This window comes from Pyxidicoccus sp. MSG2, assembly GCF_026626705.1.
Taxonomy (GTDB): Bacteria; Myxococcota; Myxococcia; order Myxococcales; family Myxococcaceae; genus Myxococcus.
On the sequence record NZ_JAPNKC010000001.1, the window covers coordinates 3672763 to 3788105 of the forward strand.

Here is a 115343-nt window from a genome sequence, read left to right on the forward strand (position 1 = left end):
CGTGGTGCGGGCGCCGCAGCGCGTGCCGCCCGTGTCGAAGCCGAAGAGGATGGCCACGCCGGAGCGCGTGCCCTCCGCGTAGCGCCAGGCCAGCTCATCGCAGTTGTCGCCGTTGAGGTCTTCCAGCGTCGCGGGCGAGGACGTCTGGAGGCCCATCGACGGCCACGAGTAGACGGGGTCACACCCCATGGTCAGCTTCGCCAGCGTCGCGTCCTCCGGCGCGCGGCCCAGGAACACCTCCATGCCCCTGTCGCGCAACACGCCGAGGTCCTCCTTGCCGTCGCCGTTGAAGTCGAAGCCGCCCACCAGTCCGCGGCCGATGACGGTGCGCTTGCACTTCGCGTCCGTGTCCGGCGTGCAGCCCGGAATCAGCGAAGGCGCCCACAGCCGGTAGGCCGGCTTGAAGGTGCCGTCCGCCTGGCCCAGCGACACCAGCACGCCGCCCACGGACAGGGTGCCGCTGGTGACACACGCGGCGTTGACGCTGGCGTAGGTGTTGGTCAGCTCCGTGTTGCCGGCCGCCGTGCCCGTGCCCGTGACGAAGAAGCTCGGCGCGCCCACCACCAGGTCCTGCCGCCCGTCGCCGTTGAAGTCGGTGAAGGCCACGTCCGTGCCCACGGCGCGGCCCGCCTTGTGCGGCGAGGGCGCGCCCTCTTCCGCCACGCGGGCCGTGGCCGGCTGCGCCGCGTCGTGCACGTAGGCGCGGCCGATGGACAGCGCATCACCGTCCGTGTTGGAGCCGGCGCCCGACCAGCCCGGCGCGCCCACCACCGTCAGGGCCTGGTTCTGCGGCCCCCGCGCCACGGCCACTCCCTCGCCGTAGCGCTCCACGCTCGGCTTCGTCGGCACCATGACGCCGGTGCGCGGCCACTCGGCGAGCGACGCGCCCGCGGGCCGGTACAGCTCCACGCGGCCGGTGAAGGCGCCCTGGTCCGACGAGGCGCGGCCCGAGAAGGCCACCAGCACCGGGCCGTCCGGCAGCGTCCACGCCGCGAGCCCCGAGCCCAGCGTGTCCGACTTCGCCGTGCCGTTGAGCGTGGTCAGCGGCTTGTTGATGACGCTGCCCTTGGCGAGCGTGGTCAGCGGATACACCAGCACCTTGCCAATCCAGCGCTGCGCGTTGTTGGCCGCCGTCCCGGACGCCTTCGGCGCGCCCAGCAGCAGCTCCGGCCCCGCCGAGCCGTCCACGTCCAGCACCGCCCAGCTGCGGCCCGCGTTGATGCCGCCCGCGTCGCCGTAGATGCGGGCGAAGGCCTCCTCGCGCTTCACCTGCGGGGGCGTGGCCGGCGGCTCGCCCGAGGGCCTGCGGTCGCTCAAGTCGAACAGCAGCGCGCCGCCCGAGTCACCGCCGGACTTCACACCGCCGCTGGTGCTCAGGTCCGGCGAGTCCAGCAGGTCCGCCACCGCCATCAGCAGCGGTGGCCGCGAGCCCTCTCCCGGAATGGCGCTCAGCCGCCACGTGCCCTCGTTGCTGTCCGCCGTATTGGCGGGCAGCAGGTACACGTCCGGCGAGGCCCGGAAGCGCGTGCCCTCCGGCCGCGCGAAGAAGACGGAGATGGCCACCTGCGAGCCCGACACGGAGCCGTCCGTGGCCGAGTAGCGCGACACCTTGCCGAGCGCCGCCAGGTCCACGCGGCCGTCCCCGTTGAGGTCCGCCGCCACCACCGCGCGCCCCAGGTCCGAGTTGCTGCGCGCCACCAGCGCGCCCTCGCGCGTCAGGTCCGCGCCGCCCAGACGAATCGCCGGCAGGTCCGGCACCGGGCTCTTGCTGTCGGAGAGGTACAGGTCCACCGTGCCGCGCCGGTTGATGGCCTGCGTGGGCGCCAGGTCTCCCAGCGGCGCGCCCGCCACCAGGTCCAGGTCTCCATCCCCGTCCATGTCCGCGACGGACATGCCCGCGCCGAACGCGGCGTCCTTGAGCAGGCCGGTGAGCCCGTCACGCAGCGGGGCCGGCGTGCCGCCCTTGAAGGTATAGAAGTACACCGCGCCCGCGTTGCTCACGGCGACGTCCGCGCCCGGCGAGGACACCACGAGCTCCGCGAGCCCGTCCCCGTCCAGGTCGCCAGCGGCGAGCGCATCACCGAAGGCCGCGGTGTCCGAGCTGCCGGTGAGCACCCACGTGGGCGCCGACGGCAGCCCTCCCGTGGCGCCCTTGAAGATGAAGACGGCGCCGCCCGCGGGCCGGGACAGGTCGCTCTCGCGCTGGCCCACCGCGAGGTCCTGCGTCCCGTCCCCGTCGAAGTCCGCCGTCACCATGCTGGCCACGTCCGAGAGGCGGCCATGCGCCACACCCGGGCGCGTCAGCTCGTCCAGCACTCGCACGGACACCTGCGCCGTCTGCTTCGTGAAGGGGTCCGTCGCCGTCAGCACCGTCGTGCCGGTGGCGCCCGCCTCCACGGAGAGCCGCCCGTTCGCGAGCGTGCCCGGGCCGGACGTCTTCGCCCAGCTCACCCGGTCCGTGCCACCGCGCGTGGCCAGCGGCACGGAGGCACCCGCGGGCACCGCGAGGAACGCCGGGTCCCCGACCAGCTTCACTCCCGCGCGGACCTGGTACTGGAGCAGCGCCTCGTCACCCGTCTGCGAGTCGCGCACGGTGAGCAGGTCATTCCCGTCGCGCGTGCCGGCCGTGTAGACGCCCTCGGGCGAGAGGGTGGCACCGGAGTCGCTGCGAGTCAGGGTGTACGTGGGCGCTCCCAGCGCGCCGGCCACGGCAACCTGGAACGAGATGCCCGGCGGCAATTCAGCGCGCGCGGGGGCCGCGTCGAAGGCGGCCACCACCGACACCCGGGCGCGCGCGTCTCCGGGACACTTCGCATCCTCCACCACCAGCGTGTCGGTGGCCGGCGTGCGCCCCGCGACGAAGCGGTTGCCGACGAGCGCTCCGGACGAGCCGCCCGGCTCCAGCAGGTAGCGGTAGTGGCCACTGCCGCCGGAGGCCACCAGCGCCACCGGGCCGGACACGCGCACGCGCGCGGGCTCCGCGGTGAGGGTGAGCGCCGGCAGGCCCGTGCACAGGTCCACCGTGGGCGGCAACGGAATCACGCGCGCGGGCTCCAGCTCTTCCGAGCACGCGGAGGCGAGGAGCGCGAGGAGGGGGGCCGCGCGGGTCAGTCGAATCATGTTCAGGTGCCTCGAAGAGGGGGTGCGGCCGGAGCTTCAGGGCAGCGCGCCGGACGCGGCCCAGCGCTGGATGCGGGTGATGAGCTGCGGGTCCAGGGGCCCGTCGGCGGGCATGCGCTTGTCGCGCACGGCGGCGGTGATGAGGGCCGCGTTCGCCTTCCACAACTGGTAGGTGTTGAGCGGCCGGCCCGGGCTGGTGGTGTGGCACTTCGCGCAGCGCGACTCGTGGATGGGGCGGATGTCCGCCTGCCAGCCGAGCGCCGCCGTGGCGAGGGGCTGATACTCGAAGGGCACGGTGCGCTTCGCCTCCGTGCCGTCCGCGAAGCGCGCGACGACGGCCAGCGCGTGACGCCCGGCCTCCAGGCCCGCCAGCGAGTACGCCTTGGGCGTGCCGTCCGACTCCGAGCCGCCCAGGCTGTACTGCGGACCCGACGTCGGCACGTCATTGCCGTCGACCTGGAAGACGAGGCTCTCCGGAGGCGCGCCCGGAGGGAGCACCGCGTGCGCCACCAGCCCGTCCTCCACCACCTGCATGCCCTGGTACAGCCCGGACACGCGAGGCACCGGCGCGCGGCTCACCGCCACCGACTGGCCGCCCAGCTGCACCCACGCGGTGCCGGCCTCGTCCGCGGCGAGGAAGCGGAACTCACGCGTGTCCAGGTCCGTGGCCACGCCCCAGGTGTTCGCATCCGCGTCGAAGACGAGCAGCGCGTCGCTGGACTTCACCCAGAGGAAGCGGCCCGAGGCGAGCAACTGCACCGGCCGCTCGCCCAGGTCCACGCGGCGCCAGCCCGAGTTCGCCCGGCGCAGCAGGCCCTGGTTGGTGAGCAGCCACAGCTCACCGGAGGTGCCCACCGCCGGGCCCAGGCCCGCGAGCGACTCCACCACCTCGCCCTCGTCGAGCGGCGCACTGGCCTCGCGCACCTGGTACGTGGTGGCGCCAGTGGCCACCGCCACGTTCAGCGTGCCGTCGCGGAGGAACCAGACGCCGGGCGAGCCGTCCGCCGCCGGTGCCGCCGCCAGCGCGGTGATGCCGGTGATGGGGCTGCCGCCCACCTTCAGCGCGGCCAGCGTGCCTTCCTGCAGGCGGTATAGGCCGCTGGTGTGCGCGAGCCAGCCCGCGCCGTCCGCGGACTGCGCGGTGGCGGTGACACCCGCGCCCAGCGCGTCGCGCCACGGCGGGGCGATGAGCCAGCCGGACTCCGCGACGAAGAGGCCGTTCTGCGCCTCCACCACCGCGCTGTGCGGCCCCATCCGGAAGACGCCTTTCACGGTGCCCGCGGCCACCGTGTTGCCCGGGTGCGGCTCCAGTGCGCCAAGCGAGCCGTCCAGCCGCAGCCGCACGAGCGAGCCCGAGGCGGTGGCGAAGACGCCTCCGCCGGCCTGGTCGGCGAAGCCCGGCGTAGAGGCCAGCTCCGCGTTCGCCGGGACTTCCGTCGGACGGAAGGCCGTGGGCTTCGGCCGGTCCAGCGGGAGGGAGTCCTCCCCGCACGCGCTCAGCAGCGCGGCGGAGAGGAGGAGGGAGACGACGGAGGAAGAAGCCCTCGGATGTGGACTCATGCGGATGACGGCTCAGGCGAGGATGGGACGCAGCGGGTCCACGCGGGTGATGCTGTAGTCGAGGCCCGCCGAGGCGAGCACCGTGGCGATGATGTGCTCGGGGAAGATGTTGGAGCCGTTCGGGTCCGCGGCGCCGGTGCGCAGGTCGAACGTGCCCGGCGACATGCCGATGTCGCCGCTCTTGCCAAAGACCTGGTTGTGCTTGATGCCCGCGCCCATGAGGAGGGCGGAGCTGCACAGGTGGTGGTCTCTTCCGCCGGAGGCATTGATGAGCGGCGTGCGGGCGAACTCGGAGAACACCATGATGGTGGTGTGGTCCATGAAGTTACCACCCGACGGGTGCGGGCTGGCGCGCAGGTCGTCCACCAGGCTGGCGAGCGCGTCGAAGCCGCGGCGCTGGTTGCTGGCGTGGGTGAGCTGGGTGCCGAAGTGCGTGTCCAGGCCGCCCGTGAGGTTGATGGTGACGCACTGGGCGATGCCCTTCTTCAGCGCGGTGGCCACCGTCGCGGCGCGGCCCGCCTCGTTGTCGATGGAGCCCGTGGTGGCCAGGCCGTAGCGCGTGCGCACCGCCTCCATCTCCGGGTTGGTGGTGTCCTGGAACTGGAAGGCCTTCTCCAGCCCCTGTGACAGCACCTGCTGCATCTGGTCCCGGCTGTTGGAGTAGGTGGTGCCCACGCCGCGCGTGCCGTACGCCGCCTGCTCGCAGTTGATGGGCTGGCCGCGGAAGTCCACGAGCTGCTTCTCGATTTCGCTGTCCAACTGCTGGCTGGCCGCGCTGGGCCGCAGCGTGAGGAGCAGGTCATCCCGGCGGCTGACGCGCAGCGCGTTGGCGTAGCCCCCGTAGCGGTCGTTGTACGACTCGACGTTGTAGGAGATGGACGCGATGGGCACCCGCGGCTTCATCTGACCGACGATTTCCGTCGCCGTGGAGGAGCCGCGCGCGGCGCTGCCGATGGGGAGCTTGCCGGTGAGGAAGTACCGGTAGCCCACCTCGTGGCCCAGCGTGTTCATGTTGATGCCGCGCACCACCGTCATCAGGTCGTAGTGCGACGCCAGCCGCTCGCCCACCGCGGGCCCGAAGTCGATGTTGGGCCGGCCCGCGCCGGAGCGCTCGGCCGGGAGGATGGGGCGCGTGGAGAAGCGCGAGTCGTTGATGAGGTTGTAGCCGGGGAGGATTTTCGTCTCCGACGCGCGGTCGGCGGTGAACTCGTCCGGGTCTCTCGGGTCGAAGGCGAGGAGCTGGTCCCAGCCGCCGCTGAAGTACACGAAGACGAAGCACCGGTCCGCTGGGGCCAGCTCCGCGGCCTGGGCGAAGGCGCGGAAGGGAATCCCGCCCAGCAGCGTGGAGCCCATGAAACCGGCGGCGGCCTTGAGGAAGGTGCGGCGCTCGGGGAGGACGTTCTCGTCGCGGTTGTTCTTCTTCATCGCAGGCTCTCCCAAGCTCAATACGTGATGAAGCGCGGGTCGGTCAGCATGGCGATACACACCAACGCCAGGACCTGGTCCCGCTTCTTCGTGGTGCCCGCCAGCGTCTCCACCCGCGTCGCCGCCTGGGTGAAGAGGCCCACCCACTTCGTCAGCTCGTCGCCCGCCAGCGGCGAGCCCCAGAAGCGCGTGGAGTTGTAGACGAGGTACTCGCGCACCTGCGCGTCGGTGAGCTTGCGCAAATCATCCCACTTGCCGGGCAGCGTGCGGCTGAGCGTGCGCAGCGCGGGGTCCGCCTGCGCGATTTCCGCCTTGGACTGCTCCAGGCAGACGTAGCGCGCGCCGTCCTCCAGGAACTTGGCGAAGACGAGGTTGGGCTCGGTGTTCTCGCTGGAGACGAGCGCGTAGTCCGCGCGGCCCAACGACGGGGCACGCACGTCGATGCCGTCACGGCCGTCCGCCGTCAGCCAGCGGCGGCCCACCGCGGTGAGGATGGCGGCGTCCAGCTGGGACACGGTGAGCCGGCGCGGGGCGCGGCCCACGCTGCCGCCCTGGGCCTCGGGGTCCGGCAGCGGCTCGTAGTTGTCGTTGGTGTGGGGATTGGGGACGGGCTCGAGCTGGCCATCCAGGGGCGGAGGCGTGGCCTTCTCCTCCGACTTCTGGCAGCCGGAGGCCAGCGCGAGCAGCGCGGCGGTCAGGACAAGGCGGCGCATTTAATCAATCCTCCGGTAGGCGTCCGTCGTCACCACCCGCTCGATGAGCGACTTGAGCTTGTGGCCGCTCTTCGCGAAGTCCTGCGACAGCGGCGTCAGGTACATGCGCTGCTCCTCGGTCGTCATGGGCCGGCCGAGGAACTCGTTCCAGATGCGCTTCACCGTGCAGCGCTCCAAATCACCCGTCTGCAGCATGCGCTGGACGAGCAACTGGGGGCCGGCCTCGATGTTCTGCTCCTCGTCGGCCGTGCGGTAGAGGTACGTCTTGAGCATGCCCAGGCTGTTGGCGCCGTCGCCGTCATACGCCTGCATGACGTACTGGCCGCACTCGCCGCCGCAGTTGGTGTCGCCGTTGAGGGCGCAGTCGCGGCACTTGGGGTCGAAGCGGGGGAACTGGTCCCCAGGGAGGAACTGGGCGGCGCGCTCGGCGTAGCGGCCCCAGTGCGCGCCGGTGGGTTCAATCGTCGCGTGGCAGTAGTTGCAGCCGCAGCGCACCGCGAGGTTGTTCTGCCGGTTGCAGGAGTCCTCGGGGGGAGGCAGCGAGGCGTCCGCCGGCGGGGAGAACGTCTTGCAGAGGAAGGCCTCGTAGAACTCGTTCACCCGCGCGCGCTGGGTGGGGAAGCGGTAGAGGAAGGCGGGGGTGGTGAGGACGCCCGCGTGCTGCGCGTCGCGCGTGTACTCCACCCAGGCGCCGTTCTCCTCGTAGGGGATGGCGGGGATGGTCTGCGCGTCCGCGGGGGACGTCACGCTGAAGACGCCCACGCCCTGCTTCTGCCGGTAGTACTCGGCCAGGGTGCCGTTCACGAAGGAGCGGCGGGTGGTGAGGATGTTGAAGTAGGGCTCGTCGCGCTTCACCACCGACTCGGCGATGCGCAGCGGCTCCTCGTTGAAGGCGGCCACGCGCATGTCGTGCACGGAGCGGACACCCTGGGCCGTAATCGCGTTCACCTCGCAGCGGCGCAGGCGGTCCCCGCAGCCGCAACTGCGGTCACTGGCGAAGCGCGCCGCCTCGCACGAGGCCATGGTCCACGGGTTCTGCGCGCGGTCCTGCGCTTCAATCGCACACACCTTGACGGACGCGGGCGTGGTGGCCGTGGCCCAGTACGGCGGCTTCGCGGTCATCACATAGCCCTCGCGCTGGACGCAGCCGCGGCGCGGGGCGTAGTTGCCCTTCACGTTGTCCTTCAGCTCCAGGTCCAGCGTGCAGCGCTTGAGGTCCGTCAGCGTGGGCTTGGAGGGGATGTTCGGGTGCTCGAAGGCGGTGACGCGGCCGCTGGCGTCCGTCACCTCCACCGTCAGCGCGGCGGTGGTGCTCTTGCCCGGGTCCGGCAGGCAGAGGAACGAGTCCATGGCGGCCCCGCGCCTGTCACAGAAGTACGTGTACTTCTTCCAGGTGGCGTTGGCGGCCAGGTCGGCGCACGTGCTCACCGCGTTGCTCGTCGCGGTGGCCAGCGCCGTGCACTTGTAGAAGTTGGTGTCGTAGTCGAAGGACACGGGCATGGGCACGCCCATGTCGTCCCGGCACTTGAGCACCTTCTCGCGCAGGGGCGCCGCGTGCGCGTCCGGCTGCGTCGCGGTGAGGCAGGCGTCCTGTTCAATGGCGGAGTCACACCCGGCGCCGTTGACGCCGCGCAGCCCGGTGGAGCTGTTGTTGCCGAAGAAGAGGATGCTGTCGGCGGCGCCCGAGCCGTTCAGGCGCGAGTTGCCGTTGTCGAAGACGCTCGCGGAGAGGTTCGAGCGGAGCAGCGCCCGGTGGTAGTTGCGGATGCGGGCGTAGAACTCGTCCTTGCCCATCATCGCGCGGATGTCCTCCACGTCGACGGAGCCCTTGGCCTGGGCGGCCTTGTACTCCTCATAGCTGGGGGGGCGGCCGAGCAGGTCCAACGACAGCTGACGGAGGTGCCGCTCCAGGGGCACCTTCGCGACGGGCGCACAGACGGCTTCTTCAGCGGAAGCCGGCAGGGCCAGAAGGAAGGCGGCGCCAGCCAGGGCGGCGAGGCAACGCACACGGTCCAAGAGGGACCTCCGAGAGGGGGGGTCGGGGGTGACCACTTCCGAGTATGCTGGGTTTCCCTGTTGAAGATCAAACGACGGTGCAACAAATCCTCATGCGACATGTATGAGCAGGTCGTTCCTGCAAGGCGGTGGCGGTTGCAACGGGGTGGGCGTCGCGAGAGATAGGGGACTCATGTCGAACGCCGCCCCCGCTGCCCTTCCCTCTCGCGTGAGTGACAGGACCTTCTTCGCCTTCACGGCGGTGGTGTCCGTGGCCGCGCTGTCGTTCCTCGCCTGGCTGCTGCTGGTGCGGCGCGGGGGCGCGGGGGGCGTGGATCTGCGCTTCCTGCCGGCGGTCAACGCGGGGCTCAACGCGACGGCGGCGGCGCTGCTCATCGCCGGGTGGGTGGCGGTGAAGCGCGGAGCCAGGAAGGTGCACCAGTACCTGATGGTGTCCGCCTTCGTGGCGTCGTCCCTGTTCCTGGTGTGCTACCTGGCCTACCACTACGCGCACGGCAGCACGCGCTACGTGGGGGACTGGCGCGGGCTGTACCTGGCCATCCTGGCGAGCCACGTGCTGCTGTCCATGCCGGTGGTGCCCATGGCGCTGGTGTCCTTCTACTTCGCGTGGCGCAAGGAGTTCACCCGGCACCGCAAGGTGACGCGGTGGCTGGCGCCCATCTGGGTGTACGTGTCGGTGACGGGCGTCGTCGTCTTCTTCATGCTCCGCGGCAGCGTGCCCGCGGTGCCGTAGGGCGCGCGCTCACCGGGAGTTCGCGGACGAGGAGCCCTCGCCGGCTTCGGCGTCCGCCCCCTGCGCTCGCGCCGGCTCCGCGCTGTCGGGCATGCCACGCGGCAGGCGCACGATGAAGGTGGTGCCACGGCCCTCCTGGCTCTCCACCTGGATGGTGCCCCCGTGCAGTTCCACCATGCGGCGCGCGCTGGCCAGTCCCACCCCGCTGCCGGAGACGTCCCGGGACACGTTGCGCCCGCGCCGGAAGCGCTCGAAGACATGGGGCAGGTCCTCGGCGGGAATGCCGATGCCCTCGTCGGACACCTCCAGCCGCACCCCGTTCGACGGGTTGCCCCGCTCCTCTGCCAGCATCACCGTGACGGTGGTGCCGGGGGCGCTGTACTTCACCGCGTTGCCCAGCAGGTTCTCCAGCACGCGCTCCAGGGCGCGGGCGTCCCAGTGGCCGGTGAGGTCCCCGCCCTCCTCGTTCAGGATGAAGCGGTGCCGGGCGGACGCCTCCAGCGCGTGCACCTTGGAACCCACCAGCGCGCGCAAATCCAGGCGTTCGCGGCGCAGCGGCTGCTCCTGGCCGCGCGTCGCCTCCAGGAAGTGGTCGATGAGCTCGCCCATGCGGTACGCGGCGCGGACGATGTGGTCCAACCGCGACTCCTGCGTGGGCTTGAGGGTGCCCTCGGGGAACTGGCGGCGCAGCACCTGGGCATTGAGGGCGATGATTTGAATGGGCCCCTTGAGGTCGTGCGTGGCCAGGGCGAACAGCTCGTCGCGCACGGCCAGCGCCTCCTGGGCGGCCCGCTCCGCGCGCTCGGCGCGCACGCGGCGGTCCTCCAATTCGCGCGTCATGCGCACCGTGTCCACCGCGCCCCGGAGGCTGCGGCGCAGGCGCTCCGCGCTGTAGGCGTCCTTGATGAGGTAGTCCTGCGCGCCCGCCTTCATCGCATCCACCGCGACGCGCTCGCTGCCGCTGCCGGTGAGCACCACCACCGCGGGGGCCGCCCCCGGGTAGCGCGCGTGCAGCTCTCGCAGCAGGCCCAGGCCCGTCATGCCCGGCAGGTGGTAGTCCACCAGCATGACGTCCGGCGGCGCGGCGGCGATGCGCGCCAGGGCCTCCTCCGCGGACATGACGGACTCCAGCAGCCAGGTCGCATCCGGGTCGCGCTCCAGGGCGCGGCGCACGGCAAGCCGGTCTGAGGGACTGTCGTCCACCAGCAGCACGCGAAGGCTCATGTCGGTGAGTCCTCCGGGCCCGGCAGCCGCGCCGCGGCGAGCCAGAAGGACTGGAGCGCGCGCGCGGCGGCCTCCAACTGCTCGCCGGGCTCCGGCTTGAAGAGGTAGCTGTTGGCGCCGTCCGCGTAGGCGCCCTCCACGTCCTGCCGCTCCGTCGAGCTGGAGAAGATGATGACGGGGATGCAGCGCAGCACCGGGTCCGCCTTGAGGCGGGACAGCACCTCGCGGCCGCCCATGCCCGGCATGTGCAAATCCAACAGGACCAGCGCCGGCCGCGTGGCCCCGGCGTAGCCGCCGCGCTGGTAGAGGTAGTCCAGCGCGCTCTCGCCATCCCTCAGGCGCACCAGGGGCAGCGGGAGGGGAAGCCGCCGGGCGATGCGCTCGAGCGCCACCGCGTCCGCGTCGCTGTCCTCCACGAGGAGGAGGGGCCGCCGCTCCGTCATTCCGCCCCCCGGCCGAGCGTGAAGTAGAAGGTGGAGCCCTGCCCCGGCGCGGAGTCCACCCACAGCTCGCCGCCGTGCAGCCGCACCAGCCGGCGCGCAATCGCGAGCCCCGCGCCGGAGCCTCCGCCATACGCCTGCGCGGGGTGCAGCCGTCGGAACATCTCGAAGATGGTCTCGTGGAACTGCGGAGCGATGCCGATGCCCGGGTCTTTCACATAGAAAACGTAGGGCGCACCCGGACGGTCCGCCGGGCCGGGCCTGGATTCCCCCGGTCCGAAGTAGCCCAGCTCCACCCAGTGCGGCTCGGCTGCCTGGTACTTGGCCGCGTTGGAGATGAGATTGGCCCACACCTGATGAATGCGGACGGCGTCGCAGGAGACGCGAGGCAGGCGGCGCGGCAGGCGCACCTCGGCACGCCCCTCCCGCAGGCGCGCGGAGAGGGTGATGAGCACCTCGTCCACCAGCTCCTGCATGTCCGTCTCGCCCCAGGCCAATTCCAGGCGGCCGAGACGGCTGAACTCGAAGAGGTCTTCCAGCATCGCCTGGGCGCGGCGGGCGAGCCACCCCACCGCATGGAGGTGCTCGCGGCCCTCCGCGTCCAGTGTGGCCTCGTGGTCCTCCAGGAAGAAGGCCGTGTACTGCTGGATGCCGCGCAGCGGCTCCTTGAGGTCGTGCCCCACGGTGCCGCTGAAGGACTCCAGCTCCTCATTGGAGCGGGCCAGGGCGCGCGACAGGCGGGACAGCTCCGCCGCGTGACGCAGCACCACGCCCGCGAGCGCGCCGCGGAAGGACTCCGCCGCCTCCACGTCCGCGGCCGTCCACGGGGTGCTCGCGCCGCGCACCTCTTCGCGCCACGCGTCGAAGGAGGCGCGAGGGTGCAGCCGCGCATGGCCGGCCTCGGGCTCCGCGGGCTTGCGCGGATTGCCCGCCCAGGTGACGGTGCGCGCCACTTCCGGGCGGAACCAGAGGGCGAAGCGCGGGGCCTCGGGGTCCAACCGCACCGCGAGCAGGCCCGCGGCCACGTCCGCGCTCGCGGCCAGCGGTGTGTACCGCGTGCCCAGGCGCTCGGTGTGGAAGGTAGCGCCCATGCCAAAGTCCTTCGCGAGCCACGCGGCCAGGGCCCGCACCTCGGCCTCGCCGGGCGTCTTCCCGAAGAGGAGGGGTGCTTCTCCCGCATCCCTGTCCGCGTGCGCCCCCGACTCGAGGACGTCGCCGAGCAGCAGCGCCGCGCCGGAGGCGCCGGTCAGCTCCAGCAGCAGCGCGCCGTTCGCCTCCAGCGCGACGGGGAGCGAGGGGCCCTCGCCCAGTCGGGTGACGAGCTGGCCCTGGAGGCCCGCGCGGCGGGCGCGCGAGACAGCCTCCGCGCCGCGCTCCTCGGCGCCGAGCTGGAGGGCCAGCAGCCGCGCGAGCACCTCGCACGCCTGGCGCCGGGCGGCGGACACGTGGCGCGGCGAGAGGTGGTGGCAGGCGATGAGGCCCCACAGCGCGCCGTCCTTCAGCAACGACACGGAGAAGGACGCGCCCACGCCCATGTTGCGCAGGTACTCCAGGTGCACCTCGGACACGCTGCGCAGGGCGGCGCCGGACAGGTCGAGCGGGCGCTGCGTGTCCGGCAGCGTGGGTGGCACCAGCGCCACCGGACGCGCCGCCGCATCCGCGATGAGGCGCAGCGGGTTGCGCGTGTAGAGGGCGCGGGCCTGGACGGGGATGTCGGTCGCGGGGAAGTGCATCCCCATGAAGCTGTCCACACCCTCGCCGCGGCTCTCGGCCACCACCTCGCCGTGCCAGTCTGCGTGGAAGCGGTACACCATGACGCGGTCGAAGCCGATGAGCGCGCGCACCGCGTCCGCGGTGGACTGGAGGAGCGAGGACGTGCCCCGCGCGAGCCCCAGGGGCGACACCAGCCGGTGCACGGCGTCGAGCGCGTCCTCGTCCGCCCTCGCGTCAGCCGTGAGGGGCTCCAATTCCAGCACCGTGAGGCCGTCACTGTCGTGCAGCAGCGCGGAGCAGGGGCGGTCTCCCGCCTTCACGCGCACGGGCCCGGAGGCGGTGCCGGCGCGCACGCGCCGCAGCGAGTCCGCGTCCAGCACGCGCGTGACGGACTGGCCTCGCAGCGCGGCGGGTGACAGGCCGAACAGCGCTTCCACGTTGGCGCTCACCACCGCCACGGTGAGGTCGGACTCTCGGAAGGCCAGCAGCACGCCGTGCGGCTGCACTCCGCCGAGCAGGTGGATGGGCTCCCTGTCGCACTGGGTGAGGTCCAGCTCAGGTGCGGGAAGAGGCATGGGCCGTCTCCCGCAGCAGCCACGCCCCGAAGGCGTCGAAGGTGTCCTGAGCGCCCTTCACCACCCGCGCGTCGAAGTCACTGGAGGCCGCATGCGCCGCGGCCTCCGTGACGGACTGGCCGAAGGCGCGCCACATGGGGCCTACCTCGTCACCGTAGGCCTGGAGAAGGCGAAGTCGCCCACGGTGACGTCCGTGAAGTGGCGCTTCAGGTGACGGAGGATGAGCTGACCTCCCAGGGTGGAGCCCTCCAGCACGTAGAAGCAGCCCAGCGCCTCCGGCACACCGGACAGTGACGGCAGCAGGGCGCAGCGGGGGAGCCGGGCCAGTGAGCCGTCATCATGGCCGAGCGTGCGCAGGTCCTCCTCCAGCAGCGGCACCTTCCAGCGCTCATGCGCGCGCAGGGCGGGCACGGCATCCTCCAGCCGGGCGGCGAGCTGTGCCTCCAGCGGAACGTAGAAGCCGTACAGCGCTTCCAGGTGGCGGCGGTAATCGCCGGGTGTGAGGCCCGGGTCCATCAGTCGGACCGCGGCCTCGGTGCGCTCGTGGTGCGGGCGCGTCTCCGTCTTCAATCGCTGCAGCAATGACAAAGTGCCCGGAAGATGGCCCCAACCCCGGACGGTGGGAACCGGGTTCTTCCGCCGACTGTCCACCTTGTTACCCCTGTATGCACCTCACGACAGTCGGCGGACGGACGCCGCGTGACGGGGAGCTTGGGCTCACCGTGTGGCTACGGAAGTTGGCGCTCCAAGCGAGCCCGGGAGGGATGCGGTGGGCCGTGGAATGACGACTGAGTACAGCGTGGACTGGATTGGCGGCGAGCGCGTGTTTCGACTGTGGGGTTGGCACACGCCGCTCATCGTTGACGGGGAGATCAAGGACGCACTGGAGCGGACCGGCATCGTAGGGGGCGGTTCGACGAGGTCTGAATCAGTCGTCCCGGGGGGGCCGTCAGGAATGCGGGCAGCCATCCGCCCCTCGGGCCCATGCGAATCCTGACACTCGACACGGTGCCGACCCAGACCTGGCCCTATCAGTCCGCGGCACCGCGCGGCGGGGCGGAGATACGCCACTTCCCACTGCTGCGTGGCACGGTGGACGCCCTGCCCGAAGGCGTGGAGGCCCTGCTGGTGCTGTCGGACCTGCAAGGCGTGGCGCCGCACGCGCTGCATGACGGCGCCGTGGCGCTGCTGGGCGAGGTGCTGGCCGACACGCTGGCGTCACTGGGCGATGCGGGAGAGTTGCCGCTCCCGGCGCACACAGGCGTAGTGCTCGCGGGTGACCTGTACTCGGACGACAGCGCCACTGTCCGCGGAGCCTCCGGTGACGTGCGCGAGGTGTGGAACGCCTTCGCCGCGCACTACCGCTGGGTGGCCGGCGTGGCGGGCAACCACGACTCCTTCGGAAGTCCTCGGGACGAGGCGCGCTTCAAGCAGCAGCCCGGCGTGTACCTGCTGGATGGAGAAGCGGTGGAACTGGACGGCCTGCGCATGGGCGGCGTGGGCGGCATCATCGGCCGGCCCGACAAACCGGGACGGCGCGAGGAGGAGGAGCACCTGCGCTCGATACGTGCGGTGCTGCGAGAGGACCCGGCCCTCCTCGTGCTGCACGCGGGGCCGGACGTTCCCGGCACGCGCGTGCGCGGCAGCGCGCCCATCCGCGAGGTGCTGGAGCAACGCGAGGGTCTGCTCGTGGTGTGCGGCCACGCGCACTGGGAGGAGCCGCTCGCCACGCTGCACGGAGGCACGCAGGTGCTCAACGTGGACAGCCGCGCGGTGCTGCTCCAGCGAGCGAGCTGAGCGCCCCGCACTCCCGAGTAGCGAGCCCCCGGCCACTGCGGACCGGGAGCTCCACGAAGCAACGCTTCAGCGGCAGAAGCCGTCCGACCTGCACGTCAGGCCCGAAGCACAGTCAATGCTTGGGGCGAGGCAGCTCGGCTGGCACGCGCCCACGCCCGTCCCGTCGCCGTAGCAGCGGTAGTCGGTGCGGCAGTCCCCCTGCCCCGTGCTCACTTCCTCCGTACACGTGGCCAGACACGCCTTCGCGCCCGAGGCATTCACCGTGTAGCACTTGGAGCCCGCCGGGCACGCCGTGGTGGAGCACGCCTGCGTGCAGTACCCGCCCGGGTAGTTCGTCAGACACGTACCACCGGGACAGGAAGCGTCGCTCGTGCACGCGCCGCCCACGTCCAGCGTCGGGTCGTCGTCCACGGGCGCCAGCGGCACCAGGTCGTAGCTCACGCCGCTGAGCGTCTCGTCGTCCTCCAGCTCCAGCGGCTCGAAGGAGTCCAGGTTGCGCCAGAAGCCGGTGCGCTCTCCTTCCTCGAAAATCTCACCGTCCTGGTCGTCATCGATGGTGGCCAGCGAGTAGTACGTGCGCGGCTCCAGCTTGATGGAGTACGCGTAGTTGTCCACGGCGCGCGCGAAGGTGATGGCCTCCTCCGCCGCCTGCCACTCACCCGACCTGTCCTGCCACACGAAGGCGACGATGGCGTCCAGGTCCTGCGTGGACCCGACGCTGATCTTCACCGCCACCGAGGCCGTGCCTGCCGGGCCCGACAGGGTGGAGCCCGCGAGGTTCAGCGTCACCGTGTAGTCCCCGTCCGCCAGCCCCGTCGTGTTCACCGCCACGTTCAACGTGGACGAGCCGAACGCCGGCACCGGCACCGTCGCGCCGCCGGGGAACGACACCGCTCCGGCCTGCGTCCCCGTGGCGGTGGCCGTCACCGTCAGGTCACCGCCCTGGTTGCCACCCACGTTGCTCACCGTGAGCGCCTGCAGGCCGCTGCCCCGGAAGAAGAGCGAGTTGGTGGTGACGCTGAGCTGCGGCGGTGTCGTGGCCGGATTCAGGTCGGCGATACGGGCCAGTGCGGAGCGCGCGTTGATGAGGCCCGCGCCACACCCACCCGGGCACTGCGACGAGGGGATGGCGGTGGCCGTGGCCTTCAGCGTGCTCTCCGCCAGGGTGGTCGTGAGGCCCGGCCTCTTCGCCGCCATCAGCGCCACCACGCCCGCCACGTGCGGCGCGGCCATGCTGGTGCCCTGGAGGAAGATGTACGCGGGCTGATTGCTCTCATCCCGCGCGGTGGACAGCACGCCGTCCGGGTAGCTGTCGCCGTTGAGGTCCTCGGTCATCTCACCGCCCGAGGCCATGACGTCCACCTTCGCCCCGAAGTTGGAGAAGCTGCTGCGCCGCCCTGAGAAGCCGGTGGAGCCCACGCAGATGATGTTGTCCTGGTTGCACGGCGTGCTGTTGGTGGCGTCCACGTTCTCATTGCCCGCGGCGATGACGAAGATGGCACCGCGCAAGATGCCGCCGTTGATGGCCTCCTGGTAGATCTGCTGCGGTGGCGCGCTGCCGCCCAGGCTCAGGTTGACCACCTTCGCGGGGTTGGCGTTGGCCGGCACGCCCGTCACATCGCCGCCCGTGGCCCACGTCATCGCCGCGGCGATGTCGAAGCTGGTGCCACCCTGTTTGCCCAGCGCGCGCACCGGGAGGATGCGCGCATTCCACGCCACGCCCGCCACGCCGCTGGTGTTGTCCGTCTGCGCGGCCACGGTGCCCGCCACGTGCGAGCCGTGCCACGAGGAGCCACCGCTCGGCTCGTCGCCGCCCTCGTCCAGCGGGTTGGCGTCACGGCCGTTGGCATCGCCCGCGTTGGCCGAGTCCTGAATCATGTCGTAGCCGGGGAGCCTGCGGTTATCCAGGTCCGGGTGCGGGACGATGCCGGTGTCGATGACCGCCACCACCACGCCCGTCGCGTCGGACTCGATGTCCCACGCGGAGGGCAGGTTGATGGTGGGGTAGTGCCACTGGATGCTGTAGCCCTTGTCGTTCGGAACCTTCAGCTTGTACATGCGGAGGTTCCGGTCCGCGTAGCGAACACCCGGCAGCTTCGCGAGCTGCGTCACCAGCCCGCGCGTCTCGTCAGCCGTCACCGCGTGGCCGTCGACCGCCTCGAAGCCCACCAGGTGCAGGTACTCACTGGCGTAGCCCTTGTGCACCGCGCGGTAGCCGGAGAGCTTCGCGGTCTCCAGCACGTGCTCGGGTGACAGGCCCGCCTCTTCGAAGCGCAGGATGACGTCCCCGGGAATGGTGGGGTCCGTCTGCGGAATGCGCGCCAGCGGCGGCGCACCCGTCGGCGGCGGAACGATGGGCAGGTCCGGGTCCGTCACCACCGGACCGTCCTTGCGCAGGTGCATGCCGCGCAGCTTCTCCTTCAGCTTCGTCAGCTCGGCCTTGCTCAGCGGCGAGTGCACGACGCGGGAGACGCCACCCTCGGAGGACTCGTCATTGCTGCGGAACGGCGTCAGCTCGCCCTTGATGGTGGCAGTCGCGTTCGGATTGCCCGCGTCGGGACGGTCATCATCGTCGTCCTCGCCCGGGCAGGCGGTGGCGGTGAGCAACAGGAGACCCAGCAACAGCAGGCGGCGCATTCGGACAGACCCCCTCGGAACAACGGTCAGTGGGGGCAGCCTAGCATCGCCCGTGCGAGCGAAAACCGATTCTCAGCTCGCCATCACCTCGCCGCTTCCGCCCTCCGTGTCCTCCCCAACGTTGCCCTCGGCCTCGTCCTCCAGCTCGTCAACGCCGCGGGGCACGCCGTCCACATACGTGACGACGTTTCCCGGCATCGCGGGCACGCGGGGACCCGGTGTCACCACGCCGGTGAGGTTGAGCGGGTCCACGCCGGACAACTGCACCCGCACGCCCGACGGAGCCTGACGGCGCACCGCGCGCGCCACGTCCACCGCCTCCGGCAGCGCGAACTGCTCGCCCACGAAGCCCGCCACGAAGCGGCCACCGCGCACCTCGCCGCGCGCCTCCATGCGCCGGTAGACGAAGAGCAACTCGCGCCACGTGGGCGCCAGCGCCTCGCGCATGACCAGGTCCCTCCAGACGATGCCGTAGCGCTGGAGGAACAGCCGCGCGAGCTGGTCCATCACCTCGTCCTGGGGCTTCGGCTCGGCCGGGGCCAGCAGGCTCCAGCGTCCCGGGCCGCCGCGCTGCAACAGCTTCTGTCGCTTGCGGTGCGCCGGGCTCTGGAGGATGCGCAGGTTCTGCACCGCGTCCGCCGTCACCAGCCCGCGCGCCACCAGCTCCCACAGCGCGTCTTCAATTTCCGCGGGCAGCCGCCGCGCGCGCGACACCAGGTCCTGGAAGAAGCACGCGCCCCGGCGCTCCAGCACCGACACCACGTCCTTCGCGGGCACGCTCAAGTCGGGCGGCGTCCACACGTCGCCGTCGGCCAGCACCGCATGCGGGCGCGCCGCGGTGAGCATCCACTCCAGGTCCTCGCGCAGGGTGAAGGTCAGCGGCGCGTTGCGCGTGGGCGAGGCCCGCGAGCGCGGCGGCGGCGCGGGCTCCGGGTCCACCGGAGCGCCCCGGCGCGGGCCCGGCGGCGGCTTCGCGTCCTTCATCGTCAGCCGGCCCCAGGCCACCTCGCCCGCGTAGCAGGCCCGCTCCAGCATGTCCGGCGTGTAGCCGCGCATGCGCGCGGGCAGCAGGAAGCGCTCCCACGCGGAGGCCGGCGCCTCGTAGCCTTGCAGCAGGCGCACCGCCTTGAGCAGACCGGTGGAGCCGCGCAGCGCGTCCACGTCCTCCATGTGATGCCACCGGAAGAGGAAGCGCATGAAGTCCTGCGCGCTCAGCGGCTCGATTTCCTTGCGCAGCCGGCCCACCGTCATCCGGTGGATGCGCTGGAGCAGGCGCCTGTCGCACCACTCCAGCGGCGGCGTCTCGCCCGGAGCGAGCGGGGACTCCAGCGCGCGGAAGCGGCCGCGCAGCACGGAGCCCTGGGACTCCAGGCCGTGCAGGGCCACATTCACCTCGTCCTCGGAGAGCACGGTGAGCCGGGCCAGTTCCGCGACGGTGGTGGGCCCCAGCATCTCCATGCGCCCGCGCACCACCTGGAAGATGGCGGCGTCGCGCTCCACGGGCCGGTCGTACTCCAGCACCGGCAGCGGCGGCTGCGTCACCGCGTCCGGGAAGAGCGCGCGCACCGCGTTGCCCCGCTCCGCCGACACCAGGAAGCGCCCCGCCGGCAGCTCCAGCCACGCCACCCGCCCCTGCTTGAACAGGGGCACCTCCAGCCCGCGCGGCACCTCGTGCGCGTGGACGAGAATCAGCTGCAACAGCGCGTCGTGCAGCTCGTCCTCGTCGCGCATGGGCGGCGCGGCGTCCTCCACCACCGTGGCGATGGCCGCCGCGTCCAGCGCGCCGAAGGCCGCCGCGTCCTCGGCGGGCATGGCGCGGCGCAGGGCCACGTTGCGCACGCGGCGCTCCTCGGCCGGCGCGTCGTCGAGGAAGGTGTACGGCTGGCTGTGAATCATCGCGTGCGCGAAGACGCTCGGCTCCGGCACGTCGCGCGCTTCCAGCTTGATGCGGCCGTCGCGCATGCGACGCAGCACCTCGCGCAGGCCGTCGATGTCCATCGCCTCGCGCAGGCAGTCGTCCATCGTCTGCTTCACCAGCGGGTGGTCCGGCAGTTCAATATCGCCGCCCCCGTGGTTGTCCTGGCAGCCCACCTGCGCGGGGAAGACGGCGGCGAGCAGGTCCTCGCTGCGCGCGCGCTGGAGGTTGGGCGCCACGCGCTTGCCGCCCATCATCCGGTGCAGCGCCAGCGCCCGCGTGGCCACCCAGCGGAAGCGCGTACCGAAGATGGGCGCCTGCAACACCGCCTGCACCAGCACCTCCTCCACGTGGTCCGGATGGAGGAAGTCGAAGATGTCCGCCAGCGGGAAGGAGTGCTGCTCACCCAGCGACAGGAGGATGCCGTCCTCGGTGGCCGCCGCCTGCAACTCGAAGTCGAACGAGCGGCAGAAGCGCTTGCGCAGCGCCAGACCCCACGCGCGGTTGATGCGGCTGCCAAAGGGCGCGTGGATGATGAGCTGCATGCCACCCGCCTCGTCGAAGAAGCGCTCGGCCACAATCGTGGTGTGGCTGGGCACCGCGTCGAGCATCTTCTTGCCCAGTCGCAGGTAGCCCATGAGCGCGTCCACCGCGGGCGGCGGCATGCGCAACTGTTTCTCCAGGAAGGACTGCGCGTCCTCGCGCTCGAGCAACTCCTGGCGCAGCCGGCCCACCTGGGAGGACAGCTCGTCGGTGCGGCCCGGCGCCTCGCCGCGCCAGAAGGGCACGTTGGGCGGCGCGCCCCTCGCGTCCTCCACCACCACCGTGCTGCCCATGACCCGTTGAATCCGCCACGCGGTGCTGCCCAGCAGGAAGATGTCCCCGGGCGAGGACTCCACCGCGAAGTCCTCATCCAGCGTGCCCACCACCTTGCCCTCGGGCTCGGCGGTGACGCTGAAGGTGAAGGTGTCCGGGATGGCGCCGCCGTTGGTGAGCGCCGTAATCCGCACGCCCCTGCGGCCCTTGAGGCGCTGGTTGACGCGGTCCCTGTGCAGGTGGATGCCGGCCCGGCCCCGCGCGGCGGCGATGCCCTCCGACAGCACCTCCAGCACGCCCTGGTACTCCTCCCACGTGAGGTCGCGGTAGGGGTACGCGCGCTGGAAGAGACTGAAGAGGGCGCGCTCGTCCCACTCCTCGCAGGCGCACGCGGCGACAATCTGCTGCGCCAGCACGTCCAACGGCTTCTGCGGAATGCGCACCGCGTCCAGGTCGCCCTCGTGCACGGCGTTGAGGAGCGCGGCGCACTCCATCAACTCGTCGCGCGTCATCGCGAAGACGATGCCCTTGGAGATGGCGGCCTTGTGGTGGCCCGCGCGGCCCACACGCTGGAGGAGCACGGAGATGGCGCGCGTGCTGCCCAACTGCACCACCAGGTCCACGTTGCCCACGTCGATACCCAACTCCAGCGACGCGGTGGCCACCATGGCGCGCAATTGCCCGGCCTTCAGCTTCTCCTCCGCCGCCAGCCGGATTTCGCGCGACATGCTGCCGTGGTGGGCCGCGACGGTGCCTTCACCGAGCCGCTCGCCCAGGTCATGCGCCACGCGCTCCGCCATCTTCCGCGTGTTGACGAAGATGAGCGTGGTGCGGTGCTGCCCCGTCAGCTCCACCAGCCGGTCATAGATCTGGCCCCACATCTCGTGCGTGGCGAGCGAGGACAGCTCCGCGTCCGGAATCTCCAGCGTCAAATCCCACGGGCGCAGGTGGCCCACCTCCACGCGCCGGCACTCGCGGTGGGAGGCGCCGGTGAGGAAGCCGGAGATGGCGTCCAGCGGCTTCTGCGTGGCGGACAGGCCGATGAGCTGCGGCCGCACCTCCGTGAGCGCCTTGAGCCGCTCCATGGACAGGGTGAAGTGACTGCCCCGCTTGTCGCGCGCCAGGGCGTGGATTTCGTCCACGATGACGGTGCGCACCTTGCGCAGCGTGGCGCGGGCGCGCTCGGCGGTGAGGTAGAGGTAGAGCGACTCCGGCGTGGTGATGAGGATGTGCGGCGGGCGGCGCACCATCTGCGCGCGCTCGGAGGCCGGTGTGTCCCCGCTTCTCACCTGCACGCGGAGGTCCTGGGGCGTGTAGCCCTCTCCGCGCGCGCGGGTAAGCAACTCCTCCAGCGGCTGGAGGAGGTTCTTCTGCACGTCGTTGCCCAGCGCCTTGAGCGGCGACACGTAGAGCACCTGCGTGGCGTCCGGCAGCGTGCCCTCCAGCGCGAGGCGGAAGAGGGAGTCCAGCGCGGCGAGGAAGGCAGTGAGCGTCTTGCCGCTGCCCGTGGGCGCGGCGATGAGCACGTCCTGGCCGGCCTGGATGAGCGGCCAGCCCTCCACCTGGGGGCGGGTGGGCTCGCCCAGCCGCTCGGCGAACCAGCGACGCACCACGGGATGGAACGACGCCAGCGCGGGATGCGCCGCGCACTGCTCGGCGAAGTCGAGGCTGATCTGCGGGGCCATGCGCACCTCTCTAGGAGCAGACTGAACACAGGTGCAGCCCGGCGTCAACGCGCCGCCAGTGTCCCCGGGCGCTACGTACGGCCCGCATCCCCGTGCCTCGGCCCCCGATATGCATCGGGCAAACCCTGAACACGCGTCGTCTCGCGAACGGGTGCACGGGCGGCGGTGTCACCTACTCTCCATGAGCGGCGACGCGGCGCGGCGGTACGAGGGAGTCGTTGCACCTCGCGTGCTAGCCCTTCTCCACCCGCCATGCGCCCCTCTCCCAGCCTCTACGCGCTCGAAGCGCTCAACCCGGATGGCTTCCTCGCCCTCCGCCCCCACGGAGGCGGCGCCGCGGCCCCCGACGACTTCCTCTGTGACTATGCCAACCCCGCCGCGGAGGCGCTGCTGGGCACCGGACTGGTGGGCCCGCCGCTGCTCGCGAGCCGGCCCGCGCTGGGCGGCATGCTCGCACCATGGACGGCCACCCTCGTCACCGGCGCGCGCACCGAGCACGCCTTCAGTCACGGAGAGGGCGAGGCGGCGCGCCAGGTGCGGGCCCGCACGGTGCGCCTGGAGGACGGCCGCCTGGCCGTGTGGCTGGCGGACATCACCGAGGAGGCGCGCTTCGTCGTGGACGCGGAGGCCTTCGAGGAGCGGATGAGCGCCTACGTGGAGTGCATGCCGGACGCGTTCCTCGCGCTGGACGGCGGCTTCCGGGTGCGCCACGCCAACCGCGCCGCGGAGAAGCTCTTCGGCCAGAGCCGGGACGAGCTGCTGGGCCGTGTGCCGTGGGACGCGTACGCGGAGGAGCCCGAGTCCACGCTGCGCCGCCAGTTGCAGCGCGCGATGAGCACCGGACGCACGGTGGAGTTCGAGGAGTGTCTCCCCACGCCGCAGCTCCACGTCCGCGTCACGGCGGTGCCCGCGTCGGGCGGGCTGCTGGTGTACGTGGCGGACATCACCCTGCGCCGGCGCACCGAGGACTCGCTGCGCCGCACCAGCGCCCTCTTCACCGCCGTGCTCCAGGGCTGCACGGACGCCATCTTCACGAAGGACCTGGCGGGCCGGTACACACGCATCAACCCGGCCGGCGCGCGGCTGATGGGCAAGACGGTGGACGAGGTGCTCGGCCACACCGACGCGGAGCTGTGGCCGGACGAGGCACGCACCACCGCCTCGCATGACCGCGAGGTGCTCGCCTTCCGCCATACCTTCACCTACGAGGAAGCGCAGCGCGGCGCCAGGTCGCGCGTGTGGCTGTCCACCAAGGGCGTGCTCAAGGACGACACGGGCACGGTGTTCGGCCTGTTCGGCATCAGCCGCGACATCACCGACCGCAAGGCCATGGAGGAGGCGCTGCGGCGCAACGAGGCGCGGATGCTCCAGGCGCTGTCCGCCGCGTCGCTGACGCTCTTCGACCTGCGGCTGCCGGAGGGCCTGCTGCACTGGGAGCGCAACGCCGCCTCGCTCTTCGGACAGGCGGAGCTTCCCGTGGAGGAGGCGCTGGGCTCCTTCCTGTCCCGCATCCACCCGGAAGACAGGCTGGGCGTGGCCGAGCGGCTGGCCCGCTGCGCCGAGGCCCCCGGCGAGGTGGTGCTGGACTACCGCGTGCTGATGACAGACGGACAGGTGCGGCGCCAGGCGCTGCGGGCCCGCTCGCGCGCGGAGGACGGGCGCATCGGCCGAGTGCTCGGCGTGCTGGCGGACATCACCCACCGGCAGCCCGGCGCCAACGGCGTCATCCAGGCTGCTTGAGCTTCACGCGCGCGCCCGGGTGGCGCGCCACGGCCCCGGCGGGTGCTCGTGGCAACGGAGTGAGGCTCCCGGCGGAGCGGGGCCTTCAGCCGCGCGAGCCAACCACGGCGACCGGGGCTCGCGCCGCGCCGCGCGCCCAGGTGAGACGGAAGGTGGCGGCGGTGCCGTCGAAGGCGATGGGCTCCACCCGCACCTGCCCCGCGCCCGCGCACCGCAGCGTCTCCGCGAGGAAGCCGGCGGCGAAGTACGGGTTGTCCGCCGTCACGTCCTTCATCCACAGCGTGGCCGAGTCCTGCGTGGACTCCTCCACGCGCACCTCGTTGAAGTTGTTCCCGGCGCGGACGTTGTAGGGCACCCGCTCCAGCGTGCGGCGCGGGCCCAGGTGGGTGACGAGCGCCATGCTGGCCCGGCCCACGGACGTCTGCCGGAAGCCCTGGAGGTAGCGCGCGCCCAGCTCGAAGAGCGCCTCGTGCGGAGGCAGCGCGGGGTAGGCGTCCTGCGCGGCCACCCGGAGAAAGCCCCGCCACTGCTCCACCGTGTAGTGCGGACGCAGCGACTCCGACAGGTCCAGGCCCACCGCCTTCAGGCGCTGGCGGCCTTCACGGGTGAGGTGCGGGCCCAGGGCGCGCACGAAGAGGGCTTCCACGGACTGGGCGAAGATGAGCTTCTCGGACGGCATGACCGAAAGGTGGCAACAACCCCGTCCGGCGGCGAGGCTCAACGCATCGCATCCGTCCGCTTGTCATCATCGAGGCAGACGTACCGTGAAGGTCGTCCCACCCGGAGCGCTGGAGTCGACGTCCACGGCTCCCCCATGGCCCCGGATGATTTGCGAGGCGATGTAGAGCCCCAACCCCAGTCCCCCGGCGGAGCCTCCCTCCGGTCGGGACTTCCGGCCCCGACGCCAGGCGCTGAAGACGTGCGGCAGCTCCTCGGCGGGAATGGGCGGCCCCTGGTTGTGCACGCGCAGCACCGCGCCCTTCGGACCGCTCTCCGCGTGCACCGACACCAGGCTGTCCTCGGGGCTGTACTTCAGCGCGTTGGCCAACAGGTTGCCCACGGCCTGCTCCAGCCGGTCCGAGTCCCAGTCGCCCCGGCCGTCGCCCAGCACCTCGAGCTGCACCAGGCGTCCGGGATGGCTGGCGCGCAGCTCGTCCACACTGCGGCGCACCACGTCGAACACGTCACACGGCGCGCGCGTCACGGGGATGCCGCCGCCCAGCCGCGCGCGGGCGAAGTCCAGCAGCTGGCGGATCATCCGGTCCATCCGCTCCGCGCTGGTGAGGATGCGACCGGTGAGGTTGGCCTGGCGCTCGTCCAGCCCGCCGCGCCGCTGCAGCTGCTGCGCGGACATGGACAGGGCGTTGAGCGGGTTGCGCAGGTCATGCCCGAGCATGCCGATGAACTGCTCGCGGAACTCCTCCGCGCTGCGCTCCTCGGTGACGTCGCGCAGGGAGGTCGTCACCGCCAGCACCCGGCCGTCCGGGCCCACCGCGGGCGAGATGACGAAGTCGAAGGAGCGCGGGCCCCGGTCCGACATCAGGGAGATGGAGCCCCGCTGCACCTGGCCCGTGCCCAGCGACGCCTCCACGAGACGGAGGTAGGGCTCCAGCGCGGGGTCCTTCGCGCGCAGCTCCGCCAGCGTCAAACCCGGGCCGTGCGCGACATGGCTGCCGCGCGCCGCATAGAGCGCCTGGTTGGCGAAGAGCACGCGCCCGGCGCCGTCGTAGAGGACGATGGGGTCCGCCGCGCTGGAGATGGCCAGCTCCAGCAGCCGGCGCTGGTGCTCGACTTCCTGCGACAGCGCGCGGACCTCGCGCTCCGCCTGGCGCAGCCGCAGCAGGGCGTGGACCTGGGCGACCAGCTCCTCCGGGTCCACTGGCGCCACCAGGTAGCCATCCGCGCCGTGCTCCAGGCCCAGCGCCCGGTCGCCCGGCCCCACGGCCTGCGCGGACAGGTGCAGCACCAGCACATTGTGGGTGCGTGGCGCCGTCTTCAGCAGCCTGCACACCTCCAGCCCGCTGATGTCCGGCAGCCGCACGTCGAGGATGACCAGGTCCGTGTGCTCGTCCGCCAGCGCCAGCGCCTCGCGGCCGGCGGCGGCCTCCACCACGCGGAAGCCGGCCAGCCCCAGCACACGGGAAGTCACGTACCGGCTGGCGACGTCGTCGTTGACGTTGAGGATGACGGCGGGCTTGGAAGTCATTCGGTGGCCGGAACTCTTTCGTATCCGCGCCCCCCACCGCACGCCAAGCGTTACCGCCCTGGGAATGTCCGCTTCCCGGGTAGCCGGGCTGGCGGCGGTCATCAAACCGGCAAATAGTTCGGAGACGCTCCCGCCAGGGTCGGTTTCGGGGTAGTGAAGGCCGCATGCGTCCTCCCTGTCGCCCCCTCCCCGCGGATGGCCGCTTCCTCCAGGCCGTCGGCCCCACGCCGCTCGTCCCCGTCCGCCTGGAAGAGGAAGGCCCCACCATCTGGTGCAAGCTGGAGTTCCTCAACCCCAGCGGCTCCACGAAGGACCGAATCGCCCGGTACATGCTGGAGAAGGCGTGGCGTCTGGGTGAGCTGAGCCCGGGCGGCGAGGTCATCGAGGCGTCCAGCGGCTCGACGAGCATCGCCCTGGCGCTGGCCTCCGCGCAGATGGGGCTGCGCTTCACGGCGGTGATGCCGGAGGGCGTCACCGACGAGCGTCTGCTCACCATCCGCGCCTACGGCGGCGACGTGGTGCTGGTGCCGCGCGAGACGGGCGTGCGCGGCGCGATTGCGCGGGCGGAGGAACTGGCGCGCGAGCGCAAGGCGTTTGCCCCGCGCCAGTTCGAGAACCCGGACAACGCCGAGGCGCACCGCGTGTGGACGGGGCAGGAAATCCTGTCGCAGGTACCGGGCGGGCTGGTGCACGGCGTGGTGAGCGGCGTCGGCACGGGCGGCACGGTGGTGGGGCTGTACCAGGCCTTCGCGGAAGCGGGCTGCCCGGTGACGGCCTTCGTGGCGCGGCCCATCGCCGGGCTGGGCTGCGACATCGAATGCTGCAGCTTCAGCCCCCGCGTACCCGGCGTGGTGGACGGCATCTCCAAGCTGTACCGCGACGCGGACATGCCGGGGCGCGTGGAGCTGGACGTGTCGGACGAGCTGGCCATGTGCACCGCGCGCGCGCTCATCCGCCGCGGCTTCCCGGTGGGACCGTCCTCCGGCCTCAACTACGCGGCCTCCGTCGAGGCCGCGAAGCGGCTGGGCCCCGGCGCCCAGGTGGTGACGGTGTTCCCGGACCGGATGGAGCGCTACTTCTCCACCGAGCTCATCCAGCCCAGGCCCGCCGCCCGCGGCGTGGCCTGAAGGGCACCACCCCATGGAAGCCGCGCCCATGGAGAGCCGTGAAAGCTCCGGCCTTCCTTGATGACGCAACTTCCCAAGGCAACTCTCGATAATGGGGCAAGCTTTCCCACTATTTGAGAGTGCCCCCCATGAGCGTCCGCCTCCCCCCCGTCTCCACCGCCACGACGTCCCGTACCGCGTCGGCGGCGCTGACCCGCACCGCCGCCGCCACCGTGACGGCCCCTCCCGCCGGCCTGCGCAAGGGGGATGAGGGCCCCAAGGTGAAGCAGCTCCAGGACGCGCTGGTGAAGCTGGGCTACATGACCAAGGCCCAGGTCTCCACCGGCCCCGGCACCTTCGGCCCGAAGACCGAGGCGGCGGTGAAGAAGTTCCAGGCCGACAAGAAGCTGCCCACCACCGGCTTCTACGGGGACCTGACGCACGCGGCGCTGAAGAAGGCGCTGGCCGGGAGCAAGCCGCCCGTGGAGGGGCCGACGAAGCCGCCTCCGTCCACGCCGGGCACGTTCAAGAAGCCGCCCGTCGTCAGCGCGCCCTCGCCCAACTACAACGAGCGCGGCGGCAAGGACATCGACACCATCGTCCTGCACCACACCGCCTCCAACAACGGCGCGGGCGACCTGGCGTGGATGCGCAACCCGAAGAGCGAGGTGTCCGCGCACTACATGGTCGACCGTGACGGGAAGATCTACCAGCTCGTCAACGACCAGAAGCGCGCGTGGCACGCGGGCAAGGGCGAGCTGCACGGCGTGCCCAGCGACATCAACGGCCGCTCCATCGGCATCGAAATCGTCAACGCCGGCGACGGCAAGACGCCCTTCACCGAAGCCCAGTACAAGGCCCTCACCCAGCTCACCGGCTACCTGAAGCAGGAGTACAAGGTGCCGATGAAGAACATCGTCGGCCACGCCGACGTCGCGGTGCCCAAGGGCCGCAAGAACGACCCGGCGCCCAACTTCGACTGGAACCGGCTGCGCAAGGGCATCTCCTGAGCCAGGGTGCTCCCCCAGGGGCCGGCCGCGGTCCGGTAGGCGGCCGGCACCAGATGCGATAGGGAGCGCCCATGCTCTCCCTGCCCCTGGTGATGCTGGCGCTCGGCCTGTCCATGGATGCCACGGCCGTGGCGATGACGAGCGGCTTCTCGGCGCCCCGGGTGCGGGTGCGCGACGCGCTGCTGCTCGCCCTCTTCTTCGGCGGCTTCCAGGCGCTGATGCCCCTCATCGGCTGGGCCGCGGGCGCGCGCTTCGCGGACGCCATCGCCGCGTGGGACCACTGGCTCGCCTTCGTGCTGCTGGGCGGCATTGGCGCGAAGATGCTGCACGAGGCCTTCACCCATGAGGAGGGTGCCGAGGCCCCGCGCGCGAACCCGTTCAGCCTCCGGGTGCTGCTGGTGCTCGCGATCGCCACCAGCATCGACGCCCTGGTGGCGGGCCTCACCCTGCCGACGCTCGACGTGCGCCCGCTGCTGGCGGCCGCCTTCATCGGCGTCACCACCTTCGTGCTCTCCTTCGCGGGCGTGGAGGCCGGCCGGCGCTTTGGAGACCGCTTCGGACGCAAGCTGGACGCCATTGGCGGGCTGGTGCTCATCCTCCTGGGCGCCCGGACACTGTTCGAGCACCTGACAGCGGGCTGAGCCTCCGGCCGGATGGCCCGCGGGGAGTCCCCGTTCCAACGTCGCCTCGCACTGGGAGGCGGCACATGGGGATGCTTCAGTTCGCGAACGCCCGCATCTTCGACGGCAAGGGTGGAGGGCTCTCCGAGCCCTCGAACGTCCGGGTGAGGGACGGACGTATCGAGAAGATCTCGACCGCGCCCATTCCGGTGGAGCGCGGCTCCCAGACGACGGTCATCGACTGTGGGGGCCGCGTGCTGATGCCGGGGCTCATCGACGCGCACTGGCACTCGATGTTCGCGACCATGCCCGCGGCCGTCGCCGTCACCGCGGACGTCGGCTACCTGAACCTGGTGGCGGGGAAGAGCGCCGAGCGGACCCTGCTGCGCGGCTTCACGAGCGTGAGGGACCTGGGTGGCCCGGTGTTCGGCCTCAAGCGGGCCATCGACGAGGGCATCATCCCGGGGCCGCGCATCTACCCGTCGGGCGCGTTCATCTCCCAGACGGGGGGACACGGTGACTTCCGCCTGCTCAACGAGCTGCCCCGCGACGCCTCCGGCACCCTGAGCTACACGGAGCGCGTGGGGGCCGCCGCCATCGCCGACAGCCCGGATGAGGTCCGCCTGCGCGCCCGCGAGCAACTGATGCTGGGCGCCAGCCAGCTCAAGCTGATGGCGGGGGGAGGCGCCTCCTCGGAGCACGACCCGCTCGACGCCACGCAGTACACCGAGCCGGAGCTGCGCGCCGCCGTCGAGGCCGCGGAGAACTGGGGCACCTATGTCGCCGTGCACGCCTACACGTCGAAGGCCATCCAGCAGGCCATCGCGGCGGGAGTGAAGTGCATCGACCACGGGCAACTGGCGGACGAGCCCGCGGCGAAGCTGATGAAGGAGCGGGACGTCTGGTGGAGCCTGCAGCCCTTCCTCGATGACGAGGACGCCATCCCGATGCCGGACGAGGCCCGGCGGGCGAAGCAGTTGCAAATCATCGAAGGAACGGACAGGGCATACCAGCTGGCGAAGAAGCACGGCGTCCGGTTGGCCTTCGGCACCGACGTGCTCTTCACCCCCAGGCTCACCGAGCGGCATGGCGCGCAGCTGGCGAAGCTGACCCGCTGGTTCACGCCCGCGCAGGCGCTGAAGATGGCGACGGGGGACAACGCCGCGCTGCTGGCGCTGTCCGGGCCGCGAAACCCCTACCCCGGCAAGCTGGGCGTCATCGAGGAGGGCGCGCTCGCCGACCTCCTGGTGCTCGATGGCGACCCGCTGAAGGGCCTCACGCTGTTCGACGACCCGGACACCCACCTGTTGGTCATCGTGAAGGACGGCAAGGTCTACAAGAACCGCCTCGCCCCCGGCGGCACGGGGAGATGACGCCTGCTCCCCCGCGTGCGGCGGGGGCCATCCGGGCGCCCCCACCCTGCCCTTCACACCGCCCGTGAGGCCCGCTCGCGCGTTCCGTCCAGAAGCGTGCTAGGAACGGCCCCGTGCTGCGCATCTGGCTCTGCCTCAGCCTGCTGTTGTTCGCCCCGAGCGTGGGAGGGCTGCTGCCCACCCTGTCGGGTACGGCGGGTGAGGTGTGTGCGCAGCGCTGCGCGGATGACGACGAGCGCGGGCAGTGCGCTCCCGACTGCGCCGACTGCACCTGCTGTGGCCATGTGCGCTCCGTGGCCGCGGCCGACTTCGCGCCCTTCCTCCTGCCGCACGTGGAGCGGCCGCCCCGCTTCGCGCACGACGAGGACGCGCCGTCCTCCGCCGACCTGGGCGACATCCTGCACGTCCCCATAGTCGTCCTCGCGTAGCCCGAGTCCGTCGTCTTGCGTTCTCACGCGTCCATCAGGGCGGGTGTGCCCATGAGGCATGCCCGCGCCGGATGCTCGCCGACTCTCCGCGAGGTCTTCCCCGTGTTGTCCCATCGTCTCGCGACGGCCGCCCTCGGGCTCGCCGCCGCATTGCTCCTGCCTCGCACCGGCGTGGCGCAGTCTTCCGAGTCCCCTCCCGTCGAGCTCACCCTGGAGGAGGTCCTGTCCCTGGCCCGCCAGCGCGCTCCCGCGTTGCTGGAAGCCACGGGCCGTGTCGCCGAAGCCCAGGGCCCCGTGGCCGGCGCCGCGCCCCTGTTGCGTGACAACCCCACCGTCGAAGTGGAAGCCGGGCCGCGTACCCTCGGCGATGGCACGCGGGGGTTGGAGGTGGGCGTGGGGCTCGTCCAGCCCTTCGAGCTGGGCGGCAAGCAGGGCGCCCGCCGGGAGTCCGCGCGCGCCGGGCTGTCCCGGGAGCAGGCGAACCAGCGCGACGCGGAACGCCGCGTGCTGGGCGAGGTGGCCTCCACCTTCCTCCGCGTCCTGCATGCGCGCGAGCGGCTGAAGCTGGCGCGCGAGGCAGAGGAGGCCGCCGCGAGCATGGCGCACTCCACGCAGCGCCGCTTCGAGGCGGGAGACGTGCCGGTGGTGGACGTCAACGTGGTGCGCGTGGCGCTCGCGCGGGCCCGCGCGGCCGCGGTCGGCGCGGAGGGAGACGAAGCGTCCCTCCTCCACCTGCTGCGCGCGCTGCTGGGAATGGGGCTCGCGAAGCCCCTGGGCGTGCGGGGCGAGTTGCGGGCCCTGGCCACCGCCGCCGCGCCGGTGCCGCTCACCAGCGAGCGCCCGGACCTCGTCGCGATGGAGGCCGAAGTGGCCCAGGCCGAGGCGGAGCTTCGCCTGGGCCGGAGCGGCGCCTGGCCCGACGTGCAGGTGGGCGTGCGCTACCAGCGCGAGGTGGATGAGACCGCCGTCCTCGGCACGCTCGGCGTACCGCTGCCCCTCTTCTCACGAGGACAGGAGGCGCGCGTGACGGGCGAGGCCCGCGTGCGCCGCCTGCGCACCGTACTGGACGCGGCCCGCTCCGCGCGGGAGGCCCAGGTGGAGGCCGCGCGCGTGCGGCACCGCAAGCAGCAGGAGGCGGTGGACCTGCTGGAGCGCGAGGCCCTGCCGCTGCTGGCCGACAACGCCTCGCTCGCCGCACGGTCCTACGAGGCGGGGGAGATGGGGCTCGCGGAGTTCCTCCTCGTCCGCCGCGACACGCTCGAAGCCCGCATTGCCTACGTCGACAGCCTCCTCGAGGCCGCGCTCGCGCGCGTGCAGCTCGCCGTCGAGACAGGAGCCCTGCCATGAAGCCCGCCTTCCAGTTGCTGGCCGCCCTGCTCCTGCTGACCGCTTGCAAGTCGGAGTCCCCGAAGCACGAGGATGAGCACGCGCACGAGGGAGTCGAGGGTGCCGAGCCTCACGGCGAGGGCCATGACGAATCCAGCGTCCACATCGCCGCCGAGATGATGCGCGACCTGCGCGTCACCACCGCCCGCGTGAGCGAGCGACCCGGCGGGGAAAGCGTCACCGCCCTGGGCGAGCTGACGTTCAGCGAGGATGCGTACGCGGAAGTGTCCTCCCCCATCGCCGCGCGCGTGGGCACCGTCTTCGCCACCACCGGCCAGCAGGTGAAGCAGGGCGACAAGCTCGCGGAGCTGCGCAGCCCCGAGCTGGGCAAGGCCCGCGCCGCGCTCCAGGCGGCCCAGGCCCGCGCCACCGCCGCGCGGCAGACCGCGGAGCGCAAGCGCGCCCTCGCCGCCGAGCGCATCGTCGCGCAGAAGGACGTGCAGGCCGCGGAAGCGGAGGCGGCTTCCGCCGACGCGGAGGTCGCCTCGGCCCGGGCGGAGCTGACGTCGCTGGGCGCGAGCGAGGACGAACTGCGCGGCGGGCAGGGCGCGCCGGGCTTCGTGCTGCGCGCGCCGCTGTCCGGCACCGTCATCGAGCGGGACGCGCGGATGGGGCAGATGGCGGACCCCTCGCGCCCCCTCTTCCGCGTGGGCGACCTGTCCTCGCTGTGGCTCATCGTCCACGCCTTCGAGCGCGACGCCGTGCGCATCCAGCGCGGCGCCCAGGCGCGCGTCACCTTCGCGGCCTTCCCGGGGCAGGAACTCATGGCGAAGGTGGGCCATGTGGGGCAGCGGGTGGACGCGGCCTCGCGCACCATCCCCGTGCGGCTGGAGTTGGACAACCGTGAGGGGCTGCTGCGTCCGGGCATGTCCGCGTCCGCGTCCCTCCCCCTGGGCGTCGAAGGCGCCACCATCACCTCCGTCCCGGCGGCGGCGCTCCAGCGGCTGGAGGGTGGCTGGGTCGCCTTCATCCCCACGGACACGAAGGGCGTGTTCGAGCGGCGCGAGGTGGGGCGCGGCCGCACGCTCGGCGGCGACGTAGAGGTGCTGTCCGGGCTGAAGGCCGGAGAGCTGGTGGTGGTGGAGGGCGCGTTCCTCCTCAAGGCCGAGGTGGAGAAGTCGAGCGGTGGAGGGGACCCCCATGCGCACTGACGGCCCGGCTTCCGCCTCGGTGGTGGACCGCGTGCTGCGCGCGTCCTTCTCGCGGCCGGGGCTCACGGTGGTGCTCGCGCTGGCGCTCTCCGCCTTCGGGGCCGTGGCGCTCCACGGCCTGCGCCGCGACGTGTTCCCCGACCTGTCCGCGCCCATCTTCAACGTCATCGTGCAGAACGCGGCCATGGGCGCCGAGGAGCTGGAGACGGCCGTGGCCATCCCCATGGAGGTGGCGCTCGCGGGCCTGCCGGACGTGCGCCGCATCCGCTCCACCTCGCAGCTCGGCGTGACGCAGGTGACGGTGGAGTTCGAGCCCGACGCCGACTACTTCCGCAGCCGCCAGTACGTCGCCGAGCGCGTGGCCCAGGCCCAGGCCGAGCTGCCCGCCGGCACGGACGCGCCGCTCGTCTCCAGCCTCACGGGCCGACTCAACGAGGTCTTCGAGTTCACCCTGGAGGCCGAGCCCGGCGCGGCCGACCTGATGACGCTGCGCGACCTGGCCGAGTTCGAGGTGAAGAACCGGCTGCTCGCCGTCCCCGGCGTAGCGGGCGTGGAGCGGCTGGGCGGCTACCTGCGGCAGTTCCAGGTGCAGCTGGACCCGGACCAGATGGTGGCGCGCGGCATCAGCCTGGACGCGGTGGAGCACGCGCTGGAGGGTGCCAACCTCAACGCCTCCGGCGGCTTCGTGGTGCAGGGGCCCATGGAGTGGACGGTGCGCGCGGTGGGCCGCGCGCAGACGGTGGAGGACCTGAGCGGCACCGTGGTGGCCCTGCGCGACGGGACACCCGTGCTGCTCGGCGACGTGGCGGACATCCGCGAGGCCCCCGCCGTGCGGCGCGGCATCGCCCACCGGCTCAAGGGCGAGGTGGTGAGCTGCCGGGTCATCAAGCAGTTCGGCGCGGACACGGAGCGGGTGGCGGCGGGCGTGCGCGACGCCATCACCGAGCTGAGCCGCGCCCTGCCTCCGGGCGTGCAACTGCGCATCGTGTATGACCAGTCGGTGCTGGTGGACTCCGCGCTGGGAGGTGTCAGCCGGGCCATCCTGCTCGGCGCGTTCCTGGTGGTGCTCGTCCTCTTCGGGCTCCTGGGGGACTGGCGCGCGGCGCTCATCGTCACGCTCACCCTGCCCCTCTCCCTGGGAATCGCGGGCGTGCTGCTGAAGGCGGCGGGCATCGGCATCAACACCATGACGCTGGGCGGACTGGCCATCGCCGTGGGCCTGCTGGTGGACGCGGCCATCATCGTCACGGAGAACATCGTCCACGACTTGCGCGAGGGCGCGGGGCGCCGTTCCCAGCGCGAGGAGTCGCTCGCGGCCGCGCTGGAGGTGGGCCGGCCCATCGCCTTCGCCACGCTCATCGTCGTGTCCGTCTTCATTCCCCTGTTCGCGATGACGGGGATTGAAGGGCGCATGTACCAGCCGCTCGCGGCGGCCGTGGTGGCGTGCCTCGCGGCGTCACTCGGGCTGGCCCTCACGCTGGTGCCGGTGGCCTCGGGATTGTTCCTCCGCGCGCCCCGGCCGGACACGCCGGAGGACGTGTGGCTGGTGCGCAAGGTGAAGGCCTTCTACGCACCGCTGCTGGAGCGCTGCATGCGCCGGGCGGGACTGGTGCGGCTGGTGGCGCTCGCCATCACCGTGCCGGCGCTGGGACTGGCCTTCGCCGTGGGCAGCGACTTCATGCCCCGGCTCGACGAGGGCGCGCTGCTGTTGCAGACGGTGCTCCCCGCGGAGGCTTCGCTGGAGGAGGTGGACCGGCTCAACCACCTGGTCGAGGACGTGCTGCTGGAGTTCCCCGAGGTGGACGACGTGGTGCGCCGCACCGGTCGCGCCGAGCGCACGGAGGACCCGATGCCACACACGCTCTCCGACGTGCTCGTGGTGCTCAAGCCGGACCGGGGGCGCTCGCTGGAGAAGCTGGAGGCGGACATGCGCGAGGCGGTGGAGAAGGTGCCCGGTGTCACCACCCTCTTCACCACGCCGCTGGGCATGCGCATCGACGAGGGCCTGGGCGGCAGCCCCGCCGACCTCTCCGTGCGCATCTTCGGGCCGGACCTGGAGGTGCTCTCCGGACTGGCCGAGCGGACCCGCGCCATCATGGCGAAGGTGGACGGCGTGGAGGACCTGCGCGCGGAGCAGCTCAGCGGACTGCCACAGCTCCGCATCACCGTGAATCGCGCCGCAGTGGCCCGCGTGGGCCTCACGCCCGGAGACGTCATCCGCGCGGTGCGCGTGGGGCTGGTGGGACAGGAGTCCTCTCAAATCTGGAAGGGACAGCGGCGCTATGACCTGGTGCTGCGACTGGCGGACCACCGGCGCGGGGACGCCACCGCCATCCGGAGCCTCCTCGTGGATGGGCATGACGGCACGCGCATTCCGCTGAGCCAGCTCGCGCGGATTGAGGAGACGTTCGGCGCGGGCAGCATCCGCCGCGAGGCGGGCAGCCGGCGCATCGCCGTGGAGGCAGGGGTCTCCGGGCGGGACCTGGGCAGCACCGCGGCCGAGGTGCGCGAGCGACTGGCGGAGGAGCTGAAGCTGCCCACGGGCTACTTCGTCGACGTGGGCGGCAAGGTGGAGAGCCAGGAGCGCGCGGCGCAATCGTTGATGGTGGCCATCGCGGTGGCGCTGATGGCGGTGGCCATCCTGCTCTACCTTGCGCTGGGCTCGCTGTCGGAGGCGCTCGTCATCCTCGCCACGCTGCCGGACGCCTTCGTGGGCGGAATCATTGCGTTGCTCATCGCCGGGGAGACGTGGAACGTGTCCAGCCTGGTGGGGCTCATCGGCCTGTTCGGCATCGCCGTGCAGAACGGACTGGTGCTGGTGGCGCAGACGAAGCTGCTGGTGGAGCGGGGCCGGCCCTTCGCCGACGCCCTGCGCGAGGCGAGCATCAGTCGCGTGCGGCCCAAGCTGATGACGGCGAGCACCGCCATCCTCGGACTGCTGCCCCTGCTGGTGCTGCCGCTGCACGGCACGGAGGTGGAGCGGCCCCTCGCGGTGGTGATGGTGGGCGGGCTCGTCACATCCACCCTCTTCACCCTGCTGGTGCTGCCCACCTTCTACGCCTTCGTCCACGGGCTGCGCGAGCGCGTGGGCCAACGGCTGGCGGCGCGAAGGACGGCGCAGTGAGCACGGAGCTCCAGCGCATGTGAGGCGGGCCGGGCCCGGGGCGCACGGGCGTGGAAGGAAGCTTCATTCCACGCCCGTGCCGGAGTGACGCGGGCTACTTCGCGTAGGTGACGACGTCCTCGCGCACCTTGCTGACGATGCCCTGCCAGTTGCCGTTGGCGCCGTGGCTGAAGGCCTCGGCGTCATCGCGGAACGACACGGTGTGGTAGCTCCACTTGGCGTGGTTCTCCTCACAGGGGCCGGAGCCCAGCGTCAAGTCATTGCAGAACCAGTCGGACGGGTTGCAGTACGCGCCGCCCGCGCTGCCCGCGACGCCGCCCGTCGTGTGGTACGAGACGGCCTCGTCGTCCTGGCCCGGGAGCAGCCCCGAGTACAGCGTGCCCTTGGCACCGGCGAACATGTAGAACCAGATGTTGCGCGTGGTGTTGTGGTTGTACATGGCGCGCGCCGTCGTGGTGACCAGGTCGCCTACGATGGCGTCGCTGGTGGCCCACTCACCCTTGTCCGCCAATTCGCTGCCGCCGCCGGCGCCGGACGCCACGTTCACCCACTTGATGTTCCAGCCCACCTGCGTGGTGCCGTCCGTGTTGCCGCACACGCCGCTGGAGTTGGGGACCGCGTTCTTCTTGTAGCGCGCCGAGCCGCCGTACAGAGACAGCGCGTAGCCAATCTGCAAGTCACCCGCGCTGTGCACGGCGATGTAGCACCAGTTCGTTCCAGTGCAGAAGCAGTCCAGCGCGTCGCGCACGCGGTAGTTCTGACCGCCAATCTTCTGCCGCCCATCCCAGTTGACGGCCTTCTTGTTCACACCGGCCGCGGTGGAGCTGGGGCCCCAGTTGGAGAAGTCGGCGTAGTTGCCGGGCTGCGTTCCGCCGGAGTTCTTCCCGTGGATCCACAGCGTGTAGTTGGTGGCCTGGGCTTGCGAAGCGGACAGCAGGATGACGGCGACCGAGGCAACGAGCGCCGTGCGGACAGCGAGCAACATGAAGACTCCGGGGAGGATTGCGAGGGAATACCCCGAGCGGGGGACGGGGTGCGGCAAACGCTACCAGTCGTCCGTGAAGCAGTCGTGAGACCGGCCCACTTTTCCCTCGCACCACCATGGGTCCAACTCGCCCTCCCCCTCGTGCGACGGGCCATGCACGTCGCGACGAGAGCACCGTTCGACATGCACGCCGGGGAAGCGCGTCTCGTGAGCGGGTGAACACCCGGCCGCAACGCATGCAGTCACAGTGTGATGACCCCGGTTACACATGGCACTCGTCCGTCGTCGGCCGTTCCGCTTCGGCAGCTCGTTGATTCACGCGGTTGCAGCGGCGGGCTTCGTGGCGCGCGGCTTGCTCAATGGAGCTTCGGTCCTGGACCACCGTCACCTCTCGAGGCCTGCCATGCGCCGAATCATCTGTGTTCTCACGAGCCTGCTCACGCTCGCCGCCTGTGCTTCCGAGCCGCGCAGGCCACCGTCTGCCCTGGACCCGTCGAGCCCCGATGCGCCCGAAGCTCCGCCTGCCTCGCTCCCGAGCGCGCTCGCGGCGCCTGTCGCTTCCGAGCCCGCGGCTCCGTCACGGGGCCAGGCGGGCACCGCCACCCTCTACACGTGCGTGATGCACCCGGAGGTGCGCTCCGACAAGCCCGGCACCTGCTCCAAGTGCGGCATGAAGCTGGTGCCGGAGCAGCCCGGGGCTGGCGGCGCCACGGACGCGGGGCAGCCCCCCTCCGGACATGACCACGGAGCCCATCCGTGAGAGCAGGTGGACTCATCTGGCTGACGCTGCTCGCGAGCGGCTGTGCATCCATCCAGAAGGAGCGAGGCCATGCCGAGGTCGCCGCGCTCGTCGAGGAGCGGCTGGGCCGCAAGACGCGCTGGAACCAGGGCACTCCCGAGGACGCCGAGGTGCAGCGCCACCTCGACGCGCTCTTGAAGGAAGACCTCACCCCGGACCGCGCGGTGGAGGTGGCGCTGCTCAACAACCCCTCGCTCCAGTCCACCTACGAGGACCTCGGGGTGTCGCAGGCCGACATGGTGCAGGCCGGACTGCTCAGCAATCCCACCCTCAGCGGGAGCATCGGCTTCCCCATCTCCGGATTCGGCGTCCCCGAGCACGAGTTCTCGCTGGTGCAGGAGTTCGTGGACCTGTTCACGCTGCCGCTGCGCAAGCGCGTGGCCCAGGAGCAATTCATCGCCGACACCCTGCGCGTGGCGCATGAAGCGCTGAGCACCGCGGCCGAGGTGCGCAAGGCCTTCAGCGAGCTGCAGGCACGCCAGCAGCTCGTGGAGCTGCGCCGCAAGGTGCTGGAGGCGGCGGAGTCCACATCAGACCTGGCCGCCCGTCAGCGCGAAGCGGGCAACATCACCGAGCTGGAGCGGGCCATCGAGCAGGCCGGCGCGGAGGAGGCCCGCCTCGTCCTGGCGCAGGAGGAGCTGTCGCTGGTGGAGGACCGGGAGCACCTCAACCGCCTGCTCGGACTCTGGGGGCCCCGCACGCAGTGGAAGGTCGCCGAAATGCTCCCGGCGCCGCCTTCCGAGGAAGCGCCCCTGGAGCGGCTGGAGTCGCTCGCCATCCGGCAGCGGCTGGACATCGACGCAGCGCGGAAGCAGGCGTCGCTGCTGTGGAATGCGCTGGAGCTGGCACGGAGCACGCGCTACTTCGGGAGCGTGGAGGTGGGCGTCCACACGCACCGCGACGCGAACGGGCCCCGGCTCTTCGGGCCCACCCTGTCGCTGGAGCTGCCCATCTTCGACCAGCGGCAGGCCCTCATCGCCCGGCTGGAGGCCCAGCATCGGCAGGGTGAGCAGCGCCTCGTGGAGCTGTCCGTCAACGCCCGCTCCGAGGTCCGCGCCGCGCGCGCACGGCTGCTGTCGCTGCGCATGGTGGCCGAGCGCTACCGGCAGGTCGTGCTGCCCCTGCGCGAAAAGGTCGTCGAGCAGTCACAGCTCCAATACAACGGCATGCAACTGGGCCTCTATCAACTGCTCACCGCGAAGCGAGAGCAGGTGGAGGCATACCGTTCCTATATCGAAGCCGTCCGTGACTACTGGATGGCACGCGCGGAGCTGGAGCGGCTCGTCGGTGGACGGCTGCCCGGTGGCGCGAGCTCGCAGCCCCCGGCCCCAGGACAGGCGGCACAACCCTCACAGCCCGAGCACGGACAGCCGCGTGACGGCGGCACGGAGACTCCCCATGAGCACGGACAACACTGACCACGGACAGGCTCCCGGTGCCGCACCGGCTGACGGCCGGGAGCGCACCGACGACACGGGGGCCCTGAGTCGACGGAGCATGCTGGCCACCGCGGGCGCGACGCTCGCGGGCGGCGCACTGCTGCTCCGGGGTGCTCCGGCCCGAGCTCAACCGGCCGCTCCGGGGCCACGCGAGGGCTCCGCCGCGGACACGGGCCGGCGGTACGCGACCCCGGGGATGCCGGGCCGGGACTACCAGCCCGTGGTGGTGCCCAATGGCGCGACGCTGCCGTGGAAGGTGGTGGACGGAGTGAAGGTCTTCCACCTGGTGGCCGAGGAGGTGGAGCACGAGTTCGCCCCCGGCCTGAAGGCGCACTGCTGGGGCTACAACGGCCAGGTGCACGGGCCCACCATCGAGGCAGTCGAGGGCGACCGCGTCCGCTTCTACGTCACCAACCGACTGCCCGCGCCCACCACGGTGCACTGGCACGGCATCCTGCTGCCCAACGGCATGGACGGCGTGGGCGGCCTCAACCAGAAGGCCATCGCCCCGGGCGAGACGTTCCGCTACGAGTTCACCCTGCGCCAGTCGGGCATGGGCATGTACCACTCACACCATGACGAGATGACGCAGATGGCGCTCGGCATGGTGGGGCTGTTCGTCATCCACCCGCGCCGGCCGGTGGGTCCTCGTGTCGACCGCGACTTCGCCATCATGCTGCACGAGTGGCGCATCGACGCCGGCACCCGTCGGCCGGACCCGAACGAGATGACGGACTTCAACGTGCTCACCCTGAACGCGAAGGCGTTCCCCGGCACGGCCCCGCTCGTCGTGCGCAGGGGCGAGCGGGTGCGCATCCGCTTCGGCAACCTCTCCGCGATGGACCACCACCCCATCCACCTGCACGGCTACCACTTCCACATCACCGAGACGGATGCCGGCCGCGTCCCCGAGTCCGCGCGGTGGCCGGAGACGACGGTGCTGGTGCCGGTGGGCAGCACGCGCACCATCGAGTTCGTCGCTGACGCGCCCGGCGACTGGGCCCTGCACTGCCACATGACCCACCACGTGATGAACCAGATGGGGCACGGATTCCCGAACATGGTCGGCGTGAAGCCGGGCGGGCTGGACGCGAAGGTCCGCACGCTGCTGCCCGGCTACATGACCATGGGCCAGACGGGCATGGGCGACATGGGGGACATGGGCATGCCCGTCCCCGACAACTCCATCCCCATGGTCGGCGGCAAGGGCCCGCACGATTACATCACCATGGGAGGCATGTTCACCGTGCTCAAGGTGCGCGAGCGGCTGGAAGGCCACGAGGACCCGGGCTGGTATGAGAATCCGCCCGGCACGCAGGCGGTGGCCGCGAGCACGGACGAACTTCGGCGGGACGGCATCGACGTGAGTGCCCCGCCTCCAGTTGAACCTGGCACTCACGGTAGCTCGCGACGGGGGTGACGGGACGGGGCCCCATGTCGGCCAGAGTCCTCCGCTCCCCCGCGCGGTGAGCGGAGGCTCAGGTCCGCATCTTCAGCCGCGTCTCGTGGACGGTGTCACCGACGGCACCGGGCTTCTCCTTCTCCGCGGCGCGCAGCAGGCGGAGGATGCCGGGCCCGAGCACGTCAATCTCCGTGGACGCGTACGACTCCGTGCCGAAGCGGCGGATGGTGTCCGTCTGGAGCTTCAGGATGCGCGCGTCCTGGCCGAAGATGTGGAGCGCCACCGGCATGGCCAGCGGCAGCACGGCGCGCGTCAGCCAGCGCGGCAGCGGCAGGCGGAACGTCACCACCGCGTACACCAGCGTGTCCCAGTCCGACACGGGCGTCATCGCCGAGGTGACGATGATGTGGCTGCCCGCGCCGAGGCGGTACTCCACCTGGGCGATGGACGGCATGAGGAAGCGGTCGAAGTGCTGCACCTCACCGCCGCCGGGGGCCAGCAGCCTACCCACCACGCCGCTGGGGCGCGGCTCGCCGATGTACTCGGCCTCCACCTTGTCGGCGCTGCGCCGCACCACCACGTCGATTTCGTTGCGCTTCTCCTCGGTGCGGAACAGGCCGCCGTGGAGGTACGCGGTGTGCGGCACGTCGAGCGTGTTCTCCAGCGTGGAGTGCAGCGAGCCGGGCGCGCGGAGGGTGCGGCGCACGGTGGTGTAGTCGCCCGAGTCCAGCAGCGGGAAGCGGTAGGGCTCCGTCGTGGGCACGACGCCGGGCGTGGAGTACACCCAGACGAAGCCGTCCTGCTCGCGGGTGGCGTGGGACGTGGCGCAGCGGGCCCGGGCGCCGGGCTCGCCGAGGAAGCCGGGAATGGCGCGACACTGGCCTTCCGTGTCGAAGCGCCAGCCGTGGTAGCCACACTGGAGCTGGCCTTCCTTCACGCGGCCCAGGGACAGCGGCACGTTGCGGTGCGGGCAGCGGTCCATCAGGGCCGCGGCCTTGCCGCCTTCCCCCCGGAAGAGGACCAGCGGGGTGCCCTGGAGCGTGCGGGCCAGCGGCTTGTTCCCCAGCTCGCGCGAGGCGCAGAGGATGAACCAGGCGTTCGGCAGGTGGACGACGGAGACGTGACCTGTGGGCGCGCCGGGGGTGCGCGCCTCCTCGCGAGGGCTCATGAGGGCAGTGTAACCCGTGCCCACGCCAGGCGGGACCCGAGATGCACGGGTGCCCGCCTGGCCGGGCTACAGCTTCAGCTTCCGGAGCCGGAGCGCGTTGGCGATGACCGACACGGACGAGAGGCTCATCGCCGCGCTGGCGAAGATGGGGCTGAGCAACAGGCCGAAGAAGGGGTACAGCACCCCCGCCGCCAGCGGCACCCCCAGCAGGTTGTAGATGAAGGCGAAGAAGAGGTTCTGCCGGATGTTGCCCAGCGTCCCCTGGCTCAGCCTCCGCGCCCGGGCGATGGCCCGCAGGTCCCCCTTCACCAGCGTCACGCCCGCGCTCTCCATCGCGATGTCGGTGCCCGTACCCATGGCGATGCCCACATCCGCCTGCGCCAGGGCCGGCGCGTCGTTGACGCCGTCACCCGCCATGGCCACCACGCGCCCCTCCCGCTGGAGCTTGCGCACGGCCTCCCCCTTCGCGTCCGGCAGCACCCCGGCGATGACCTCCGTGATTCCGAGCCGCCGCGCCACCGCCTCCGCCGTGGTGCAGCTGTCGCCGGTGAGCATCACCACGCGCAGCCCCTCCTGACGGAGCAACTCCAGCGCCTCCGGCGTGGATGCCTTCACCGGGTCCGCTACGCCGAGCAGCCCCGCGAGCCTCCCGTCCACGGAGACCATCACCACCGTCTGTCCGTCTTCGCGCAGTGCCTCGGCACGTGGGCCCATCTCGCCCGCGTCCACGCCGCGCGCCACCATCAGCGCCGCGTTGCCCAGTGCCACCGCCTCCCCGTCCACGCGGCCGGTGACGCCCTGCCCGGTGTGCGAGCGGAAGTCCTCCACCGGCGACAGCGACACGCCGCGCTCCTTCGCGCCCCCGACGATGGCGGCTGCCAGCGGGTGCTCGCTGCCGCGCTCCAGGCTCGCGGCGAGCTTCAGGAGACGGGCCTCGTCGAAGCCGGGGGCCGGCACCACCGCCGCGAGGCGCGGCTTGCCCTCGGTGAGCGTGCCCGTCTTGTCCACCACCAGCGTGTCCACCGCCTCCAGCCGCTCCAGCGCCGCCGCGTCGCGGATGAGCACGCCCGCCTGCGCGCCCCGGCCCGTGCCCACCATGACGGACATGGGCGTGGCCAGGCCCAGCGCGCACGGGCAGGCGATGATGAGCACCGCCACCGCGTTGACCAGCGCATGCGCCAACCGGGGCTCCGGGCCCCACACGCCCCACACCACCGCCGTCACCACCGCCACCGCGATGACCACCGGCACGAACACCGCCGCCACCCGGTCCGCGAGCCGCTGAATCGGCGCGCGGGTGCGCTGCGCCTCGCCCACCCGCTGGACGATGCGCGACAGGAGCGTGTCCCTGCCCACGCGCTCCGCACGCATCACCAGCGAGCCCGTGCCGTTCACCGTGCCGCCCGTCACCTTGTCGGCCGGCCCCTTCTCCACGGGGAGGGACTCGCCCGTCACCATGGACTCGTCCACCGCGCTGGCACCCTCCAGCACCTCGCCGTCCACCGGCACCTTCTCCCCGGGACGCACGCGCAGTCTGTCGCCCACGTGGACGTGCGTGAGCGGCACGTCCTCCTCGTGTCCGTCCTCGCGGAGGCGCCGGGCGATGGCGGGCGCCAGGCTCAGCAGGGCCCGCAGCGCCCCCGAGGTGGCGTGACGCGCGCGCAACTCCAGCACCTGCCCCAGCGCCACCAGGGTGACGATGACGGCGGCGGCCTCGAAGTACAGCGGCGCCGAGCCTCCATGTCCCGTGCGCAGTCCGTGCGGCAGCGCGCCCGGGAAGAGCGTGGCGAAGACGCTGAAGAGATACGCCGCGCCCGTACCCAACGCGATGAGGGTGAACATGTTGAGGTGCCGGTTGCGAACCGAAGCCCAGCCGCGAGCGAAGAAAGGCCACCCACCCCAGAGCACCACCGGCGTGGCCAACACGAGCTGCGCCCACGCCAGCACCGACGCGGGCACCGCGTGCTGCACCGGCTGGCCCGGAATCATGTCCGACATGGCGAGCGCGAGCAGCGGCACGGTGAGGCCCAGGCCCACACGGAAGCGCAACCGCATGGATTGCAGCTCCGGGTCCGGCGCCTCCTCGGGCAGCACGGTGCGAGGCTCCAGCGCCATGCCGCAGATGGGGCAGCTTCCCGGCCCGTCCCGCACCACCTCCGGGTGCATGGGGCACACGTACTCGACGCGGGCTTCGAGCGCGGGCGGGGACTCGGGCTCCAGCGCCATGCCGCACTTCGGGCATGCGCCCGGGTGGTCCTGGCGGACCTCCGGGTCCATGGGGCACACGTACAGCGTGCCCGGCGCGGCGGACGGCTCGGGCTCGGTGGACACAGGCGCGAGGTAGCGCGCCGGGTCCGCGCGGAAGCGCTCGCGGCACTTCGGGTTGCAGAAGAAGTAGCGGTGGCCCTCGTGCTCCAGGCTGCCCCCCTTGGGGGCGAGCGGGTCCACCTTCATCCCGCAGACGGGGTCGATGGCGTGCGCCTCCCCGCTCGTGGGGGGAGGCGGCGTGTGGGCGTGAGGGTGCGAATGGGAGGGGTGCATGGTGCGTCCGTGCTCCTTTCGCCCAGGCCAACGAAGCACCCGGCCGGCTCTTACAGGGGACCTCTTCCAGGAGGGTGGTGACCCCGGAGGGGAAGTGCCCGCCCTACGCCGGAGGGGGCCCGTTGTAGCCCGCGTCACCGTAGGGCTTGAGCCGGTCGAGCCAGAGCGCCTCCAGCACCTTGAGCTCTTCCTTGGGGTCTCCGCCCGGCTCCTCGGCGGGAGGAAGGACGTCGAGCACCTCGAAGGTGAAGCTGTCGGCGCCGTGGCGCTTCCAGTCCTCCAGCAGGCCGGGGATGCGGTCCATCCCGGTGCTCAGCTCGAACTGGATGCGATTGAGCGCGCCCTGGACGTTGAGGCTCGACCCCACCAGGACCTTGCCGTTCGCCTTGTTGCGGACGGCGAACACGCCCATGGGGGGCGGCTTCTCCTTGTAGGCGCGTCGGACTTCGGCGCGCTGCATGCGGCTTCCAGGCTGCGGGGAAATATCATCAGCGGACATGCGGGCCTTCTTGTGGGTGGGAGAGGGAGAGCGATTCAGGGTGGTGGGGCCGGCGAGACGGGCGAGCCGCTGCTCGAGCCGGGCGTGGGCGGCCGCGTCGCGCGGTGCCACCCAGTCGGGGCCCGCCAGCGCCCAATCGGGGTCGGCCAGGTCCACCCCGAGCGTCGTCAGCAGGCTCGCCTCGCAGACGAAGAACTGCTGGCGGAATGGGAAGAGGTAGCCGCCCTGCGCTCGCAGCGAGTCGAGCGCGGCCTCGTAGGTGGTGAACCACCGGTTGAGGAACAGGCCGCCGACGCGAGAGAGCAGCGCCTCGAAGTCGACAGTCGGCGGAGGCGCCTCCTCCCGCGCGGCCTTCAGCTCCACCCAGGAGGCATACCCCTGCTCATGGGCGATGACGGCCAGCGCGTGCTTGCGCTGCACGTGGTCTCTTCGAGCGAGCAGCTCGGCCAATGACAGACGGGCGAAGGTGGGGAGTGCGCGCAGGCGCTCCGCGGCCCGGCTGGCGCGCGACGCGTCAGGCGAGCACAGCTCCTTCAGCAGGAGCGATGCGCGGACCTTGCACTCGTGCAGCGGGAGAGGCGGGGCGGTTCCCATGACAAGCCCTTCGTATCCGGCCCTCACCCGAGAATGGGCCGTGGAAGGAACTCATCAGGAACTGTCGCACTGCCGGGAGAAGCGAGGGTGACGTCGTCTTTTTCGGGCACAGGCGCCCCTCGGCACCTGGGTGAGAGTTAACAGGGGGCCCCGGTTGTCGGCAAGGCGTGTGTCATCCACTCACACGCGGGACTGCTTGCACGAGCAGTCCAGGCAGCCGTGCGAGGCGCAGGTGCCACAGCTCCGCTCGAGCTGCTTCTTCAGGGCCTGCCGCGCCCGGTGCAGACGCACGCCCGCGTTGTTGGCGGTGATGCCCACCTCCTTCGCCACGTCGGGCACGCCGCGCTCCTCCAGGTCCACCTTGCGCACCAGCTCCGCGTACTCGGGCTTGAGGGTGGGCAGCAGCTCGCCCACGCAGGCGCAGACAGCGCTCTTGAGCTCCGGGTCCTCGGTGGCCTCCGTCGCCTCGCGGGCCTCGCGCTCCAGTGCGCGTCCCTCCGCGGCCTGACGGCGGTAGTGGTCCACCAGCGCATTGCGCAGCAGCCGGTAGAACCACGTCACCGCGCCCTCGCCGTCGCGCAGCGCGCCGCCCTTCTCCAGCGTCTTCACGAAGGCCGACTGGAGGAGTTCCTCCGCCACCGCCCGGCTGCCCACACGCCGCTCCAGGAAGCCGAGGAACTGGCGGTGGTTGCCCACCAGCGCCGGAATCACGTCCTCGCCCGCCACCTCGATTGTGTCCCGCGGCTCGCCGCTCATCGCACCACCAGCGTGCCCTTCATCATCTGCATGCCGCAGGTGAAGGCGAACGTCCCCGACTTGTCCGGCACGAAGTCCACCACCGTCTCCTTCAGGCCCGGAAGCGGCGTGCGCACGCCGAAGTCGGGGATGAGCAATTCGTCCCCACACCCGCCGGTGTCCTTGCGCACGAAGCGCAGCCGCGCCGGCACGCCCTGCTTCAGCGTCACCTCACTGGGCTGGTAGCCGCCCTGCACGGTGATGGTGACCTCCTGCACTGCGCCGTCCGCCGGAGCCTTCGCGACGGGCACCTTCGCCGCGTCCACGGGCGTGAGCAGGAAGCCGATGAAGTACTCGGAGTCCTCCGGCATGGGCAGGCGCACCGTCACCTCGCGCTCACCATCGGCGGGAGGAAGCGTGCCCGAGAGGAACTCTCCCGCCGCTCCGGGGACCAGCGACGCGGTGGCCCCCGCGGCCTCCACCATGCCCTTCTTCCCGGCCAGCGGCACCGGCTGCCGGAACGCATCCGTCACCCAGACGCGCACCTCGCCGGACTTCAGCGACAGGACCTCCAGGTGCGTGTCCCCGCTCATCGCCACGATGCCGCCGTGCAGGGGCGTGTGGTCGTGCGCCTGCATCGGCGCGGCGGAAGTCCCGCCGTGCCCGTGCTCCTCCAGGTGCGCGGAGAAGCGCGCCACCTCCGGCTTCCCGTCCCGTACCACCGTCACCACCAGGGTCAGGTGGTCGTCCGAGTGCTCCGGCCCCTGCCCTTCCAGATGGTCTCCCGCTGGCGCCAGCTTCACGTCCGGATGGCCGCCCTTCGCCACCTTCACCGTGCCGCTGGCACCCGCCACCGGACGCACAGCAAGCGCGTCATCCAGCAGGTAGACGCGATAGCCGCCCGCGCGGGTGGCCACCAGCTCCAGGTGGCCCTGCGACGTGGACTCCACGACTCCACCATGCGGCGCGGCGTGGGCATGCGGCTGCGCGGTGGCGTGCGACTTCGCCGCCGGAGCCTGCGCTTCAACAGGCGCGTCCTTCTTGCTGCACGCGGCCACCAGTCCCACCGCCATCACCGCCGCGATGATTTGCTTCCTCATCTCGAACATCCTCCAAAGGTTCCTCACGGTGCCCGCCTTCACAGCGAGCTCGCGAGCCGCTCCCCTGGCGGCACTGCCGCCGGGAGCTGGGGGTCTTCTTCTTCGGCGCGCGCCGCCGCCTTGCGCGCCAGGTAGCGCTCCAGGGCCGGGCGCCCGAAGCGGAAGAACACGGCCGGCGTGACGAGCAGGTCCAACAGGGTGGAGCTGATGAGCCCCCCGAGGATGACCGTCGCCACCGGGTGCAATATCTCCTTGCCCGGCGCACCCGACGCGAGCGCCAGTGGCACCAGCGCCAGCCCCGCCGTCAGCGCCGTCATCAGCACCGGCACCAGCCGCTCCAGCGAGCCGCGCAGCACCAGGTCCCGGCCGAAGTGGTCGCCCTCCACCTCGACGAGGTGCAGGTAGTGCGAGATGAGCATGATGGTGTTGCGACTGGCGATGCCACACAGGGTGATGAAGCCGACCAGCGTGGCCACGGACAGCGGCTGCCCGGTGAGCACCACCGCCGTCACGCTGCCCACCAGCGCCAACGGGATGTTGAGCATCACCTGGAGCACCAGCCGCACCGAGCGGAAGTGCGCGTACAGCACCAGGAACATGCCCGCCAGCGACAGGAGCGACAGCAGGGCGATGAGGCGCGTCGCGGACTGCTGGCTCTCGAACTGGCCCTCGTACGTGACGAAGGCCCCGGGAGGCAGCGTCACCTGCGCGGCCACCCGCTCGCGGACCTGCTCCACTGCGCTGCCCAAATCTCTCCCCGACACGTTCGCCATCACCACGATGCGCCGCTGCAGGTGGTCATGGTGGATGACGTTGGGCCCCTGGGACTCCACCACCTCCGCGATGGCCGCCACCGGCACCCGCGCCCCCGAGGGCGTGTCCACCAGCGCCCGACGGAACGCCTCCGCGTCCACGCGAGAGCGCTCGTCGTACCGCACCAGCACGTCGAAGGTGCGCTGTCCCTCCAGCACCTGCCCCACCACCACGCCGTTGAAGACCTTCTCCAGTTGCTCCGCCATGGCGCCGGGCTGCACGCCCAGGCGCGCCGCCTCCTCGCGCTTCAGCCGCACCTGGAGCTGCGGAATCAACGTCTGCTGCTCCACCTGGAGGTCGACGATTCCGGGCACACCCGCCATGACGGCGCGGACCTCCTCCGCCTTGCCGCGCAGCACGTCCAGGTCCTGCCCGAAGAGCTTCACCGCCACCTGCGCGCGAATGCCCGACAACAGGTGGTCCAGCCGGTGCGAAATGGGCTGCCCCACTGAGACGGACATGCCCGGAAGCTGCGCGAGCCGCTCGCGGAGGTCCCCGAGCACCACCTCCCGCACGCGCCCGTCCCCCGCCTTGAAGTCCACGTCCAGCTCCGAGTAGTGGACGCCCTCCGCGTGCTCGTCCTGCTCGGCGCGGCCGGTGCGCCGGCCCACCGTCTTCACCTCGGGGACGGCGGCGATGAGGCGCTCGGCCAGCAGCCCGAAGCGGTTGGACTCCTCCAGCGACGTGCCCGGCGGCGCAATCAGCGTCACCGTGGCGGTGCCCTCGTTGAAGGGTGGGAGGAAGGAGCGGCCCAGGAAGGGCACCACCGCCGCCGCCGCGAGCACCAGCACCGCCGCGCCCGTCATCACCGGACGGGGGTGCGCCAGCGCCACCTTCAGCACCCGCCGGGCCCGTGCCTTCAGCCAGCTCACCAGCACGCCGTCGCCGTGCTCCAGCAGGCGCCCCTTCGGCAACAGGTACGCGCACAGCGCGGGCGTCACCGTGAGCGACACCAGCAGGGACGCGAGGATGGACACGATGTACGCCACGCCGAGCGGCGCGAAGAGCCGGCCCTCGATACCTCCGAGTGCGAACAGCGGGATGAACACCAGCACCACGATGAGCGTGGCGAAGACGATGGAGCCGCGCACTTCCGAAGACGCCTTGAAGATGACGCGCAGCGAGGGCTCGGGCTCGGCCTTCGCGCGGTTCTCCTTGAGGCGGCGGTAGACGTTCTCCACATCCACGATGGCGTCATCCACCAGCTCGCCGATGGCCACCGCGAGGCCCCCTAGCGTCAGCGTGTTGATGGACAGGCCGAAGGCCTTCATCACCAGCGCGGTGATGACGAGGGACAGCGGAATCGCGGTGAGGGTAATCGCCGTGGTGCGCAGGTTGACCAGGAAGAGGAACAGCACCAGCACCACGAGCAGCGCGCCGTCGCGCAGTGCCTCCGCCACGTTGCCGATGGCGGAGTGGATGAAGTCCGCCTGTCGGAAGAGTGTCTCCACCCTCACGTCCGCGGGAAGCGTGGCCCGCAGCTCCTTCAGCGCGGCGTCCACCTTCCCGGTCAGCTCCAGCGTGCTGGCGCCGGGCTGCTTCTGCACCGCGAGGATGACCGCGGAACGACCGTTCATTCCGCCGTCGCCGCGCTTCACCGCCGGGCCCACCGCGACCTCGGCCACCTGGGACAGGCGCACCGGCACTCCGTCCCGCACCGCCACCACCGTGCCCGCCAGGTCCTCCACGGAGGCACTGCGCGCGAGGTTTCGGACGAGGTACTCGCGACCGCCCTTGTCCACGAAGCCACCCGTGGTGTTGCCCTGGGCCAGCCCCGCCGCACGCTCCACCTCGTCGAAGGTGAGCCCGAAGGCGAGCAGCTTCTCCGGGTCCACCCGCACCTGGAACTGCTTCACCCCGCCGCCCAGCACCGTCACCTGGGCGATGCCCGGAATCGTCAGCAGCCGCTGGCGGAGCGTCCAGTCCGCGAGCGAGCGCAGCTCCAGCGGCGATGTGCGCCCACTCTCGCTCTGCACGCCGAGCAGGAGGATTTCGCCCATGATGGAGGACACGGGGGTCAGGTGCGGCGTCACGTCGCGAGGCAGCCGCTCGCGTGCCACCTGGAGCCGCTCCGACACGAGCTGCCGGTCCAGGTAGATGTCCGTGCCCCAGTCGAACTCCACGTAGACGATGGACAGGCCCACGCCCGACGACGAGCGCACGCGCTGCACGCCCGGCGCTCCGTTCATCGCCGTCTCGAGCGGCGTGGTGACGAGCGTCTCCACCTCCTCCGGCGACAGGCCGCCCGCCTCCGTCATCACCGTCACGGTGGGACGGTTGAGGTCCGGGAACACGTCCACCGGCAGGCGTGTGACGGCCCAGCCGCCGTAGAGCAGCAGCGCCACCGCCGCCAGCACGACGAACAGGCGATGCCGCAGCGCGAGGAGGATGACGCGGTCAATCACCTGCCGCCTCCCCTCGCCATGCGCAGCGCCGCCACGCCGCCCACCACCACCCGCTCGCCCGCCTTCAGGCCCTGGCGCACCTCGCGCCACTCGCCGTCGCGCCCACCGAGCACCACCGGACGCAGCTCGAAGGCCTCGGGCGAGGTGTGGATGAAGACGAAGGCACGGCCCTCCTCCTCCACCACCGCGGACAGGGGCACCGCCAGCGCGTCCCTCCGTCCGCCCTCGCCGATGGCCACGTCCACGAACATGCCCGGGCGCAGGCGGCCTTCGCGGTTGTCCACTTCGAAGAGGACGCGGACGCTGCGCGTGGACTCGTCCACAAGTTGTCCCACGTTGTAGAGCCGTGCGGCGAAGTGCTGGCCCTCGTACGCGGGCGTGTCCACCAGCGCTCCCGAGGCACCCTCCACCCGCGCCACGTCGCCCTCGTAGACGCGTGCTTCCACCCAGACGACGGAGGCGTCGAGCACCGCGAACAGCGGGCGTGCCGGGTCCACCTGCTCGCCCACGGTGGCGCGCGCCTCCACCAGCACGCCGTCGATGGGCGCCACCAGCGGGAAGCGCGCCGTGCCCTGCCCCTGGCGCGCGCCGGACAGCACGTCTCGCGAGTCCTTCGCCCGGCCGAACTCCTGCTCCGCCGTGCTCACGGTGAGTCGTGCCTGCTGGACTTCCTTCTCCGCCACCACGCCTTGCAGGGACTCCAGGCGCGCGAGGTCTCTGCGGGCCTGCTCCAGCGCGGCCTGCGCGCGGGACACCTCCGCCTCGGCCTGGATGTAGCCCGTCGACAGGCCCGTGGCTTCCGAGGTGGAGAGACTCTGCTGCACCAGCGCCAGCACCTCGCCGCGCTTCACGCGCTGGCCCACCAGCGGCACCGAAGCGCCCGAGGCCAACACGCGGCCCGACACCGGCGCGGAGACCTGCGCGTAGCGGTCCGTGCGCGGCACCACCTTGCCGGGTGCCACCAGCCGAGACTCCAGGGGACGCACCGCCGCGCGCTGCGTGCGCACCTCGAGGAGGAATTGGGTCTCCTTGGGCACGGTGAAGCCCACGCCGCCGGGGACGATGGACGGTTGTTGCTGGGCGGACTGCGCCTGGACGTGGCCCTCGTGCGCGCCGGCCCGGGGGCTCGCGAGGAGACCCAGACACATGACGGACAGGACCACGGACAGCGTCATCGCGTCACTCACAGCAACCCCCTTTTGCGACGCGACACCCACCATGCGCCCACCGCCACCAGCAGCGCCACACCGCCCGCGACGCTCCAGCCGAGCCAGCCATCGCCGACCTCGTGAGCATCCTCGTGCTCCGCCTCCACGTGCACCGTGCCCAGCGCCAGCACGTCCACCCTGTCGCCCCGGGTCACCGTGGCGACGGCGGCCAGCTCCACCTCGGGTGCCAACTCCGCCTCCGCCACGTAGATGCCCGGTGACTCCATCTTCGGCACCAGGGACTGCACGGACGCTCCGGTCAGCGTCAGCTCCACCTGCGCCCCGCTCACGGGCGCGTTCGTCGCGCTGTCGGCCACCAGCACGCGCACCGGCGTCTTCGGACCGTCCGCATGCTCCGGGTGCTTGAGCACCACTTCGAAGAGGTCTCCCGTCGCCGCCAGCACGTGCAGGGCTTCGCCTGTCGTGGCCACCGGGGGCGGCGCACCGTGCGACTCGCCCTCGTGCGCGCCCGCGACCATCGGCAGGGCGAGACACACCGCCAGCATCCAGGTCCTTGTTCTCATCGCGGCACCCCTCCCGTGGGCAGCCGACCTTCCGCGCGCAGCAGGGCGGTGCGTGCCCGGGCCAATTCCGCCGCCGCTTCCACCGTCTCGGCCTTCGCGGCGAAGGCCCTGTCCCTCGCCAGCAACAGTGCGTCCAGGCTCAGCTCTCCCGCCTCGTAGGCACGGCGCATCAGCTCCAGGTTGCGCTCCACGGCGGGCCGGGCCGCTTCCAGTGCGGTGTATGCGGCTCTCGCGGCTTCGAACGTGCTTCGCGCCACGGTCGACTCAGCGTCCACCTGTCGCTCGCGGGCCACCCGCTCCGCTTCACGCGCCGAGCGCCTCGCGCTCGCCTCCGCCAGCTCGCGCTGGTTCCGCTCCCACAGCGGCAGCGGCAGGGACAGGCGCGCGACCAGCAGGTGCTCGGTGTGCAGGTCCGTGAGGGCGCCGTGCGACTCGACGCGCCGCTCGCGCTCGTAGCCCAGGCCCAGCGTCGGGTCCGGAAATCGCTCTCGCCGCAGCAGCTCCACCTCCGCCTTCGCCGCGGCTTCCTCGGCGCGTGCCGCCTGAAGTTCGGGCCGCTCGTTCAGCAGAGGCGATGGCAGTGATGCCCGCGTGGCGCGCAGCTGCGGCCGGTCCTGTATCCCCATCGGCGCCGCTGGCGACGTCACGTTCGCAACCCCAGCATCTCCACGTGCCTTCTCATCCGTCACCGGTCCCGCTTCGGCCCCGGCCTCCGCCAGCACCGACACGCTCAGCGGAGCCCCGGCCGGGCGCCCCAGCCTCCGATTCAGCGCCGCGCGCGCGCCCGCCGACTCCGCTCGAGCCATCGCCGCCCGGGCCTCCGCGCGAGCCCGCTCCAGCGCCGCGCCATTGCGGTCCAATTCCGGTACGTCTCCGGCCGCGAAGCGGCGCGCAGTCGCCTCCTCCAGCGTCCGGGCCAGCTCCAGCGCCTCCTCCGCGAGCCTTGCCCGCGCCTCGCGCCGCTCCAGTTCCGCCGCCGCGCTCACCGCTTCCGCCGCGGCCTCCAGCACCACCGCGCGCCTTCGCGCCCGGACAGCGTCCACCGCGGCTTCCGCCCGGGCCACGCGCAGTCCCCGCTGTCCCGCCACTTCCACCGTCTGACTCAGCATCAGCTCCACGCGCTGCTCGCCCTGGTCGTCCGTGAGCGCGTCGCTCGCGAAGCCCACGTCCAGCTGGGGATTGTCCTGGAGCCACCGTCCGTCCGCTGATCGCGCTCCCTCGGCGGCCGACTCCTCCGCCCGGGCCGCCGCCACCTCCGGCGCGCGCTCCACGGCCTCCGCGACCACGCGCTCCAGCGACCAGACTTCCGTGGGAGCGGCGGCCAGCATGAGGGACAGCGCTGCGGAGACAGCGAACATGTCCTCGTCACAACGCAAGCCGCATACCTGCCCGGCGCCCAGTGATTTCGCACACCTGCACACCGCGAACGGCTTCCAGGTGTGACCGCCGCCGTCACACTGTGACGTGCCCGGTCCGTTCCTTCCTGGCCGCGGCCTCAAGCTCCGCGCTCGCCTCCCTCCGCACCCACATGGGGGAGCACCTGCGATGGCTCGGTCACTTCACCGTGGGGTTCGACGTGGCAGGACGAGCGGTCCGGAACACCGGCGCGTAGCACTCCCCGTCCTTGTACAGGTAGCCGTTCTCGTCACAGCGCTTCTGGTCCAGGGCCAGCTTCAGCCAGCAGCGCCCCTGGAAGGGAACCTGCCCCTGGCTTGGACAGCGGCCTTTGGAATCCGTCTGCTGCTGTCCCGGAAAGGGCTTGGGGGGAACGTCCAGGGCGATGGCCGCCCACGCGGAAGGTGGCGCGGCGGAGGACGAAGGCGCCGTCAGGGCGGAGTCCCCGACGGCCACCGTGCCGGCGTCCCTTGCCTCCAGTCGTATGGCGACTGTCGCCTCCGTGGGGACGGCTCCGTGCCGCGTGCTCAGCAACCACGTGATTCCCACTGCCACCACGGCTACCGCGGCGGAGGCTGCGATGCGCCAGTGCCTCCTGCTCCCGATTCGCTCCCGCGACGAAAAGCGCCACGAGGATGCGCTCACCTTGGCGGGCCGGGCTTCTTCCGGGTCGAAGAGAGGCACGTCCGCCGTCGGCCCGGCTTCACGCGCGGCGTCCTCCATCGCTTCGGCCAGCTCACCTGCGCTGCCGCGCGCCTCCGGGTGCACGGAGAGCATCCGGGAAACAAGGGCATCCAACTCCCCGCAGCAGCGCCCATTGAGGGCTCGCGCAGCGAGGTGGCTCATGCCTTCCGGCCGCCACAGGCGAGCTCCCTCACCCGCCAGTCCCAGCGCGCGAGAGTACTCCCCGGTCACCAACCGCCAGGCGGTGACGCCCAGCGCGAAGACGTCATCTGCCGGCCCGGGCGCATAGGGCACGCCCGGGTCGGGACCGGGACGCAGTACGGAGCGCCACGCCTCCGGCGCACGGTAGGCCGGCGTCCCTGGAGGAAATGGCGGCCAGGTGATGGTCGCGGCGCCAATGTAGTGGCCGGAGCCGAAGTCGGTCAGGAAGGCCTGGCCATCTCCATCCCTCACGACAACGTTGTCGCCCTTCACATCGCGGTGGACGCCGCCCGCGGCATGCGTGGCCTCCAGCGCCCGCGCGAGACTGGCGAGGCACGAGAGCACCTGCCGGGAGGTGGGCCGTTGCTCCATCGCCCAGACATAGAGAGGTACGCCGTCCACCCACTCCATGGCGAGGTACGGGTAGACAGTGCCAGCCGGGTCCTGCCATTCCCCGTGGCCGAAGAAGCGAGGGACGTTGGGATGATGGATGCGTGAGAGCAGCTCCGCTTCTCGTGTGAAGCGTTCATCCCGAGGACGCAGGGCCAGCTTGAGCGCCACGAACCTGGGGTGCCCGTCCGCCCTGGTGGCGCGATAGACAGCGCCATAGACGCCGCGTCCTCGCCGTTCCAGCACGCGCCACGGCCCCACGCGTGTGCCCGGGCGAAGCCGTGCCAGGTCCAGGTTGCCAGGCGCCATGAGGGTCTCCTGAGGAGGCATGCGGTCCATCCACCCGCGGCGAGAGCCTACCCTCGTTTCCGGTAGCTCATCCGCGCGCGTCCCTGGGCGCACCGCGGTGGCGGTGCTCGTGGACGCACGAACCCTGGAAACGCTTTTTGCGCCCGTCCGTACGTGAATTTGAAGAGACGGCGCAGCCCCCATCAACCCGCTCCGTGAGTTCCTTCCGTCAGGGCGGCGCCGACGCGCCGCACCTCGCTCCTGAGGTGCGGCCTTCAGCCAATCCATCCATCCATTCATGGGAGAGAAACATGCTGAGGAGCTTCTGGAGGAGCCGCGTCCTGGTGGCGGCGCTGGCCGCTTCGATGTCCACGCTGTCCGCGGGCTGCGGCGAAGGCGATGACAAGGACCCGAACGACCGGCCGGACACCAAGACCGCGAGGCTGCGCGTCATCCACGGGTCGCCCGACGCCCCGGCGGTGGACATCTATGCCGAGGGCCAGGCGACGCCGCTGTTCACCAACGTGAAGTACGGCGACACGACGAGCTACGCCTCCGTGCCCGCGGGCACGTACAACGTGCAGGTGCGCGCGGCCGGCGCGGCGGCGAGCTCGGCGCCCGCGTACTCCACCGGCCCGCTGACGCTGGGTGCCAACGCCACCGTGAGCGCGCTGGCCTCGGGCCTGCTCGGCTCCACCAACACCCAGCAGGCCTTCCGCGTGCTGCCGCTGGCGGAGGGCTTCGGCGCTCCGGCGGACGGACGGGCGCGCGTGCGCATCGTCCACGCGGGCGCGGACGCGCCCACCGTGGCGCTGGACGTGGGCAATGACGGCTCCTCCGAGGTGACGGGCCTGCAGCGCTTCCAGGACACCGGCGCCGCCGGGGTGGACCTGCCCGCGGGCCAGTCCTTCCAGGTGGGCGTGCTCGCGGGAGGCACCAAGGTGACGGCCTTCACCCTCCCCGCCCTGCCGTCTCGCGGCGAGGTGTTCGTCATCGCCACCGGGCAGCTCTCCGCGAAGCCTGGCGCCACCAACGGCTTCGGCCTGCTCGCGGCCGGGGTGGGCTTCATCCGGCAGAACCCCGTCGTCTACGCGCTGCACGCCTCGCCGGACGCGCCCCCCGTGGACATCTTCGCGGGCACCACCGAGCTGGTGGACAACCTGACCTTCGGCCAGCTCTCCAAGCCCATCCAGGTGCCGCCGGGCACGTACACCCTGGACGTCTTCGCGAATGCGCACGGCGCCTCGCGCCCGGCGGGCCATCCCGCCGGCTCCGACAGCACGCCCGCGCTGGAGGCCGGAGGCCGCTATCTCGTGGTGGCCGCGGGCTTCCTGTCGCCCGGCGCGGGGGACCCGGCGACGTCCACCTTCGAGCTGCTCGCCTTCGCCGACAGCTTCGCCCAGGACAACGACAGCATGAGGCTGCGCGTGGTGCACGCCTCGCCGGACGCGCCCGAGGTGGACGTGGCGCCGCTGGAGAACGGGCTCGTCCCGACGCATGCGGCCTTCAACGACGTGACCTTCCGGCAGGCCTCCTCGCCCGAGGGCCTGGAGCTGCCGGCGGTCCAGGCCCGGGTGGGCGTGGCCGCCGCCTCCGCGAGCGACCGCACACCGGTGGCACGCTTCGACCTCGACACCGGGCTCTTCATCGGCAGGGGCGTCTTCGCGGTGGCCGCGGGAGCGCTGTCGCCCACGCACGGGGAGAACGAGGCGTCCTTCCGGCTGGTGGCGGTGGACACCAGCGCCTCGCCCTGGGTGGCCGTCACCCTGCTGCCCGTCGTGCATTAGCCCCCCTCGCGAAGGCCGGGTGTTCCGTCCCCCGTGACTCGGTGGGAGTCGGGGGACAACAAGGCGCTGAGGCTCGGGCCATCGCGCGCGACGTCCAGCGCGAGGCGCCCTCGCTGTGGCGCAGCATCTTCGAGGAGTCGCTCCCCCGCGCCGGCGAGAGCTCGCGCGGGAGCGTCGTCGTCACCGCGGAGCCAGGCGCTGGCGGCTTGCTCCGGGCGGCCTACGCGGGGGAGCCATTCACGGCGTCGCGGCGTTGTAGGCCGTGGCCAGCACGCTGCACGGGCTCGTCGGCGTGTCCGAGTTGATGATGAGCGAAGCGTCGATTCCGTTCGGCAGGCGCATCACGCACGTGTGCGTTTCACGCCCAGACGTCGCGAAATAGTCGCCATAGTGCGAATAGGCCATGCCGCCGTCGACCGCCGTCGAAGAGCTCCAACCGGCCCGGTTCGCGTCCATGTACGCCTTGCTCGACGCGGACAGGATGTGGTCGCTGTAGCGCACGCCCGTGAGGAACTCCGCGAGCTGCTGCGCGTTCATCTGCAGCCCATCGTGGCCGCCGCAGCCACTGCTCGTCGTGGCCCAGGACCTCCCGCCGAGGGTGGCATCGGCGGTGTTGTACGAGAGGGCCTCGATCTGCCCGGCGGCCGGCTGGCACGAGATGTCCTCGATTCCGAGTCGCTCGAAGGCGATCGAGTCGAGCGCTTGCAGGTACAGCTCGCGCGAGTTCGTCTCCGTGACGACCGGAATCGACGCGCCCTCCAGCTCTCGCCGCAGGGCGGGAATGAGGACCCGCAGCAAGGCGAGGTTTGCGTTCTTGAATTCGCGGCTCGCGCCCGGCATCGCGCCCACCTGCTCCACCATGACTTGCAGGCCGTCCCAGTCGTTGCCAGCGCCCTGCACGCTCGTCGTCGCCAGGAGCTGGCTGAACCCCGAGGTATGCGTCAGGAGGTGCTCGAAGGTCAGGCCGTCGAACGTCGAATCGGGCGACCACGCGCTCGGCAGGCGCGCGAGGACCTTGGCGTTTGGCGTGATGGCATTCCGCTCGAGCAGGGCGAGCGTCGCCACCCCCGTGAGATGCTTCGTCACGCTGGCGACCGTCGAGGGTGTGCGCGACGTCATCACGTGCGTCGGGTTCGGCGCGCGCTGCGCGAAGCCGCCTGCCCCTGCGATGGCGAGCTGCGATTGGTCGGCGACCGCGTACGAGAATCCCGCGACGTTCCCGGACAATGCATTCTGGATTTGCGTCGCCATCAGCGCGGTGTCGGTGCGGCTCACGGGGTCAGCGGGCGCGCTCCCCCACGTGCCAATGTAATAACGGCCACCGGCGGGGCGAGCTATCACCTCCACGTCGCGCAGGGACCGGCCGGCCTCCGCCTGGTCTGCCCATTGGCGCTTGAAGACATCCCAGCTCGTGTAGACGTAGTAGGCCCAGCTGTCCGAGGCTTCGTCCGTGACGCCGACGTATTCCTGGCTCTGGTCGGCCCGGGTCACGCCGCTCAGGTGCCGCAGGCGTTGCCCCTGCCCGCGCGCCACCGTATACGCGTCGCCGAAGGCCGTGAGCGAGGTGCCGCGCAAGAGGTGCTGCGTGGGCGTCGTGCCCATTTCCCACACGCCCCAGTACCTCGGCTGGTCGTTCTCGAGCGCCATCTCGAGGTCGACCAGACGCTGCCCTTGCGCCGTGCGCTGCGCGTGCAGGCTCTGGAAGGCCGCCCACGACGTGCTCTCGGTGACAGGGGCGTTGTTTCCCGTGCCAACCCAGACGCCGTAGTACCACGTCGTCCCGCCGATGGTGACGATCTCCAGCTCGACGAGCTGGCTGTTCTGCAGGCGCTGCGTCTCCACGCGTTGCAGGAACGCCGCCTTGCTCGTGTAACGGTACAGGGCGGAGCCACCGGTGCCGGGCGCCCACGTCCCGTAGTACCGCACCGTTCCGTCCGTATCCTCGTAGACGTCGAGGTCGATCATCCGCATGCCGGCCGCATGGTGTTGGCGCCAGCGCTGCACGAGTTGCTCGAACGTCTTCGATTCGTGCGTGCCGTGCCGCGCGGCCGCACCTCGCGGGCTCAGCGTGTCGTCATCGCTGCTCGGCGGCGGGGTCGTGAGCATCTCGGCGCTCTCGTTCGACGCGCCTTCCACGTGATTGTCGACGTACTCGCCGGCGCAACCCGCGACCGTGAGAATCAGAGCCAGATTGCCGATCAAAGCCATTTTGCTTGCGTTCGTCTTCACGGATAGACCCCTACCTGATGTGTCGAGAGGACGGCTCGTCCCCATGCTTGTCGCGCAGGCCGCCCGTCGCGCTTGCTCCGGGCGGCCTACGCGGGGGAGCCATTCACGGCGTCGCGGCGTTGTAGGCCGTGACCAGCACGCTGCACGGGCTCGTCGACGTGTCCGAGTTGATGATGAGCGAAGCGTCGATTCCGTTCGGCAGGCGCATCACGCACGTGTGCGTTTCACGCCCAGACGTCGCGAAATAGTCGCCACCGTGCGAATAGGCCATGCCACCGTCGACCGCCGTCGACGAACTCCAACCAGCCCGGTTCGCGTCCATGTACGCCTTGCTCGACCCGGACAGGATGTGGTCGCTGTAGCGCACGCCCGTGAGGAACTCCGCGAGCTGCTGCGCGTTCATCTGCAGCCCGGCGTGGCCGCCGCAGCCACTGCTCGTCGTGGCCCAGGACCTCCCGCCGAGGGTGGCATCGGCGGTGTTGTACGAGAGGGCCTCGATCTGCCCGGCGGCCGGCTCGCACGAGATGTCCTCGATTCCGAGACGCTCGAAGGCAATCGAGTCGAGTGCTTGCAGGTACAGCTCGCGCGAGTTCGTCTCCGTGACGACCGGAATCGACGCGCCTTCCAGCTCTCTCCGCAGGGCGGGAATGAGGACCCGCTGCAAGGCGAAGTTTGCATTCTTGTACTGGCGGCTCGCGCCCGGCGTCGCGCCCACCTGCTCCACCATGACTTGCAGGCCGTCCCAGTCGTTGCCAGCGCCCTGCACGCTCGTCGTCGTCAGGAGCTGGTTGAACCCCGAGGTATGCGTCAGGAGGTGCTCGAAGGTCAGGCCGTCGAACGTCGAATCGGGCGACCACGCGCTCGGCAGGTGCGCGAGGACCTCGGCATCTGGCGCGATGGCATTCCGCTCGAGCAGGGCGAGCGTCGCCACCCCCGTGAGATGCTTCGTCACGCTGGCGAGCGTCGAGGGCGTGCGCGACGTCATCACGTGCGTCGGGTTCGGCGCGCGCTGCGCGAAGCCGCCTGCCCCTGCGATGGCGAGCTGCGATTGGTCGGCGACCGCGTACGAGAATCCCGCGACGTTCCCGGACAATGCATTCTGGATTTGCGTCGCCATCAGCGCGGTGTCGGTGCGGCTCACGGGGTCAGCGGGCGCGTTCCCCCACGTGCCAATGTAATAACGGCCACCGGCGGGGCGAGCTATCACCTCCACGTCGCGCAGGGACCGGCCGGCCTCCGCCTGGTCTGCCCATTGGCGCTTGAAGACATCCCAGCTCGTGTAGACGTAGTAGGCCCAGCTGTCCGAGGCTTCGTCCGTGACGCCGACGTATTCCTGGCTCTGGTCGGCCCGGGTCACGCCGCTCAGGTGCCGCAGGCGTTGCCCCTGCCCGCGCGCCACCGTATACGCGTCGCCGAAGGCCGTGAGCGAGGTGCCGCGCAAGAGGTGCTGCGTGGGCGTCGTACCCATTTCCCACACGCCCCAGTACCTCGGCTGGTCGTTCTCGAGCGCCATCTCGAGGTCGACCAGACGCTGCCCTTGCGCCGTGCGCTGCGCGTGCAGGCTCTGGAAGGCCGCCCACGACGTGCTCTCGGTGACAGGGGCGTTGTTCCCCGTGCCAACCCAGACGCCGTAGTACCACGTCGTCCCGCCGATGGTGACGATCTCCAGCTCGACGAGCTGGCTGTTCTGCAGGCGCTGCGTCTCCACGCGTTGCAGGAACGCCGCCTTGCTCGTGTAACGGTACAGGGCGGAGCTACCGGTGCCGGGCGCCCACGTCCCGTAGTACCGCACCGTTCCGTCCGTATCCTCGTAGACGTCGAGATCGATCATCCGCATGCCGGCCGCATGGTGTTGGCGCCAGCGCTGCACGAGCTGCTCGAACGTCTTCGATTCGTGCGTGCCGTGCCGCGCGGCCGCGCCTCGCGGGCTCAGCGTGTCGTCATCGCTGCTCGGCGGCGGGGTCGTGAGCATCTGCGCAACAAAGGGCGACAGGGGCACGACACCTGCGACGCCGTCTGCCGTTTCGTTCAAATCGCCGCGCGTGATGAGTGCTTCGGCACTCTCGTTCGACGTGCCTTCCACGTTGTTGTCGGCGTACTCGCCGGCGCAACCCGCGGCCGTGAGAATCAAAGTCAGACCGCTGGCCAAAGCCATTCTTCTTGCGTTCGTTTTCATGGACAGACCCTCGTTTCAAGGTTCGATGGGTCGTTTTGCAAGGGACTTGCCACGCCGAGCTGGGCCTCCGCGCAGAGGCCGCCCGGGAGCCCGACTCGAATCCGTGGAACCATCGCGCGACACGTGTCATGCGCGCGTGACACGGCTCGGGCTCAGCGTCGGGCCAGGACTACGACGGGCGGACTCCCGGCGGACCTCGAGAGGAAGGGCAAGACCTGCCCCCCCGGGCAAGAACGGCCTCATCAGGAACGCCGTTGGGGCAATCCTTGCCTCACCATCCTCCGCCGGAACGCGCAGACGCCCCACTGCATGCGCTTCGCGGTCCGGATGTCGCTGCAGGTGGAGCTCGGCCTGCGCGCGCTCAATCGCCGCGCCGCGCGGCTCGACGGGCCGCTCGAGGGCAGGCTCGACGCCATCTTCCACGACGCGCGCCTCGCGCACTGGAGCTTCGGCGCCGCCTTGATTCAGTTCCAGCGCCTGGACAACTGGGCGCTCCCGACCGGGCTGGAGGTGCAGGAGCGCGCGCCATCCACCTGAGGTGGACAGGGCCTCGGCCCGGCGGCTGGGCGCGAGGAAGCCGGGCTGACGGGCCGGAGGCACGCGCTGGGCGTGGCCTCCGGCCTGGTGCTGCAGCTCTCAGTCCCGGAAGCAGGCCAGGAAGACGTCGTAGGCGCCGAAGCCGCCGTGGGCGGTGAAGAGGTCGCTCCCGGAGATTCAGGGAGCAGACACGCCCGCCGGGGTCCGTGCAGGCAGCCCCGGCGGTGGGATTCGACTCTTCAGCGACGGGAGGCGGACTTACGGGGCGCGGTCCGGCTCCCTGCTGAGGCAGGGCTCCATCTTCTCGGGGGCAACGAGGAAAGGCTCCTCGCGATCCAGGTACCGGGAGATGCCCGGCGTGGCGAAGCCAATCTGGCCGCCGCCGTCGTACAACAGGGCCGCCCAGTCGTTCTGCGACGTGGGGAACACATCCGTCAAGTCGCCGTCGCGGTTGAAGTCCAGCGCATAGGTGTTGAAGTCGTATTGGCGGTTGTTGTTGAAGTCGACGAAGTCGGTTGCAGAGAACATAGACACCTGGGCGCCGTTGAAGCGCAGCCCATAGATCTTGCCCAGGTCCGACTCGGTGGTCGGGGCGACGGGCGCGAACGCGGTGAGATCGTAGACGGCCGCCTCGCTGATGGAAGCCACCCGCACACGCGAGTAGTCGAGCGCGCCGACATTGCCGCCAAGTTCGAATCCATAGAACTGGTATTCGTAGTTCATGATGCTCAGGTAGTTGGGCTTGTAGTTGGCGTCGTCATTGCCACCGTGGAGCAGGCCCAGGTTATGCCCCAGCTCGTGCATGAGGGTGCCGGCATTCTGTTGCTCCGTGCCATTGAAAGAGGCCACCGTCACCACGAAGTCCTGCGCGGGGGCGCCGCGAGAGATACCGCTGGAGAAGCCTCCGTTGTATTGGTTCGCGAACACCATGTAGTGAAAGTAGGGCGCGCGGGCGGCGGCGAAGTACTTCGCCTTGATGACGTCGAAGTCCGTCCAGACGGGGCTCAGGTTCATGTCCGCGTCCGCGGCGGCGATCTGCTGATCCACCACCAGGTGCAGCGTGATGCCTGTGGACCCATTTGGATTGCTCACCGGCGCGCTGGCGAAAGCCGTGACGACCTTGTCCAGCGTGGCCTGGCTGGGCCTGAGGTTGGGATAGTAGTCCACCTCCACGAAGACGTCCTTCTTGCGCGGGTTGGCGCCGAGGGCACTCAGATCCAGGCCGCCGAAGCCGAACGACTCTACGTAGTCGCTGAGGCGGTCCCCATCCGTGTCAGCCTTGTTGGGATCGGTGCCCAACACAACCTCCACGACGTCACAGATGCCGTCACTGTCTGTATCCAGTGAGGTCAGGAGGCAGCCGACAGGGAGCGGGAGAGGCACAGCCTCTGCCACCATCTCAGCCTGGCGGGTGCTGGGCTGTGCCGCGTCCGGAGGGGCCTCGTCGCCACAGGCGCTCAAACCAAGGAAGGCCAGGGAGGCTGTCAGCAGACACTTATGAAGCTGTGACATAATTATCCTCTTGCATCAATGATTGGCATTGCGCCAATCGCCGCCAGCATCGCTGGCTGCGTATGAAATTGAAACAAGCATTGGGCCGATTTCGGCAGTCCTGATCATGCCTGGCCAGAAGCACTGGAAAAAGACATACGGCCTGTCGCGCCGAGTGTGGCGCATTTCATTCCAGACTCCGACATCCGTCGAGTGGCGTCCGCGCTCCGGGCACGCGCCACGTCATGCGCGCGTCCAGGCCCGCCTCTTTGAAGACCCGCTTTGCCTCGTCGAGCGGCTGCCGGAAGTGGCTCCAGCCGTCGTAGTGCACCGGCACCCTGCGGCACGCGCCCAGCGCCTCCGCCGCTCGCACTGCTTCCCTTGTGTCGAACGTGTAGCGGATTTCCGCGGAGTGGCTCAGGAGGACGTTCGACTTCGACGTGATGGGAGCGCGGTCTGGGCAGGCGTGTACCCCAAGGGGGCTCAAGCGGCCTGTCCACCGGACGGGAGCATCACTCGGGCGGCCCCGTCAGCGGCCCTCCTCGGCCCCTCTGCACCCTCCCTCCCCCTCGACAGGGTCCCATCCCTCTTATGCGTTCTCCTCCAACGGCAGGTCCTACTCGGCGGAGTTCGGCTCGCGGCCGGTGACGAAGCGCACTCGCGCGGGCTCGGACAGTGACTCGCCATCCACACTCCGGGCCCGCACTGTCACGGTGTACTCGGTGTCCGGCGCCAGCAACGCGAGCGGAATCACGACCACGACGCGCTTGATGTCGAAATCTTCCAGCGGGGCCGACGTCGGGAAGACGTCGAACTCCATCTCCGGGCTGATGGAGACCTCGGGGGGCTGGGAAGGAGGAAAGTCCACCTCCTGATTGAAGACGAACGCGATCTGGCGCATGCGCGACACGCCGGTATCGCCGTCGTAGGGGTCGGTGTACAGGAGCGTGAAGGCTTCCTCGTCACAGCCCGCGAGCAGCAACACCAGTGAGGCCAACAGCGCGCGGGGCAAGGCGCGGAGGGTCAATTGCGTCATGCGGCGGACGCTATCACCCGGAACATGGAGGCCCAGCCACGCGGCGTCACGCCGTTCGTGAGGCCGACTGTCCCGGCAGCCGGAGGGTGAACCGCGCCCAACCCGCGTGCCGGCGACGTTCCAGGAGAAGGGCCGGCCTCCGGCCCTCGTCGGGGACCACAAGCGTGAGACGGGCCTGGGCGTCGGCGGCGACTGGCTTCAGCGCTACACCTGGACCCGCAACGGCGTGGACACCCCCAACAAGTAACGGCGTCCTGAAGCACTGAGACAGGCCCGGCGGTCGCCAGGAGCGGCCCCGGGCCTTCGTCTTTTCAGCACGACGGCTGGGATGCGAGCGCCCTCGGCCTCTACGGCGTCCATGGGCTGACCCGCGCAAGGGCCCGGGGACGCACAGCAGGCCTGCCCAGCGCATTCCCTGCAGCATCGACTGCGCTGGACTTCGTACGGCGACGCCTCCGACGCTCGTTTCCGAGGCAGTCTCTTCAGGGTGGCCCCATCCAACGGCCGGGTCCCGGGAGACCGCTGGACGGCCACGGCCCGCCGCGGGCCGGCGGAGAAAGCGGGTTATTTCTTTTTTTGAGACGCCGCGAGGTGGCCAGCACTCACTTGCGTGGGAGCGGCCCTCCCCTCGGCCAGGTGTCGTCATCCACCCCCTCAGTCGTGCCTGGCGGAGCCAGAGGAGAAGACAATGAAAAAGAGTTCCGTGCCCGGCGCGCTGCTGGGAGTGTTGGTGGCCATTGGCCTCGTGGTTCCCACTGTCGCGCAGGCCTTCGCCGCGCCCCTGGTGCGCGTCCCCTTCGTGGGCCGTGCCTGGCAGACCGGCGTCGGCATCTGGGCAGGCACCTCGGCGACCTTCGGGGACTCCACCAGTGAGACGCTGACCCTGCGCGTGCGCGAGTTCACCGCCTGCGACACGTGCTGGCTCACCTCGGTGCAGATGACGTCGACGGGAACCGGTAGCGGCTTCCGCTCCTGGCTTGGCGAGGTCGGCGGGCTGAAGCCCGGCACCCGGTACATCTATGGCATCTACGCCTCGGGCCAGACGGGCGAGGTCGGGGGCTTGAACTTCAGGACCGAGCCTGCTGGGCCGTCGCGCTTCAAGGTCGCCGTCGCGTCCTGCATGAACGGCGAGAACGCGCCGAGCCAGCCGTCGTGGAACATCATCGAGGAGCAGCTCAACACAGGTGAGCCCAACTTCCAGGTGCTCCTGGGAGACAACATGTACACGACGCAGAACCCGCCCACGAAGGACCACTACTGGTTCAAGTACTTCCAGCAGCGCAACGTGCCGGAGTTCGCGAACGCCTTCCGCGCCTTCCCGACGGTCGCCATCTGGGATGACCATGACTACGGTCCGAACGACGAGGATGGCACCTTCGCCCAGAAGGACATCGCCCGCTCTGCGTACCTGGACTTGTATCCCCACCACCCGCTCGCCGGAGACGGCATCTACCACACGTTCGCCTGGGGCGGAGACTCGACCGGGGCCGGCGGCGGCGTGGAGTTCTTCATGATGGATGACCGCTGGGGCCGCGACTGCCCCCGGTCCATGCCCGCGGGGTACGCGGCGAAGATGTACGGCGCGACGCAGTTCAACTGGCTGAAGACCTCGCTGCAGGCCTCCAAGGCGACCTTCAAGGTGATTGCGAATGGCTCCACCCTGAGCAGCAGCTGCTGGGGAACCCAGAAGCAGGCGCTCTACGACTTCATCACCGACAACAAGATTGGAGGCGTGCTCTTCATCACGGGTGACATCCACCGGAGTCTGGTCAGCTCTCGGACCCCCGCGGGGGGCTATCCGCTGTATGAGCTGACCTCTTCCGGAATTGGTTCGCCCAGCACGCCCGCCGAGTGGAGCTTCGGCCTCATGGAGTTCGACACGACGCTGGCGGACCCCACCGTCACGCTCAAGGTCGTCCAGAACCCCGAGAAGCGCTCGAGCATCATGGGAGCTGGAGTCACCGTCTCCACGACGGTGTTGAAGCGCTCGCAGCTGCAGAACTGAGGACGGCTCCCGCGTGTGGATGAGCTCCTCCCGGTGCTTCGCCGGGAGGAGCTGTTTTCGTCCCCACCACGGCGGCGCTGGGCATGGGCATCCGGCTCACCCTCAACACCCCTCCCATTCGTCCTATGCGTTGGTGGAGGCACAGACGCTCTGGGACCCACTGGACGCTCTGGCCACCCACCTGCGGCAGTCCTACCGAGGCGCTGCTGGCCGAGGTCTTCACCTCGCCCCTCATCCACGCGGATGAGACGCATTGGCTGCTCTTGGACAAGGGCCCCGGCACCAGGTGGTCTTGCTGGAGGGTTTCTCCCTGCACGCCAACACGCACCTGCCTGCCAACGACAGGCAGGGACTGGAACGGCGATGCCGCTACGGGAGCGCGGTCTGGGCAGGCGTGTACCCCAAGGGAGCTCAAGCGACCTGTCCACCGGACGGGAGCATCACTCGGGCGGCCCCGTCAGCGGCCCTCCTCGGCCCCTCCGCACCCTCCCTCCCCCTCAACAGGGCCCCCATCCCTCTTATGCGTGCCGGGAGACGCCCTACCCTTCGCTCCAACGCCCGGCCGTGCGTGGCGGGAGTGGGACTTGAAGACCCCGTGGCGCCTGGCCGCCGCGCGCTGAAGCGGGCCGTCAGTGCTTCGGAGTCTCGGGGGGGAACTCCGCGAGGAGCTTGGGGACGGCCTTGCCCAGCCACTCCTGTATCTCCTGGTTGCTGGCCCCGGGCGACAGCTCCCCCTGGGCCGTGCCCCGCCACACGAGCTTCTGCGCGCGGGCATCCATGATGTCGAGGTCGAGCACGCCCTTGGAGAACTCCTGCTTGATGGGCTTGGGCTGCATGCTCGGGTAGGGGTTCTGGTACGGGTCCTGGTAGGGCGTCCTCGGAGGGTTCGGGTCCAGCCCCGGCATGAGGGCGCCCTGGAAATTGATGGAGCTGTCCCACCGGATGAGGAGGTCCGGCGTCGCGCCCGCCTCCACGCGATGGTAGCCGCGAGACGCGAGATAGGCGTCCACCGACTTCTCGACGCCCGTGTCCGCGGCGCCCTCACCCGCGTTCTTCGCAGGGGGCAGCCAGGCATAGGTGCGGTAGCCGCTCGCGGCCTTCATGGCGTTACCGTCGTACTGGGTGCTTACGTCGATGCCCGCGCAGGCGGTGAAGACGAGGGCCAGGAGCGGGACAAGGCGTCGGGTCGGCATCCACATGGACATCTGGGTCATCCCCATTCAGAGAGGGCAGACGGGCGAGGTTGAGCGCCAGCATCGCACGCTTCTCGAGGAGAGGTCCTTCGCGAGCACCGGGTCTGTCTCCAGGCCGATGCATCATCGTCACGCGACCGAGGGCCTCGAGCGGGCCGATGCCTACCTCTTTGGCCGGGTGACCTACGAAATGATGGAGGCCGCGTTTCGGCGGCCGGCGGGGACGGTAGCCACGTGGAGCTTCGCCATGGGCAACCCAATTGCTCATGTTTAATTCGGCTTAATCCCGGTTAATCGCTGGCACGCGTAGGGTGACAGCGCTGACAACCGGGGAGTCGAACCATGTCGAAGAAGGTCTTGCGTCTGCTGTTCCTGGGTGTGCTGGTGGCCTGTGCTTCCGCTTGTGGCGTGGACGTGCAGGAGGAGCCGTCCACCGCCGTCTCGCCGGAGGACCTCGGGGCTGCGGAGCAGAACATCTGCCTCCTGGGCAGCCCCATCGGTACCTGTCGCAAATACGTGGGCAGCGGCACCACGGACCCCAACTGCGCCATTCCGGCTCCGTATTTGTGGACCTACTCGGAGTGCTATCAGTACCAGTCTGGCTCGGCCCCCAACATCAAGTACTACGCCGATGGCTGCGTCTCGACGCAGAAGCGGGTCTGTGGTGGCAGCAGCTCGGTTCCGCCCGCCGGGGCATGCCTGCAGACCTGCTAGCAGGCACGGGGGCGCGCGCGTGTCATCGGAGCGCCGGAATCGAGTACGGCGCCCACCGGTCCTTCCACGGGCGCGCCTCCTCGATCTGGTACGCGAGCCCCAGCAGCATCGCCTCCTCGCCCCGTGCCGCGGCGAAGTGCATGCCGATGGGAACCCCGCCCTCCGGGAAGCACAGCGGCACGGACATGGCCGGGCAGCCCGCGATGTTCTGGGCGGTTGTCACCTCATCCGGGTGGCGCGTCGAAGCGGCAATCGTCCGCGCTCCTTCTGGATGTGGAGGCGGCGGAAATCGAAGCCACCGCCGGAAGCCCACCCGTCAGTCCACCTTCGCCACGCGGCTCCGGTCGTCGAGGAAGGCCTCGACACCCTGGGCGATGGCCGCTGCTCCAGTCCCTGCCTGTCGTTCGCATGCAGGTGCGTATGGGCGCGCAGGGAGAATCCCCCCAGGAACGCCGGGCGAGCAGGCGCCCACACGCTTCGTCAGGGCGGAGCGTGCGCTTCAGTGCTAGTCCATGCTCCCATGTCCGGCGACTCACCCGTCCCCACCCCCGGCGGCTTGCCCACCCTGCACTTCCCCCCCGAGCTCCCCATCTCGGCCCGGGTGGAGGACATCACCGCGGCCATCACCGCCCATCAGGTGGTCATCGTCGCGGGGGCCACCGGCTCGGGGAAGACGACGCAGCTGCCGAAGGTCCTGCTCGCCATGGGGCGCGGCCGCCCGCGCCAGATTGGCGTCACCCAACCCCGGCGCATCGCCGCGACGAGCGTGGCGGCGCGCGTGGCACGCGAGCTCGGCACGGAGCTGGGCACGGACGTCGGCTACCAGATTCGCTTCGAGGACCGCTCGTCCCGGCAGACGGCCGTGAAGTTCATGACCGACGGAGTCCTCCTCGCGCAGATTCACAGCGACCCGCTCCTGCGCCGCTACGACACCATCGTGCTCGACGAGGCCCACGAGCGCAGCCTCACCATCGACTTCCTGCTCGGGTGGCTCAAGCGCATCCTCCCCAGGCGCCCCGACCTCAAGGTGGTGGTGAGCTCGGCCACCATCGAGACCGAGCGCTTCTCGCAATTCTTCGGGGGGGCTCCGGTCATCCAGGTGGAGGGCCGTACCTTTCCGGTGGACGTGCTCTACGAGCCGCCCCCCGAGGACGACGAGCTCGCCGACTCCGTCGCCGATGCGGTGGCCAACGTGCTCTCGCTCGACCCGGACGGGGACGTCCTCGTGTTCCTCCCCGGGGAGCGGGAAATCCGCGAGGCCGAGAATGCCCTGAACGCACGCGAGCTCCGCGGCACGGTGGTGCAGCCCCTGTATTCGCGCCTGTCGGCCGCCGAGCAGTCGCGCGTCTTCGCCACCATCCCCGAGCGCCGGGTCATCCTCGCCACCAACGTCGCGGAGACGTCGGTCACCATCCCGGGCATCGTGTACGTCGTGGACACGGGGGTGGCGCGCCTGTCGCGCTACGAGCCGCGCTCGGGCACCACGCGCCTGCACATCGAGCCGGTCTCCCAGGCCAGCGCCGACCAGCGCAAGGGGCGCTGCGGCCGCGTGCGCGAGGGCATCTGCGTGCGCCTCTACGACGAGGCGAGCTTCACCACGCGGCCCGCCTTCACCGACCCGGAAATCAAGCGCACCGGGCTCGCGGGGGTCATCCTGCGGATGAAGTCCCTCGGCCTCGGTGACGTCGAGGACTTCCCCTTCCTCGACCCGCCCCAGCCGAAGGCCATCGCCGAGGGCTGGCGGGTGCTCGAGGAGCTCGGGGCCATCGAGGGCAAGGAGCGCACCTTGACGCCGCTCGGGAACCAGCTCGCGCGCTTCCCGGTGGACCCGCGCATCGCGCGGATGATTCTCGCCGGCGCCGAGTACGGGTGCCTGGACGAGGTGCTCATCGTCGCCGCGGCGCTCAACCTGCAGGACCCGCGCGAGCGGCCACGGGAGCTCGCGCAGAAGGCGGACGAGCTGCACCGGCGCTTCCGTGACGAGCACTCGGACTTCACGGGGCTCCTCAAGCTGTGGGCGTTCGTGCGCGAGGCCGAGGGCCGGGGGACGTCCCATCTGCGGCGCGTGTGCCGGGACAACTTCCTGTCCTTCCTGCGGGTGCGCGAGTGGCGGGACGTCCAGCGCCAGCTCGAGGAGACCGTCCGCGAGCTGCGCCTGCCGCGCAAGGGCCGGGGCGCCCCGGCGCGCGGGGACGCCCTGCACCAGGCGCTCCTCACCGGGCTCCTGTCCCGCATCGGCCAGTGGAATCCGGAGCAGCGCCACTATACGGGTGCGAAGCAGACGCGCTTCATGGTCCACCCCTCGTCGGCGCTCGCGAAGAAGCCCCCTGCCTGGGGGATGGCGTTCGAGCTCGTGGAGACGTCCCAGCTGTTCGCGCGCACCGTGGCGAAGCTCGACCCGGAGTGGCTCGCGGCGGCGGCCCCCCACCTGCTCAAGCGCAGCTACTCCGAGCCGCACTGGTCGGAGAAGTCCGCGCGCGCCGTGGTGAAGGAGAACGCGACCCTCTTCGGGCTTCAGGTCTTCAAGGAGCGCCCCGTGGCCCTGGCCAGCATGGACCCCGCCCGGGCACGGCTGATGTTCCTCGAGCATGCCCTGGTGCGCGGCGAGTACCGCACCCGCGGGGCGTTCCAGGAGGAGAACCGCCAGGTGCTCGAGCGCGTGGCGCGCCTGCGGGACAAGGCCCGGCGCAGCGAGCTGCTCGACAACGAGGCGCTGCTGACATTCTTCGACCAGCGCCTCCCGGCGGACGTGACGGACGGAGCGGGCTTCGAGGTCTGGCGCCGCAAGGCCGAGGCGGCCGACCCCGACGTGCTCGTCCTCTCGATGGAGGATGCCCTCTCGCACGACCCGGGCCTGTCCCCGGCGCACTACCCGGACGCCATCACCCTGAACGGCGCGTCCGTGCCGGTGACGTACACCTTCGACCCCTCGGCCGAGGACGACGGCATCACCCTGAGCGTGCCGCTGCTGCTGCTCGCACAACTGGTCCCGGGTGAGCTCGACTGGACCATCCCCGGGTGGCAGCGGGAGAAACTCACCGCCCTGCTCGAGGAGGTCCCCCGCGCCCTGCGCAGGCAGCTGGGGCCGCTGCCGGACCTGGTCGACCGTCTCCAGAAGGAACTCGTGCCCTTCCGCGGGCCGATGATTCCAGCGCTCGCGCGTGCGGTGTCCCGGCTGTGCGGCGTGGACGTGCCCGAGGAGTCCTTCCGGGCGGATGCCGTGGCGCCGTACCTGCGCATCACGCTCCGGGTGCTCGACGAGAAGGGAAAGGAGCTTGCGCGGAGCCGCGACGCCGACGCGCTGCTCGAGCAGTACGGGGGACGTGCACGGACGGCGCTGCGCAGCGCGGCACCGACTTCGGACTGGGAGCGCAAGGGGCTGACGGCCTGGACCTTCGGCGAGCTGCCCTCCGTGGTCACCCGGCGGATCGGCGGGCTCGACGTCCGCAGCTACCCCGCGCTCGTCGACCGGGGCGCTGCCGTGGACCTGGTGCTGCTCGAGACCTCCGCCGCCGCCGACGCGGCCACGCGCACGGGGGTCCGCCGGCTCCTGATGCTCGCCGCGCGCGGACACGTGGCCGTCAGCGCCGCGCGCATGCCGCTGCCCTTCCCGTCCCTGGACGGCGCGCCGCCCGCGCGGGGCCAGGCCGAAGCCTTCCGGGCGGTCGTCCTCGCACGCAGCGTCGACGATGCGTTCAAGCTCGCACCGGGTGCGCCACTGCCCCGCACGAAGACTGCCTTCGAGGCGCTGGTCCGTGAGGGCTCACCGCGCATCGAGAGTGCGGCCCGGGACTGGGCGAACGCCGTCGTGGTCACCTCCTCGGAGCTCGCAGCGACGCTCGCTGCACTCAAGACAGCATCCAAGGGGCCGAGCGGCGCGGCGGCCGTGCGGGACATCCGCTCGCAGCTCGGACACCTGTTCCCCGCGAACCTCATCGAGTGGATTCCCTTCGTGCGCCTGCTGAACTACCCGCGCTACCTCAGCGCGGCCCAGGCACGGCTGTCGCGTGCGGTGGCGAACCCCGGGAAGGACGCAGGGAAGGCCGCGCCCTTCACCCCCCTGTGGGAGACCTTCCTCGCCAGGCGCGCCACCGTGCGTGACCCGGAGGCGGCGCAGGAGCTGCGGTGGGCCTTCGAGGAGCTCCGCGTGGCCATCTTCGCTCCGGAGGTGACGACGCCCGTGTCGGTGACGGTGGCGAAGGTCGGCGCGGCCCTCGCGGCGCTGCGCTAGACGCGAGTGGCTGTGCCGCCGCCCGGCTGGGAGGGGTGACGAGGCGGAGGAGGCGTGGGCGGGGGCAAGGGCTACTGCTGACCCGGCTGCACACACAGCTCGGCGGCCAGCAGCTCGCGCACGCCGTCCCCGTCCAGGTCCGCCAGCAGGCCGGAGGCCACGGTGTCGGACGCGCCGTCCTGCGAGCGGCCCAGGGCCATGCTCCAGCGCACCGAGAGCTCACCCCGCCGTCCCCAGGACACCACGCCGAGGCCACTCTCCCGGCGCACCACCAGATCCCCGAGCTGGTCGCCGTCCAGGTCCCCGGCGGGAGCGAAGGCGTCGTCGTGCTCCAGCGTCCAGCCCCCCACGTCCTCTCCGCGACGCCATACCGACAGCGGCTCCGGATGGCCGTGGGCCAGGGTGGCCAGCGTGACGCCCTCCTTCCCCTGCACCAGCAGCTCGTCGCGTCCATCACCGTCCACGTCGCCCGCGCGCAGCACGCGGTGGTCGGGCTCCAGCGGCCACTCGCCCACGGGCTCCCCGTACGGGATGAACGTCACCGGCTCCAGCATGCCCTGGACCGGGCGCACCAGCGTAAGGCCATGGTGGCTTCGGACCAGCAGCTCACGGCCTTCGAGGCCCAGGAAGCGGCCCGTCGCGACCACCGACGTCTCCGGGTCCAGCGGGTCCTCCCCCAGCACGTCCCCGTACGGAATGAAGCCCACCGGCTCCAGCCCCTTGGGTGTGCCCGCCAGCATCGTCCAGCCGGCCTCGCCGCGCAGCACCGCGTCCGTGCGGCCGTCGCCGTCGTGGTCCGCCACGGCCTCCAGGCGCGCTTCGTGATGCAGCCGGTTGCCGCCCAGCTCTGTCTCGGGGGGGTACACCGCCAGCGGCTCCAGCCCCGTCTGGCCCAGGCGCAGCAGGCCCAGCGCGCCCTCCTTGCTCGTGAAGAGCAGCTCCACGCGCCCGTCGCCATCCACGTCCCCCGTGCCCTCCAGCCGGTCATCGGGGCGCGGCGTCCAGTCCCCCACCGGCAGTTCCCAGGCGTGCGCCTGGCGCAGCCGCTGTGTGCCCTGGCCGTCGTCTCCGAGCACGGCCAGGCCGCGCCCGTCTCGCAGCACCAGCTCGTCCCGCCCATTGCCGTCCAGGTCCACCGCGGCGAGCAGCTCCTGGGCCCGCGTCCAATCCCAGCCGCTGTCGACCGCGTGCTCGGCCAGCAGGGCGCGCACCCCCGTCATGCCCTGGGCGTCCACCCGCAGCGAGGCGAGCAACCCCGAGGACTTCCCGCCGTTGGTGTCCTTGCTCGTGAGTGGGATGGCCCACCAGCACCCGGGGACCCCCCCGCACAGGCGCTCCAGCGGGTTGGCGAGGCCCCATCCGGCGTGCTTCGAGATGTATGCGATGATGACCGACGGGTCGAAGACCTCGCTCGGTGTCCCATCGGAGAAGGGGAGGTGCGCGGTGGTGCTGAGGACGGACAGCTTCACCGTCACGATTGCGTCGTCGATGTAGAGGGCGTCCGCCTTCTTGTCGCCGTTGACGTCGGCGAAGCGGGCGAGCTCTCCCAGGGGGCCGCCGGTGGCGTGCAGCAGCATGGGGCCGAAGCCGCCCTCCTCGCGGGCCAGCTTCACGTAGACGGCTCCGGGGTCCTGCGCGACGAAGTCCGCGCGCCCGTCCCCGTTCATGTCCACGAGCGTTGCGTCCCGCTTCTCCCATTCGGGCCAGAACTCGATGGGGGTGGCGAGCATCGGCGCGAAGTGCCCCAGCGTCGTCGCGGGCTGCCTGTAGAGGACATGACCCCGGATGGCCACCCAGTCCGCCTTCCCGTCGGCGGTGATGTCCGCCAGGTGCACGTAGGGCTCCCAGGGGCCCGCGTACAGGTAGGGCGTCTTCATCTCGGGGCCAACGTCACCGGAGGCGTTGAGCGCATACGCCCAGACATTCGCTTCGCCCGGGAAGACGAAGTCCGCGCCGTTGAAGCCGTCCACCTGGGCGAAGTGGGGGCGCCGGTCCCAGCCGGTGTCCGTCCACTTCTTGCGCAGCGTGGGCGGGAAGACGGTGCCGTCTCCCTTGGAGAGCCCTACATAGAGGGCATCCGTGCCCACCCAGACGAAGTCCGCGCCGTTCTTCCCGTCCACGTCCGCCAATTGCGCGCCCTTCAGCCAGCCGCCGCCGCCCAGCGGGGTGGCCCTGGGCGCGTCGAAGGTGCCCGTGCCGTTGGACTTCGCCACCCAGAGCTGTGTGTCCGAGATGAAGGCGAAGTCGGCCTTGCCGTCGCCCGTCATGTCGACCATTTGCGCGTTCGTGTCCCAGCTGGCGCCGGGAGACAGCGGGGTGGGCTTCAGTTGCTGGAACTCACCATTGCCCTTCGCCAGGGCGACCTGCACGCGGGTGCTCTCCGGGAAGATGAGGTCCACGCCGTTGACGCCGTCGACGTCCGCCACCAGCACCTTCGCACCCGTGCCTCCGGCGGGGCCGGGGGACAGCAGCGTCACCATCTCCTTCAGGGGGTCCGGCTCGACGACGGTCTTCGCGTAGACGATTTTCGCCATCCACTCATCGAAGCGGTCGGCGCGGACGATGTAGCTGTCGAACGTCTCGCTGTGGAACTCCGCGATGACGCCAGCGAGCCGGAATGTAGCGCCCTCCATGACGTAGCACGGGCCTCCGGAGTCTCCCTTGAAGACGGACTGGCCCGCGGAGTTCCTGGGCAGGACGTACTGATACGGGTTCACGGTGCCCACCGTGAGCATGGCCTCCCGCAGCGTTCCAAACGTGTCCGCCAGGGTCTTCTGCGAGTAACCCATGCAGCGCAGTGGGGTGCCCAGCGGCACCGGGCCTGCGTAGAGTTGCTGCGCCACCGGCGGCACCACGACGTCCTTGACGAGGCGGAGGAGCGCCACGTCCAGCGAGGAATGCGGCATCACCCCGCTGGCATTCACGCCGACCGTTTCGCCGGTAGCAAGGGTGACGGTGTTGCCCGTCACCTTCTTGATGCAGTGCCTGGCGGTGAGCACCCAGCGCAGGTTGATGAGAGTGCCGGTGCAGTCGTCGATGTTGACCTTCACCACGCGCGTGACGATGGGGAACGGGATGTCGGTTCCGTTGAAGATGGGGGCGGTCTGGCTCCCGAGCCCTGCCTCCGGAGAGGAGGGCGGAGGAGAACCGCAGGCCGTCACGGCGCAGGCCAGCAGGAGGGAGGAGAAGAGTCGGAGGTGCATGCAACGGGCTCCCGGAAGGGAAGGGGTGCCCGGTGCCTACTCAACCTTCGTGCCAGGACTTCTGCCCCCCTGGCGCCGGTGCCGGTGTCACGGCTGGATGCGCGGGTGTCACACGGTCCGCCGGCACTGTCACGGCGGCGCGGCCACGCATGGAGGGATGGGGTCGAGGAGGGCCGCTGCCTCAAGCCCCGCGCTCGCCTCCTCCGCACCTGCTTCAGGGAGCAGGCAGTTCTGGTTCAGCTCCAACACGTCGTCATACGCGGCGGAGGAGCCCGGGTTGGACGAGGCGCCCAGGACAGGAGCTTCCCGGTGCCGTCGCACTGCACGGCATGCGGGTCGATGCGGCCCCCTGCGCTGCACGCGAGCGCCTGGCGCACGGGGGGCCGCGGGCCCCTCCGCGCCGGACTACCGCCGACGCAGCCGCTTCTCGTAGCGCGCGCCCGGCTTGCCCTGGAAGACCTCGGAGGAGGGCAGCGGTGAGCCCGTGGGGAGGGGCTGGCCTCTACACCAATCGTAAAAACCAAGTGACTCGCCGTCTGCCCTGCTGGCACCAGGTCCGGTGAAAAAACCAGATTCTAAGAAACTCCGAGCCCGCGCCGCCGACAATCCAGCCAAACACCTTCGGTTTCAGGAGTACCCCGAATGATCACGTCCAAGGTCCGGTCCGGAGACACGCTGAGTGGAATCGCTGCCAGGTCCAGCACCGGGGAGAAGCCGGCCTCCAGGAAGTTCGTCGACTACACCGTGAAGAGCGGTGACACGTTTTCGGGCATCGCGGCGAAACACGACCTCTCGCTGGCCGCATTGAAGAAGCTGAACCCCCAGGTTGAGAACATCAACGTCATCCACCCGGGCCAGAAGCTGCACGTGAAGGTCGTGAACACGCCCGCGCCCGCGCACGAGTCGAAGCCAGCGCCGAAGCCCCAGCCTGGCAAGAACACCAGCGTGCTCCCCAAGGGCATCCCGAACACCGAGGGCATGTCTGAGGCGAAGGAGTACGCGCTCTACTCGAAGTACGTGGAGAAGCACGGCGACGCCAAGGCGAAGCAGGACCTCGCGGCCGGCAAGCGCGTCATCGTCGGCCTGAGGGTGAACACGCCCTTCACCAAGGACCAGCCCTCCCGCGGCACCTACGACGATCGGCTCGTCGTCATGTGGAAGGACAGCAGCGGCAAGCCGCACGTCGAGGAGTTCAAGGCCAACACCGAGCCCAACCGCCGCTGGGCCGATGACCCGAGCCAGAGCACCAAGCCGGTCGGCCGCCTCGTCGGCAACCAGACCTACCACTACAAGAAGAGCTTCAACGGCAACTTCGGTGGCAACATCCTCTCGCCGGACCTGCGCTACGGGAACCCGACCGTGCGCCGCGACACGAACCGCGACCACCGGATCAACTCGAAGGACGACGTGTTCAGCGGCGACTGGGGCGGACAGGCCTACTACTTCCATCGCGGCGGAACGAACGACACGTACTCCGCCGGCTGCCAGACGATGGACCAGGGCCGCTTCAACAACTTCTGGGCCGCGCTCGGCCCTCAGAAGGAGTTCAGCTACGTCCTGGCCCAGGTCGGCTGACGTGGCCTGGCGCAGAGGACGGATGGGGGGTGTAGCCCCCCTGAAGAGCCGGTCAGGCTCCGCGCAAGGTCCTCGACTCCCGAAGCGATGTGACCCTGGCCGCGGTGGGCGACATGAACCCGGACGGCCACACGTCGGCTACTCGTACCAGGTGGGCACGATGCGCCGGACCTCCGGCAGCGCCGCGAGCTGGCAGAGCTCGTTCCACGCGGTGTCCGTCAGCGCGCCGTGGCGCGAGGTGCAGGCGGCCTCGTGGGTCGGGTAGAGGAACAGCGTCTCCGTGGCCGTGTCGCAGCCCGCCCGCCCGCCTGACGCCATGGTCGACACCGACGGGGCAATCCGCTTCACCTCGGCGTGCGCGGCGGGTGCGTCCTTCGGCACGCAGAACTCGACCGCCCCGTCGTTCTGGCAGCCCGTCTCCTGCGTGAAGGCGAGCTTGTGGGTGGGGCAGCCGGCCGTGCCGCGCGTGGCGGCCGTGTCCGGGGATGCTCGCGACGCCGCGCCAGCGGGGTTGCCGGTGCGAGACGTGCCGCAGGCCAGCAGCGCGAGCAGCACCAGGGACGAGACCACCGACCCGGAGGGACGACGCACGATGACCACCTTCCTTCGAGCGGACGGCCTCCCTCCTACCACGCCCCACGCGGGCGAGCGCTCCTCGGTCCAACGCTCCTGACACCGGTGTAACGCACCGAGCAGGGTGCACCGCGCAAGTCCACTCGCGAGGTCCTCTCCGTCCGCGGCTCCTGCTGGGGGCTGCCTCGGCGCCACCCGCGTTGGCGCAAGCATTGCGGTGGAGTCAACTCGCGAGCTGACGCCGGGGAACGGCGGCGGCCAGCACCGCCAGGCTCGCCAGCAGCCACGAGGAATCCCCCGGGCCCGCCGAGCATCCGCCGCCCTCCTCTGGATCCGGGGAAGGCTCCGGCGCCAGTTGGTAGATGAGACTCACCACGCTGGCGGTCGCCGACCACACCTCGGCCAGCGCGCTGAACGTGAGCATTCCCCTGCTGGGTCCGGGGAAGGGATTGACAGACGCCCGAGACACGTCTATCTGCTGTCTCAGCATCCAGAGCGGCCTCCGCCTCGCGCGGTGGCCCGACAACCTGGGGTCGGACCTCCAAGGTGTCCAAACGATGCGGCTCGGGGAGAAGAACCTCCACGGGCAATCCAAGAGTCCGAAGCAGAGGCCACCCCTCAGCTTCGGTGAGAGAGGACCCCCGTGGTTCCATCCACCCGTGCCGCATCCCTGAACGCCAGCGCTGACCGCCTCACGTCGTGCCGTGTCCCGGCCGCGTGCCGGTGTTGCGCCCGAATGCGCCAGCCCGGCGGCCACCGCTAGTCCGCGTCCGCCAGGGCCCCGCCTCCCCCAATTCCTTTCTCTTGCCGTGGGCGCGCGTGCGCCGCGACGGGCCTTCGTGTGCCCGGAGCGCGGGACGTGTCTGCCTTTGACTGTCTTCAGGGGCCCAAGCGGCCCTCACGAGGTTCGCAGATGAGCAGCGCTCCCTTCCAGGTGATGAAGTTCGGAGGCTCCTCCGTGGGCTCTCCCCGTCGGCTCCGTCAGGTCGTCGAGCTGATTGGCCGACACGCGAAACAGGGGCCCCTCGCCGTCGTCGTCTCGGCGATGGGTGACACCACGGACTGGCTGATTGAAGCGGCGGGGCTCGCCACGAAGGGAGACCTGGAGGGCGCGCTGACGGTGGTGGCGCGCATCGCCCACCTCGCCAAGACGAACGCCGCCGCGCTGGACCCGGCGCGCTCCACCGCGCTCGCGGCGCGGGTGGACACGCTGCTCTCCCCCTTGCAGCAGTTGCTCCAGGGCATCTCCCTCACCCGCGAGTGTTCGGCGCCTTCGCGCGACAGGGTCCTCTCCTTCGGCGAGCTGGTCTCCGCCACGCTCCTCGCGGATCTGCTGACGGCGTCGGGCACCGAGGCCACCTTCCGCGACGCGCGGCAGTTGCTGGTGACGGATGACCGCTTCGGCGCGGCGCGGGTGGACGTGGCCCGGACGCGCGAGCGGCTCCAGGCGTCGGTGGCGGGCTGGAGGGCCTCCGTGCCCGTCCTCCCCGGCTTCATCGCCGCGACGCCGGACGGGCGCACCACCACGCTGGGGCGCAACGGCTCCGACTACACGGCGGCGCTGGTGGCCCAGGGAATCGACGCGACGGAAGTCACGGTATGGACGGACGTGCTGGGCCTGCACACCGCCGACCCGGACCTGGTGAGCGACGCCTACCCCGTCGCGCACCTCACGCACGCAGAGGGGCTGGAGCTCGCCGCCGTGGGCGTCCGCATGCTGCACCCGCGCACGATGATTCCGCTCATCGAGGCGGGCAGCTCCCTGCGCATCCGCAACACGATGCACCCGGACCACCCGGGCACGCTCATCGACGCCATCGGCTCGCGGGACGGCCAGCGCCCCACGTGTATCGCCACGCGCGAGGAGCTCGCCCTGCTCGGCATCGAGGTGCGCAAGCTGTCGGACCAGTTCCAGCTCGGCGAGCGCGTGCTGGCCGCCCTGCGCGAGGCGGAGGTGACGGTGTGGCTGTCCGCGCAGTCCGCGAATGGCCAGTCGCTTGCCGTCGTCATTCCCCGCCCGGACGTGCTGCGCGCCCAGGGCGCCCTGGAGAACGAGCTGGCCCAGGAGCTGGCGCGACACGAGGTGGAGCCCCTCGCCATCCGCGAGCCGGTGACGCTGCTGACCCTGGTGGCCGAAGCGATGGGCCACGGCGTCAACGTCGCCGGGCGCTTCTTCAGCGCGCTGGGCGCGGTGGGCGTCAACGTGCGGGCGAGCGCCCAGGGCGCCAGCTCGCGCTCCATCTCCTGCGTCGTGGATGCGGCGGACACCGCCATCGCCGTGCGCACCACGCACGCGGCCTTCAACCTGGCGCACCAGCAGGTGAGCCTGTTCCTCCTCGGCCGGGGCACCGTGGGCGGCCAGCTGTTGGCGCAGCTGCGCGCGCAGCAGGCCCTGCTCAAGGACAAGCACGGCATCGCCCTGCGAGTCGTCGGCCTCGCGGACAGCCGGCGGGCGCTCTTCGATGCGGCGGGCCTGCCGCTGGAGGGCCTGGAGGAGCGGCTCGCACGTGTGGAGCCGGTGGACCCGGAGACACGCACGCTGGTGCCGTTGCTGGACGAGCTGCGCCGGCTGCCGGTGCCCATCCTCGTGGACTGCACCGCCGCGAGCGGAGTCGAAGCCCTCTACACGGAGGCGTTCCGTCGCGGCATCCACGTGGTGGGGGCCAACAAGAAGCCGCTGGCGCTGCCGTGGAATGACCGCGAGGCACTCCTCTCCGAGGCCCGGCGCCACCACGTGGCCTACCACTACGAGACGACGGTGGCGTCCAGCCTGCCGGTCATCGACACGCTGGCGAACCTCGTCCGCACGGGCGACACGGTGCGCCTCATCACCGCATCGCTGTCCGGCAGCGTGGGCTTCATCTGCAACGAACTGACGGCCGGCGTGCCGCTGTCGGTGGCTGTCCGCACCGCGAAGGAGCGGGGCTTCACGGAGGCAGACCCACGCGAGGACCTGAGCGGCACGGACGTGGCACGCAAGGCGCTCATCCTCGCCCGGGAGCTGGGGCTGCCCCTCTCCCTCTCCGACGTGGCGCTGGAGCCGTTCGTCCCCGCCGAGCCTCGGCCTGGCACCACCGTCGACGCGTTCCTCCAGGGGCTGAAGTCTCAAGACGCGGCGTACGCGGACCGCGTCACGCGCTGCCGTCACGCCGGCACGGTGCTGCGCTACCTGGCGCGCATCGACCCGTCGAAGGTGGGCACCGGCTCGCCCGTCATCCGCGTGGGCCCCGTCGCCGTGGAGGCCGGCCAGCCCGCGGCGGACCTGCGCGGCTCCGAGTCCTTCGTGTCCTTCACCACCACGCGCCACAGCGACTTTCCGCTCACCGTGCGCGGCGCGGGCGCGGGCGGCGCGGTGACGGCCTCCGGCGTGCTGGCCGACATCCTCCGCATCTCCCAGACGCTGCGTGGCCGCTGACCCTGTCTTCACCGAGAGAAAGAGCCCCTTCCATGAAACTCGCCACCGCGCTCGTCCACGCGGGCGTACGCAGAGACCCCACCACCGGCGCCATCGCCGTCCCCATCTACCAGTCCGCCACCTACCAGCACCCCGCGCTCGGCCAGTCCACCGGCTATGACTACTCGCGGACGAAGAACCCCACCCGCTCCGCGCTCGAGGACGCGCTCGCGGGTCTGGAGGGCGGCAGCCGAGGCCTCGCCTTCAGCTCCGGCATGGCCGCGCTGCACTGTGCGCTCCAGCTCTTCGGGCCGGACGACCACGTCATCCTCACCGAGGACCTCTACGGCGGCACCTACCGGCTGGTGGACCGCATCCTCCATGTCCCCTACACCTTCGTGGACACCACGCGCCCGGAGGCGGTGCGGGCCGCACTGCGTCCCAACACGCGGGCCATTCTCGTGGAGTCGCCCACCAACCCGCTGATGAAGACGGCGGACCTCCCGGCGATTGCCGCCATCGCGCACGAGGCCGGCGCGCTGCTCATCGTCGACAACACCTTCCTCACGCCGTGGCTGCAGCGGCCGCTGGAGCTGGGCGCGGACATCGTCGTGCACAGCGCGACGAAATACCTCGCCGGGCACAACGACGTGGTGGCCGGCGCGCTGGTGGTGAGGGACGCGGCGCTGGGCGAGCGCCTCGCGTATCTCCAGAACGGCATCGGCGCGATTCTGGGCCCTCAGGATGCGTACCTCGTGATTCGCGGGCTGAAGACGCTGGCCCTGCGCATGGAGAAGCACCAGGCCAACGCGCGCGAGGTGGCCGCATGGCTGGCCGCGCACCCGCTGGTGGAGCGGGTCTTCTATCCGGGCGTTGGCGGCATGTTGTCCTTCAACGTCATCGAGGCGGCCCTGGTGCCCGGGGTGCTCGCCTCCGTGCAGGTGTGCCTGTTCGCCGAGTCGCTCGGCGGCGTCGAGACGCTCATCACGTACCCAACGACCCAGACCCACGCCGACATCCCCGTCGCGCGCCGGGAGCAACTGGGAATCTCAGACCGACTGCTTCGCCTCTCCGTGGGAATCGAGGACTGTCATGACATCATCGCCGACCTGGCCCAGGCGCTCGAAGGAGCCCGCCGTGCGAACCCGCTTCGCGACGCGCTTGCTGCACACGGGTCATGAGACCGACCCCGCCACCGGCGCGGCGGCGGTGCCCATCTACCAGGTGTCCATGTTCGACCAGCCGGGCTTGGACAGGCCCGGCGAGTTCGACTACGCGCGCTCCGGCAACCCCACGCGCAAGGCGCTGGAAGGCGTGCTCGCCGAACTGGACGAGGCACACGCCGCCTTCGCCTTCGGCTCCGGCATGGCCGCCATCTCCACGGTGCTGATGCTCTTCAGCGCGGGGGACCACCTCGTCGTCACGGACGACTGTTACGGCGGCACCTACCGGGTGCTGACGCGGGTGTTCAGCCGCTTCGGGCTCAAGGCCACCTTCGTGGACACGAGCAACCCGGACGCGGTGCGCGCCGCCATCCGGCCGAACACGAAGGCCCTGCTGGTGGAGAGCGTCAGCAACCCTTTCCTCCGCCGCACGGACATCACCGCGATGTCCATCATCGCGCGCACGTGCGGGGCGCTGCTCATCGTCGACAACACGTTCCTGTCGCCGTACGTCTCGCGGCCTCTCACCGAGGGCGCGGACATCGTGGTGCACTCGGCCACGAAGTACCTCGGGGGCCACAGCGACGTCGTCGCGGGGACGGTGGCGGTGAAGACTCCGGCGCTGGCGCAGGAGGTCTACTTCCTCCAGAACGCGGTGGGCGCGGTGCTGGGGCCACAGGACTGCTTCCTCCTCCAGCGCGGCATCAAGACGCTGGGGGTCCGCATGGAGCGGCAGGTGCGCACGGCGGCGGCGCTCGCTCGCTGGCTCGCGGACAGGCCCGAGGTGCGGGAGGTCTTCTACCCGGGCGCGGGCGCGGTGGTGTCGTTCAGGCTGGCCCAGGACGCGTGGGCGGCGCCCTTCGTGGAGGCGCTGCGGTTGCCCCTGCTCGGCGTGTCGCTGGGCGCGGTGGAGAGCATCGTCACCGTGCCTGCTCGCCACTCGCACGCATCCGTCCCCGCCGCCGAGCGGCAGCGGCGCGGCATCACCGACGGACTCATCCGCTTCTCGGTGGGGCTGGAGGACCTGGAGGACCTTCAGGAGGACCTCGCGCTCGCATTGGGCCAGGCCATCCGGGCGGCGGCGTGAGCGGCACGTCGGGTTGACACGCTCCCGGCGGTTCGTTACCTCAAGGGCCCGATGCTCATTTCCGTCGCCACGTCCGGTTCCTGTCGCGGAGGCATGTGTTGCCATGCCCCCACGGGTCCGTCCGTTCGCGCGCGCTGAGCCTCTCTCACGCACCACGCGTCGTCCGGCCCGTTACCCGCCTCTCGGGAACGGGCCGTTTCTTTTCCCCTCCTCCGCGCTCCGGCCGGAGGCGGGGCCTTCCACCACGCGGTGACGACACGTCACCCAGGAGTCCTGGATGTCTCGCAGTCCCGATGAGGTCGCGGCGCCGTGATTGAGCTTCGAGGCGTCAGCAAGGTGTACGGACAGGGCGCTCGGGAGGTGCCGGCCCTGCGGAACGTGTCGCTGCGGGTGGAGTACGGCGAGGTGTTCGGCGTGCTCGGGCAGAGCGGCGCCGGCAAGTCCACGCTCATCCGCTGCCTCAACCTCCTGGAGCGCCCCACGACGGGCGAGGTGCGGGTGGACGGGCGGGACATGCTCTCGCTCGGCCCCGACGAATTGCGCGCGGCGCGACAGGGCATCGGGATGATCTTCCAGCACTTCAACCTCTTCTCCTCGCGGACGGTGGCCGGCAACGTCGCCTTCCCGCTGGAGGTGGCGGGCTGCTCGCGCGCGCACATCCGCGAGCGCGTGGACGAATTGCTCGAGCTGGTGGGGCTGTCCGACAAGGCGGGGGCGTACCCGTCGCAGCTCTCGGGCGGGCAGAAGCAGCGGGTGGGCATTGCCCGGGCGCTGGCCCCGCGTCCGCGCGTCCTGCTGTCCGACGAGGCCACGTCCGCGCTGGACCCGGAGACCACTCGCTCGGTGCTCGGGCTGCTGCGGGACATCAACCGGCAGCTCGGGCTGACCGTCCTGCTCATCACCCACCAGATGGAGGTGGTGAAGTCCATCTGCGACTCGGTGGCCGTGCTGGAGCGCGGGCGGGTGGTGGAGCAGGGCAAGGTGGTGGACCTCATCGCCCGCCCCGGCACCCGGTTGCACGACCTGTGCTACCCGCCCTCCGCGCCACCCGCGGGCACCGCGTCTCCTGGAGGCCGGAGGGTGGAGTTGTCCCTGGTGGGCGAACACTCCACACGGCCCATCCTCACCACACTGGCGCGGCGCTTCGGCGTGGACGCATGGCTGCTGGAGGGCTCGATGGAGCGCGTGGGGGAGACGCGCGTGGGCCGGCTCCTCTTCGAGCTCACGGGTCCACCGGAGGCGGTGGACGGAGCGCTGGGATTCCTCCGCGAGCAGGGCCTGACGCCGGCGGTGCCCCATGTCTAGCGAGCTGCTGCATTCCCTGTGGGTGGCCACCGGTGAGACGCTCTACATGACGTCGGTGGCCGCGGTGCTGGTGCTGCTGGCGGGACTTCCGCTGGGCGTGCTGCTGGTCATCACCGACAGGGGCGGACTGTGGGAGCGGCCGGCGCTGGGCCGCGTGCTGGGGACGCTCGTCAACGTGGGCCGCTCCGTTCCCTTCATCATCCTCATGGTGGCCATCGTCCCGCTCACGCGCGTGCTGGTGGGCACCACCATCGGCACCACGGCGGCCATCGTTCCGCTGGTGGTGGCGGCGATTCCCTTCATGGGCCGCGTGGTGGAGCAGGCCCTGCGTGAAGTGGACTCCGGGCTGGTGGAGGCCGCCGTCGCCATGGGCGCCACCCGCCGTCGCGTCGTCTTCGGCGTGCTGATTCCGGAGGCACTGCCTTCACTCGTGCGCGGCACGGCGCTCGTGGTCATCAGCCTGCTCGGCTACAGCGCCATGGCGGGCGCGGTCGGCGGCGGCGGGCTGGGCGACCTGGCCGTGAAGTACGGCTACATGCGCTTCCGCACCGACGTCATGCTGGGCTGCCTGGTGGTGCTGCTGGTGCTGGTGCAGCTCGTCCAGTGGCTCGGTGACGGACTGGCCTCGCGCTTCGAACGCGCGTCTTCCTGAACCTCTTCCTGGAGTCCACAACCGTGAAACGCTTCTTCATTCCCTTCCTGCTCTCCGCTGGCGTGCTGCTCGCCGGCTGCAAGGCCCCCGCTTCCGATTCGTCCACCGAGGTCGTCCGCATCCTGAGGGTGGGCGTCAACCCGGTGCCACATGCGGAAATCCTGCGCGCCGCCGCACCCGTGGCCCTGCGCGAGGGCGTGCGCCTCGAGGTGGTGGAGTTCACCGACTACGTGCAGCCGAACATCGCGCTGTCGGATGGCCAGCTCGACGCGAACTACTTCCAGCACGTGCCCTACCTGGAGCGCTTCAGCGCGGACCGGAAGCTGTCCCTGAGCAGCGTGGGCCCCGTACACCTGGAGCCGCTGGCGCTCTACTCCACGAACTACCGACAGCTCGCGGAGCTGCCCGAGGGCTCGCTGGTGACGATTCCCTCCGACCCCAGCAACGCGGCCCGTGCGCTGCGGCTGTTGGAAGCGCAGGGACTGGTCCGCCTGCGAGAGGGCGCGGGCGCCACCGCCACCGTGCAGGGCGTGGTGGGCAACCCGCGCCGGCTGGAGCTGCGGGAAATCGACGCGGAGCAGCAGCCTCGCACCCTGGAGGACGTGGCCGCCGCCGTCATCAACGGCAACTACTTCCTGGAGGCGCAGAAGCACCTCGAGCTGAAGGCGAACGTGCTGGCCCGCGAGGCGCCGAAGGGCAACCCGTACGCCAACGTGCTCGCCGTGAGGAAGGGCGACGAGGCGCGGCCCGAGGTCCAGGCGCTGGTGCGGGCGCTCCACTCCGAGGAGGTGCGGAAGTTCATCGAAGCGCAGTACGGCGGCGCGGTGGTGGCGGCGTTCTGACGGACGGCGAGGGCTTCGCCTCGCGGGGTCTGGGGCAGAGCCTGACCCGTCCTGTTCGGAAATGTCGGGGGTTCTGGCGGCGGTCTCAACCGGTGAACGCACCAGTTGGGATGCACGGCATAGCGGCGTGCATCCGGGGAGGTGTCCGGTGCAGAGGCGAGGCAAGCTCGGCAGGATGAGTGCAGAGGACTGGCTGGCGGTGCGGCGCTCGGTAGCGGCCGGGCAGACGCTGGAGGCGGCAGCGCGGGCGGCAGGGGTGAGTGAGCGCACGCTGCAGCGGCTGCGCCCTGGGGCGGGCAGCATGATGCAGAGGGCCCACGTGCGTTCCGCTTTGCGGCTGTCGGTGCAGGAGCGCGAGGAAATCTCGCGGGGGCTGCGGGCGGGCGACTCGCTGCGTGCCATCGCGAGGCGCCTGGGCCGGGCGGCCTCCACGCTCAGCCGTGAAGTGGCCCGTACCGGTGGGCGCAAGCGCTACCGGGCGTGGCGCGGCGAGCGGGGCGCAACGCACCGGGCACGGCGTCCCAAGCACACGAAGCTGCAGGAGTACCCACGGCTGCGCCAGGAGGTGGAGCGGCGGCTGGAGGAGTGCTGGAGTCCTCAGCAGGTTGCCGCCAGTCTCAAGCGAGACTTCCCGCACTGCCCCGAGCTGCACGTGTCCCACGAAACCCTTTACCGCAGCCTCTACGTCCAGACGCGCGGCGCCCTGCGCAAGGAGCTCACCGCGTGTCTGCGCACGGGCCGCACCCAGCGCCGGCCCCAGGGGCGCACGGACCTACGCGGCCAGTTGCCGGACAAGCTGATGCTGAGCGCGCGTCCACCCGAAGTCGAAGACAGGGCCGTGCCAGGCCATTGGGAGGGTGACCTCATCCTCGGTAAGCAAGGCAAGTCCGCGGTGGGCACGCTGGTGGAGCGCCACAGCCGCTACGTCATGCTGCTGCACCTGCCCGAGGGCCGCACCGCGGGCCACGTGCGCCAGGCCCTCACCCACAAGATTGGCCAGCTGCCTGACGCCCTGCGCCGCAGCCTCACCTGGGACCAGGGCAAGGAGATGTCCGAGCACGTGCGCTTCACCCTCGACACCGCCGTGTAAGTCTACTTCTGCGACCCGCACAGCCCCTGGCAGCGCGGCAGCAACGAGAACACCAACGGCCTGCTGCGCCAGTACATGCCCAAGGGCATGGACTTGAGCCACCTCTGCGCGCAGCAACTCGATGCTATCGCCGCCCAACTCAACAGCCGCCCGCGCCAGACACTCGACTGGCACACCCCCGCCGAGGTATTCGCCCGAGCCGTTGCGATGACCGGTTGAGACCGCCGGCGGCGCAAATGTCCCGACATTTCCGAACAGGACGCCCCCGAAGTGCCACCCGGGCCTGAATCAGTCCGGACGTTTGAAGTCGTCCGAGCGCACACCATAGCGCTTGAGCAACCGATGCAGGCTCTCGCGCTCCATCCCCGCACGCTCGGCGGCGTGGGTGACGTTGCCGCCGAACTCCTGCATCAGCGCGGAGAGGTACTCGCGCGACACCGCGTCCCGCGCGCTGTCCACCGCCTCGCGGTAGGGCAGCTTCGCCAGCGCTTCAGCAGGAACGCCGCCAGCAGGGGCACCACCGGACTCCGCTACCCGAGCCGCGCCCAGCTCCGGCGGCAGATCGTCCACGCCGATTGTCGGTCCCTGTGCCACCGCCGCCGCCCGAGCCACCGCGTTCTCCAACTGCCGCACGTTGCCGGGCCACGCGTACGCAGTGAGGGCGCGCAGGGCCTCCGGCAAGAAGCCCTCCAGCTCCGGCCGGCCCGCTCGTGACAGGAAGTGCAGCGCCAACAACGGAATGTCCTCACGCCGCTCGCGCAGGGCCGGCAGCCGCACCGTCACCACGTTGAGCCGGTAGTAGAGGTCCTCGCGGAAGCGCCCCGCCGCCACCTCCGCGGCGAGGTCCCGGTGCGTGGCCGCGACCACGCGCGCGTCCACCTTCACGGGCGAGGTGGTGCCCACGCGCCGCACCTCCTTCTCCTGCAACGCGCGGTTGAGTTTCACCTGCACCGGGAGCGGCAGGTCGCCAATCTCGTCCAGGAAGAGCGTCCCGCCGTGCGCCTCCTCGAAGAGGCCGGCCTTCGCCATGGTGGCGCCCGTGAAGGCGCCCTTCGCGTGGCCGAACAGCTCGCTCTCCACGAGGTCCGCGGGAAGCGCCCCGCAGTTCACCGCCACGAAGGGCTTCGCCTTGCGCGGGCTCTCCGCGTGCACGGCGCGCGCCGCCAGCTCCTTGCCCGTGCCCGTCTCCCCCGTGAGCAGCACGGTGAGGTCCCTCACCGCCACCTGGGACAGCAGCGCGTGCAGGCTTCGCATCGCGGCGCTCGAGCCCAGCAGACCATGGAGGTCCGGCGCCGTCGCGAGCCGCGACTTCAGCCCCGCCGCGTCCTTCCGCTGCCGCCGCTGCTCCAGCGCCCGCGCGACGAGGAGGGCCACCTCGTCCGGGTCGAACGGCTTGGAGAGGTAGTCGTACGCGCCCTCCTTGATGGCCTCCACCGCCTTGGGAATGCTCGCGTACGCGGTGACGAGCACCACCTGCGTGTCGGGCGCGCGCCGCTTCACCTCACGCAGCACCGCGAAGCCGTCCGCCCCGGGCATCTGGATGTCCGTCACCACCACGTCGAACTCGCGCTCCGCCAGGCGTGCCAGCGCCTGCGTCCCGTCCGCCGCCTCCGTCACCGCGTAGGCGTCTCCGAGGATGCGTGCGAACAGCTTGCGCATGTTCTCCTTGTCGTCCACCACGAGGACGGCCGGCTTCTGTGGCGTACTCATGCCATGGCCTCCTGCGCGGGCGACGCGGGCGGCAGCCGCAGCGTGAAGCGCGCGCCTCCCAGCGCCCCCGTGTCCGCATCAATCCGCCCGCCGTGTGCCTCCGCGATGGCCTGACTCACCGCGAGCCCCAGCCCCGTCCCCGACGGCTTCGTGGAGAAGAACGGCTCGAAGAGGCGAGGCCGGTCCTCCGGCTTCACCCCAGGCCCGGAGTCCGACACCGCGACGCTCGCTCCACCGTCCGGCGCCGCTTCGATGTGCAGTGCCACCGTGCCACCCTGTCCCGCGGCTTCCGCCGCGTTCTTCACGAGGTTGAGCAGCACCTGCCGCAGGCGCGGAGGCCACGCCCACGCGGGCGCATCTCCCTCCACGCGCACCTCCACATCGCCCAGCCGCGAGGACTCGCGCAGTCGCGCCACCACTTCCTCGCAGACCTCGCGCAGGGGCACGCGCTCCATCGGGCCGCGTCCCGGGCGGGAGAGGTCCAGCAGCCCCTCGACGATTTCCTGGCAACGCACCGCCTCCTGCTCCATCACCTCGAGGTCCTCCGCGAGCGCCCCTTCCGCCTTGCGCTGAAGCAGCCGCACATAGCCGAGGATGACGCCCAGCGGGTTGTTGATTTCGTGCGCGACGCCCGCCGCCAGCCGGCCGATGCCCGCGAGCTTCTCGTGCTGGACGAGCTGCGCCTGGTGCGCGCGGAGCGCCTCGGTCATCCGGTTGAACTGGGCCGCGAGCTGGCCGAGCTCGCCCGGGTCGCCCTCGGGGATGCGGGTGTGGAGGTCGCCGCGCGCCAGCCGTGCCGCGCCCTCGGAGAGCCGCGCCACCGGCCGCGCCACCGAGTTGCCGATGTAGATGCCCACGCCCACGGCGAACAGCGTGGCCCCGCCGAGGAACAGCAGGGCCCAGCGGAAGCTCGCGTGCTCCACCGCGCCCACGTGCGCCTCGAAGGAGCCGATGGAGGTGTCGAAGCGCTGTGCCAGCGAGTCCGCCCGGGCCTGGATTTGCGACACCAGCTCCAGCGCGCGCCCGTGTGCGGCGGTGATGGCGCCCTGGTCCTTCGCGAGCACGGCCGGGAGGAGGGTGTCGTGGTAGAGCCGGTTCAGCGCGTCGCCGTTCTGCTGGATGTCCGCGACCCACGTCTGTTCCTGCGCATCGCGTGCCTGCTCACGGAGCTTGCGGGTGAGCGCCTCCACGCGGGCCCGCGCCTCGTCGTGGAAGCGCACGTGGCTGGCATTGCCGAGGATGATGGTGTGAGCGAGGTGCGCGTACTGGTCCCTCACGGCGGTGGCCAGCTCCAGCGCGTCCCGGACGCGGCCTCCCGCCTCGCGGAGCGCATGCGAGCCGTCGTGGATGTCCGTCAGCCGGGCGAGCGCGAAGCCGGACGCGGCCGTGAACAGCGCCACCAGCGCGCCGAAGGCCAGGAGCAGCTTGCGAGTGGTGGAGCCGGAGGGGGAGAGCATCTCGCCTCTATATAGGGGAGTGAGGCCCGGGCTGCTCACTGCGCGGCGGCGGAGATGCCCTCCGGGGTGGGTACGGGCCTGGGAGGGCCCCGGTAGGCTCGTCAGGCTGCTTCCTCTGCCTGGAGGAGCCCCGATGCGCTGGCCGGCCACGTGGGTCTGTTCGCTGTCTCTCGCCGTACTTGGGTGTCCCGAGGTGCACAAGCCGGGAGGCCTTGCCGACAAGGCCGCGCACAGGGATGCGCTGGAGAGCATTCCCGAGCGGTGCACGACAGAGGACCGACTGGAGTTTTGCGCTGGAGAGAAGAAGTTCAGCGAGGAGTGCCGCATCCGGTGCGGTGAGGCCGAATGAACTGGCGCGCGACCGCTGGGGCCTTCGTCGGATTGCTCCTGCCGCTGCCCCTGGTGCTGCTCATGGGGAGCGTGCTCCGTCTGGGAATGCCCGAGCATGAGGTGGTCAATGGGCAACGGGTCAGCCCCATGCTCGCATCACAGGAACGCGCCCGACGGCAGACCTATCATCGAGACTGCGCGCTGAGTTCCGAGTGTGAGTTCCCCCTTGGGTGCCTGCTGGATACCCGAGCCGGAGCCCAGTACTGCGCCGACAGCCAGTGCATGACGGATGCGCAATGCCAGGATGAGCAGGTCTGTCGAACCCTGACAACCTCGGGCAACGGCCCCTTGGTGCGCATGTGCGTCCCGCAGGGTCTCCGCGAGGAGGGCGAGAGGTGCGTCCCCATTGGTAGAGCGCTGGATGACGCATGCGGGCCCGGCCTTATCTGCGGTGGAGAGGATGGTTTCTGCGCACGCCCCTGCAGCAAGGACGCCCCATCCTCCTGCCCCGAGAACTCTTTCTGCGCGGACACAGAGCTTCAGCCACTTTGCCTGCCGACATGCGAGAAGTCCGGGTGCCCCGAAGGCCAGGAGTGCATCCAGTACGAAGACGGGGCGTCGGCATGTGCCAGGGTCTACGGCACCAATTGCCAGCAGACTCCGTGTCCTGAAAAGCAGAAGTGCGAGCTGGACCACGAAACGAGTCACACGGCCACCGTGTGGATGCGGTGCGCGCAGTACTGCCGCAAGGACCCGACCTCCTGTCCTCCCGGCCTCATTTGCGACAACTGGGCCTGCCAGCCTCCCTGTGAGCCGAACGGCCCCAACAGCTGCGCTGCGGGCTACCGCTGCAAGAAGGCCCGTCCCACGCGGCCGTGGGTCTGCCTCCCGGACTGGTAACTTGCGCGCCGCGCCCCTCCCGAGCATGACAGGGGCAGGCACCATCCCCGGAGCGGAGGAACAGTCCCATGGCCTTGCGGTTCAAGAACCTCGACGGCAGCGGTCCCCAGTCCTTCGACCGCGTCCTCAAGTGGGCCGTTGGCGACAAGCTCACCGGCCGCCGCCGCAAGTCCCCGGACCGCGCGCCCGTCCCCCGAGTGGAGCCCGACCTCGCCCTGCTCCGCACACCCCCGGCGCCAGGTGACGGCGCCCGCCTCACCTGGCTCGGTCACGCGAGCTGGCTCGTGCAGCTCGACGGCCTCTCCCTCCTCGTCGACCCCGTGCTCCGCGACGCCATCAACGTCGTCATCCACCGCAACGTCCCGCCCGGCGTCCCCGTGGAAAAGCTGCCCCCCATCACCGCCAGCCTCGTCTCGCACAACCACTACGACCACCTGGACCTGCCCACGCTGAAGCAGGTCGGCGCCCCCATCGTCACCGGGCTCGGGCACACGCCCGTCTTCAAGGGCTCCAACCTGCCCGTCACCGAGCTGGACTGGTGGCAGTCCACGAAGCTGGGCCCCGTCAACGTGCACTTCGTCCCCTCGCAGCACTGGAGCCGACGCGGCCTCAACGACGTCAACGACATGCTCTGGGGCGGCTTCGTCATCGAGGGCTCCAGCGCCCGCGTCTTCCACTCCGGCGACACCGCCTACTTCGACGGCTTCAAGGAAATCGGCCGCCGCTTCCCCGGACTCGACGCCGCGCTGCTGCCCATTGGCGCGTATGACCCGGCCTGGTTCATGAGCCGCCAGCACATGAACCCCGAAGAGGCCGCGCAGGCCTTCGAGGACCTCGGCGCCACGCGCTTCCTCGCCATGCACTGGGGCACCTTCAAGCTCACCGACGAGCCGCTCGACGAGCCGCCCCGCCGCCTGGACACGGAGTGGACCCGCCGCGGCTGGCCGCGCGAGCGCGTCCACGTCCTCCCCGTGGGGGGCACCCTCACCGTGCGCAACGGTTGAAACCCACCGGGGCCTGTGCTGTGGGGAGGACATGCTCCTGCCCACCCTCGTCGCCCTGGCCCTCGCCCAGGCCCCACCGCCTCTCACCACCGTCTCCGAGCAGAGCGGCTGGACGCGCACCGGCCGCTACTCCGAGGTGGAGTCCCTCTGCCGCGCCTTCCCCAAGGCCTTCCCCGGCAAGGCCCGCTGCGACACGCTCGGCACCACGCCGGAGGGCCGGCCGATGCTCGCGCTCGTCGCCAGCGCGGATGGCACCCTCACCCCCGCCGCCGCCGTGAAGAAGGGCCGCCCCGTCGTCTTCTTCCAGGGCGGCATCCACGCGGGTGAAATCGACGGCAAGGACGCCGGCTTCTGGCTGCTGAGGGACATGCTCAACGGCACCGCGCTGCCCGGCGTGCTCAAGGGCGTCACCGCCGTCTTCGTCCCCGTCTTCAACGTGGACGGGCACGAGCGCTTCGGGAAGAACAACCGCCCCAACCAGGTGGGCCCCGAGGAGATGGGCTGGCGCGTCACCGCGCAGAACCTCAACCTCAACCGCGACTACGTGAAGGCGGACGCGCCGGAGATGGTGGCGCTCCTGAAGTACCTGCACGCGTGGGACCCGCTCGTCTACGCGGACCTGCACGTCACCGACGGCGCCCAGTTCGAGCCCGACGTGTCCGTGGGCCTGGAGCCGCAGAAGTCCGGCCCGGCGGCCCTGCGCGAGCTCGGCGTGAAGCTGCGCCAGGAGCTCTTCACGGAGATGGAGTCCCAGGGCCACCAGCCCCTGGAGTTCTACCCGTCCTTCCGCGAGGACGATGACCCGGCCTCCGGCTTCGCCTACGGCGTGGCCCCGCCCCGCTTCAGCCACGTCTACTGGTCCATCCATCACCGCTTCGGCGTGCTGGTGGAGACGCACTCGTGGAAGCCGTACGCGGAGCGCGTGAAGGCCACGCGCGACGCGGTGGCGGGCCTGCTGCGCCTGGTGGCCCGGGACGGCGCGGTGCTGCGCGCGGCCGCGAAGGCGGCGGACACGGAGGCGGAATCCGGCAAGGTGCGCGAGGTGGTACTCGCCTGGCAGAACACGGAGAAGAACCACTCCATCGCCTTCCGGGGCTACGCGTACGAGCGCGCCCCGTCCGAGGTGTCCGGCCAGACGTGGATTCGCTACGACGTCACGAAGCCGCAGGTGTGGAACGTGCCGTACTTCGACGAAATCCGCCCGGCCCTCACCGCGTCGCTGCCCTCGGGCGGCTACCTGGTGCCGCCCGCCCACGCGGCGATGGTGGCGCAGAAGCTCACCGCCCACGGCCTGCGCTTCCAGCGCCTCACGCGCGAGGTGCCCTCCACCGAGGCGGAAGCCTTCCGCGCCACCGACGTGAAGTGGGGCGCCCAATCCGTGGAGGGCCACCAGACGCTCACCGTAAAGGGCGCCTGGGAAAAGGGCACGCACGCGCTGCCCGTGGGCACGCTGTACGTCCCGGTGGCGCAGCCGGGCATCCAGATGGTGGCCCACCTGCTGGAGCCCACGGCGCCGGACTCGCTGCTGTCGTGGGGCTTCTTCAGCTCCCACTTCGAGCAGAAGGAATACATCGAGGACTACGTGCTCGAGCCGTTCGCCCGTGAGCTGCTGAAGGACCCGGCGGTGAAGGCCGAGTGGGACGCGAAGCTGAAGGACGCAGCCTTCGCGAAGGACCCGCGCGCCCGCCTGCGCTTCTTCTACGAGCGCCACCCCGCCCGCGACGTCCAGCTGCGTGTCTACCCCATCCTGCGCACGCAGGCGGCCCCCGCCGGGCTGGCGGCCGCGAAGTAGCGCACCCGGGCGCCTCGACGCGCCGACGCCCGCGGGCGCCCAAACGCGGACGCCCCGCGAGCCGAGGGGCTCACGGGGCGTCCTTTCACTTCAGGCTCCAACCGGGCCCCTCAGGTGACGAGGGGCCCGGAGTGACGGGCCACCTCAGCCGAGGATGGGGTCACACGTACAGGTGCTCGGGTTGCAGACCTCGCGGCGCCCGCAGCCACCGCAGTCCGCCTTGCACGCGCACGAGCACGAGTTCGCATCCGGCTGGTGCTGCGCGTCGCAGTTGAGCGCCGCCGTGTTGCACGCGCAGGTGCACAGGTTCGGGTCGAAGTCGTAGCCCTCCACGCAGGTGGCGTCCTGCACGCAGGTGCAGGCGCAGGCGGACTGGCTGCACGTCTCATACGTGCCGCACGTCCCGCCGCAGTCCGCCGTGCAGGTGAAGGCGCACACCGCCGGGTCCGTGTTGCACACCTGCCCCGGCGCTCCGCCGCCACCGCAGTCGGCCGGGCACTCGCACCGGTCCGTCGTGCGGTTGCACGTGAGCTTGCCCCGGCACGAGTCCGCCTCGTTGGCGTCGTAGTACGGGTCCGACTTGCACGGGGGCGGCACACCGTTGGGGTTGGTGGTGCGGTCGCTCCAGTACCGGTAGGACACCGCCGCCTGCGTGGTGCCCGCCGCCTTCGGACGGCAGGCGCCGTAGAAGGACACCGCCCGGCTGATGCCGTCCACGTCGAAGCCGTTGGTCCGGCTGCGCGGCAGATCACCCGCGTTCGGGCAGACCGCCGCGTCCGACACCTCGGCCACCGCCACGCGCAGCGAGGCGCCGATGGGCGGCTTCAGCGTCTTGTAGCCCACCGAGGCGATGACGCTGTCGACGATGGCGTTGATGGTGGTGGTGATGGAGGCCGCGTCGCGGATGCTCCCGTACACGCCGCCCGTGGCCTGGATGATGTCCAGGTGCCGCGGGCTGGTGTTGTTCTCGTCCTGGTGGCAGCGCGCACCATCCGGCGGGCAGATGATGCCATGCACCTGGATTTGCTGGTCCACCGGGTTGTTGCTCGTTCCGGCCGTCGGGCCCGTGTCCAGGAAGTACTGATTGAAGGTGCTGATGCTGTCACCGGACTGGTCTCGCGTGTCCGTCAGGATGACGACCACCACCTTGGCACCGTCGCGGATGCGGGTGTCCGCCGTGCCGCCCGCGGCCTTCAGGTCGTTGATGGCCTTGCGCGCGGCGTCCAGCGACTTCTCCGTGCCGTCACCCTTGAGGTTGACCCAGCACTCGGCGTTGCTCGAGCACGTGGTGGGCGCGCCACCCGTGGGAATGGTGACGCCGGAGCACTGGCCGCTGGAGCACACGCTGTTCTCGGTCAGCCACGCCCGGAACTGATTGACGTTGCGGGTGAAGCCGCGCAGCACGCCCGTGTTGGCCTTGCCGGCGATGCTGTAGCTCGACGTCACCATGGACAGGCGCCAGTCGAGCGTCGCGTTGGCCAGCTTCTGCGCCACCGCGGTGGCGGCGTTGGCCAGCGACTGCTGCGAGCTGGCCATGGAGCCGCTGTCGTCCACCACGAAGAGGAAGTCCACCACCGCCTGGCTGGCGGTGAACTTCTCGCACTGCACCGCGTCCGCGTCGCCGAACTGCGCCAGCGCCGTGCCGCCCGCCGTGTCCGCCAGGGTGAAGAGGCTGCCCGTCTCGGTGTAGCTGGCCGCCGGCGTAATCGCCAGCACCACCACCACGCTCTGGTTGGAGCGGTGCACGTACTGCGCCTGCATCTTGAACGGGCCCGTGATTCCGGCCGTCCCCGTCAGCGCTCCGGCGCTGCCCGGCACCAGCGAGCGCGCCAGGGTGTTGGTGAAGGCCTTCAGGTCCGTGGTGTCCGCCTGCGAGTAGCGCGCGGCCAGCGCCGGGAAGCCGTCCCAGGTGCTGAAGGTCTGCGTGTAGTCGCGCGTGGCGGCGTTGAAGGACGCCGTGCGGATGCCCGCCTCGTCCGCGGTGGGGTCCGCGGCGGTGCCCACCTGGCCGCGCTTGTACGCAATCAGCGTCACCTGCTTCGTGTCGTCCCAGCCGATGAGGCCCACCGAGCTGCCACCCACCGTGAGATTCGTGAGGTTGGCGTCCTTGAAGGTGCTGGGCAGCGCCAGCCGCAGGTCGCCACCGGAGTCCTCCTTGAAGGTGACGGTGCGCAGGTTGGTCGTCTTGCACACCTGGCCCGCCGGAGTGCCCGCCGCGCCGTCAGTGGGGTCGCGCGGGTCCAGCTCGCCCGGGTCCACCTGGCCGTTCTGGTTGGCGTCCTCCGCGCCGTCCTGGATGCCGTCGCCATCCGCGTCGGGGTTCAGCGGCGAGGTCGTGGTGGTGGTGTTGGAGTCGCCGGAGTAGCCGCAGTTGGTGCGGGGGGCCGCCGCGGTCGCCACGCCGCGCTCCAGGCCGTCGCGCAGGCCGTCGCCGTCCGTGTCCGGGTTGGTGGGGTCCGTCTCGTTCGCGTCCACGCGGCCGTTGTTGTTGGGGTCCTCGCCCAGGAAGCCGCCCTTGCCGGGGCCGTCCTGCAGGCCGTCGCAGTCGGTGTCCGTCAGGCGCGGGTCCGTCTCGTTCGCGTCCACGCGGCCGTTGCGGTTCTCGTCCTCCACGCCGTCGGGCGTGCCGTCACCGTCCGTGTCGGCGCTGTCCTTGTTGGTGCCGGTGGTCGTCTCCACCGCGTCGGGGATGCCGTCGAAGTCCGCGTCCGGCACGGTGGCGGCGCAGTCGGACACCTTCGGGTCCGACTCACCGGTGTCCTTCACGCCATTGTGGTTCTTGTCCTCATCGCCGTCCTTGCACGAGTCGCCGTCGGTGTCCGGCTTGAGCGGGTCGGTGCCAATCTGCTTCTCGAGGCCGTCCGGCAGGCCGTCGTCGTCCGTGTCCCGCTTGCGCGGGTCCGTCTCGCCCGGGCTCACCGTGCCGCTGTGGTTGGCGTCCTCGTCGCCGTCCTTCAGTCCGTCGCCGTCCGAGTCGAGCGCGTTCGGGTCCGTCTCGCCCTGCTGCCTCACGCCGTCGCGGTTGGTGTCCTCCAGGCCGTCCTCGAGGCCGTCACCGTCCGTGTCCGCCTTCACCGGCGAGGTGCGGGTGTTCGGGTCCGCGTCCGCGCGGAAGGCGCACCCGGTGTTGAGGGTGGTGGTGCGGCCCACCTCCAGGCCGTCGCGCAGGCCGTCGCCGTCGGTGTCGCGCAGGCCCGGGTCCGTCTTCAGTCCACCGGGGTATACGTTGGCGAACTCCTCGGAGTCCGCCAGGCCGTCGCAGTCCGAGTCCTTCGTGGGGTTGCTCTCGTCGCCCGCGTCCGTGGGCACCTTGCCCGGGTCGGGGTCCGGGTCCGGCTCGATACCGGCATCTTCTTCTTCCGTGGGCTCGACACCGGCGTCAAACTCGTAGCCCGGGCCCGCGTCCACGACGGGCTTCGCATCCTGGGTGTCATCGCCACAGGCCGCCAGCAGCGAAGCCGCCAGCAGCACACAGGTGACGAGTTGTCTGAGAGGGGTGCGCATCGTCTTTGACTCCAGTGGCTTCGACTCCAAGGGGGGAGCTGGGTCGAAGCCGACATCGATTTTAGAGGCCCATTCGCGTCCTGCCAGAGTGTATTCCCTTTAGGGCAAGAGAGGGTCGGCGCCCGGTCGCTTCCCATGCAGCCACATGAGCAGATTGTGGCAGAACTGTGAGCGGATCAGGGTTCGCGGAGTGGGAGGGCTCGGCTATCGTCGCGGCCGTGCCCGTCTTCGGTCTTGCGGCATTGTGGAATGGCTCGGCCCTGCCGGAGCGTGTCGCGGCCTGGGTGGAGGGGCTGGGCACGCTGCTGTCCACGGCCCAATCCCTGCAACTCGTGGTGTCGCTGCGCGCGGAGGAAGCGGGCCTCGAGCTGAAGGTGGAGGCGCCCGGCTACCCGCGCGCCGCGGTGGAGAAGCTGGCCGAGGAGGCGAAGCGCAGCCGCGGCACCTTCGTGGAGCTGTGGCGCATGCCGAAGGCCGAGCGCGATGCCTTCCGCACCGCCACCTTCGGCGGAGGCACTCCCTACCCGGGCGAGGAGCGCGCCGCCGCCGCGCGCGCCCTGCAGCAGCACGTGAGCAAGCTGGCCGCGAGCGGCGAGCGACCGTCCGTCCCGCCCGCAAACCCCATGGACGCGCCCCGGCCCGTGCAGGCGCCCCGGCCCGGCCCGGAGGCCCCGCCCGCGCGTGCCGCCGCGAGTTTGCCAGAGGGCGGCGCCGCGACAGCCGCCGCGAGCATGCCGGAGCCCTCTGCCCCGCAGCCCCGGGCCATTGCCCCCTCGCACCGGGTGCCCACCGCGCCCCGGGACAGCCCGCAGCGGCGCGGGCGGCGCTTCGCGGTGAAGCTGGAGCTGGAGTTCCGCACCGAGCTGGACTTCGTGCGCGAGCACGCGCTCAACATCTCCAACGGCGGCCTCTTCGTGCGCACCGCGCACCGGCCGCAGCCCGACAGCGTCGTCACCGTGGACGTGAAGCTGCCCAACGGGAACCGGCTGCAGGGCGACGCGGTGGTGGTGCACGTGGTGGATGACCCGTACACCGGTGGCGTGGGGCTCGCGTTCCTCAACGACGACGCCACCTTCTCCCAGACGCTGGACGAGTACCTGGCGAGCCTGGTCGGCGGCACGGGCTGACGATGGACGGCACGTCGGAGACCTGGCCGCGAGACTGTGGCCGCTTCGAGCTGCTGTCGCGCCTGGGGCGCGGGGGCATGGCGGAGGTGTTCCTCGCACGGATGCGGCAGGGGCCCCGGGCCGGAGAGCGGGTGGCCATCAAGCGGGTGCGCCCCGAGCGCGCGCGCGACGCCGAGGCCCGCGAGCAGCTCCTCCACGAGGCGGAGCTGGCGCGGTGTTTGAATCATCCGCACATCGTCGGCTTCGTGGAGTACGGCGAGCTGCCGGATGGCGGCTACCTGGCGATGGAGCTGGTGGAGGGGCCCGACCTGGGCCGCGTGCTGGCCCAGTGCCGGCGCCGCCGGATTCAACTGCCCATCGACATCTCCGTGCACATCGTCCGGCAGGTGCTGGAGGCGCTCGCGCATGCGCACCATGCCACCAGCACCACGGGGCGGCCGCTGGGCGTGGTGCACTGTGACGTGTCCCCGCACAACGTGCTGCTGTCGCGCACGGGCGAGGTGAAGCTGGCGGACTTCGGCGTGGCCCGCTCGCGCGCGGGCCTGGCGCTGGATGCGCGGCGCCTGGGCAAGCAGCACTACCGCTCGCCGGAGCTGATTGCGGGCGATGTGTCCGTGGCGGTGGACCTGTGGGCGGCGGCGGTGCTGCTGTACGAATTGCTGTCGCTGGAGTCCCCCTTCCCCTCGGGGCCCGGTGACGAGGTGGAGTCCTCCATCCGCGGAGGCCGGGTGACGCCCATCCGCCAGCTGGTGCCGGGGGTGTCCGACGCGCTGGCGCTGGTGCTGGACCGCGCGCTGGCACCCCACCCCACGCAGCGCTTCAAGTCCGCGGAGCAGTTCGCCCGGGCGCTCGCGCCGCTGTGCGATGACCGCGTGGCCACCCCGCTGGCGGTGGCCGCCGTGGTGCGCGGGTTGATGGGCACGGAAGCCTGAGGCGACAGGCCCCGCGCCTCACGCCACCTGCTGTCCCACCGCGGGCGGCACCATGCCCGGGTCTCCCTCCACCACCAGCCGGCTGCGGCCTCCGCCCTGCTTCACCACGCGCACCTGGACGCCGATGCGCTCGGCCAGCCCGCTGACGTGGGAGATGATGCCCACCTGCCGCCCCGTGGCCTGGAGCGCATCCAGCGTGGCCAGGGCCACCTCCAGCGTCTCCGGGTCCAGCGTGCCGAAGCCCTCGTCGATGAAGAGGGTCTCCACCTGCGTCGTCTCGGACGACAGCGAGGCGAGCCCCAGCGCGAGCGCCAGCGACACGAGGAAGCTCTCTCCGCCGGAGAGGCTGGCCACGCTGCGCACCTCGTCGCCCATGTCCCCGTCCACCACCTGCAGGTCCAAATCGTGCCCCGGCACGCGCATCAGCCGGTAGCGCCGCGCCAGCTCCCTCAAGTGGGCGTTGGCGTGCAACAGCAGCGCGTCCAGCGTGAGGCTCTGGGCGAACACCTTGAAGCGCTTGCCGTCATGCGAGCCGATGAGCTCCCCCAGCGCCTTCCAGACCTCCGTCTCGCGCTGGCGCTCCTCCAGGGCCGCGGCCTCCGTGCCGTGCCGTGCCCGGGCCGCGTCGTCGGACTCCAGGCGGGCGCGCAGCGTGGCCTCGGCGCGGCGGCGGGCCTCCACGTCGGCGCGCAGCCGCTCGCGGGCGGGGAGCGCCTCGGCCTCGGACAGGGACGGTGGGCCGGACTCCTCGTGCCGCGTGCGCCGCTCCCGCCGCTCGGCCAGCACCGCGCGCGCCTGGGCGAGCGTCTCGCGCAGCGCCGACAGGGCGCGCGCCTCCGCCTCACACCACGCGGCGTCGTGGGCCAGGAGCGCCTTCACCGCGTCCAGGGTGGTGCCACGGGCGGAGAGCTGTTCCGCCAGCGCGGCGCGGGCGGACTCCCTCGCCTCGACGGCCTCGGTGCGCGCGCGCACGGCGTCCTCGGCGCGGGCGGTGGCCACGCGCTCCGCCTGCTTCGCGGCCTCCGCGGCCTCGCGGGCGCGCTCGAAGGACTCCACCGCGGCGTCCAGCCGGGCGCGCAGCTCCGCGCGCACGTCCTCGGTGGAGCGTCCGTGCAGCAGCGCGGCGCGGGCCCGGGCCACCTCGCTCCGCTCCTCCTCCTTGAGCGCGGCGAGCTTCGCGTGCTCCTCGGCGTGCTGGGTGCTGACGTCCACGAGTCCCTGGGCGCGAGCGCGGTGCTTCTGCTCCTCGGCCTCGCGGGCCTCCGCCTTCAGCCGGGCCTCTTCCTTCGTCTTCCACAGGGCCACGCGCTTCGCACAGTTGCCCCGGAAGGTGGCCGGGTCCGCCTCCAGCTTCGCCTCCCAGCCCTCGTCCTGGGAGAAGACGGGCGCCACGTCCGCGAGCACCTGCCGGCGGAGGGCCTCCGCCGCCTCCACGCGGGCCAGCACCTCGTTGAGCGTGCCCTCCGCCCGGGTGAGGGACTCCTCGGCGCGTCGGAGCATCTCCGCCGCCGCCTCGCGCCGCGTGCGCTGCGTCTCCAGCGCGGCCCGGGCCTCGCGTGCCGCGCGGGCGAGTCCCTCCGCGGCCTCTTCCTCGGCCTTGAGCGCGGCGAGCCGCTCCTGCACCTCGGCGCGCGCCGCTCGCAGCCAGGCGCCCGCTTCGGTGGTCTCACCCGCCTCGGGAGCCAGGGACGCGTCATGCGCCGCGCCCTGCCCTGCCCCCGCCACCGAGCGCAGCCACTTCCCGCGCGCCCCGCCCCACGCCGCGCGGTGCTCCGCGCACCGGGCCGCGGCCGTCTCGCGGCGAGCCTCCGCCTGGCCCGCGCGAGCACGGGCCGCCGCGCCCTTCGCGCTGGCCTCCATCTCGGTGCGACTGGCCTCGGCCCGCTCCGTCTCCAGCGTCTCCACGCGCGCCGTGGACTCCGCCACCAACCCGTCCAGCGCGGACACCTCGCGGGCATACGGATGCTCGGTGGCGCCGCACAGCGGGCACGCCTCGCCCTCGCGCAGCAGGGTGCGGTGGGACGCATAGCTCTGCGTCGCCTGCGCCATCGACAGGGCCCGCCGCGCCTCCTTCAGCGCGGCCTCGCGCTCCGCACGCCGCGCCGCCGCCTCCCGAGCCACCCCCTCCGCGGCCTCCGCCTCCGCCTTCGCCTTCGTGGCCTCGCCCTCGGCGGCGCGCTCCTCCGCTCCGTCAGACGTCAGCCCCTCCCGCGCCACCTCCAGCGCCCGCAGCACGTCCTGCCGCGCCAGCAGTGTCTCGCGCAGCGCACGCCGTGCCGCGCCCGCCTCTCCACCCTCCGCGGCCTCCGCGTGTGTGGCCGCCGCCTGCGCCATCTCCTCCGCCTCGGCGACCGCTGCCTTCTCCTCCCGCCGCAGCGTCACGTCACCGCGCAGCCGGTCCACGTCACCGCGCAGCCGCCCGGCCTCCTCGCGCGCCTTCCGCCCCTCGCCCAGCGCCGTCTCGTAGCGCTCCAGCTCGCGCTGCCACCGGGGCCACTCGCCCGCCAGGGCCACCCAGTGCGCCTTCTCCGTCAGCCACCTGCGCGCGCCCTCGCCTTCCGTGCGCGCCGCCGCCTCACGGGCCAGCACCGACTCCAATTCCGCCTTCGCCGTCCCCGCCGCCCCCCGCGAAGTCTCCGCGCGCCCGCGCGCCTCCTCCGCCTCCCGCGCCACCACGGCCAGCCGGGCATCCAGCGCCGCCGCCGCCTCCAGCGCGGGCCTCGCCGCCACCTCCGCGTCCTGCGCCCCCGTCCTCGCCCGCTCCGCGTCCCGCAGCACGACCTTCCGGGCCGCCGACTCCGCTAGCGCCTTCTGGGCCTCCGAGGCCCGAGCCCCCTGCGCGGCCTCCGCCTCCGTCCACCGCCGCTCCGCGCCCTCCGCCGCCGCCACCGTGCCGCGGAAGGACTCCGCCGCGCGCACCTCTTCCAGCCGTGCCGCCCGGGGTGCCGCCTCCTCCAGCGCCTGCGCGGCCTCCGCCGCCTTCGTCTCCGCCGACAGCTCCGCCCCCAGCAGCCCCACCCGCTCCGAGTGCCAGGCCGCCGCCCCCTCCGCCGCCTCCAGTTGCGACTCCGCCGCCGTCCGCGCCCCGGCTTCCTCGCCGAGCCGCGCCTGCGCCGCCTCGCGGTCCGCCTCGGACATGAGGGCAATCGCCGCCAGTCCCTGCGCCCGCCGCGTCAGCTCCTCCTGCTCCGCCCGGTTCTTCTCGTGCGCGGCGACGGACAGCCGGCTGTACACCTCCGTGCCCGTCATCCGCTCCAGCAACTCCGCGCGCTCGCTGGCATCCGCCTTGAGGAAGGCCGCGAACTCGCCCTGCGCCAGCAGCGCCGAGCGGCGGAACTGGTCGAACGACAGCCCCAGCCGCTCCTGAATCGCGGCGAGCACCTCGCCCTTGGTGCGGCCGAACTGCTGCGCGCTGGCCACCTCCGTCAGCGTCATCTCCTGCGGCCGGAAGCGCCCCTCCGCGCGGCTGCGCGCGCGCCACACCGACCAGCGCGCCCGGTAGCGCTTCCCGTCCTTTCCCTGGAAGTCCACCTCGGCGTAGCCTTCGCCCGCCCCGCGCCGCAGCATGCCGCGCACGTCGTACGCCGACAGCCGCGCCTCCTCCTCTTCATCCGCCCGGCCCACCGGCGCGCCGCCACGCCCGCCCAGCCGGGGCGTGCGGTCGAACAGCGCCAGGCACATCGCGTCCAGCAGCGTGCTCTTCCCGGCCCCCGTGGCACCGGTAATCGCGAACAGGCCCAGCCTGTCCAGCGGCGGCCGGTCCAACTCGAGGGCGAAGTCGCCCGCGAAGCTCGTCAGGTTGGAGCCGCGGATGGCGAGAATCTTCATGACGCCTCCTCCACCTCGGCCAGCAGCGTGTGGAAGGCCTCCAGCAGCACCGGGGACGGCGGCTCCTGGAAGTCCCTCGCGTAGCGCGCGCGGAAGACGTCCTCGGGCGTGCGCTCCTTCAGGGACAGGCCCGGCTGCGCTTCGGCCAATGCGCCGCCGATACCCGTGTACGCCGGGGTCAGCTTCACCAGTCGCACCGCCTTGCCCTCCAGGACCTTCTCCACCTTCTGCCGCAGCGACGGCTCAGGCCGGGGCAGCGCCACGCAGACCTCCAGGTAGGGACGCGTCCACTCCGGCGAGCCCTCCTCGCGCTCCGGCAGTGCCTCCAGCAGCGACACCACCTCCTCCAGCGGTACCGCCTCCCGCGCGGGCACGCGCACCATGTCCGTGGTGCGAGGCACCGTCAGCGGCCGCACGCCCTCCAGCGCGTCACCCTTCAACTCCACCAGCAACACCTGGTGCCGGTAGCCCGCCTCCGACAGGGACAGTGGCAGCGGCGAGCCGCTGTAGCGCACTCCCTCGCGCCCGCCCACGCGCTGCGCTTTGTGCAGGTGGCCCAGCGCCGCGTACGCCACGTCCTCCGCGAACAGGTCCACCGGCAGCGCGTGCTGGTTGCCACCCAGAATCTTCCGCTCGCTGAGCGCGGAGAGCTCCGTGCCCGTCATGTAGCAGTGGCCCATGGCCACCAGCGCCTGTCCGGACTGGCGCCTGCGCCGCGCCGCGGACAGCACCTCGCCGTACACCGCGCGCACGCCCTCCACCAATCGGTCTCCCGCCTCCACCGGCACGGGCGGCAGGTCCGCGGGCCGCAGGTAGGGCACCGCCGCCACCCACGCGCCCACGTGCCCCTTCGCGTCGTGCAGTGGCACCAGCAGTCGCTCCAACTCAAGTTCCCCGCGCGCGCGCGGCAGGCCGCCCACCACGCGCACGCCGAGCGCGGCGAAGAGCGGGTCCGGCGCGTCCAGCCGCGCGGCCGAGTCGTGGTTGCCTCCGATGACGACCACGTCCAGCCGGGGCAACCGCCTGCGGGCGCGCGCGACGAAGTGGTACCAGGCCGCCTGCGCATCCGCGCCGGGGTTGGCGGTGTCGAAGATGTCGCCGGCCACCAGCAGCGCATCGACGGCGTGCGCCTCCAGCGTGTCCAGCAGCCAGTCGAGGAAGGCCGAGTGCTCCGCCTCTCGCGAGACGTCGTACAGCGTGTGCCCCAGGTGCCAGTCCGACGTGTGCAACAGGCGCATCCCGCGTCCACCCTCCCTCGCCCCGCGGCGCAAGGGCCGCGGGCAGCCTCCCCTGGGGAAGCCACCCGCTCCAAGCGGCAGGCGCTTGCTCCCTTACTCGCTCCCTCTGACATGCGCGCAAGTTCCTGGAAGTTCGCGCAGTTACGAAGGCGACTCCCCTGGCGGGTCCTGCCACCCGAACGGACGTGGGGTGTAGGTACCCTTCACGCCCGGACACCTTCGACGGCCGCGCTGGCACCCTGTCCGCGTGCCAGCGGCTTCACGCCCGAACGTCGGTCCGAGCGAGGCGGCTCACCCCCCGCGCGCCCGCCTCCGCCGCAGCGCCAGCGCGCCCAGGGCCAGCCACGCGAGCGGCGCCACCGGGGCCGCGCCGCAGCCGCAGCCGCTGTCGTCCCCCGGCTCCTGCGGCTCACCCGTCCCCGCGTCCGGCTGTGACAGCGCGCAGCTCCCGTCACCGGCGCACACCGTCACCTGCACCTCGGACTGCATCCCCGCGGTGTCCACCACGACGAAGCGGACGAGGTGCCCGCCCGGCGTCAGCCCGGTGGTGTCCCAGCGGTTGTGCTCGCCGCCGAAGTGGAAGTGGTTGTCCGTGCGCGTGTCCGTGTATTGCAGCACGCCGTCCACGTAGAACTCGGCGCGCGTGCAGCCCACGTCGTCCACGCAGTCACCGAAGAACTCGCCCGTGGCGCCGCCGGACACGCGCTCACCCTCCTGGGGGCGCGTGAGGACGGCGCGCGGCGCCTCGTCCGTCTTCACGGTGATGCGGAAGGACTGCTCCGCGTCCGGAACCTCGCCGTTGCTCACCCGCACGACGACGTCCACCGAGCCCGCCGCCGAGGGCGTCCAGGAGAGCAGGCCCGTGGCCGCGTCGAGAGCCATCCCCGCCGGCACCGTGCCCACCAGCGAGTACGTCGGGGCCGGCCGGGCCTCCGCCTCCACGTCGTAGCGGTAGGGATTTCCCACCACCGCGGTGGTGATGGGCGTGGAGGTGATGATGGGGGCCAGCGGCTCGTCATCCACCTCCGTGGCCACCACCGAGCGTGCATCCAGCCCCGGCGCGGCCACGGTGATGGTGGCGACGCCGCCGAGGCCGTCCGCGTCTGGCGCGGCCGCCAGGGTGACAGTCCTCGGCGTGTTCCAGTTCCCGGCCGTGAAGGAGAGCGAGGCCCCGTCCTGCACCGTGATGTCCGCGTCGCCCTGCGTGGGAGCCACGTTGACGGTGACGTTGCCCGAGGGCTGCTTGGACAGCGACACGTCGAAGGTGGCGGTGCCGTTCTCCGGGACGGACACCTGCGAGGAGGACAGCACCAGCCTCGGGGCGTTGTTGTCGATGGTGGTGACCACCACCGCCTCCTCTCCGAGCCCCGCCGCCGTCACCGTGAAGGTGGCGACGTCCTCCACGGCGTCCACATCCTCCACCGCCTCGAGCGTCACCACGCGGGGAACGCTCCAGTCCGTCTGGGAGAAGGTGAGCGAGCCGCCACCGACGACGCTCAGGTCCTCCGAGCCCCCCAGGGCCCGCGTCACCTGCACCGTGACGGCCGCGGTGGGGGCCTGGGCCAGGCGCACGGTGAAGGCGGTGCGCCCGCCCTCCACCACGCGCAGGTTGAGCCCGGACACCACCAGCTTCTGCCCGGGCGCGGAAGGGACGATGCGGCGCACGGTGCCGTTGGTGTACCCGAGCGCGTACAGCGCCCCGTCCGGCCCCACCGCCATGTCCACGTTCGCCGAGAAGCCCGTGCCCCACTCGTCCACCGTGGCCACCGAGTTGTCCGCCGCCAGCGTGGCGCGCGTCACCTGCGCGGAGTTGTAGTCGCCGAAGAAGAAGTTGCCGCGGTACTCCGGAGGGAAGAGCGTGGCGTCATAGAAGGTGCCGCCGGTGAGGGAGCCGCCCAGCGCCTGCGTCGTCGCGGTGCCGCCTCCGCTGCTCGCATCCGGCTGCCCCGGCTGTGCCACGGTGAAGGTGGTGGCGGTGGGCTCGGCGGGCGCGCTGGCGACGTAGAAGGTGCCGTTGAAGCTCGCGTTGCCCACGCCCGCGAGGGTGAGCTTCTCGCCCTTGCGGAAGCCGTGCGCCCCGGTGGTGGTGAAGGTGGTGACGCCCCCGCTGCGCACCGCCCCGGCCCCGGTGAGGTTGCGCGTGTCGACGCTGTTGGTGCGGTACTTGATGACGGGTTGGATGTAATCGTTGGTGGTGGGCTGGTTGTTCTCGTAGTCGTTGTAGCCGGCGTGGTTTCTCCTACCCACCACGAAGACCTGCTCGTAGCCCGTGCCCACGGTGTTGCTCCACAGCTTCCCGGTGGACGGCTGGAAGGTGAGCGTGAAGGGATTGCGGAAGCCGCGCGCCCAGATGTACTCGTTGTTGGGGCCCACGCCGTCGTTGAAGGGGTTGTCGTTGACGGGCGTGCCGTCCAGGTTGGCGCGGCCCACCTTCGCCGCGAGCGACGTCAGGTCGGCATCCACGCCAGTGCCGTTACCCAGGTCGCCAATGGACCAGTACAGCTTCCCGTCCGGGCCGAAGCCCAGGCCTCCGCCGTCATGATTCTGCCCGACGGTGGGCAGCCCGGTGACGACCTGCGTGCGCGCGGTGCCCACGCCATTGGCATCCGTGTAGCGGACGATGCGCTGCTCGGAGGCGGAGACGGTGACGAAGAAATAGACGTACCGGTTGACCACGTAGTTCGGGTCGAACGCGATGCCGATGAGACCGCACTCGCTGTTGGTGTGGACGTTGAGCTCCGTCGCGAACACGCGCGAGATGGGCGTATTCGTTCCCGACTGCGTCTCCAGGGCGCCGTCCTTCATCGCCACCGTGCGCACCACGCCATTCTTGAGGATGATGAACAGGCGGCCCGAGCCATCCGGCGCCCACGCCATGCCCGTGGCGGGTGACAGCGCGCTGGACGTGTAGGCCGTCTCCGTGAAGCCGGCAGGCACCGAGGCCGCCCATGAGGGGGAAGACCAGAGCAGGAACAACAGCGATGTCATGAGGGGGGTACGCATGACCGACGAAGCTAACGCACGGGAAGCGCGGCTTCAGTCCGTCATCTTGTCCGCGCCCATGCCGTGCTGCACCTTCGTCGGCTTTTTACAATCCGGTTGCCGGCGCAACGCCTCACCAACTGATGAAGCCCTCCAGGTACAGCGCGGCCTGACCGGCGATGCGCACGCGAGAGCCTCGCTCCTCGCAGCGCAGCTCACCCCCGCGCGCGGACACCTGCCGGGCGGAGAGCGCTGATTTGCCCAGGCGCTTCGCCCAGTACGGCACCAGCGAGCAGTGCGCGGAGCCCGTCACCGGGTCCTCCGGCACGCCCGCGCGCGGCGCGAAGAAGCGCGACACGAAGTCCACGTCCCTGCCCGGCGCCGTCGGCACCACCGCGAAGGTGTCCAGCGTCGCCAGCCGCGCCAGGTCCGGACGAAGCGCGCGCACCTGCTCCTCCGAGTCGAAGACGGCCACGAGGTCTCTCGAGGCGAACGTCTCACGCGGCGCCGCGCCCAGCGCCTCCACCAGCCCGGCGGGCACCGGGCACGGCGTGGGCGGCCGCGAGGGGAAGTCCATGGCCAGCCACCCATCCGCCTCCTGCGTCACCACCAGCGGCCCGGAGCGCGAGGCGAACTCCACGCGCTCCAGCCCCACCTCCCGGCGGTGGAAGAGCACCCACGCCGCCGCGAGGGTGGCGTGGCCGCACAGGTCCACCTCCTGCGTGGGGGTGAACCAGCGCAGCCGGAGGCCGCCAGACTCGCGGACGAAGAAGGCCGTCTCGGAGAGGTTGTTCTCCAGGGCGATGGCCTGCAGGTCCGCGTCCGGAAGCCACGCGTCCAGCGGGCACACCGCGGCGGGGTTGCCGCCGAAGACGCGGGAGGTGAAGGCATCCACCTGGAAGAGGGGCAGGCGCATGGGGCTTCCTTTCATTCACCGCCCCGCCGGCTCAGCCGGTGGCGGACAGGGTCTGCTCGTACAGCGAGCGCACGCGTGAGGCCAGCGCCACCGGGTCGGGGCCGAACGTCTCGGGCGGCAGCGGCGGCAGCACCCGTACGCGGATGGAGGCGCGCGGGTGCATCCAGGGGCCATCGCCGTCCAGCAGCTCCGGCGTGCCCTCCACCACCACCGGCACCACCGGCACGTGCTCCTCCAGCGCCAGCTGGAACGCGCCGCGCTTGAAGGGCAGCAGCTGGCCTCCGGTGGAGTAGGTGCCCTCCGGGAAGATGAGCACCGGCATGCCCCGGCGCAGCCACTTCCGGCACGGGTCCATCAACTGGTGCAGGGCGGTGGAGGTGCCGCGAACGATGGGGACGTAGGCCAGCAGCGACATCATCCACCCCACCAGTGGCAGGGAGAACAGCGACGCCTTGGCCACGAACTTGTACGGGTAGCGCAGGCCCATGACGGCCAGGATGTCCACGGCGGACTGGTGATTCACCACCAGCACGCACGGCCCGCGCGGCAGCAGCTCGCGGCCCTCCACGCGCGTGCGCCAGCCCGGGGACAGGTGCAGCCACAGCCCATGGCACCAGCGACACACCAGCGAGTGCAGCAGCCGGCGGTCCCTGTCGAAGGGATACGTGACGAGCAGCAGCAGCGCCCCCAGCGTGAAGAGCACCGGGGCGGTCAGCGCGAAGACGAGCCAGAACCAGAGCGTGACGGCGTACTTCATGGCGAGGGCCCAGGGCATAGCATCATCCGCCCCCCCGGCGCTCCAGGGCCTCCCCGCCCCGCCCGAGGACGCCTGCCCGGCATCACTCGCGACTGGAAACCCCGGGGTTCCTGACATACACGCACCGTGCATGGAGCTGTCCTCCCCCCCGGCCACTGGCCCTCTCCCCGCCCGGCCCACGTCCGGCGTGGAGACGTGGCTGACGGCCGGCCTCGTCCTGGCGGCGGTGGCGGCGCTGGCCTATCTCTGCGGCTACATGGCCGTGCCCATCGTGGACGACGCGGCCATCTCCATCGCGTACGGCCACACCTTCTTCAGCGGCGGAGGCCTGCGCGTCACTCCGGCCTCACAGCCGGTGGAGGGCTTCTCCAATCCGCTCTGGACGCTGCTGCTGGGGCTGAGCCACCCGCTGGGCCTGCCGCCGGACACGTACGCGCACACGCTGGGCATCATCTTCGGCCTGCTGGCGCTGCCCCTCTTCGCGCTGTGGGGCCCTGCGTCGGAGCGCCGCGCCCCGCGCCTGGAGGACGCCGCCGCGCCATGGGTGGCCGCCTCCAGCGCCACGTACGCCTCGTGGATTTCGAGCGGCATGGAGACCGGCCTCCAGTCCTTCCTCCTCGCCGCGGCCGGAGTGCTGCTGCTGCGAGCGCTGCGCACCGGGACGGGCGCGAGCACGGGCCTGGCGCTGGGCCTGCTGTGCCTCACGCGTCCGGAAGGCATCCTCTACACCGCCGCGGCCGGCGCGCTCTGGCTCGTGCACCGCGCGCTGGAGCGGCGCTGGACGGGACGGCAGGCGCTGGGCATCGCGCTGTGGCTGCTGTTGCTGGTGGGCGGGTGGCTCCTGGTGCGCTGGGTGTACTTCGCGGACCTCCTGCCCAACACGTACTACGCCAAGAAGCTCTGGCAGTTCGACGGGCCCGGCTACGTGCGCAACTACTTCGCGGAGCACGAGCGGCTCTGCCAGCTCGCGGTGATGGGCGTGCTGCTGGGCCTGGCGGGAGGCGCCGCGCGCGCGAGGACGGCGGCGCTCGCGGCGCTCTTCCTCGCCAGCGGCGGGTACTTCGCGTGGCGCTCCGGCGACTGGATGCGCGAGTGGCGCTTCCTCGCGCCGCTGGTGCCGCTGCTGGGCGTGGGCGTGGCGGCGGGACTGTCCGGCGTGCGCGCGTGGGCCACCTGGCTTCGCGAGCGGGGCGCGCGGTGGACGTGGCCGGCGCGGGGCGTGGTGGCCGTGGCGGGGCTGGGTGCGCTCTTCCTCGGCGTGCCGGCCCTGAAGGCGTCGGTGCTGCGCGCGCCGCGCATCAAGGCCTCGCCGGAGCTTCCGTACGACTTCATCGCGGAGCGCTTCCGCCACGTGAAGGAGATGGCGGACAGGCTCGGGCAGGCGCGGCCGCTGGTGGGGTACCCGGACCTGGGCGGGCAGGCGATGGTGCTGCGCCACGCGGAGGTCATCGACGTGGCGGGGCTGGCGGACTACGCGCTGGCGCACCACGCGGGCAACTACCCGGCGCTGGAGGACTACCTCGTCTCGGAGGGACCTCCCGTGTTGCTGGACGCGCACGGCCCCAGCGGACACCTGCGCGGGTTCCAGCAGCTCATGTCTCAGTTCCACCCCATGGGCAGCGACCACTGGCTGCTCAACGGCCTCACCGACAGGGAAGACCCGCGCTGTCCCGGGGGCAAGGACGCGGCCCTGGCACCGGACCGTGAGGCGCTCGCCCGTCTGTTCGAGCAGGACATCCAGGAAGGTGAGGCGGAGCGGGGCCTGAAGCGCTGGCGCTGCGTCTTCGCCTACAAGCCGTGGAGCGCGCTGCCGGACGGTGACACGCGGGAGCGGCTCGCGGACCTGGCCGAGGAGCGCGGCAAGGCGCTGGAGCGCGAGGGGAAACTGGTCCCCGCGCTGCGCCACTACTCGCTGGCCACGTTGCTCGACAGGGGCGACGCACACCGGCGCCGGAGGACGGAGGCGCTGCGCGCCCGCGTGTTCCCACTGCAACCGGGCGGATGACCGCTGGCCGCCCGTTCTTGCTCAGGCGGCGCGCGGTGCCCTAGAACCCGAGTGAACCCCATGCTCCCGCTCAAGCCCGCCCTCCAGGCCGCCCGCATTGCCCACAGCTTCTTCCCGTTCAGCCAGCTGCGCACCGCGCGCCTGCTGCTGGGGCTCAACGGGCAGCGGCCGCTGGAGGTCGAGCGCCAGTTGTTCGGCTATGACGTCTCGCTGCGGGCCCACCGCAGCACCACGCACCTGCTGCTGTATCTCCAGGGCGAGAAGTTCCTGTCGGACCTGGTGCTCATCGCCCCGCACGTGCGGCCGGGCATGGTGGCCTTCGACGTGGGCGCCAACATCGGCTACCTGTCCCTGTACCTGCGCAGCCGCATCGGCCCGGACGGGCAGCTCCACAGCTTCGAGCCCGAGCCGGACAACTTCGAGGAGCTGGACGCCAACCTGCGCCGCAACGGCCTGGACAACTGCCACGCGGTGCAGGCCGCGGTGGGCTCCCAGGAAGGCACGCTGACGTTCGCCCCCGGCCTCAACGGCCACGTCCCCGAGGACGGCGCGCCCGGCATCTCCGTCCCCGTCGTCACCCTGGACGGCTTCATCGCGAAGCACGGCGTGCCGCGCGTGGACTTCGTGAAGATTGACGTGGAGGGCTTCGAGCTGGACGTGCTCAACGGCATGAAGGACGTGCTGTCCCGGCGCGACAAGCCCATCCTCTACATCGAGGTGCACGGCCGCGGGGAATTTCCCCGGGGAGACCCGCGCCGCGTCTGCGAGCTGCTCGAAGGCCACTACCGGAACATCCGCGCCTACGTGTCGCCGGACGACTTCAAGGCGCGGCAGGGCCGGGTGGCCCGCGTGCTCAACCGCCTGTCCCCCTTCGACAGCATCGAGCGCCAGTGCCGCGTGGAGCTGTCCGAAGTGAAGCAGCGCGACACCCTGCGGTACCAGCTGCTCTGCCTGCCCTGAACGACGACATTTGAACGTCCCGCTGGCGCCCGCACGGTCCGCCCGTTAGCAGAGGGCGGAAAGCGCGGGTGGGGACTGATGTCCAGGTCACTCCCCGGTCGGAGCGGACGTCACGCCCTCGTCACTGCGCGCACTCTCATCTTGCCCGGCGGCGACGAAGGCGGCGAAGGTGCCCGCCCCAGTCGAACCCCGAGGAGGCAGCGGCATGGACGCGCAGGGGCTGCACATCGAGACCCATCCCCGTGAAGGAGACCCGGTGGTGCGCGCGGGCCGTCCGGACCCGTGCACGGTGGTCATCTTCGGCGCCACGGGGGACCTGGCCGAGCGCAAGCTGTTCCCCGCGCTGTTCGAGCTGGCCCGCGCCAACCTCCTCCCGGACCACTTCGCCGTCGTCGCGTACAGCCGCTCCAAGCTGGAGGGGGACGCCTTCCGCGAGCACGTGAAGGAGGGCCTCCAGAAGTTCTCCCGCACGCAACCGCTGGACGAGGCCACCTGGAAGCGCTTCGCCCCGCGGCTGGAGGTCGTCTCCGGCGCCTACGACGACCCGTCCTCCTTCGCCCGCCTGAAGGAGAAGCTGGAGCAGGTCGCCAGGAGCCACGGCACCGACGGCAACCAGCTCTATTACATGGCCACACCGGCCTCCACCTTCCCGCAAATCCTCCAGGGCCTCGCCCAGGCCGGCCTGCTGCCCCGGCAGGAGCAGCCCCACCAGAAGTCCTGGCGGCGGCTGGTCATCGAGAAGCCCTTCGGGCACGACCTGGAGAGCGCGCGCGAGCTGAACCGCCAACTGTCCGCGGTGCTGGACGAGAAGCAGGTGTTCCGCATCGACCACTACCTGGGCAAGGAGACGGTGCAGAACATCCTCGTCTTCCGCTTCGCCAACGCCATCTTCGAGCCGCTGTGGAACCGCAACCACATCGACCACGTGGAAATCACCGCGGCGGAGAAGATTGGCGTGGAAGGCCGCGGCGGCTTCTACGACGAGACGGGCGTCATCCGGGACATGGTGCAGAACCACCTGCTCCAGGTGCTCGCGCTGTGCGCCATGGAGCCGCCGGTGTCCTTCGGCGCGGAGGACATCCGCGACGAGAAGAACAAGGTGTTCCGCGCGCTGCGCCCGCTCGAGGGCCGCGACGTGACCCAGGCGGTGGTCGCGGGCCAGTACGAGGGGTACCGCCAGGAGAAGGGCGTGAAGCCCGACTCGCGCACGCCCACGTACGTGGCCATGAAGATGAACGTGGACTCGTGGCGCTGGCAGGGCGTGCCCTTCTTCCTGCGCGCGGGGAAGAACCTGAAGGGGCGCCTGACGGAGGTGTCCATCCACTTCAAGTCGGTGCCGGTGGGCCTCTTCGCCGGCGAGGGTGCCACGTGCCAGCGCCTGCAGCCCAACGTGCTCACGCTGCGCATCCAGCCGAAGGAAGGCATCGCCCTGTCCTTCGAGTCCAAGGTGCCCGGTGAGGACGTGAGCATCGCGGGCGTCACCATGGACTTCAACTACGCGGAGAGCTTCGCCAAGCCGGTGCCGGAGGCGTACGAGCGGCTGCTGCTGGACTGCATGCGCGGCAACGCCACCCTCTTCGCGCGGCAGGACAGCGTGGAGCAGGCGTGGAGCTACGTGACGCCCATCCTCCAGGCGCTGGAGTCCGGCGAGGGCGGCGAGATACATCCGTACGCGCCCGGCACGTCCGGCCCGGACGCCGCCGCCGCCCTGCTGGCCCGCAGCGGCCGCAGGTGGACACCGCTATGAGCTTCGCCCCACCGCACATCGTCCCCTCCGAGTCGCTCGCGCAGGAGGCCGCCGCGTGGATGGCGCGCTCGCTCCGGGACGCGCTCGCCACGCGCCCGCGCGCCAGCCTCGCCCTGTCCGGCGGCGGCACGCCGGTCCCCGCGTACCGCGCGCTCGCGGAGGCGAAGCTTCCCTGGGAGCGGGTGGAC

77 protein-coding genes, 1 pseudogene and 1 riboswitch (2 of these 79 only partly in view) are annotated in these 115343 nt (G+C 71.2%); of the genes and pseudogenes, 36 read left to right on the forward strand and 42 right to left on the reverse strand.

Features of this window, described 5'->3' with window-relative positions; genetic code table 11:
- The 5 genes in view from OV427_RS13890 to OV427_RS13910 are tightly spaced (at most 36 nt apart) and all read right to left on the reverse strand, a layout consistent with a single transcriptional unit that may run on beyond the window.
- Window positions 1–3120 carry the 5' portion of an FG-GAP-like repeat-containing protein gene (locus OV427_RS13890; protein WP_267856575.1) on the reverse strand. Its footprint begins 615 nt before the window's first position, so 3120 of the gene's 3735 nt are visible here — the first part of the coding sequence; it begins with the start codon at window positions 3118–3120; its stop codon lies beyond the left edge, outside the window.
- A gap of 36 nt (window positions 3121–3156) precedes the next feature.
- Window positions 3157–4680: a hypothetical protein gene (locus tag OV427_RS13895; protein ID WP_267856576.1), complete on the reverse strand. Its 1524-nt coding sequence runs from the start codon at window positions 4678–4680 to the stop codon at window positions 3157–3159.
- A 12-nt stretch (window positions 4681–4692) separates the two neighbouring features.
- Entirely contained in the window at window positions 4693–6105 is a 1413-nt protein-coding gene (locus OV427_RS13900; RefSeq protein WP_267856577.1) for a DUF1501 domain-containing protein, read from the reverse strand.
- 17 nt (window positions 6106–6122) lie between these two features.
- On the reverse strand, window positions 6123–6818 hold the full coding sequence (locus tag OV427_RS13905) for a hypothetical protein (RefSeq protein ID WP_267856578.1): 696 nt from the start codon (window positions 6816–6818) through the stop codon (window positions 6123–6125).
- Entirely contained in the window at window positions 6819–8834 is a 2016-nt protein-coding gene (locus tag OV427_RS13910) for a DUF1585 domain-containing protein (protein WP_267856579.1), read from the reverse strand.
- 172 nt (window positions 8835–9006) lie between these two features.
- Here OV427_RS13910 and OV427_RS13915 point away from each other — a divergent pair, with 172 nt between their 5' ends.
- On the forward strand, window positions 9007–9567 hold the full coding sequence (locus OV427_RS13915) for a DUF420 domain-containing protein (protein WP_267856580.1): 561 nt from the start codon (window positions 9007–9009) through the stop codon (window positions 9565–9567).
- Window positions 9568–9576: 9 nt separating this feature from the next.
- Here OV427_RS13915 and OV427_RS13920 read toward each other — a convergent pair whose 3' ends face one another.
- Genes OV427_RS13920 through OV427_RS13940 form a run of 5 tightly spaced genes read right to left on the reverse strand, consistent with a single transcriptional unit; the run spans window position 9577 to window position 14089 of the window.
- Window positions 9577–10791, reverse strand: a complete 1215-nt coding sequence (locus tag OV427_RS13920) for a hybrid sensor histidine kinase/response regulator (RefSeq protein WP_267856581.1) — start codon at window positions 10789–10791, stop codon at window positions 9577–9579.
- On the reverse strand, window positions 10788–11234 hold the full coding sequence (locus OV427_RS13925) for a response regulator (RefSeq protein WP_267856582.1): 447 nt from the start codon (window positions 11232–11234) through the stop codon (window positions 10788–10790). The genes OV427_RS13920 and OV427_RS13925 overlap by 4 nt, the downstream gene beginning before the upstream one ends.
- Entirely contained in the window at window positions 11231–13519 is a 2289-nt protein-coding gene (locus OV427_RS13930) for an ATP-binding protein (protein ID WP_267856583.1), read from the reverse strand. Before OV427_RS13930 ends, OV427_RS13925 begins: the two co-directional genes overlap by 4 nt.
- Window positions 13500–13655 carry a hypothetical protein gene (locus tag OV427_RS13935; protein ID WP_267856584.1) on the reverse strand — a complete coding sequence of 52 codons (156 nt, stop codon included), beginning with the start codon at window positions 13653–13655 and terminating at the stop codon, window positions 13500–13502. Before OV427_RS13935 ends, OV427_RS13930 begins: the two co-directional genes overlap by 20 nt.
- Window positions 13656–13660: 5 nt before the next feature.
- Entirely contained in the window at window positions 13661–14089 is a 429-nt protein-coding gene (locus OV427_RS13940) for a biliverdin-producing heme oxygenase (RefSeq protein ID WP_267856585.1), read from the reverse strand.
- A gap of 414 nt (window positions 14090–14503) precedes the next feature.
- On the opposite strand from OV427_RS13940, the gene OV427_RS13945 reads away from it, so the two are divergent.
- On the forward strand, window positions 14504–15316 hold the full coding sequence (locus OV427_RS13945) for a metallophosphoesterase family protein (RefSeq protein ID WP_267856586.1): 813 nt from the start codon (window positions 14504–14506) through the stop codon (window positions 15314–15316).
- Between the two features lie 66 nt (window positions 15317–15382).
- On the opposite strand, the gene OV427_RS13950 is transcribed toward OV427_RS13945, so the two are convergent.
- Window positions 15383–17953: a S8 family peptidase gene (locus OV427_RS13950; protein WP_267856587.1), complete on the reverse strand. Its 2571-nt coding sequence runs from the start codon at window positions 17951–17953 to the stop codon at window positions 15383–15385.
- A 72-nt stretch (window positions 17954–18025) separates the two neighbouring features.
- Window positions 18026–22369 (reverse strand): DEAD/DEAH box helicase, encoded by a 4344-nt coding sequence (locus OV427_RS13955; RefSeq protein ID WP_267856588.1) that lies wholly within the window; start codon window positions 22367–22369, stop codon window positions 18026–18028.
- Between the two features lie 252 nt (window positions 22370–22621).
- On the opposite strand from OV427_RS13955, the gene OV427_RS13960 reads away from it, so the two are divergent.
- Window positions 22622–24109, forward strand: coding sequence for a PAS domain-containing protein (locus tag OV427_RS13960; RefSeq protein ID WP_267856589.1), 1488 nt, complete (start codon window positions 22622–22624; stop codon window positions 24107–24109).
- Between the two features lie 85 nt (window positions 24110–24194).
- On the opposite strand, the gene OV427_RS13965 is transcribed toward OV427_RS13960, so the two are convergent.
- Window positions 24195–24788 carry a DUF2378 family protein gene (locus OV427_RS13965; RefSeq protein ID WP_267856590.1) on the reverse strand — a complete coding sequence of 198 codons (594 nt, stop codon included), beginning with the start codon at window positions 24786–24788 and terminating at the stop codon, window positions 24195–24197.
- 66 nt (window positions 24789–24854) lie between these two features.
- The gene (locus OV427_RS13970; protein ID WP_267856591.1) at window positions 24855–26315 is read right to left on the reverse strand and encodes a sensor histidine kinase; all 1461 of its coding nucleotides are present in this window, start codon (window positions 26313–26315) and stop codon (window positions 24855–24857) included.
- A 164-nt stretch (window positions 26316–26479) separates the two neighbouring features.
- Between OV427_RS13970 and OV427_RS13975 the strand changes: the two genes are divergently transcribed.
- From OV427_RS13975 to OV427_RS14010, 8 genes are all read left to right on the forward strand, one after another.
- Window positions 26480–27442, forward strand: coding sequence for a PLP-dependent cysteine synthase family protein (locus OV427_RS13975; RefSeq protein WP_267856592.1), 963 nt, complete (start codon window positions 26480–26482; stop codon window positions 27440–27442).
- 128 nt (window positions 27443–27570) lie between these two features.
- Window positions 27571–28431: an N-acetylmuramoyl-L-alanine amidase gene (locus tag OV427_RS13980; protein WP_267856593.1), complete on the forward strand. Its 861-nt coding sequence runs from the start codon at window positions 27571–27573 to the stop codon at window positions 28429–28431.
- Between the two features lie 71 nt (window positions 28432–28502).
- On the forward strand, window positions 28503–29072 hold the full coding sequence (locus OV427_RS13985) for a manganese efflux pump MntP family protein (protein WP_267856594.1): 570 nt from the start codon (window positions 28503–28505) through the stop codon (window positions 29070–29072).
- A gap of 65 nt (window positions 29073–29137) precedes the next feature.
- Complete coding sequence (locus OV427_RS13990; protein WP_267856595.1) at window positions 29138–30424, forward strand: metal-dependent hydrolase family protein; 1287 nt, start codon at window positions 29138–29140, stop codon at window positions 30422–30424.
- A 113-nt stretch (window positions 30425–30537) separates the two neighbouring features.
- Window positions 30538–30852 carry a hypothetical protein gene (locus OV427_RS13995; RefSeq protein ID WP_267856596.1) on the forward strand — a complete coding sequence of 105 codons (315 nt, stop codon included), beginning with the start codon at window positions 30538–30540 and terminating at the stop codon, window positions 30850–30852.
- Window positions 30853–30954: 102 nt separating this feature from the next.
- Complete coding sequence (locus OV427_RS14000; RefSeq protein WP_267856597.1) at window positions 30955–32199, forward strand: TolC family protein; 1245 nt, start codon at window positions 30955–30957, stop codon at window positions 32197–32199.
- Window positions 32196–33389: an efflux RND transporter periplasmic adaptor subunit gene (locus OV427_RS14005; protein ID WP_267856598.1), complete on the forward strand. Its 1194-nt coding sequence runs from the start codon at window positions 32196–32198 to the stop codon at window positions 33387–33389. Before OV427_RS14000 ends, OV427_RS14005 begins: the two co-directional genes overlap by 4 nt.
- The gene (locus OV427_RS14010; RefSeq protein ID WP_267856599.1) at window positions 33379–36513 is read left to right on the forward strand and encodes an efflux RND transporter permease subunit; all 3135 of its coding nucleotides are present in this window, start codon (window positions 33379–33381) and stop codon (window positions 36511–36513) included. Before OV427_RS14005 ends, OV427_RS14010 begins: the two co-directional genes overlap by 11 nt.
- A 94-nt stretch (window positions 36514–36607) precedes the next feature.
- Here the strand turns inward: OV427_RS14010 and OV427_RS14015 are convergent, their stop codons facing one another.
- On the reverse strand, window positions 36608–37498 hold the full coding sequence (locus OV427_RS14015; RefSeq protein WP_267856600.1) for a hypothetical protein: 891 nt from the start codon (window positions 37496–37498) through the stop codon (window positions 36608–36610).
- A gap of 403 nt (window positions 37499–37901) precedes the next feature.
- Here OV427_RS14015 and OV427_RS14020 point away from each other — a divergent pair, with 403 nt between their 5' ends.
- From OV427_RS14020 to OV427_RS14030, 3 genes are all read left to right on the forward strand, one after another.
- The gene (locus OV427_RS14020; RefSeq protein ID WP_267856601.1) at window positions 37902–38258 is read left to right on the forward strand and encodes a heavy metal-binding domain-containing protein; all 357 of its coding nucleotides are present in this window, start codon (window positions 37902–37904) and stop codon (window positions 38256–38258) included.
- Window positions 38255–39715, forward strand: a complete 1461-nt coding sequence (locus OV427_RS14025) for a TolC family protein (protein ID WP_267856602.1) — start codon at window positions 38255–38257, stop codon at window positions 39713–39715. The genes OV427_RS14020 and OV427_RS14025 overlap by 4 nt, the downstream gene beginning before the upstream one ends.
- A gap of 64 nt (window positions 39716–39779) precedes the next feature.
- On the forward strand, window positions 39780–41156 hold the full coding sequence (locus tag OV427_RS14030) for a multicopper oxidase family protein (protein WP_420718356.1): 1377 nt from the start codon (window positions 39780–39782) through the stop codon (window positions 41154–41156).
- 58 nt (window positions 41157–41214) lie between these two features.
- Here the strand turns inward: OV427_RS14030 and OV427_RS14035 are convergent, their stop codons facing one another.
- The 10 genes from OV427_RS14035 to OV427_RS14080 form a co-directional block, all read right to left on the reverse strand.
- Window positions 41215–42306, reverse strand: a complete 1092-nt coding sequence (locus OV427_RS14035) for an aromatic ring-hydroxylating oxygenase subunit alpha (RefSeq protein WP_267856603.1) — start codon at window positions 42304–42306, stop codon at window positions 41215–41217.
- A gap of 66 nt (window positions 42307–42372) precedes the next feature.
- Window positions 42373–44847, reverse strand: a complete 2475-nt coding sequence (locus OV427_RS14040) for a heavy metal translocating P-type ATPase (RefSeq protein WP_267856604.1) — start codon at window positions 44845–44847, stop codon at window positions 42373–42375.
- Window positions 44848–44950: 103 nt separating this feature from the next.
- Window positions 44951–45940 (reverse strand): GIY-YIG nuclease family protein, encoded by a 990-nt coding sequence (locus OV427_RS14045; protein ID WP_267856605.1) that lies wholly within the window; start codon window positions 45938–45940, stop codon window positions 44951–44953.
- A 180-nt stretch (window positions 45941–46120) separates the two neighbouring features.
- A complete protein-coding gene (locus OV427_RS14050; RefSeq protein WP_267856606.1) occupies window positions 46121–46696 on the reverse strand; it encodes an RNA polymerase sigma factor in 576 nt (191 codons plus the stop codon).
- Window positions 46693–47775: a cupredoxin domain-containing protein gene (locus tag OV427_RS14055; RefSeq protein WP_267856607.1), complete on the reverse strand. Its 1083-nt coding sequence runs from the start codon at window positions 47773–47775 to the stop codon at window positions 46693–46695. The genes OV427_RS14050 and OV427_RS14055 overlap by 4 nt, the downstream gene beginning before the upstream one ends.
- Before the next feature lie 38 nt (window positions 47776–47813).
- Complete coding sequence (locus OV427_RS14060; protein WP_267856608.1) at window positions 47814–50993, reverse strand: efflux RND transporter permease subunit; 3180 nt, start codon at window positions 50991–50993, stop codon at window positions 47814–47816.
- On the reverse strand, window positions 50990–52168 hold the full coding sequence (locus OV427_RS14065) for an efflux RND transporter periplasmic adaptor subunit (RefSeq protein WP_267856609.1): 1179 nt from the start codon (window positions 52166–52168) through the stop codon (window positions 50990–50992). The genes OV427_RS14060 and OV427_RS14065 overlap by 4 nt, the downstream gene beginning before the upstream one ends.
- An 8-nt stretch (window positions 52169–52176) precedes the next feature.
- Complete coding sequence (locus tag OV427_RS14070; RefSeq protein ID WP_267856610.1) at window positions 52177–52725, reverse strand: hypothetical protein; 549 nt, start codon at window positions 52723–52725, stop codon at window positions 52177–52179.
- Window positions 52722–54083, reverse strand: a complete 1362-nt coding sequence (locus tag OV427_RS14075; RefSeq protein WP_267856611.1) for a TolC family protein — start codon at window positions 54081–54083, stop codon at window positions 52722–52724. Before OV427_RS14075 ends, OV427_RS14070 begins: the two co-directional genes overlap by 4 nt.
- Window positions 54084–54279: 196 nt before the next feature.
- A complete protein-coding gene (locus OV427_RS14080; RefSeq protein ID WP_267856612.1) occupies window positions 54280–55704 on the reverse strand; it encodes a serine/threonine-protein kinase in 1425 nt (474 codons plus the stop codon).
- Between the two features lie 290 nt (window positions 55705–55994).
- Between OV427_RS14080 and OV427_RS14085 the strand changes: the two genes are divergently transcribed.
- Window positions 55995–57470, forward strand: coding sequence for a DUF4397 domain-containing protein (locus tag OV427_RS14085; protein WP_267856613.1), 1476 nt, complete (start codon window positions 55995–55997; stop codon window positions 57468–57470).
- 237 nt (window positions 57471–57707) lie between these two features.
- On the opposite strand, the gene OV427_RS14090 is transcribed toward OV427_RS14085, so the two are convergent.
- The gene (locus OV427_RS14090; RefSeq protein ID WP_267856614.1) at window positions 57708–59699 is read right to left on the reverse strand and encodes a serine hydrolase domain-containing protein; all 1992 of its coding nucleotides are present in this window, start codon (window positions 59697–59699) and stop codon (window positions 57708–57710) included.
- Between the two features lie 103 nt (window positions 59700–59802).
- Window positions 59803–61875, reverse strand: coding sequence for a serine hydrolase domain-containing protein (locus tag OV427_RS14095; protein ID WP_267856615.1), 2073 nt, complete (start codon window positions 61873–61875; stop codon window positions 59803–59805).
- 309 nt (window positions 61876–62184) lie between these two features.
- Between OV427_RS14095 and OV427_RS14100 the strand changes: the two genes are divergently transcribed.
- Window positions 62185–62412, forward strand: coding sequence for a hypothetical protein (locus OV427_RS14100; RefSeq protein ID WP_267856616.1), 228 nt, complete (start codon window positions 62185–62187; stop codon window positions 62410–62412).
- Window positions 62413–62670: 258 nt separating this feature from the next.
- Here the strand turns inward: OV427_RS14100 and OV427_RS14105 are convergent, their stop codons facing one another.
- The gene (locus OV427_RS14105; protein WP_267856617.1) at window positions 62671–63924 is read right to left on the reverse strand and encodes a hypothetical protein; all 1254 of its coding nucleotides are present in this window, start codon (window positions 63922–63924) and stop codon (window positions 62671–62673) included.
- 595 nt (window positions 63925–64519) lie between these two features.
- Window positions 64520–64939 carry an Ig-like domain-containing protein gene (locus tag OV427_RS14110; protein WP_267856618.1) on the reverse strand — a complete coding sequence of 140 codons (420 nt, stop codon included), beginning with the start codon at window positions 64937–64939 and terminating at the stop codon, window positions 64520–64522.
- Window positions 64940–65045: 106 nt separating this feature from the next.
- Between OV427_RS14110 and OV427_RS14115 the strand changes: the two genes are divergently transcribed.
- Both OV427_RS14115 and OV427_RS14120 read left to right on the forward strand, forming a co-directional pair.
- A complete protein-coding gene (locus OV427_RS14115; protein ID WP_267856619.1) occupies window positions 65046–65186 on the forward strand; it encodes a hypothetical protein in 141 nt (46 codons plus the stop codon).
- A gap of 441 nt (window positions 65187–65627) precedes the next feature.
- On the forward strand, window positions 65628–66944 hold the full coding sequence (locus OV427_RS14120) for an alkaline phosphatase D family protein (protein ID WP_267856620.1): 1317 nt from the start codon (window positions 65628–65630) through the stop codon (window positions 66942–66944).
- Window positions 66945–67573: 629 nt separating this feature from the next.
- Here OV427_RS14120 and OV427_RS14125 read toward each other — a convergent pair.
- Window positions 67574–68137 carry a DUF4136 domain-containing protein gene (locus tag OV427_RS14125; RefSeq protein ID WP_267856621.1) on the reverse strand — a complete coding sequence of 188 codons (564 nt, stop codon included), beginning with the start codon at window positions 68135–68137 and terminating at the stop codon, window positions 67574–67576.
- 342 nt (window positions 68138–68479) lie between these two features.
- On the opposite strand from OV427_RS14125, the gene OV427_RS14130 reads away from it, so the two are divergent.
- Window positions 68480–68851: a hypothetical protein gene (locus OV427_RS14130; protein ID WP_267856622.1), complete on the forward strand. Its 372-nt coding sequence runs from the start codon at window positions 68480–68482 to the stop codon at window positions 68849–68851.
- 22 nt (window positions 68852–68873) lie between these two features.
- Here OV427_RS14130 and OV427_RS14135 read toward each other — a convergent pair whose 3' ends face one another.
- A complete protein-coding gene (locus OV427_RS14135) occupies window positions 68874–69164 on the reverse strand; it encodes an amidase family protein (protein WP_267856623.1) in 291 nt (96 codons plus the stop codon).
- Window positions 69165–69371: 207 nt separating this feature from the next.
- On the opposite strand from OV427_RS14135, the gene hrpA reads away from it, so the two are divergent.
- Entirely contained in the window at window positions 69372–73082 is a 3711-nt protein-coding gene (hrpA, locus tag OV427_RS14140; RefSeq protein WP_267856624.1) for an ATP-dependent RNA helicase HrpA, read from the forward strand.
- A 71-nt stretch (window positions 73083–73153) separates the two neighbouring features.
- On the opposite strand, the gene OV427_RS14145 is transcribed toward hrpA, so the two are convergent.
- The gene (locus OV427_RS14145) at window positions 73154–76285 is read right to left on the reverse strand and encodes an FG-GAP-like repeat-containing protein (RefSeq protein ID WP_267856625.1); all 3132 of its coding nucleotides are present in this window, start codon (window positions 76283–76285) and stop codon (window positions 73154–73156) included.
- Window positions 76286–76927: 642 nt separating this feature from the next.
- Between OV427_RS14145 and OV427_RS14150 the strand changes: the two genes are divergently transcribed.
- Complete coding sequence (locus OV427_RS14150; RefSeq protein WP_267856626.1) at window positions 76928–77860, forward strand: LysM peptidoglycan-binding domain-containing protein; 933 nt, start codon at window positions 76928–76930, stop codon at window positions 77858–77860.
- Window positions 77861–77998: 138 nt separating this feature from the next.
- Here the strand turns inward: OV427_RS14150 and OV427_RS14155 are convergent, their stop codons facing one another.
- Window positions 77999–78451 (reverse strand): hypothetical protein, encoded by a 453-nt coding sequence (locus OV427_RS14155; protein ID WP_267856627.1) that lies wholly within the window; start codon window positions 78449–78451, stop codon window positions 77999–78001.
- A 205-nt stretch (window positions 78452–78656) separates the two neighbouring features.
- A complete protein-coding gene (locus tag OV427_RS14160) occupies window positions 78657–78857 on the reverse strand; it encodes an MYXO-CTERM sorting domain-containing protein (protein WP_267856628.1) in 201 nt (66 codons plus the stop codon).
- Window positions 78858–78914: 57 nt separating this feature from the next.
- Window positions 78915–79037, forward strand: a riboswitch (SAM-I-IV-variant riboswitch).
- Window positions 79038–79346: 309 nt separating this feature from the next.
- Here OV427_RS14160 and thrA point away from each other — a divergent pair.
- The 7 genes and pseudogenes from thrA to OV427_RS14195 all read left to right on the forward strand — a co-directional run bounded on the left by thrA (window position 79347) and on the right by OV427_RS14195 (window position 88185).
- A complete protein-coding gene (gene thrA, locus OV427_RS14165) occupies window positions 79347–81848 on the forward strand; it encodes a bifunctional aspartate kinase/homoserine dehydrogenase I (protein WP_267856629.1) in 2502 nt (833 codons plus the stop codon).
- A gap of 32 nt (window positions 81849–81880) precedes the next feature.
- Window positions 81881–83008, forward strand: coding sequence for a trans-sulfuration enzyme family protein (locus OV427_RS14170; protein ID WP_267856630.1), 1128 nt, complete (start codon window positions 81881–81883; stop codon window positions 83006–83008).
- Window positions 82920–84077 (forward strand): trans-sulfuration enzyme family protein, encoded by a 1158-nt coding sequence (locus OV427_RS14175; RefSeq protein ID WP_267856631.1) that lies wholly within the window; start codon window positions 82920–82922, stop codon window positions 84075–84077. Before OV427_RS14170 ends, OV427_RS14175 begins: the two co-directional genes overlap by 89 nt.
- 309 nt (window positions 84078–84386) lie before the next feature.
- The gene (locus tag OV427_RS14180; RefSeq protein WP_267856632.1) at window positions 84387–85382 is read left to right on the forward strand and encodes a methionine ABC transporter ATP-binding protein; all 996 of its coding nucleotides are present in this window, start codon (window positions 84387–84389) and stop codon (window positions 85380–85382) included.
- The gene (locus tag OV427_RS14185) at window positions 85375–86034 is read left to right on the forward strand and encodes a methionine ABC transporter permease (protein WP_267856633.1); all 660 of its coding nucleotides are present in this window, start codon (window positions 85375–85377) and stop codon (window positions 86032–86034) included. Before OV427_RS14180 ends, OV427_RS14185 begins: the two co-directional genes overlap by 8 nt.
- Window positions 86035–86057: 23 nt before the next feature.
- Window positions 86058–86876 carry a MetQ/NlpA family ABC transporter substrate-binding protein gene (locus OV427_RS14190; RefSeq protein WP_267856634.1) on the forward strand — a complete coding sequence of 273 codons (819 nt, stop codon included), beginning with the start codon at window positions 86058–86060 and terminating at the stop codon, window positions 86874–86876.
- A 175-nt stretch (window positions 86877–87051) separates the two neighbouring features.
- Window positions 87052–88185, forward strand: a pseudogene (locus OV427_RS14195) (IS30 family transposase).
- A 69-nt stretch (window positions 88186–88254) separates the two neighbouring features.
- Here the strand turns inward: OV427_RS14195 and OV427_RS14200 are convergent.
- Both OV427_RS14200 and OV427_RS14205 read right to left on the reverse strand, forming a co-directional pair.
- On the reverse strand, window positions 88255–89676 hold the full coding sequence (locus OV427_RS14200; RefSeq protein WP_267856635.1) for a sigma-54-dependent transcriptional regulator: 1422 nt from the start codon (window positions 89674–89676) through the stop codon (window positions 88255–88257).
- Window positions 89673–91133 (reverse strand): sensor histidine kinase, encoded by a 1461-nt coding sequence (locus OV427_RS14205; protein ID WP_267856636.1) that lies wholly within the window; start codon window positions 91131–91133, stop codon window positions 89673–89675. Before OV427_RS14205 ends, OV427_RS14200 begins: the two co-directional genes overlap by 4 nt.
- 1298 nt (window positions 91134–92431) lie before the next feature.
- On the opposite strand from OV427_RS14205, the gene OV427_RS14210 reads away from it, so the two are divergent.
- Both OV427_RS14210 and OV427_RS14215 read left to right on the forward strand, forming a co-directional pair.
- Window positions 92432–93367 (forward strand): MBL fold metallo-hydrolase, encoded by a 936-nt coding sequence (locus tag OV427_RS14210; protein WP_267856637.1) that lies wholly within the window; start codon window positions 92432–92434, stop codon window positions 93365–93367.
- A gap of 31 nt (window positions 93368–93398) precedes the next feature.
- On the forward strand, window positions 93399–95159 hold the full coding sequence (locus OV427_RS14215; protein ID WP_267856638.1) for a M14 family zinc carboxypeptidase: 1761 nt from the start codon (window positions 93399–93401) through the stop codon (window positions 95157–95159).
- A gap of 144 nt (window positions 95160–95303) precedes the next feature.
- On the opposite strand, the gene cglD is transcribed toward OV427_RS14215, so the two are convergent.
- The gene (gene cglD / locus OV427_RS14220) at window positions 95304–98663 is read right to left on the reverse strand and encodes an adventurous gliding motility lipoprotein CglD (RefSeq protein WP_267856639.1); all 3360 of its coding nucleotides are present in this window, start codon (window positions 98661–98663) and stop codon (window positions 95304–95306) included.
- Window positions 98664–98881: 218 nt separating this feature from the next.
- Between cglD and OV427_RS14225 the strand changes: the two genes are divergently transcribed.
- A complete protein-coding gene (locus OV427_RS14225; RefSeq protein WP_267863424.1) occupies window positions 98882–99790 on the forward strand; it encodes a TIGR02266 family protein in 909 nt (302 codons plus the stop codon).
- Between the two features lie 2 nt (window positions 99791–99792).
- Window positions 99793–100722, forward strand: coding sequence for a serine/threonine-protein kinase (locus OV427_RS14230; RefSeq protein ID WP_267856640.1), 930 nt, complete (start codon window positions 99793–99795; stop codon window positions 100720–100722).
- Between the two features lie 18 nt (window positions 100723–100740).
- Here the strand turns inward: OV427_RS14230 and OV427_RS14235 are convergent, their stop codons facing one another.
- The 5 genes from OV427_RS14235 to OV427_RS14255 all read right to left on the reverse strand — a co-directional run bounded on the left by OV427_RS14235 (window position 100741) and on the right by OV427_RS14255 (window position 110443).
- Entirely contained in the window at window positions 100741–104550 is a 3810-nt protein-coding gene (locus OV427_RS14235; protein ID WP_267856641.1) for an AAA family ATPase, read from the reverse strand.
- Window positions 104547–105788, reverse strand: a complete 1242-nt coding sequence (locus tag OV427_RS14240; protein ID WP_267856642.1) for an exonuclease SbcCD subunit D C-terminal domain-containing protein — start codon at window positions 105786–105788, stop codon at window positions 104547–104549. The genes OV427_RS14235 and OV427_RS14240 overlap by 4 nt, the downstream gene beginning before the upstream one ends.
- Before the next feature lie 291 nt (window positions 105789–106079).
- Window positions 106080–108791, reverse strand: a complete 2712-nt coding sequence (locus OV427_RS14245; protein ID WP_267856643.1) for a PQQ-dependent sugar dehydrogenase — start codon at window positions 108789–108791, stop codon at window positions 106080–106082.
- A gap of 112 nt (window positions 108792–108903) precedes the next feature.
- Window positions 108904–109686, reverse strand: coding sequence for a PhzF family phenazine biosynthesis protein (locus OV427_RS14250; protein ID WP_267856644.1), 783 nt, complete (start codon window positions 109684–109686; stop codon window positions 108904–108906).
- A 31-nt stretch (window positions 109687–109717) separates the two neighbouring features.
- The gene (locus OV427_RS14255; RefSeq protein ID WP_267863425.1) at window positions 109718–110443 is read right to left on the reverse strand and encodes a lysophospholipid acyltransferase family protein; all 726 of its coding nucleotides are present in this window, start codon (window positions 110441–110443) and stop codon (window positions 109718–109720) included.
- Between the two features lie 130 nt (window positions 110444–110573).
- On the opposite strand from OV427_RS14255, the gene OV427_RS14260 reads away from it, so the two are divergent.
- From OV427_RS14260 to pgl, 4 genes are all read left to right on the forward strand, one after another.
- Entirely contained in the window at window positions 110574–112448 is a 1875-nt protein-coding gene (locus tag OV427_RS14260; protein WP_267856645.1) for a hypothetical protein, read from the forward strand.
- Between the two features lie 60 nt (window positions 112449–112508).
- Window positions 112509–113408, forward strand: a complete 900-nt coding sequence (locus OV427_RS14265; protein ID WP_267856646.1) for an FkbM family methyltransferase — start codon at window positions 112509–112511, stop codon at window positions 113406–113408.
- Between the two features lie 205 nt (window positions 113409–113613).
- The gene (zwf, locus tag OV427_RS14270; protein WP_267856647.1) at window positions 113614–115155 is read left to right on the forward strand and encodes a glucose-6-phosphate dehydrogenase; all 1542 of its coding nucleotides are present in this window, start codon (window positions 113614–113616) and stop codon (window positions 115153–115155) included.
- Window positions 115152–115343, forward strand: the beginning of a protein-coding gene (gene pgl / locus OV427_RS14275) for a 6-phosphogluconolactonase (RefSeq protein ID WP_267856648.1). It continues 480 nt past the right edge of the window; 192 of the gene's 672 nt are visible here — the first part of the coding sequence; the start codon lies at window positions 115152–115154; its stop codon lies off the right edge, out of view. The genes zwf and pgl overlap by 4 nt, the downstream gene beginning before the upstream one ends.

Excerpts from the sequence above, each read along its gene's own strand:
- OV427_RS13895 (WP_267856576.1), bottom strand. The coding sequence starts at position 4,680 with ATGAGTCCACATCCGAGGGCTTCTTCCTCCGTCGTCTCCCTCCTCCTC.
- OV427_RS13900 (WP_267856577.1), bottom strand. The coding sequence starts at position 6,105 with ATGAAGAAGAACAACCGCGACGAGAACGTCCTCCCCGAGCGCCGCACC.
- OV427_RS13905 (WP_267856578.1), bottom strand. The coding sequence starts at position 6,818 with ATGCGCCGCCTTGTCCTGACCGCCGCGCTGCTCGCGCTGGCCTCCGGC.
- OV427_RS13915 (WP_267856580.1), top strand. The coding sequence starts at position 9,007 with ATGTCGAACGCCGCCCCCGCTGCCCTTCCCTCTCGCGTGAGTGACAGG.
- OV427_RS13920 (WP_267856581.1), bottom strand. The coding sequence starts at position 10,791 with ATGAGCCTTCGCGTGCTGCTGGTGGACGACAGTCCCTCAGACCGGCTT.
- OV427_RS13925 (WP_267856582.1), bottom strand. The coding sequence starts at position 11,234 with ATGACGGAGCGGCGGCCCCTCCTCCTCGTGGAGGACAGCGACGCGGAC.
- OV427_RS13930 (WP_267856583.1), bottom strand. The coding sequence starts at position 13,519 with ATGCCTCTTCCCGCACCTGAGCTGGACCTCACCCAGTGCGACAGGGAG.
- OV427_RS13935 (WP_267856584.1), bottom strand. The coding sequence starts at position 13,655 with ATGTGGCGCGCCTTCGGCCAGTCCGTCACGGAGGCCGCGGCGCATGCG.
- OV427_RS13945 (WP_267856586.1), top strand. The coding sequence starts at position 14,504 with ATGCGAATCCTGACACTCGACACGGTGCCGACCCAGACCTGGCCCTAT.
- OV427_RS13950 (WP_267856587.1), bottom strand. The coding sequence starts at position 17,953 with ATGCGCCGCCTGCTGTTGCTGGGTCTCCTGTTGCTCACCGCCACCGCC.
- OV427_RS13955 (WP_267856588.1), bottom strand. The coding sequence starts at position 22,369 with ATGGCCCCGCAGATCAGCCTCGACTTCGCCGAGCAGTGCGCGGCGCAT.
- OV427_RS13960 (WP_267856589.1), top strand. The coding sequence starts at position 22,622 with ATGCGCCCCTCTCCCAGCCTCTACGCGCTCGAAGCGCTCAACCCGGAT.
- OV427_RS13965 (WP_267856590.1), bottom strand. The coding sequence starts at position 24,788 with ATGCCGTCCGAGAAGCTCATCTTCGCCCAGTCCGTGGAAGCCCTCTTC.
- OV427_RS13970 (WP_267856591.1), bottom strand. The coding sequence starts at position 26,315 with ATGACTTCCAAGCCCGCCGTCATCCTCAACGTCAACGACGACGTCGCC.
- OV427_RS13975 (WP_267856592.1), top strand. The coding sequence starts at position 26,480 with ATGCGTCCTCCCTGTCGCCCCCTCCCCGCGGATGGCCGCTTCCTCCAG.
- OV427_RS13980 (WP_267856593.1), top strand. The coding sequence starts at position 27,571 with ATGAGCGTCCGCCTCCCCCCCGTCTCCACCGCCACGACGTCCCGTACC.
- OV427_RS13985 (WP_267856594.1), top strand. The coding sequence starts at position 28,503 with ATGCTCTCCCTGCCCCTGGTGATGCTGGCGCTCGGCCTGTCCATGGAT.
- OV427_RS13990 (WP_267856595.1), top strand. The coding sequence starts at position 29,138 with ATGGGGATGCTTCAGTTCGCGAACGCCCGCATCTTCGACGGCAAGGGT.
- OV427_RS14005 (WP_267856598.1), top strand. The coding sequence starts at position 32,196 with ATGAAGCCCGCCTTCCAGTTGCTGGCCGCCCTGCTCCTGCTGACCGCT.
- OV427_RS14010 (WP_267856599.1), top strand. The coding sequence starts at position 33,379 with ATGCGCACTGACGGCCCGGCTTCCGCCTCGGTGGTGGACCGCGTGCTG.
- OV427_RS14015 (WP_267856600.1), bottom strand. The coding sequence starts at position 37,498 with ATGTTGCTCGCTGTCCGCACGGCGCTCGTTGCCTCGGTCGCCGTCATC.
- OV427_RS14020 (WP_267856601.1), top strand. The coding sequence starts at position 37,902 with ATGCGCCGAATCATCTGTGTTCTCACGAGCCTGCTCACGCTCGCCGCC.
- OV427_RS14035 (WP_267856603.1), bottom strand. The coding sequence starts at position 42,306 with ATGAGCCCTCGCGAGGAGGCGCGCACCCCCGGCGCGCCCACAGGTCAC.
- OV427_RS14040 (WP_267856604.1), bottom strand. The coding sequence starts at position 44,847 with ATGCACCCCTCCCATTCGCACCCTCACGCCCACACGCCGCCTCCCCCC.
- OV427_RS14045 (WP_267856605.1), bottom strand. The coding sequence starts at position 45,940 with ATGGGAACCGCCCCGCCTCTCCCGCTGCACGAGTGCAAGGTCCGCGCA.
- OV427_RS14050 (WP_267856606.1), bottom strand. The coding sequence starts at position 46,696 with ATGAGCGGCGAGCCGCGGGACACAATCGAGGTGGCGGGCGAGGACGTG.
- OV427_RS14055 (WP_267856607.1), bottom strand. The coding sequence starts at position 47,775 with ATGAGGAAGCAAATCATCGCGGCGGTGATGGCGGTGGGACTGGTGGCC.
- OV427_RS14065 (WP_267856609.1), bottom strand. The coding sequence starts at position 52,168 with ATGACGCTGTCCGTGGTCCTGTCCGTCATGTGTCTGGGTCTCCTCGCG.
- OV427_RS14070 (WP_267856610.1), bottom strand. The coding sequence starts at position 52,725 with ATGAGAACAAGGACCTGGATGCTGGCGGTGTGTCTCGCCCTGCCGATG.
- OV427_RS14075 (WP_267856611.1), bottom strand. The coding sequence starts at position 54,083 with ATGTTCGCTGTCTCCGCAGCGCTGTCCCTCATGCTGGCCGCCGCTCCC.
- OV427_RS14080 (WP_267856612.1), bottom strand. The coding sequence starts at position 55,704 with ATGGCGCCTGGCAACCTGGACCTGGCACGGCTTCGCCCGGGCACACGC.
- OV427_RS14085 (WP_267856613.1), top strand. The coding sequence starts at position 55,995 with ATGCTGAGGAGCTTCTGGAGGAGCCGCGTCCTGGTGGCGGCGCTGGCC.
- OV427_RS14095 (WP_267856615.1), bottom strand. The coding sequence starts at position 61,875 with ATGAAAACGAACGCAAGAAGAATGGCTTTGGCCAGCGGTCTGACTTTG.
- OV427_RS14100 (WP_267856616.1), top strand. The coding sequence starts at position 62,185 with ATGCGCTTCGCGGTCCGGATGTCGCTGCAGGTGGAGCTCGGCCTGCGC.
- OV427_RS14105 (WP_267856617.1), bottom strand. The coding sequence starts at position 63,924 with ATGTCACAGCTTCATAAGTGTCTGCTGACAGCCTCCCTGGCCTTCCTT.
- OV427_RS14110 (WP_267856618.1), bottom strand. The coding sequence starts at position 64,939 with ATGACGCAATTGACCCTCCGCGCCTTGCCCCGCGCGCTGTTGGCCTCA.
- OV427_RS14120 (WP_267856620.1), top strand. The coding sequence starts at position 65,628 with ATGAAAAAGAGTTCCGTGCCCGGCGCGCTGCTGGGAGTGTTGGTGGCC.
- OV427_RS14125 (WP_267856621.1), bottom strand. The coding sequence starts at position 68,137 with ATGCCGACCCGACGCCTTGTCCCGCTCCTGGCCCTCGTCTTCACCGCC.
- OV427_RS14130 (WP_267856622.1), top strand. The coding sequence starts at position 68,480 with ATGTCGAAGAAGGTCTTGCGTCTGCTGTTCCTGGGTGTGCTGGTGGCC.
- hrpA (WP_267856624.1), top strand. The coding sequence starts at position 69,372 with ATGTCCGGCGACTCACCCGTCCCCACCCCCGGCGGCTTGCCCACCCTG.
- OV427_RS14145 (WP_267856625.1), bottom strand. The coding sequence starts at position 76,285 with ATGCACCTCCGACTCTTCTCCTCCCTCCTGCTGGCCTGCGCCGTGACG.
- OV427_RS14150 (WP_267856626.1), top strand. The coding sequence starts at position 76,928 with ATGATCACGTCCAAGGTCCGGTCCGGAGACACGCTGAGTGGAATCGCT.
- OV427_RS14160 (WP_267856628.1), bottom strand. The coding sequence starts at position 78,857 with ATGCTCACGTTCAGCGCGCTGGCCGAGGTGTGGTCGGCGACCGCCAGC.
- thrA (WP_267856629.1), top strand. The coding sequence starts at position 79,347 with ATGAGCAGCGCTCCCTTCCAGGTGATGAAGTTCGGAGGCTCCTCCGTG.
- OV427_RS14170 (WP_267856630.1), top strand. The coding sequence starts at position 81,881 with ATGAAACTCGCCACCGCGCTCGTCCACGCGGGCGTACGCAGAGACCCC.
- OV427_RS14175 (WP_267856631.1), top strand. The coding sequence starts at position 82,920 with ATGACATCATCGCCGACCTGGCCCAGGCGCTCGAAGGAGCCCGCCGTG.
- OV427_RS14185 (WP_267856633.1), top strand. The coding sequence starts at position 85,375 with ATGTCTAGCGAGCTGCTGCATTCCCTGTGGGTGGCCACCGGTGAGACG.
- OV427_RS14200 (WP_267856635.1), bottom strand. The coding sequence starts at position 89,676 with ATGAGTACGCCACAGAAGCCGGCCGTCCTCGTGGTGGACGACAAGGAG.
- OV427_RS14205 (WP_267856636.1), bottom strand. The coding sequence starts at position 91,133 with ATGCTCTCCCCCTCCGGCTCCACCACTCGCAAGCTGCTCCTGGCCTTC.
- OV427_RS14210 (WP_267856637.1), top strand. The coding sequence starts at position 92,432 with ATGGCCTTGCGGTTCAAGAACCTCGACGGCAGCGGTCCCCAGTCCTTC.
- OV427_RS14215 (WP_267856638.1), top strand. The coding sequence starts at position 93,399 with ATGCTCCTGCCCACCCTCGTCGCCCTGGCCCTCGCCCAGGCCCCACCG.
- cglD (WP_267856639.1), bottom strand. The coding sequence starts at position 98,663 with ATGCGCACCCCTCTCAGACAACTCGTCACCTGTGTGCTGCTGGCGGCT.
- OV427_RS14230 (WP_267856640.1), top strand. The coding sequence starts at position 99,793 with ATGGACGGCACGTCGGAGACCTGGCCGCGAGACTGTGGCCGCTTCGAG.
- OV427_RS14235 (WP_267856641.1), bottom strand. The coding sequence starts at position 104,550 with ATGAAGATTCTCGCCATCCGCGGCTCCAACCTGACGAGCTTCGCGGGC.
- OV427_RS14240 (WP_267856642.1), bottom strand. The coding sequence starts at position 105,788 with ATGCGCCTGTTGCACACGTCGGACTGGCACCTGGGGCACACGCTGTAC.
- OV427_RS14245 (WP_267856643.1), bottom strand. The coding sequence starts at position 108,791 with ATGCGTACCCCCCTCATGACATCGCTGTTGTTCCTGCTCTGGTCTTCC.
- OV427_RS14250 (WP_267856644.1), bottom strand. The coding sequence starts at position 109,686 with ATGCGCCTGCCCCTCTTCCAGGTGGATGCCTTCACCTCCCGCGTCTTC.
- OV427_RS14255 (WP_267863425.1), bottom strand. The coding sequence starts at position 110,443 with ATGAAGTACGCCGTCACGCTCTGGTTCTGGCTCGTCTTCGCGCTGACC.
- OV427_RS14260 (WP_267856645.1), top strand. The coding sequence starts at position 110,574 with ATGGAGCTGTCCTCCCCCCCGGCCACTGGCCCTCTCCCCGCCCGGCCC.
- OV427_RS14265 (WP_267856646.1), top strand. The coding sequence starts at position 112,509 with ATGCTCCCGCTCAAGCCCGCCCTCCAGGCCGCCCGCATTGCCCACAGC.
- zwf (WP_267856647.1), top strand. The coding sequence starts at position 113,614 with ATGGACGCGCAGGGGCTGCACATCGAGACCCATCCCCGTGAAGGAGAC.